General features: G+C 38.9%; 108 protein-coding genes and 4 tRNA genes (2 of these 112 running past the window's edge). 108 read left to right on the forward strand and 4 right to left on the reverse strand.

Features of this window, described 5'->3' with window-relative positions:
* Positions 1-1,947: the 3' portion of a pyruvate, phosphate dikinase gene (gene ppdK / locus RDV78_02990; GenBank protein MDS1029470.1), read on the forward strand. 690 nt of this gene lie to the left of the window's left edge; 1,947 of the gene's 2,637 nt are visible here — the last part of the coding sequence; the start codon falls outside the window, past its left edge; its stop codon occupies positions 1,945-1,947.
* A gap of 144 nt (positions 1,948-2,091) precedes the next feature.
* The gene (locus RDV78_02995) at positions 2,092-3,087 is read left to right on the forward strand and encodes a deoxyguanosinetriphosphate triphosphohydrolase (GenBank protein MDS1029471.1); all 996 of its coding nucleotides are present in this window, start codon (positions 2,092-2,094) and stop codon (positions 3,085-3,087) included.
* On the opposite strand, the gene RDV78_03000 is transcribed toward RDV78_02995, so the two are convergent.
* A complete protein-coding gene (locus tag RDV78_03000) occupies positions 3,082-3,654 on the reverse strand; it encodes a hypothetical protein (protein MDS1029472.1) in 573 nt (190 codons plus the stop codon). The genes RDV78_02995 and RDV78_03000 overlap by 6 nt on opposite strands.
* 169 nt (positions 3,655-3,823) lie before the next feature.
* On the opposite strand from RDV78_03000, the gene RDV78_03005 reads away from it, so the two are divergent.
* The 24 genes from RDV78_03005 (at position 3,824) to addA (ending at position 29,687) form a co-directional block, all read left to right on the forward strand.
* Complete coding sequence (locus RDV78_03005; GenBank protein ID MDS1029473.1) at positions 3,824-4,807, forward strand: phosphodiester glycosidase family protein; 984 nt, start codon at positions 3,824-3,826, stop codon at positions 4,805-4,807.
* Between the two features lie 16 nt (positions 4,808-4,823).
* Entirely contained in the window at positions 4,824-5,678 is an 855-nt protein-coding gene (locus RDV78_03010; GenBank protein ID MDS1029474.1) for a hypothetical protein, read from the forward strand.
* 31 nt (positions 5,679-5,709) lie between these two features.
* A complete protein-coding gene (locus tag RDV78_03015) occupies positions 5,710-5,835 on the forward strand; it encodes a 2-phosphosulfolactate phosphatase (GenBank protein ID MDS1029475.1) in 126 nt (41 codons plus the stop codon).
* Between the two features lie 657 nt (positions 5,836-6,492).
* Positions 6,493-8,289: a DNA primase gene (gene dnaG / locus RDV78_03020; protein MDS1029476.1), complete on the forward strand. Its 1,797-nt coding sequence runs from the start codon at positions 6,493-6,495 to the stop codon at positions 8,287-8,289.
* 47 nt (positions 8,290-8,336) lie between these two features.
* The gene (gene rpoD, locus RDV78_03025) at positions 8,337-9,437 is read left to right on the forward strand and encodes an RNA polymerase sigma factor RpoD (protein MDS1029477.1); all 1,101 of its coding nucleotides are present in this window, start codon (positions 8,337-8,339) and stop codon (positions 9,435-9,437) included.
* A gap of 77 nt (positions 9,438-9,514) precedes the next feature.
* Positions 9,515-9,589 (forward strand) — tRNA-Asn (locus RDV78_03030).
* A gap of 4 nt (positions 9,590-9,593) precedes the next feature.
* Positions 9,594-9,668, forward strand: a tRNA-Ile gene (locus RDV78_03035).
* 75 nt (positions 9,669-9,743) lie between these two features.
* Positions 9,744-9,819, forward strand: a tRNA-Glu gene (locus tag RDV78_03040).
* A 3-nt stretch (positions 9,820-9,822) separates the two neighbouring features.
* Positions 9,823-9,898: transfer RNA gene (locus tag RDV78_03045), tRNA-Val, on the forward strand.
* A gap of 61 nt (positions 9,899-9,959) precedes the next feature.
* Positions 9,960-10,652: a class I SAM-dependent methyltransferase gene (locus tag RDV78_03050; protein ID MDS1029478.1), complete on the forward strand. Its 693-nt coding sequence runs from the start codon at positions 9,960-9,962 to the stop codon at positions 10,650-10,652.
* Positions 10,653-10,804: 152 nt separating this feature from the next.
* The gene (locus tag RDV78_03055) at positions 10,805-11,218 is read left to right on the forward strand and encodes an Rrf2 family transcriptional regulator (protein MDS1029479.1); all 414 of its coding nucleotides are present in this window, start codon (positions 10,805-10,807) and stop codon (positions 11,216-11,218) included.
* 64 nt (positions 11,219-11,282) lie between these two features.
* Positions 11,283-11,831, forward strand: a complete 549-nt coding sequence (locus RDV78_03060) for an NADH peroxidase (GenBank protein MDS1029480.1) — start codon at positions 11,283-11,285, stop codon at positions 11,829-11,831.
* Between the two features lie 220 nt (positions 11,832-12,051).
* Positions 12,052-12,798 carry an ATP-binding cassette domain-containing protein gene (locus tag RDV78_03065; protein MDS1029481.1) on the forward strand — a complete coding sequence of 249 codons (747 nt, stop codon included), beginning with the start codon at positions 12,052-12,054 and terminating at the stop codon, positions 12,796-12,798.
* Positions 12,779-13,705, forward strand: a complete 927-nt coding sequence (locus tag RDV78_03070; GenBank protein MDS1029482.1) for a SufD family Fe-S cluster assembly protein — start codon at positions 12,779-12,781, stop codon at positions 13,703-13,705. The genes RDV78_03065 and RDV78_03070 overlap by 20 nt, the downstream gene beginning before the upstream one ends.
* Before the next feature lie 167 nt (positions 13,706-13,872).
* Positions 13,873-14,379: a 4Fe-4S dicluster domain-containing protein gene (locus RDV78_03075; protein ID MDS1029483.1), complete on the forward strand. Its 507-nt coding sequence runs from the start codon at positions 13,873-13,875 to the stop codon at positions 14,377-14,379.
* A gap of 3 nt (positions 14,380-14,382) precedes the next feature.
* Positions 14,383-16,290, forward strand: coding sequence for an anaerobic carbon-monoxide dehydrogenase catalytic subunit (gene cooS / locus RDV78_03080; protein MDS1029484.1), 1,908 nt, complete (start codon positions 14,383-14,385; stop codon positions 16,288-16,290).
* A 15-nt stretch (positions 16,291-16,305) separates the two neighbouring features.
* Complete coding sequence (locus RDV78_03085) at positions 16,306-17,547, forward strand: FAD-dependent oxidoreductase (protein ID MDS1029485.1); 1,242 nt, start codon at positions 16,306-16,308, stop codon at positions 17,545-17,547.
* A 198-nt stretch (positions 17,548-17,745) separates the two neighbouring features.
* Entirely contained in the window at positions 17,746-18,750 is a 1,005-nt protein-coding gene (locus tag RDV78_03090) for an ABC transporter substrate-binding protein (protein MDS1029486.1), read from the forward strand.
* Positions 18,751-18,770: 20 nt separating this feature from the next.
* A complete protein-coding gene (locus RDV78_03095) occupies positions 18,771-19,700 on the forward strand; it encodes an ABC transporter permease (protein ID MDS1029487.1) in 930 nt (309 codons plus the stop codon).
* Entirely contained in the window at positions 19,666-20,460 is a 795-nt protein-coding gene (locus tag RDV78_03100) for an ABC transporter ATP-binding protein (GenBank protein ID MDS1029488.1), read from the forward strand. Before RDV78_03095 ends, RDV78_03100 begins: the two co-directional genes overlap by 35 nt.
* Before the next feature lie 180 nt (positions 20,461-20,640).
* A complete protein-coding gene (locus tag RDV78_03105) occupies positions 20,641-21,078 on the forward strand; it encodes a CBS domain-containing protein (GenBank protein ID MDS1029489.1) in 438 nt (145 codons plus the stop codon).
* An 83-nt stretch (positions 21,079-21,161) separates the two neighbouring features.
* Entirely contained in the window at positions 21,162-22,382 is a 1,221-nt protein-coding gene (locus tag RDV78_03110; GenBank protein MDS1029490.1) for a malic enzyme-like NAD(P)-binding protein, read from the forward strand.
* A 185-nt stretch (positions 22,383-22,567) separates the two neighbouring features.
* A complete protein-coding gene (addB, locus tag RDV78_03115) occupies positions 22,568-26,008 on the forward strand; it encodes a helicase-exonuclease AddAB subunit AddB (GenBank protein ID MDS1029491.1) in 3,441 nt (1,146 codons plus the stop codon).
* On the forward strand, positions 26,001-29,687 hold the full coding sequence (gene addA, locus RDV78_03120; GenBank protein ID MDS1029492.1) for a helicase-exonuclease AddAB subunit AddA: 3,687 nt from the start codon (positions 26,001-26,003) through the stop codon (positions 29,685-29,687). Before addB ends, addA begins: the two co-directional genes overlap by 8 nt.
* Before the next feature lie 59 nt (positions 29,688-29,746).
* Here the strand turns inward: addA and RDV78_03125 are convergent, their stop codons facing one another.
* Entirely contained in the window at positions 29,747-30,943 is a 1,197-nt protein-coding gene (locus tag RDV78_03125) for a flavodoxin domain-containing protein (GenBank protein ID MDS1029493.1), read from the reverse strand.
* 343 nt (positions 30,944-31,286) lie between these two features.
* Here RDV78_03125 and RDV78_03130 point away from each other — a divergent pair, with 343 nt between their 5' ends.
* Genes RDV78_03130 through RDV78_03140 form a run of 3 tightly spaced genes read left to right on the forward strand, consistent with a single transcriptional unit; the run spans position 31,287 to position 32,720 of the window.
* Positions 31,287-31,484 (forward strand): CooT family nickel-binding protein, encoded by a 198-nt coding sequence (locus tag RDV78_03130; protein MDS1029494.1) that lies wholly within the window; start codon positions 31,287-31,289, stop codon positions 31,482-31,484.
* Complete coding sequence (locus RDV78_03135; protein MDS1029495.1) at positions 31,485-32,078, forward strand: YigZ family protein; 594 nt, start codon at positions 31,485-31,487, stop codon at positions 32,076-32,078.
* A 12-nt stretch (positions 32,079-32,090) separates the two neighbouring features.
* Complete coding sequence (locus tag RDV78_03140; GenBank protein ID MDS1029496.1) at positions 32,091-32,720, forward strand: DedA family protein; 630 nt, start codon at positions 32,091-32,093, stop codon at positions 32,718-32,720.
* A gap of 4 nt (positions 32,721-32,724) precedes the next feature.
* Here RDV78_03140 and RDV78_03145 read toward each other — a convergent pair whose 3' ends face one another.
* Positions 32,725-34,908, reverse strand: coding sequence for a hypothetical protein (locus tag RDV78_03145; protein MDS1029497.1), 2,184 nt, complete (start codon positions 34,906-34,908; stop codon positions 32,725-32,727).
* 268 nt (positions 34,909-35,176) lie between these two features.
* Here RDV78_03145 and RDV78_03150 point away from each other — a divergent pair, with 268 nt between their 5' ends.
* From RDV78_03150 to fliY, 61 genes are all read left to right on the forward strand, one after another.
* Positions 35,177-37,207 carry a sodium-translocating pyrophosphatase gene (locus RDV78_03150; protein MDS1029498.1) on the forward strand — a complete coding sequence of 677 codons (2,031 nt, stop codon included), beginning with the start codon at positions 35,177-35,179 and terminating at the stop codon, positions 37,205-37,207.
* Positions 37,208-37,337: 130 nt separating this feature from the next.
* Positions 37,338-39,167 (forward strand): translational GTPase TypA, encoded by a 1,830-nt coding sequence (typA, locus tag RDV78_03155; protein MDS1029499.1) that lies wholly within the window; start codon positions 37,338-37,340, stop codon positions 39,165-39,167.
* Between the two features lie 122 nt (positions 39,168-39,289).
* Positions 39,290-41,056: a FapA family protein gene (locus RDV78_03160; protein ID MDS1029500.1), complete on the forward strand. Its 1,767-nt coding sequence runs from the start codon at positions 39,290-39,292 to the stop codon at positions 41,054-41,056.
* A 93-nt stretch (positions 41,057-41,149) separates the two neighbouring features.
* Entirely contained in the window at positions 41,150-42,370 is a 1,221-nt protein-coding gene (locus tag RDV78_03165) for a D-alanyl-D-alanine carboxypeptidase family protein (GenBank protein ID MDS1029501.1), read from the forward strand.
* Positions 42,371-42,563: 193 nt separating this feature from the next.
* Positions 42,564-43,061, forward strand: coding sequence for a chemotaxis protein CheW (locus tag RDV78_03170; protein MDS1029502.1), 498 nt, complete (start codon positions 42,564-42,566; stop codon positions 43,059-43,061).
* Positions 43,062-43,078: 17 nt separating this feature from the next.
* On the forward strand, positions 43,079-45,229 hold the full coding sequence (locus RDV78_03175) for a chemotaxis protein CheA (GenBank protein ID MDS1029503.1): 2,151 nt from the start codon (positions 43,079-43,081) through the stop codon (positions 45,227-45,229).
* Positions 45,213-46,343, forward strand: a complete 1,131-nt coding sequence (locus tag RDV78_03180; GenBank protein MDS1029504.1) for a chemotaxis response regulator protein-glutamate methylesterase — start codon at positions 45,213-45,215, stop codon at positions 46,341-46,343. The genes RDV78_03175 and RDV78_03180 overlap by 17 nt, the downstream gene beginning before the upstream one ends.
* 75 nt (positions 46,344-46,418) lie before the next feature.
* Complete coding sequence (flgM, locus tag RDV78_03185) at positions 46,419-46,700, forward strand: flagellar biosynthesis anti-sigma factor FlgM (GenBank protein ID MDS1029505.1); 282 nt, start codon at positions 46,419-46,421, stop codon at positions 46,698-46,700.
* Positions 46,701-46,709: 9 nt separating this feature from the next.
* Positions 46,710-47,198, forward strand: coding sequence for a flagellar protein FlgN (locus tag RDV78_03190; GenBank protein MDS1029506.1), 489 nt, complete (start codon positions 46,710-46,712; stop codon positions 47,196-47,198).
* A 24-nt stretch (positions 47,199-47,222) separates the two neighbouring features.
* A complete protein-coding gene (gene flgK, locus RDV78_03195) occupies positions 47,223-48,779 on the forward strand; it encodes a flagellar hook-associated protein FlgK (GenBank protein MDS1029507.1) in 1,557 nt (518 codons plus the stop codon).
* 11 nt (positions 48,780-48,790) lie between these two features.
* A complete protein-coding gene (gene flgL / locus RDV78_03200; GenBank protein MDS1029508.1) occupies positions 48,791-49,687 on the forward strand; it encodes a flagellar hook-associated protein FlgL in 897 nt (298 codons plus the stop codon).
* 11 nt (positions 49,688-49,698) lie between these two features.
* Positions 49,699-50,151: a flagellar assembly protein FliW gene (gene fliW, locus RDV78_03205; protein ID MDS1029509.1), complete on the forward strand. Its 453-nt coding sequence runs from the start codon at positions 49,699-49,701 to the stop codon at positions 50,149-50,151.
* A gap of 4 nt (positions 50,152-50,155) precedes the next feature.
* The gene (gene csrA, locus RDV78_03210; protein ID MDS1029510.1) at positions 50,156-50,398 is read left to right on the forward strand and encodes a carbon storage regulator CsrA; all 243 of its coding nucleotides are present in this window, start codon (positions 50,156-50,158) and stop codon (positions 50,396-50,398) included.
* Between the two features lie 52 nt (positions 50,399-50,450).
* Positions 50,451-57,260 (forward strand): IPT/TIG domain-containing protein, encoded by a 6,810-nt coding sequence (locus tag RDV78_03215; protein ID MDS1029511.1) that lies wholly within the window; start codon positions 50,451-50,453, stop codon positions 57,258-57,260.
* A 31-nt stretch (positions 57,261-57,291) separates the two neighbouring features.
* Positions 57,292-59,766: an S-layer homology domain-containing protein gene (locus RDV78_03220; protein MDS1029512.1), complete on the forward strand. Its 2,475-nt coding sequence runs from the start codon at positions 57,292-57,294 to the stop codon at positions 59,764-59,766.
* A 54-nt stretch (positions 59,767-59,820) separates the two neighbouring features.
* Positions 59,821-61,317 (forward strand): S-layer homology domain-containing protein, encoded by a 1,497-nt coding sequence (locus RDV78_03225; protein ID MDS1029513.1) that lies wholly within the window; start codon positions 59,821-59,823, stop codon positions 61,315-61,317.
* A 174-nt stretch (positions 61,318-61,491) separates the two neighbouring features.
* Positions 61,492-63,396, forward strand: coding sequence for a flagellin (locus RDV78_03230; protein MDS1029514.1), 1,905 nt, complete (start codon positions 61,492-61,494; stop codon positions 63,394-63,396).
* Between the two features lie 246 nt (positions 63,397-63,642).
* Positions 63,643-63,870, forward strand: a complete 228-nt coding sequence (locus RDV78_03235) for a hypothetical protein (GenBank protein ID MDS1029515.1) — start codon at positions 63,643-63,645, stop codon at positions 63,868-63,870.
* Between the two features lie 145 nt (positions 63,871-64,015).
* Positions 64,016-64,384 carry a flagellar protein FlaG gene (locus RDV78_03240; GenBank protein ID MDS1029516.1) on the forward strand — a complete coding sequence of 123 codons (369 nt, stop codon included), beginning with the start codon at positions 64,016-64,018 and terminating at the stop codon, positions 64,382-64,384.
* 10 nt (positions 64,385-64,394) lie between these two features.
* A complete protein-coding gene (locus tag RDV78_03245) occupies positions 64,395-65,921 on the forward strand; it encodes a flagellar hook-associated protein 2 (protein ID MDS1029517.1) in 1,527 nt (508 codons plus the stop codon).
* A gap of 9 nt (positions 65,922-65,930) precedes the next feature.
* A complete protein-coding gene (locus tag RDV78_03250; GenBank protein ID MDS1029518.1) occupies positions 65,931-66,296 on the forward strand; it encodes a hypothetical protein in 366 nt (121 codons plus the stop codon).
* Positions 66,297-66,316: 20 nt separating this feature from the next.
* Positions 66,317-66,688 (forward strand): flagellar protein FlaG, encoded by a 372-nt coding sequence (locus RDV78_03255; protein MDS1029519.1) that lies wholly within the window; start codon positions 66,317-66,319, stop codon positions 66,686-66,688.
* 13 nt (positions 66,689-66,701) lie between these two features.
* Positions 66,702-67,115 (forward strand): flagellar export chaperone FliS, encoded by a 414-nt coding sequence (gene fliS, locus RDV78_03260; protein MDS1029520.1) that lies wholly within the window; start codon positions 66,702-66,704, stop codon positions 67,113-67,115.
* Between the two features lie 363 nt (positions 67,116-67,478).
* Complete coding sequence (gene flgB / locus RDV78_03265; protein ID MDS1029521.1) at positions 67,479-67,889, forward strand: flagellar basal body rod protein FlgB; 411 nt, start codon at positions 67,479-67,481, stop codon at positions 67,887-67,889.
* Between the two features lie 2 nt (positions 67,890-67,891).
* The gene (gene flgC / locus RDV78_03270; GenBank protein MDS1029522.1) at positions 67,892-68,314 is read left to right on the forward strand and encodes a flagellar basal body rod protein FlgC; all 423 of its coding nucleotides are present in this window, start codon (positions 67,892-67,894) and stop codon (positions 68,312-68,314) included.
* Positions 68,315-68,331: 17 nt separating this feature from the next.
* On the forward strand, positions 68,332-68,634 hold the full coding sequence (gene fliE, locus RDV78_03275; GenBank protein MDS1029523.1) for a flagellar hook-basal body complex protein FliE: 303 nt from the start codon (positions 68,332-68,334) through the stop codon (positions 68,632-68,634).
* Between the two features lie 61 nt (positions 68,635-68,695).
* Complete coding sequence (fliF, locus tag RDV78_03280) at positions 68,696-70,228, forward strand: flagellar basal-body MS-ring/collar protein FliF (GenBank protein MDS1029524.1); 1,533 nt, start codon at positions 68,696-68,698, stop codon at positions 70,226-70,228.
* 7 nt (positions 70,229-70,235) lie between these two features.
* Positions 70,236-71,243, forward strand: a complete 1,008-nt coding sequence (fliG, locus tag RDV78_03285) for a flagellar motor switch protein FliG (GenBank protein MDS1029525.1) — start codon at positions 70,236-70,238, stop codon at positions 71,241-71,243.
* Complete coding sequence (locus tag RDV78_03290; protein MDS1029526.1) at positions 71,227-71,976, forward strand: FliH/SctL family protein; 750 nt, start codon at positions 71,227-71,229, stop codon at positions 71,974-71,976. Before fliG ends, RDV78_03290 begins: the two co-directional genes overlap by 17 nt.
* A gap of 21 nt (positions 71,977-71,997) precedes the next feature.
* Positions 71,998-73,311, forward strand: a complete 1,314-nt coding sequence (gene fliI / locus RDV78_03295; GenBank protein MDS1029527.1) for a flagellar protein export ATPase FliI — start codon at positions 71,998-72,000, stop codon at positions 73,309-73,311.
* Between the two features lie 9 nt (positions 73,312-73,320).
* On the forward strand, positions 73,321-73,770 hold the full coding sequence (gene fliJ / locus RDV78_03300; GenBank protein MDS1029528.1) for a flagellar export protein FliJ: 450 nt from the start codon (positions 73,321-73,323) through the stop codon (positions 73,768-73,770).
* 22 nt (positions 73,771-73,792) lie between these two features.
* A complete protein-coding gene (locus tag RDV78_03305) occupies positions 73,793-75,106 on the forward strand; it encodes a flagellar hook-length control protein FliK (GenBank protein MDS1029529.1) in 1,314 nt (437 codons plus the stop codon).
* 12 nt (positions 75,107-75,118) lie between these two features.
* The gene (locus tag RDV78_03310) at positions 75,119-75,544 is read left to right on the forward strand and encodes a flagellar hook capping FlgD N-terminal domain-containing protein (GenBank protein ID MDS1029530.1); all 426 of its coding nucleotides are present in this window, start codon (positions 75,119-75,121) and stop codon (positions 75,542-75,544) included.
* A gap of 1 nt (position 75,545) precedes the next feature.
* Entirely contained in the window at positions 75,546-75,932 is a 387-nt protein-coding gene (locus RDV78_03315; GenBank protein ID MDS1029531.1) for a TIGR02530 family flagellar biosynthesis protein, read from the forward strand.
* A 92-nt stretch (positions 75,933-76,024) separates the two neighbouring features.
* Positions 76,025-76,870, forward strand: coding sequence for a flagellar hook-basal body complex protein (locus RDV78_03320; GenBank protein ID MDS1029532.1), 846 nt, complete (start codon positions 76,025-76,027; stop codon positions 76,868-76,870).
* Between the two features lie 95 nt (positions 76,871-76,965).
* Entirely contained in the window at positions 76,966-77,169 is a 204-nt protein-coding gene (locus RDV78_03325; GenBank protein ID MDS1029533.1) for a flagellar FlbD family protein, read from the forward strand.
* An 11-nt stretch (positions 77,170-77,180) separates the two neighbouring features.
* On the forward strand, positions 77,181-77,948 hold the full coding sequence (locus RDV78_03330) for a MotA/TolQ/ExbB proton channel family protein (protein ID MDS1029534.1): 768 nt from the start codon (positions 77,181-77,183) through the stop codon (positions 77,946-77,948).
* The gene (locus RDV78_03335) at positions 77,941-78,522 is read left to right on the forward strand and encodes a hypothetical protein (GenBank protein MDS1029535.1); all 582 of its coding nucleotides are present in this window, start codon (positions 77,941-77,943) and stop codon (positions 78,520-78,522) included. Before RDV78_03330 ends, RDV78_03335 begins: the two co-directional genes overlap by 8 nt.
* A gap of 7 nt (positions 78,523-78,529) precedes the next feature.
* Positions 78,530-78,964, forward strand: coding sequence for a flagellar basal body-associated FliL family protein (locus tag RDV78_03340; protein ID MDS1029536.1), 435 nt, complete (start codon positions 78,530-78,532; stop codon positions 78,962-78,964).
* Between the two features lie 17 nt (positions 78,965-78,981).
* Positions 78,982-79,359 (forward strand): FliM/FliN family flagellar motor switch protein, encoded by a 378-nt coding sequence (locus RDV78_03345; GenBank protein MDS1029537.1) that lies wholly within the window; start codon positions 78,982-78,984, stop codon positions 79,357-79,359.
* Positions 79,360-79,370: 11 nt separating this feature from the next.
* Complete coding sequence (gene fliO, locus RDV78_03350) at positions 79,371-79,724, forward strand: flagellar biosynthetic protein FliO (GenBank protein MDS1029538.1); 354 nt, start codon at positions 79,371-79,373, stop codon at positions 79,722-79,724.
* Positions 79,725-79,783: 59 nt separating this feature from the next.
* The gene (gene fliP, locus RDV78_03355; GenBank protein MDS1029539.1) at positions 79,784-80,503 is read left to right on the forward strand and encodes a flagellar type III secretion system pore protein FliP; all 720 of its coding nucleotides are present in this window, start codon (positions 79,784-79,786) and stop codon (positions 80,501-80,503) included.
* Between the two features lie 35 nt (positions 80,504-80,538).
* Entirely contained in the window at positions 80,539-80,808 is a 270-nt protein-coding gene (gene fliQ, locus RDV78_03360; GenBank protein ID MDS1029540.1) for a flagellar biosynthesis protein FliQ, read from the forward strand.
* 8 nt (positions 80,809-80,816) lie between these two features.
* Positions 80,817-81,584, forward strand: a complete 768-nt coding sequence (gene fliR / locus RDV78_03365; protein MDS1029541.1) for a flagellar biosynthetic protein FliR — start codon at positions 80,817-80,819, stop codon at positions 81,582-81,584.
* A complete protein-coding gene (flhB, locus tag RDV78_03370; protein ID MDS1029542.1) occupies positions 81,581-82,672 on the forward strand; it encodes a flagellar biosynthesis protein FlhB in 1,092 nt (363 codons plus the stop codon). The genes fliR and flhB overlap by 4 nt, the downstream gene beginning before the upstream one ends.
* Before the next feature lie 56 nt (positions 82,673-82,728).
* On the forward strand, positions 82,729-84,774 hold the full coding sequence (gene flhA / locus RDV78_03375; protein ID MDS1029543.1) for a flagellar biosynthesis protein FlhA: 2,046 nt from the start codon (positions 82,729-82,731) through the stop codon (positions 84,772-84,774).
* Entirely contained in the window at positions 84,771-85,850 is a 1,080-nt protein-coding gene (locus RDV78_03380; protein ID MDS1029544.1) for a flagellar biosynthesis protein FlhF, read from the forward strand. The genes flhA and RDV78_03380 overlap by 4 nt, the downstream gene beginning before the upstream one ends.
* Positions 85,843-86,712, forward strand: coding sequence for a MinD/ParA family protein (locus RDV78_03385; protein ID MDS1029545.1), 870 nt, complete (start codon positions 85,843-85,845; stop codon positions 86,710-86,712). The genes RDV78_03380 and RDV78_03385 overlap by 8 nt, the downstream gene beginning before the upstream one ends.
* 7 nt (positions 86,713-86,719) lie before the next feature.
* The gene (locus tag RDV78_03390; GenBank protein ID MDS1029546.1) at positions 86,720-87,388 is read left to right on the forward strand and encodes a flagellar brake domain-containing protein; all 669 of its coding nucleotides are present in this window, start codon (positions 86,720-86,722) and stop codon (positions 87,386-87,388) included.
* 4 nt (positions 87,389-87,392) lie between these two features.
* Positions 87,393-88,088 carry a FliA/WhiG family RNA polymerase sigma factor gene (locus RDV78_03395; GenBank protein ID MDS1029547.1) on the forward strand — a complete coding sequence of 232 codons (696 nt, stop codon included), beginning with the start codon at positions 87,393-87,395 and terminating at the stop codon, positions 88,086-88,088.
* Positions 88,088-88,483 (forward strand): hypothetical protein, encoded by a 396-nt coding sequence (locus RDV78_03400; GenBank protein MDS1029548.1) that lies wholly within the window; start codon positions 88,088-88,090, stop codon positions 88,481-88,483. Before RDV78_03395 ends, RDV78_03400 begins: the two co-directional genes overlap by 1 nt.
* 122 nt (positions 88,484-88,605) lie before the next feature.
* Complete coding sequence (locus RDV78_03405; protein MDS1029549.1) at positions 88,606-88,974, forward strand: hypothetical protein; 369 nt, start codon at positions 88,606-88,608, stop codon at positions 88,972-88,974.
* A 10-nt stretch (positions 88,975-88,984) separates the two neighbouring features.
* Positions 88,985-89,752 (forward strand): flagellar hook-basal body complex protein, encoded by a 768-nt coding sequence (locus RDV78_03410; GenBank protein MDS1029550.1) that lies wholly within the window; start codon positions 88,985-88,987, stop codon positions 89,750-89,752.
* 8 nt (positions 89,753-89,760) lie between these two features.
* Positions 89,761-90,549, forward strand: a complete 789-nt coding sequence (flgG, locus tag RDV78_03415; GenBank protein ID MDS1029551.1) for a flagellar basal-body rod protein FlgG — start codon at positions 89,761-89,763, stop codon at positions 90,547-90,549.
* 41 nt (positions 90,550-90,590) lie between these two features.
* A complete protein-coding gene (locus RDV78_03420) occupies positions 90,591-90,875 on the forward strand; it encodes a rod-binding protein (protein ID MDS1029552.1) in 285 nt (94 codons plus the stop codon).
* A gap of 50 nt (positions 90,876-90,925) precedes the next feature.
* The gene (locus tag RDV78_03425) at positions 90,926-91,426 is read left to right on the forward strand and encodes a chemotaxis protein CheD (protein MDS1029553.1); all 501 of its coding nucleotides are present in this window, start codon (positions 90,926-90,928) and stop codon (positions 91,424-91,426) included.
* A gap of 22 nt (positions 91,427-91,448) precedes the next feature.
* Entirely contained in the window at positions 91,449-92,219 is a 771-nt protein-coding gene (locus tag RDV78_03430) for a protein-glutamate O-methyltransferase CheR (protein MDS1029554.1), read from the forward strand.
* A 32-nt stretch (positions 92,220-92,251) separates the two neighbouring features.
* Positions 92,252-92,854 carry a chemotaxis protein CheC gene (locus tag RDV78_03435; GenBank protein ID MDS1029555.1) on the forward strand — a complete coding sequence of 201 codons (603 nt, stop codon included), beginning with the start codon at positions 92,252-92,254 and terminating at the stop codon, positions 92,852-92,854.
* Between the two features lie 19 nt (positions 92,855-92,873).
* Positions 92,874-93,236, forward strand: a complete 363-nt coding sequence (locus tag RDV78_03440; protein ID MDS1029556.1) for a response regulator — start codon at positions 92,874-92,876, stop codon at positions 93,234-93,236.
* A 45-nt stretch (positions 93,237-93,281) separates the two neighbouring features.
* Positions 93,282-94,265 carry a flagellar motor switch protein FliM gene (gene fliM / locus RDV78_03445; GenBank protein MDS1029557.1) on the forward strand — a complete coding sequence of 328 codons (984 nt, stop codon included), beginning with the start codon at positions 93,282-93,284 and terminating at the stop codon, positions 94,263-94,265.
* Positions 94,266-95,480, forward strand: a complete 1,215-nt coding sequence (gene fliY, locus RDV78_03450; GenBank protein MDS1029558.1) for a flagellar motor switch phosphatase FliY — start codon at positions 94,266-94,268, stop codon at positions 95,478-95,480.
* Positions 95,481-95,510: 30 nt separating this feature from the next.
* On the opposite strand, the gene RDV78_03455 is transcribed toward fliY, so the two are convergent.
* Positions 95,511-95,690 carry a small, acid-soluble spore protein, alpha/beta type gene (locus tag RDV78_03455; protein ID MDS1029559.1) on the reverse strand — a complete coding sequence of 60 codons (180 nt, stop codon included), beginning with the start codon at positions 95,688-95,690 and terminating at the stop codon, positions 95,511-95,513.
* A 162-nt stretch (positions 95,691-95,852) separates the two neighbouring features.
* On the opposite strand from RDV78_03455, the gene RDV78_03460 reads away from it, so the two are divergent.
* From RDV78_03460 to murC, 18 genes are all read left to right on the forward strand, one after another.
* Positions 95,853-96,614, forward strand: a complete 762-nt coding sequence (locus tag RDV78_03460) for a histidinol-phosphatase HisJ family protein (GenBank protein ID MDS1029560.1) — start codon at positions 95,853-95,855, stop codon at positions 96,612-96,614.
* A 476-nt stretch (positions 96,615-97,090) separates the two neighbouring features.
* On the forward strand, positions 97,091-98,707 hold the full coding sequence (gene bshC / locus RDV78_03465) for a bacillithiol biosynthesis cysteine-adding enzyme BshC (GenBank protein ID MDS1029561.1): 1,617 nt from the start codon (positions 97,091-97,093) through the stop codon (positions 98,705-98,707).
* A gap of 5 nt (positions 98,708-98,712) precedes the next feature.
* Positions 98,713-99,420 carry a bacillithiol biosynthesis deacetylase BshB1 gene (gene bshB1, locus RDV78_03470; protein MDS1029562.1) on the forward strand — a complete coding sequence of 236 codons (708 nt, stop codon included), beginning with the start codon at positions 98,713-98,715 and terminating at the stop codon, positions 99,418-99,420.
* Between the two features lie 87 nt (positions 99,421-99,507).
* On the forward strand, positions 99,508-100,152 hold the full coding sequence (locus RDV78_03475; protein MDS1029563.1) for a tetratricopeptide repeat protein: 645 nt from the start codon (positions 99,508-99,510) through the stop codon (positions 100,150-100,152).
* A gap of 11 nt (positions 100,153-100,163) precedes the next feature.
* Positions 100,164-100,277 (forward strand): rubredoxin, encoded by a 114-nt coding sequence (locus RDV78_03480; protein ID MDS1029564.1) that lies wholly within the window; start codon positions 100,164-100,166, stop codon positions 100,275-100,277.
* Between the two features lie 47 nt (positions 100,278-100,324).
* On the forward strand, positions 100,325-101,296 hold the full coding sequence (locus RDV78_03485) for an ROK family glucokinase (GenBank protein MDS1029565.1): 972 nt from the start codon (positions 100,325-100,327) through the stop codon (positions 101,294-101,296).
* Positions 101,293-102,498 (forward strand): amidohydrolase, encoded by a 1,206-nt coding sequence (locus RDV78_03490; protein MDS1029566.1) that lies wholly within the window; start codon positions 101,293-101,295, stop codon positions 102,496-102,498. The genes RDV78_03485 and RDV78_03490 overlap by 4 nt, the downstream gene beginning before the upstream one ends.
* A gap of 149 nt (positions 102,499-102,647) precedes the next feature.
* Positions 102,648-103,085 carry a division/cell wall cluster transcriptional repressor MraZ gene (gene mraZ / locus RDV78_03495; GenBank protein MDS1029567.1) on the forward strand — a complete coding sequence of 146 codons (438 nt, stop codon included), beginning with the start codon at positions 102,648-102,650 and terminating at the stop codon, positions 103,083-103,085.
* A 20-nt stretch (positions 103,086-103,105) separates the two neighbouring features.
* Positions 103,106-104,041 carry a 16S rRNA (cytosine(1402)-N(4))-methyltransferase RsmH gene (gene rsmH, locus RDV78_03500; protein MDS1029568.1) on the forward strand — a complete coding sequence of 312 codons (936 nt, stop codon included), beginning with the start codon at positions 103,106-103,108 and terminating at the stop codon, positions 104,039-104,041.
* A 41-nt stretch (positions 104,042-104,082) separates the two neighbouring features.
* On the forward strand, positions 104,083-104,574 hold the full coding sequence (locus RDV78_03505; GenBank protein ID MDS1029569.1) for a cell division protein FtsL: 492 nt from the start codon (positions 104,083-104,085) through the stop codon (positions 104,572-104,574).
* Positions 104,575-104,630: 56 nt separating this feature from the next.
* Complete coding sequence (locus RDV78_03510) at positions 104,631-106,790, forward strand: stage V sporulation protein D (GenBank protein MDS1029570.1); 2,160 nt, start codon at positions 104,631-104,633, stop codon at positions 106,788-106,790.
* 138 nt (positions 106,791-106,928) lie between these two features.
* Positions 106,929-108,407 (forward strand): UDP-N-acetylmuramoyl-L-alanyl-D-glutamate--2,6-diaminopimelate ligase, encoded by a 1,479-nt coding sequence (locus RDV78_03515; protein ID MDS1029571.1) that lies wholly within the window; start codon positions 106,929-106,931, stop codon positions 108,405-108,407.
* Between the two features lie 5 nt (positions 108,408-108,412).
* Positions 108,413-109,822: a UDP-N-acetylmuramoyl-tripeptide--D-alanyl-D-alanine ligase gene (gene murF, locus RDV78_03520; protein ID MDS1029572.1), complete on the forward strand. Its 1,410-nt coding sequence runs from the start codon at positions 108,413-108,415 to the stop codon at positions 109,820-109,822.
* Positions 109,812-110,768, forward strand: coding sequence for a phospho-N-acetylmuramoyl-pentapeptide-transferase (mraY, locus tag RDV78_03525; protein MDS1029573.1), 957 nt, complete (start codon positions 109,812-109,814; stop codon positions 110,766-110,768). The genes murF and mraY overlap by 11 nt, the downstream gene beginning before the upstream one ends.
* 32 nt (positions 110,769-110,800) lie before the next feature.
* The gene (gene murD, locus RDV78_03530) at positions 110,801-112,168 is read left to right on the forward strand and encodes a UDP-N-acetylmuramoyl-L-alanine--D-glutamate ligase (GenBank protein MDS1029574.1); all 1,368 of its coding nucleotides are present in this window, start codon (positions 110,801-110,803) and stop codon (positions 112,166-112,168) included.
* A gap of 34 nt (positions 112,169-112,202) precedes the next feature.
* The gene (spoVE, locus tag RDV78_03535; protein ID MDS1029575.1) at positions 112,203-113,303 is read left to right on the forward strand and encodes a stage V sporulation protein E; all 1,101 of its coding nucleotides are present in this window, start codon (positions 112,203-112,205) and stop codon (positions 113,301-113,303) included.
* A 16-nt stretch (positions 113,304-113,319) separates the two neighbouring features.
* On the forward strand, positions 113,320-114,444 hold the full coding sequence (gene murG / locus RDV78_03540) for an undecaprenyldiphospho-muramoylpentapeptide beta-N-acetylglucosaminyltransferase (protein ID MDS1029576.1): 1,125 nt from the start codon (positions 113,320-113,322) through the stop codon (positions 114,442-114,444).
* Positions 114,445-114,542: 98 nt separating this feature from the next.
* Positions 114,543-115,343: the 5' portion of a UDP-N-acetylmuramate--L-alanine ligase gene (gene murC, locus RDV78_03545; GenBank protein MDS1029577.1), read on the forward strand. The gene runs 567 nt beyond the window's last position; 801 of the gene's 1,368 nt are visible here — the first part of the coding sequence; it begins with the start codon at positions 114,543-114,545; its stop codon lies off the right edge, out of view.

Below are 115,343 nucleotides of genomic sequence, written 5' to 3' on the forward strand. Positions count from 1 at the left end.
CCTGGTGACTGGGGTACGGCAGTAAACGTCCAAATGATGGTCTTTGGCAATATGGGAGAAACATCAGGGACGGGAGTTGCATTTACTCGTAACCCTGCTACCGGTGAAAAGATGATTTTTGGAGAATATCTAATTAATGCTCAGGGTGAAGACGTAGTTGCTGGGATTAGGACTCCAAAATCCATTAAAACCTTAGAAAAAGACATGCCGGAAGTTTATAATGAATTTATGTCTATTGCGCAAAAACTAGAACAGCATTATAAAGATATGCAGGATATGGAATTTACTATTGAAAATAAAAAACTTTATTTCTTACAAACTAGGAATGGCAAAAGGACTGCTGCTGCAGCTTTAAAAATAGCGGTAGATTTATTTGATGAAGGAATGGTAACTAAAGAGGAAGCTATTCTCAAAGTTGACCCACGTCAGCTTGACCAACTCCTTCACCCATCTTTTGATCCTGACGCTTTAGAGGCAGCAAAACCTATTGCTAAAGGATTAGCTGCTTCACCTGGTGCTGCTGCTGGAAAAATATATTTTACAGCTGAGGAAGCAAAAGAAGCTCATAAAAAAGGAGAAAGAGTGATTCTAGTCCGTTTAGAAACTTCTCCTGAAGATATTGAGGGTATGGTCGCATCCCAAGGGATTTTAACAGTTAGAGGCGGAATGACTTCTCACGCTGCTGTTGTAGCCCGCGGCATGGGTACTTGCTGTGTTGCAGGCTGTGGTGAAATTGCAATTAACGAAGCAGCAAAATATTTTAAAGTAGGCCAAAAAACCTATCATGAAGGAGATTATATATCTCTTGACGGTTCAACAGGAAACGTTTATGGAGAAGATATTCCTACTGTAGAAACGAAAATATCCGGTGATTTTGCCAGATTCATGTCCTGGGCAGATGAACTAAGGACAATGCAGATTAGGACTAATGCAGATACGCCTAAGGATGCTAAAAATGCAGTAGCCTTTGGTGCCCAAGGTATTGGATTATGCCGGACAGAACACATGTTTTTTGAAGAAGACAGGATTCCTAAAGTAAGAAAAATGATTTTAGCTAATAGTGAAGAAGAGAGAAGAGCTGCTTTGTCTGAACTATTGCCTTTGCAAAAAAATGATTTTATCGGCATTTATGAGGCTATGGAAGGAAGACCTGTAACTGTACGTCTCTTAGACCCGCCATTGCACGAATTCTTACCCCATGAAGATGAGGATATTGCAGAGTTAGCTAAAGAAATGGGAGTTTCCTTTGAAGAACTAAAAGGCAAAGTGCAATCCTTACATGAATTTAATCCTATGATGGGCCATCGAGGCTGCCGTCTAGCTGTATCCTATCCCGAAATTGCTGAAATGCAAGCTAGAGCTATTATTGAAGCAGCAATATATGTCAAGCAAAAAGGCTACGATATCGTACCAGAAATCATGATTCCTTTAGTTGGTGAATTAAAGGAACTAAAATGTATTAAGGATATAGTAGAAAAAACAGCTTGTGAGGTAATTCAAGAAGCTGGTGTGGAATTAAGATACTTAGTTGGTACCATGATTGAAATTCCTAGAGCTTGCCTAATAGCAGACGAATTAGCTAGTGAAGCGGAATTTTTCTCTTTTGGCACTAACGATTTGACGCAAATGACTTTTGGTTTCTCCCGTGACGACGCAGGCAATTTCTTAGACCATTATTACGAGCGGAAAATATATGATTTTGACCCATTTGCCAGATTAGACCAAAAAGGTGTAGGGCAGCTGGTTAAAATGGCTGTGGAAAAAGGCAAATTAACAAGACCAGACATTAAATTAGGCATTTGCGGAGAGCACGGAGGGGATCCTTCTTCCATCGAGTTCTGTTATAAGGCTGGATTGAATTATGTTAGCTGTTCTCCTTACCGTGTACCAATTGCTAGGCTGGCTGCAGCACAAGCAGCAGTTCGTTTTAAAAAGGAACAATTATAACATAAATTTACTTGGCAGGTTATTAAAAGGAGGCTACAAGCCTCCTTTTGTAATTATGATGGAGAATATTCTAGCTAAGCCTAAAACTATGGATAAAGAGCTATCTAAGATTAAGCTAGGTGGAAAGTAAGGAGGTTAGATTTCATGCTCATACGAGAGCAAACGGAAAAAAATGAAGAACTAACCCTTTCTCCTTTAGCTGCCTTAAGTAAAGCAACAAAGGGAAGGGAAAAGCCTGAAGAACCTTGTAATATTCGTACCTGTTATCAGAGGGACAGAGATAAAATTATCCATTGTAAAGCATTTCGCAGATTGAGTCATAAGACACAGGTTTTCATAGCGCCGGAGGGAGATCATTTTCGGGCTCGCTTAACTCATACCTTAGAAGTGGCCCAAATTTCTCGAACAATTGCCCGGGCTCTAAGGCTTAATGAGGACTTAACTGAGGCCATAGCATTAGGGCATGATCTAGGTCATACACCTTTTGGCCATGCGGGGGAAACAGCATTAAATCAAGTTTTTCCCGAAGGCTTTAAACATAACGAACAAAGCTTGCGCGTAGTTGAGAAACTAGAGCAGGGCCAAGGGCTAAATTTAACTTGGGAAGTGCGGGATGGCATTCTAAACCATACTGGAGAAACACTGCCAGCGACATTAGAAGGTCAAATTGTTAGGATTTCCGACCGGGTAGCTTACATTAACCACGATATTGATGATGCTATTCGGGGAGGCATTATCCAAGCAAAGGATCTGCCTCAAGAATGTTTAGAGGTTCTTGGTTATAAACATAGCCAGCGAATTAATACCATGGTCATTGATTTAATCGAAAGCAGCGCCAATCAACCTCTAATTACCATGAGTCCTAGAGTAAAAGAGGCCACCGATTGCTTGCGTACTTTCCTTTTTAATTACGTTTACGTAGGCTCTTTAGCAAAAATTGAGGAAGAAAAGGCTAAAAAATTAGTCCAAACACTATATAATCACTACTGCCACCATCCGGAAAGTTTGCCTCAAGAATACCTGAAGAGAAGGGAATTTAGCTTGGAACGACGTGTATGTGATTATATCGCCGGAATGACCGATCGCTATGCAACAGCTCAATATACTAAATTATTCGTACCCATTGGATTTAAATTATAGCTTACCCTCTAGTTCCTCAAGTTTAAAAGGAGCATTTTCCCAGGTTACTTTAATTTTGTTTAACATGGGGGGAAATGCTTTTTCTTTGGTAAAAAGGGAAATACGCAAAACTTGCTGACTGTTATCCTTTTGCATAAAATACTCTTGAGCATAAACCCTGTTGCTGCTTTCCAGTACAGCAGACCAGTTTAAGAAAAAGCCGTGGTAGAAATTTGTTTTCACCGGAATACATTTATACTCTAAAAAATTAAATGAACTCTCCTCTTTACTGTTGTTTAAGAATTTTTGTAAATCTTTTATGTGCCAAAGCTGGATATAACCCCAGTAGTTAATATTTTTATCTTCCAGAAAGAGGCTGAAAAAAACTTCTTCTCCATTGCTGAATTCCGTCTTAAGTACAGTAGTACTTGGAATATTTATCGTTATTCCATACTGCTCGTTATAAAATTGTTTAAATTTTAAATTATTAGGTCGGGTTTGACTAGGCATATTTGCAGCTAAACTTAGGATAAAAACTGCCACTGCCAAAGTTAAAGTGGCTAAAAACCAAAATTTGCGATATCTCACTAAATAAGTCACTCCTTTCATCTACTAAAAATTTTATTTAGGGCAAAAAATTTTTATAACCGTCATAACTGTTTGTGGCAGAATATTTTAATAACTATACGCAGAAAAGTAATTGTGTGGTAATATCAGGTACGTAAAGCTTTATTAATGTATATGAGGTGGCAAATTAATGGGGAGAAAAAGAAAAAGTAGACATAAACATTATAGATTTAAGGGATTTAGAAGTTTAATTAGGTTTTTGTTGCTTAATGTATTAATATTTATGCTTACGTCCCCCTTTGTTATTTTGTATGGTCCTTTTCAAAATGTGCGCAACGCGGTAGTTGGCGCCGTTGCTACATCTATGCACCGATATTTGTTAAATTACTTTTTAAGTCCGGAGGAAATTGATAAGATCCTAGCTAATAGCCGCAATATTGTAGGTGATATTTCAGAAAAGCTATTTTACTTTAACAATAGCCACAGTGCCAAAATTAAATTTACGCAAATCAAAAGCAGTCGTTTTAAAGGCTATATACTGGAAATAAGTGACCCTACCCGCTTACAGGTTGGTGTTTCTAATGACCTAGGCCAAAGTGGTCAGACAACAAGCGAAATTGCCCGGCAGAACAAAGCCATTGCTGCGGTTAACGCAGGTGGTTTTGATGACCCTAATGGAACTGGTACAGGCAGGCTGCCAATAGGAGTAATCATTCACAACGGCTATTATATCGTAGGCGAAAATATTAAAGGTAAAGTTGATTTGGTAGGATTAAATCAAGATGGGATTTTAGTGGTAGGCAAATATACTGTGCAGCAAATGAAGGAAATGCAGATAAAAGAAGGAATTACCTTCGGCCCTCCCTTAATTATTAATGGACAAAAACAAATCACTAAAGGTGATGGGGGATGGGGAATAGGCCCTCGTACAGCTATTGGGCAGAAAAAAGATGGAACTATTCTGCTTTTGGTTATTGACGGTAGGCAGCCTCATTATTCTATCGGAGCAACCTTAGTGGATGTCCAAAATATTTTATTTGAAAATGGGGCTTATATTGCCGCTAATCTTGACGGTGGTTCCAGCGCTACTATGTTTTATCAGGATAAAGTTGTAAATAAACCATGCGATATACTTGGTGAGCGCTCAATACCTTCAGCTTTTATTGTAAAGTAGTGAGGTGAGTGAATAGATGAAAAATAAGTTTTTTTTATGGTTATTTTGTGCCCTGCTTATACAAGTAAGTGTTTATTTGTACCTGGACAGAATTTTATTTGCCCCGGAAATGGACTTTTCTCAGGAAACCATTAGTAAGGAATCTGGTAGCAGTGCCTCCAAAAATTATTCTTATAACAAAGACTATTATGCTCAAATTTCTGAAGGGAGTGTTAAATTTTATACTAAGAATCAAAAACTTGTTCAAGAAGTAAAACTTAGGGATAAGGAGCAGATTACCTATTTTTCTTGGCTGCCCCAAAGGAATCTAGCTTTAATTGGTTTGTCCTACGAAACCCGAGGCGGCACTACAGTAACTTTGAAACCAGTAAATCCAGAGTTAGATAGTCACCCGGCTAACCCTAAAATAGCTGGTTTAGGCAAAGGAGCACAAATAGTTGATGTAACTTACTCTACGCAAACCAATGTAATATACATGCTCGTTAAAAGTGGTAAAAATGCCTCCGTGTTCCGAACGGATGCCAATAACAATCTTGAACAGATGGATTTAAGTACCACTCATATTGGCAGAATTGACAATCTGCATAATGATGATATTTTATTGTACGATAATACTGATACGGGCCAAATTCATTGGGTTAGCAGGCACGGAAGTTCCAAGATAATTTCACCGGAAAATGGGAAATTTGCTTTATTAGGTGTTGATGAACATGATAATATTTATATTGGTAAATTAGCAGAAACGGAAAAAATATCAGAAATATATATTCAGAAAAGTAATGGCTTTTTTGTTTTATATAAAAAATTAGATTATGCATATCCTGTAGATGCAGTTAAAATAACTGCTGATGGAAACGTAATTTTAAGTTAAATTTAATTCTTTCAAGTCGGGTGATTAAAAATTGATTGATGTAATATTTTCCCCTGGAGCTATTGATAATACGCAGCTTCCGGCTAAATCTGTGGCGGTAATAGATGTTCTGCGGGCTACAAGTGTGATGATTACCGCCATAGCTAATAATTGCTAAAGGATCTTAGGAGTTATTTAGGAAATTCCCATGTACTTGTCTAAACATGCCAGGTATTTGGCTTCCTTGAGGCGGGAGGAAGATCTAGATTTTTGTGTACAGGTAAATAAATTTCCCATTGTTCCTGTTCTAATGGAAAATGTTCTTGTCAATGGGTAAAAAAAGAGCAAGGTTTTTCTTCGCTAGTCAAGCTATTCAGGCGGTGACTAAGTGCCTGACAGAAAACCTTGCTCTTTTTATATTTTAACCAACACCTAGTTAATTATACAAATTTGAGAAAAAAATAAAAAAAAGGCACTTTCACAGTGCCGGAAGAAAGGGAATTCAATTAAGGAAGAGATTCATTTGGCATTCATCAATTAAGAGTATATCATAGTCAGCTATAAAAGTATATACTTTCATATAGGTAATTTATTGATAAATATCTACATTGTTGTAATAAAATATAATTTTTGAGTTTTCTTTTATATTTGGCTTTTCAAAATAAGCAGGAAAATGTCTGATTTTATCGAATTAATAGCGAATGTTATATGTTTGTAACATGGTGTGCAGTATTCGCTCTTATTTGGTAGGGATTGTAAAGTCAAACGGAAAAGAAGGATTTATCCGACTTGTGGCGAATATTTGTTCTATGGTAGATATAAAGCGGTGGTAAATATGCAGTATACTAGTACAGAAATTATAGAACAAATAAGAAGCGCCACTGACATAGTTCATTTGATAAGTGAGTATGTATTGTTAAAGGAAAAAGGCAAAAACTTTCTAGGGCTTTGTCCATTTCATCAGGAAAAAACACCATCCTTTACAGTTAGCCCGGACAAACAAATTTTCCATTGCTTTGGCTGTGGTGCAGGTGGGGATGTTTTTTCGTTCATTATGCAATATGAACACTTAGAGTTTCCAGAGGCAGTTGAATTTTTAGCCAAAAAGGCAGGAATCGAAGTACAGGAAGAGAATAATTCTAAACTGCCAAAAAACAATTCTAAACTGCAGCGTCTTTTTGATTTGCATGTTTTGGCAGCTAAATTTTATGCCCATTTGCTATCAACGGATTACGGAAAAGAGGCTAAAGCATATTTAACTGAGCGAGGCTTAGATCAGGAGATATTGCAAAAATTCATGCTAGGTTATGCACCTGATAGCTGGAACGGATTCCTAAAACTGCTGCAAAGCAGAGGGTATACACCTGCAGAGGCTGTCCAGGCAGGGCTGGTTACTCCAAGAGAAAAAAGCAATGGCTATTACGATCGATTTCGCAGCAGGATAATGTATCCTATTTTTGATTTACGAGGCAGAATTATTGGTTTCGGAGGCAGGGTATTTAAGGGTGGAGAGCCAAAATACCTAAATTCCCCAGAAACAAAAATCTTCCAAAAGAAATTTAATTTGTATGGTCTTAAAGCTGCATTACCTGCTATACGGCAAACTGGAAAAGCTATCTTAATGGAAGGCTATATGGACGTTATAACTGCCCACCAATATGGTTTCACTAATGCTGTGGCATCCTTAGGCACAGCTTTTTCTAGGGAGCAAGCTCAGCTTTTGGCCAGATATGCCCAGGAAATAATCATTTCTTACGATTCTGACCAAGCGGGACAGCAGGCTACGTTACGCAGTATTGAAATATTGGAAGGAATAGAAGCCAAAATTAAAGTATTGGAAATACCTGCAGGTAAAGACCCGGATGAATATTTGCACAAAAAGGGAGCAGAAGAATTTGCCAAATTGCTGCAAAAAGCTGCTTCAGTTTTTGAATACAAATTGCAATTAGGGCTTAGTAACTACGATACATCGACAGTTGATGGCAAAACCCAATTAGTTAAAGCTTTGTTGCCGGAACTAATCAGAACTAAAAATAATATAGAAAGACAAGAATATATTAAGGTTATTGCAGCTAAACTTAGCTTAAATGAGGAAGCCATTTACTTAGAATTAAAAAAACAATATAAAATGCAGAAATTTGGGATTAAAGAGGATAAAAAAGTAAATTTTAGACATAATATCGATGGGAGTTTATATTATAATTCAGCAAAATTTAAGCCTGAACTTACTTTGTTGAAGATAGTTTTAAACCAGCCTGAATTAGTATTTTTGATTGAAAAAGAAATTAAGCAAGATTTTTTTAGCAGTCCTAGTTTTGTGCGAATACTTCAAGGTATTAAAGAAGCGTTGCTTAATTCTGAAGTAGCACCTAACCTAACTGCTATTTTAGAGTATATTCCTGAAGAAGAAAAAAAGATAGTACTTGCCTTGAGCACGAAAGATCTTAATTTTATCAACCAACAGGTAATTGAAGATACTATTAAAACAGTCAAAATAAATGGATTAAAAAAAGTAGAAGCAGAAACTCGTTCTAAAATATCTATGGCTGAAAAAGAAGGAAATTTAGATCTAGTTCTCGAACTTACATTACAATTAACTAGTTTACAAAAAGAGATACAAAGTTTAAAATAATAGTTTGAGTTCCTTGAGGATAAAGTTAGTGAAGGGGGGGATTTCTAGTGAAGGATAAAGAAAAGAAAATAGAATCAGTCAAAAAACTGATGGAAAAGGGCAAAAAACAGGGAGCCCTTTCGTATCGTGAAATTATGGATTCTTTGCAGGGCATAGAGCTTTCTTCCGAACAAATTGACGATATTTATGAACAACTTGGCAGCATTGGAATAGAAGTGATTCCCGATACTGGTGATTTAAACGAAGATCGTGACGAAAGTATCCAAAATATAGATGAGTCGGAAGAAATAGAACTTGATTTATCAATTCCGGAAGGAGTTGGAATTGATGACCCCGTTCGTATGTACCTCAAGGAAATTGGTCGGGTACCTCTCTTATCTGCTGAAGAAGAAGTTGAATTGGCCAAAAAGATGGGAGAAGGAGACGAAGAAGCAAAGAGAAGATTGGCTGAAGCTAATCTGCGCTTAGTAGTAAGTATTGCTAAAAGGTATGTTGGTCGAGGCATGTTGTTTTTAGATCTAATTCAAGAAGGTAATTTAGGTCTAATTAAAGCTGTAGAAAAATTTGATTATAAAAAGGGTTTTAAATTTAGTACTTATGCTACTTGGTGGATTAGGCAAGCCATTACCAGAGCAATTGCTGACCAAGCTAGAACAATTCGTATACCAGTACATATGGTAGAAACAATAAACAAGTTAATTCGGGTTTCCAGACAGTTGCTGCAGGAATTAGGAAGAGAACCAGCCCCTGAAGAAATTGCTAAAGAAATGGATATACCGGTAGATAGAGTCAGAGAGATTATGAAAATTGCTCAAGAGCCGGTTTCCCTAGAAACACCCATTGGAGAGGAAGAAGATAGCCATTTAGGGGACTTTATTGAAGATGAGGATGCACCGGCACCTGCTGAAGCAGCTTCCTTTATGCTGCTGAAAGAACAACTGGAAGAAGTATTGGATACCCTAACACCTAGAGAAGAAAAGGTACTGCGTCTAAGATTTGGATTAGATGATGGCCGCTCAAGAACTTTAGAGGAAGTTGGACAGGAATTTGGAGTTACCAGAGAGAGAATTCGTCAAATCGAAGCCAAGGCATTGCGTAAACTTAGACATCCAAGCCGTAGTAAAAAACTTAAGGATTATTTGGAGTAAGTTGGTAATAAAAAATTTAATAGTTCTATTGACTTCATTTTAAATAAATCGTATAATAAATAACGTCGCTGAGACGTTCCTCGATAGCTCAATGGTAGAGCACTCGGCTGTTAACCGAGTTGTTGTAGGTTCGAGTCCTACTCGGGGAGCCATTTTGGGCCTATAGCTCAGCGGTAGAGCTACCGGCTCATAACCGGTTGGTCCCTGGTTCGATCCCAGGTGGGCCCACCAATTTAGTATTTTGAAGTCAGATGTCTGAAATCGGAACTATTCTACTTCTGATTTCTGGCAACTGACTTACGTTCTGGCCCGTTGGTCAAGTGGTCTAAGACACCGCCCTTTCACGGCGGTAACAGGGGTTCAAATCCCCTACGGGTCACCAATAGGGCGATTAGCTCAGCTGGGAGAGCGCTTGCCTTACAAGCAAGATGTCGGCAGTTCGATCCTGTCATCGCCCACCATAAAAAAACCTCGCTTGAATTAAGCGAGGTTTTTTGCTTTTAACCCCATTGAAAGGAAGAGATGAAAATTATTAAACTGTCCCCACGCTTAAAAGCTATAGCAGATTTAATAGAACCAGGTAGGGCTGTTGCTGATATTGGCACTGATCATGCTTATTTACCTATATATTTAGTTCAACAAGGAATAGCGCCTAAGGCTGTGGCAGTAGACATTCATCAGGGGCCTTTTCAAAGTGCTGCGGATCAAGTCCGGCAGCAAAAACTCACAGATCTAATTAGTGTCCGTTTGGGTAATGGTTTGGAACCAATTAGTGTTGGTGAAATTGAAATGGCAGTTTTAGCAGGAATGGGCAGCGCTACTATCGAAAAAATTTTAGAGGCTAAACCAGATCTAGTTACTGACTTAAAACAGCTGGTGCTGCAGCCTATGGTTGGGATAGCTAATCTTCGCTTATGGCTTTCCCAAAATCATTGGAGAATAGATAAAGAAGTTTTAGTTGCAGATGAAAATCATATTTATGTCATTATTTCTGCAAAACCTGGAGAAGATAAACTAACGGATTGGCTTACTTTGGAACTAGGTCCGGTTATTTTAAGAGAAAAACCACCTCTGTTTGTACCTTATTTAGAGAAATTAATTGCAGATTTAACAAAAGTATTTATTTCATTGGAGAAAACAGAAAGTCAGGAAGGAAAAATCAAACAAAGTCAGATTGGGGGAAAAATAAAACTACTTCAGCAGTTTATTAAGTAGTACCTGTAATTCATTTCCATTGGAGTTTTGGAAATTTTATTATCAAAAGTTTGGCAAGATCTTCTTAATTGTAACAGTTGACAATAATTAACTTAGCATTTAATATAGAATTATAACTATACTATATTAGTAAACAATGAGCTGAGGACAAAATGCGTTTAAATCAAGCTACAGACTATGCAATGCGGGTAATTTTATATTTTGCCAGTAAGCCCCAAGGCCAGGTTGTGGAGGCTAAGCTAATTTCGGAACAAGAGCACATACCAATGCGCTTTTTGTTAAAATTTCTTCGACAGCTAGTAAAAGCGGGACTAATCAATTCTCACCGTGGAACCAACGGAGGTTATTCTTTAGCAAGGCCGGCTAAGGAGATTTCCATGCTTGATGTATTTGAAGCTATGGAGGGTCCTTTGAACATTAACCGTTGTTTATATTCTCCGGAAGAGTGCAGCAAAAAATTTGCTGGTAAATGCCCCGTCCATGAGGTCTTAGGAGAGCTACAAGGGCAAATGAAAATTTTTTTAGCTAAATATGACTTCGAGATGCTAAGTCAAAGGGTGAAATAATATTTCACCCTTTGCTTAAAACATAAACATTATCCTTAGAGTATACATTAAGGAGGAGAAATTAATGAAAAAATGGCGTTGTACAGTTTGCGGATATGTTCATGAAGGGGATACTCCCCCAGAAAAGTGCCCTCTTTGTGGCGCCCCAAGCGAAAAATTTGAGGAATTAAAAGAAGGAAATGGCCCAGATATAGTTGACTGGAACAAAATTGGAGTAGCCCAGGGTTCTGGCTTTGAAGAAGATTTGCGCAGACAGTTTCAAGGAGAGTGTATGGAAGTAGGTATGTACATAGCTATGGCTCGCCAGGCTGAGCGTCAGGGGTTTGGAGAAATTGCAGAAACAATGAAGCGCATTGCTTGGGAAGAAGCCCATCATGCTGCCAGGTTTGCTGAATTGCTGGGAGAAGTACTTACGGAAAGTACGGAAGAAAACTTGAAAAAATTAGTTGAAGGCGAAGCTGGAGCCAATCGAGCAAAAAAAGATATTGCAACAAGATCTAAGCAGCAAAATCAGGATGCTATTCATGATTCTATCCATGAAGCATGTAAGGATGAAGCAAGACATTGTATGGCCTTCTTTGGTTTATTAAATAGATATTTTCCCCAAAAGTAATAATTAAGTAAATAATAGTTTTCTTTTTGATAAGCAATTGGTTATATAATCAATTGCTTATTTGTCTGTCCACGATTAAGTTCAGTCTAGAGCGGCAAAAATAAATAAGTCTTAATTTTCCAAAAGGCTTTTTGACTTAAAAAGAAAGTGCTATAATTTTACCTTAGGGTAGTATTAATTTTTTGAGCTTTTGTGGAAGGCTTAAAGGGAGGAATGACCTTTGCTAGAGATTCGTAATTTATCTTTTACAGTTGAAGGAGAAAAGGGAAATGTTCAAATATTAAAAAATATTAATTTAACCCTAGAAAGCAATATGTTATACGTTTTAACCGGTCCTAATGGTGGGGGTAAATCTTCCCTTGCTAAAATCATCATGGGAATTTATCAGCCTACTTCCGGTCAAATTTTATTAGATGGACAAGATATTACAGATTTAGGAGTTACGGAACGGGCTCGTTTAGGGTTAGGTTATGCCTTTCAGCAGCCTCCTCGTTTTAAAGGACTAACTGTTGAAGATTTATTGGAAATTGCAGGCGGGAAAGATGCTAGAAACTGTAATCTCTTATATGATGTGGGCTTATGTCCCCAGGATTACATAGAGCGGGAAGTAGACGCCAGTTTGTCTGGCGGTGAACTAAAAAGGATTGAACTTGCAACTTTACTGGCTAGAGATTTAAAAGTTGCACTCTACGATGAACCTGAGGCAGGCATTGACCTATGGAGTTTTTCACGTTTGACTGAAACTTTTAAGAATATTCACGAAAAATATGCCACAACTTTGGTAATTATTTCTCACCAGGAAAGAATTTTAAACTTAGCTGACGAAATAATTTTAGTTACTGATGGAAGCATTCAGGAGAAAGGTAAGAAAGATGAAATATGGCCAAAGTTAATGCATCAAATTAACTGTACCTGCCGGGAAGATTGTATAGAGGGAGAGGATAAAGATGCCAAGTGTTATCGATAATGTAGATAAAAAAATATTAGAAACAGTAGCAGATATGCAGGAAATCCCCTCAGGGGCATACAATATCCGTAAAAATGGACAGGCTGTTGGCAGGCAATCTACGGAGAATATAGAAATTAGGCCTAAAGAAGATAAGCCTGGAATTGATATTATCGTTAAGCCTGGAACTAAAGGTGAAACAGTTCACATCCCTGTTATCTTAACAATCGAAGGAGAAGATGAGGTTTACAACACCTTCGATATTGGGGAAGGGGCAGATGTCCTTATTGTTGCAGGCTGCGGTATTCACAATTGCGGCAGCAAAAGAGCCCAGCATAATGGAATACATGATTTTATAGTTCGTAAAGGTGCTAAAGTGCGCTATGTTGAAAAACATTACGGGGAAGGGGAAGGCACTGGGGAAAGAATTTTAAACCCTACTACACTTGTCGAAATTGAAGAAGACGGAAGAGTAGAAATGGAAATGGTCCAAATCAGGGGAGTGGACAGTACCCAAAGAGATACTCGGGCCAAGCTCCATAAAAATACTTTCTTACTGATAACTGAAAGAATGTTAACTCACGGCAAGCAAACTGCCGAATCAAAAATAACCGTAGAATTATTTGGGGAAAACTCTTCCACCCAAATTATTTCCAGATCTGTTGCTCAAGATACTTCTGAACAAATTTTTTATCCTAGAGTTGTAGGATATACGGACTGCCGCGGCCATGTTCAATGCGATGCCATTATAATGCACGATGCTAAAGTTAGATCTATCCCTGAAATTTCCGCTCAACATGCTGATGCTCAGTTGGTTCACGAAGCAGCTATTGGGAAAATTGCCGGTGAACAGCTTATTAAATTAATGTCCTTAGGCTTATCGGAAAAAGAAGCCGAAGATAAAATACTGGAAGGTTTTCTTAAATAACATAAAAACTAAAGCATTTATGAATTGTAAAGTTCATAAATGCTTTTTAATAATTTGAAGATTTCGATTTTTCGATAAAATATTACAGATTCTTGCAGGAATATAATGTAAGACGTGTAATATTTTTATTTAGAAGACCTAGGTATCAATGAAAGGGGGGGGGATCTGTGAAACAGATTTTAGTTCGAACGGAACGCTGCCTAGGATGTAAGTCTTGCGAGCTGACTTGCAGTACAAAACATTCTCGGAGCAAAAATCTTTACGGTGCTGTTTTACAAGGAGAAAAACCAGTTAGGAGGGTAACTGTCGAAACTAATGGAGCTAAAACCTTGAATTTACCCATTCAATGTCGTCAGTGTCAGGATCCACGCTGCGTCAGTGCTTGTATGACTGGAGCAATGCAGTTGGATCAGGAAACAAACTTAGTAGTGAACAAAGAAGAAAAATGCGTTGGATGTTGGATGTGTGTCATGGTTTGTCCTTACGGAGCTATTACACCAGACGAAAAAGGAAAAACAGCTGTCAAATGTGATCAGTGCCTAGCAGAAGGTCATGACCCTGCCTGTGTTCAGGCATGTCCGACCAAGGCAATTCAATTTGTAGAAATTACCGACTTTGATAAACTCACTCATAAAGCTTTTTTAACTAGGTTTACTTCGGGAGAGGAGGCTTAATCTATGGAATACTTATCAAAAACAGTGGACCCTGCTGCTGAACAAATGCTTGTTAAAGCAAAGCAGGATCAGGTACAAACAGCTTGGGATCGTTATGAAGAGCAGCAGCCACAGTGTGGTTTTGGTTCTTTAGGCATTTGTTGCCGACATTGTGTACAAGGACCTTGCAGGATTGACCCTTTTGGTGATGGACCAAAATACGGTATTTGTGGTGCTGATGCTGATTTAATCGTAGCACGTAATTTATTGCGTCAAACGGCAGGTGGAGCTGCTGCCCATGTTGATCACGCTTACGAAGCAGTTGAAACTTTAGAGTTAGCGTGTCAAGATAATTCCCCTTATGAAATTAAAGATGAGGAAAAACTAAAAAGAGTTGCTTCAAAACTGGGAATAGGAACTGAAAATAAAAGTGCCAAAGAAATAGCTTTAGAAGTTGTAGAAACAGCTTATAAGGATTTTGCGAATCATTCAGCTAAGCCTTTCAAATGGTTAACAGCGACTGCACCTCAGGAAAGAGTAGAAGTTTGGGAAAAATTAGGTATACTGCCCCGTAATCCTGACCGGGAAATCAGGGAGGCAATGCACCAAACAACAATGGGTATGGATGCCGATCCCGTTAACTTAATCATGTCAACTGTTAAACAAGGTTTGGTAGATGGATATGCCGGGCTGCAGTTAGGTACAGATATTCAGGATATTATATTCGGCACTCCTACACCTGTAGCCACAGAAGCTAATTTAGGAGTTTTAAAAGCAGATCATGTCAATATTATTCTTCACGGACATGAACCTATGCTGGCCGAAAAAATTGTTGAGTGGGCTCATAAGTTGGAAGGAGAGGCTCTGGCACAAGGGGCTAAAGGTATCCAATTAGCCGGTGTGTGCTGCAGCGGTAATGAAGTATTAATGCGGCAGGGAATTCCTTTAGCAACTAATTTCTTAGCTCAGGAGCTGGTCATCGTCACGGGAGCTGTCGATGCTATGGTAGTAGATGTTCAGTGCATCATGCCTTCCCTGACTAGAGTAGCAGCTTGCTATCATACGAAAATATTTACTACTAAACCTATTGTTAAAATGCCAGGTGCCCAGCATATAGCATTCGATTTACAAGAGGCAGATGAAAAAGCCCGGGAAATTGTCCGCCAGGCTATTCAAAACTTTAGCCGCCGTGATCCTAGCAGAGTTGATATTCCTCAAATTAAGACTAAAGCAATGGGTGGATTTAGTGTTGAAGCTATAGTAGGTGCTCTAAGCAAGCTAGATGCTGCTAATCCCTTAAAACCTTTAGTTGACAATATAGCCAATGGAAATATCTTAGGTGCCGTTGGTACTGTAGGATGCAACAATGTTAAAGTTGTCCATGATTCTTTCCATGTTACTATGGTTAAAGAGCTAATTAAACATAATGTTTTAGTAGTATCCACAGGTTGTTCCGCTCAGGCCTTAGCTAAAGCTGGATTAATGTCTCCAGAAGGAACGGAAAAATATGCAGGGGAATCTTTAAAGGCAGTATTGACAGTTGTAGGGAATGCAGCAGGTTTAAATCGGCCTTTGCCCCCAGTGCTGCACATGGGCAGCTGTGTTGATAATTCAAGGATTGGAGATTTAGTAACTGCACTTGCTTCATATTTAAATGTTGCCATTAAAGATTTGCCTGTTGCTGCTTCCGCTCCAGAATATCAGCATGAAAAAGCTTTGGCCATTGGCACTTGGGCTGTAGCCCTAGGTTTGTTAACTCATTTGGGAGTTGTGCCTCCTGTCTTAGGTGGGAAAAAAGTTACGGAGATTTTGACCGGAGAAACTGCGGAAAAACTATTGGGCGGAAAATTCTATGTAGAAACAGATCCAATTAAGGCAGCCCATGGGTTAATTGAACATTTACGTTCCAAACGTAAAGCCCTGGGAATCTAAGTGGGGGTGCTGAATTTGCGCTATTTAATCATAGGAAATAGTGCAGCTGGAATTTTTGCTGCTGAAGCCATACGCCGTCAAGATCCTGAAGGCAGAATTGATATTCTTAGCGACGAAAGCTATCCCGCGTACGCACGCTGCATGACGTCATATTATTTAACGGGAAAGTATGCAGATGAAAAACTGTACCTGAGAAACCCTAGTTATTACCAGGATAACAACTTCAATTTGCATTTAAACGAGAAAGCCGTAGAAGTTTTAACTGAGAAAAATGAGCTAAAAACGGCAAAGGGTAAAACTTATAAATACGATAAGCTTTTAATTGCAACAGGAGCTTCTCCTAAACTACCTAAGATACCAAAAGTTCATAGCAATGGCATCTTCTGTCTAAGAACCTTAGATGATGCTAAAGGTATTTCCCGGTATTTAGGACCTGGGAAAAAAGCAATTGTCATTGGCGGTGGATTTGTTTCCTTAAAGGCAGCATATGCACTGCTAGAAAGAGGCATGTCTGTAACCTGCATTATTTCCTCAGGGCAAATACTGTCTCAAATGCTGGATAAAGGAGCTGCCGATATTGTTGCTGAACTATTAACAGCCCATGGTTTGGAAATTAAATATCATAACGATGTAGTAGAGTTTTTAACTCATCTAGATCAAACAGGCGCTGATGTAGTACATGGAGCACTCTTAAAAAGCGGAGAAGAATTAGCTGCTGATGTAGTTGTCATAGGTAAAGGTGTCAAGCCCAATCTGGATTTCTTAAGAGAAAGCGGTATAGTTATTGGGGAAGGTATCGTGACAAATGAATATATGGAAACAAATTTAGACGGTATTTACGCTGCTGGGGATGTGGCAGAAAGCTACGATTTAACTGTAGGTGAACACAGAATAAACGCTATTTGGCCCAATGCTGCTGAACAAGGTGCAATTGCCGGAAGCAATATGGCTGGTCAAAAAATAAAGTATGCCGGCTCCATGGGGATGAATTCTGCTACTTTCTATGATTTATCCACTATAGCTGCAGGGCAAACGAAAAAAGATGCCAGCACCGGCTTCGAAGTAGTGCAATTGAATTTAGGCCAAAATCTCTATCGCCGTTTCGTCTTTAAAGACGATAAACTAGTGGGATTTGTTTTAGTTGGAGATACAGGCAAAGCAGGGGTACTTACTTCCTATATTCGAGAGCAATTGCCTCTAGGCGATTTTAAAGAAGAATTAAAATTAGGAAAAATACGTCAGAAACTGCTTTTCTAGCCTAAATGTCAAGCCTTGCACAATTTTTTCAAGTTGACAAAAAATTAGTTCTAGAGCTAAAATTAAGTATAAAATGGTAGAATTTTATTTAGCAAAGTAGGATGGCAGGAAGGCAGAAGATTGTTTATTGTGTCTTTAAACACCCATCCAGGGTGTTTTTTTATGTCTGCTTTTGCTGAAAATTTAAGGAGGAACAGAATGAAAAAGGTAATTAGCTTATTAGGTTTAATGGTCTTACTTGCAGTTGCCGCTTTTGGCTGTGGAGGGCAGAATACCCAAACAGATAAAAAAGCTACAGCCGGAGAAAATGGCCAAGTAGTTAAAGTAGGTATTATTCAAATTACTGAACACCCTGCATTAGATGCAGCCCGTCAAGGATTTATTGAGTCGTTGAAAGAAAAAGGTTATACTGAAGGGAAAAATTTAGAAATCGACTATCAAAATGCCCAAGGTGACCAATCTAACTTAAAAACTATTGCTCAAAAATTTGTTACAGACAAAAAAGATCTTATTTTAGCCATTGCAACTCCATCAGCTATTACTATGGCTGGAGAAACAGATCAAATCCCTATATTAATTACTGCTGTAACAGATCCTGTAGCTGCTAAATTAGTTAAAAGCAATGAAGAACCAGGCGGTAATATCACAGGAACTACAGATATGACACCAGTAAAAGAACAGTTAGAATTACTGCAAAAAATCGCCCCAAAGGTTAAAAAAGTTGGGGTACTTTACAATTCCAGTGAAATTAACTCCGAAATTCAGGCAGACATTGCCAGAAAAGCAGCTGCAACTTTAGGTTTACAAGTTACCGAAGCAACTGTTACAGGCAGTGCGGAAGTTCAGCAAATTGCTCAATCTTTAGCTCAAAAAGTAGATGCAATTTATGTTCCTACGGATAACGTTGTAGCATCTTCCATTGCCAGCGTTGTTTCCGTTGCTGAAGAAAAACATATCCCTTTAGTTGTAGGGGAAAAAGGAATGGTTGAAGGTGGAGCTTTAGCTACAGTTGGTATTGATTACTATAAACTGGGCCGCCAAACTGGAGACATGGCCGTGAGAGTATTAAAAGGTGAAGATCCTGCGAAAATGCCTATTGAAAAATTAAAAGATAGCAGTATTGTCATTAATAAAAAGGCTGCTAGGTCCATGGGAGTTACAATTCCTCAGGATATTTTGGCTAAAGCACAAGTGGTAGAATAAAAAGTGATAGGTGGACAGTTATGGATATAAGCATTTTTTTTGGAGCACTTGAACAAGGATTACTATGGTCCTTAATGGTACTAGGAGTTTATATAAGCTTTCGAGTTCTAGACTATGCCGATTTAACTGTTGACGGCAGTTTTGCCCTTGGAGCAGCCGTAGCCGCTAAAATTATCTTTAGCGGCTCTGACCCCTGGTTAGGTACTTTAATTGCCTTTTTAGCCGGAATACTGGCTGGAATTGTAACTGGAATTCTCCATACCCAGTTTAAAATAGCTCCTTTGTTATCAGGGATTCTAAGTATGATTGCTCTTTACTCAATAAACTTGCGCATTATGGGGCAAGCTAATATTTCCCTTTTGCGGATGGATACAATTATCACCAGCGCAGAAAACCTGGGAATTGACAGTAAACTAGCAGTGCTGATTCTTGGCTTAGCCTTTGCTGTCATTGTATCCCTGCTTTTATGGTGGTTTTTAAAGACAGAGATGGGATTTGCTATGCGCGCTACTGGTGACAATGCCCAGATGATTAGAAGCCTTGGAGTCAACACAAATTTAATGATTATCCTTGGTTTAGGTCTAAGCAATAGCTTAGTTGCCTTATCGGGAGCTTTAGTTGCCCAATACCAAAGCTTTGCCGACGTGGGCATGGGTATTGGAACAATTGTGGTGGGTTTGGCTTCAATTATTATTGGAGAAGTAATCTTTGGCACCACCAATTTATTAAGGAATATTTTAGCTGTAGTACTAGGTTCTATTGTATATCGCTTAGTTATAGCTATTGTGCTGCAACTTGGACTGCCTCCAACAGATTTAAGACTGTTGACAGCGTTGATTGTTACCATTGCTCTAGCATCACCAATTGTTACAAACAAAGTACAGAAGTTTTTCGATTTAAAAAGAGGTGCGGGAAATGCTTACCATTCAAAATGTTCACAAGATATTTAATGCAGGCAGTGTCAACGAAAAAGTTGCCTTAAATGGAGTAAACATCAACTTACAGTCGGGGGATTTTGTTACTGTTATTGGAGGCAACGGTGCTGGTAAATCAACTTTACTCAATGCCATAGCCGGCGGCTTTATGATTGATCAAGGCTCCATTAGCATTGGAGAAGCTAAAATCAGTTCTCAACCGGAACACAAGAGAGCTGCCTGTATAGGCAGAGTATTTCAAGACCCTATGTTAGGGACAGCTGCGTCCATGACTGTAGAAGAGAATTTAGCCATGGCTTACCGCAGAGGTAAGTCCAGAGGTTTAAAATGGGGAATTACTAAGGGAGAAAGGGCTTTATTTAAGGAACAGTTGACTCAGTTAGATTTAGGCTTAGAAAACCGTTTAAAAACCAAAGTGGGACTACTTTCTGGCGGTCAGCGCCAGGCATTAACCCTTTTAATGGCCACCTTAATTAAGCCGGAGCTTTTATTATTAGATGAACATACAGCTGCTTTAGATCCTAAAACAGCGCAAAAAGTATTGAACTTAACTGAAAAGCTTATTGATAAATATAAATTAACGACCATTATGATAACGCATAATATGAAGGATGCTTTACACTACGGCAATCGTATGATAATGATGCACGAGGGTAAAATTGTTTTAGACCTAGATGAGCAAACCAAGAAAAAAATGCAAGTGGAAGATTTATTAAAATTATTTGCAAGTACCAGCGGAAATTCCTTAGACAATGACCGTTTACTGCTGGCTTAAAATAATTGTAGAAAAGGCAATTGGCTAAAGTATTGCTGCCAATTGCTTTTTTATTTATTCTAAGCAAATATGTCTAAAAACAGGGTAAAGTATTATGTATAATTGCCAAAGACCTTCCTAAGATGCTGGTAAACTTCCAACTATAACTATATAATAATCTTGGGAGGGTGATAAAACTATATGAACATCGCCTTTTTTCTGTTGCCAAAAAAAGATGTTGTCTATTTAACATCAAAGTCAACTATTAGGCAAGCTTTAGAAAAAATGGAACATCATCGGTATACGGCTGTACCAATTATTGATCAGTGCGGAAAATATGTGGGTACTTTAACAGAGGGAGATCTCCTTTGGAAAATCAAAAATACACCTGATTTAACTTTTTCCAATGCCCACAAGCATACTTTAGCAGAAGTACCACGGAGGGTAACAAATAAAGCTGTATTTATTGACGCTGAAATGCTGGATTTGCTCGAATTAGCGGAAATGCAGAATTTTGTACCAGTAGTCGACGATTGTGGTATCTTTATTGGTATTGTACGGCGCAGAGAAATTATTGAATATTGTTCCCAATTATTAAATCTTAAGCAAGGAAGACAACTAAGCATCAGTAACGGATAGCTTAGAATAACTTACGAAATTTAAAATGGACACGGCACATGCCCTAGTTTAGGCTAGGGCATAAATTTACAAGGAGGAAAACTATGTCTTTAAGAGAAGAAGCATTACAATTGCATGTCAAGCATACAGGTAAGCTAAAAATAGAAAGCAAAGTTCCCGTAACTAATGGATATGAATTGAGTTTAGCATATACACCGGGAGTTGCAGAGCCTTGTAAAGAAATTGCAGCAGAGATTGATAAGGTTTATGACTATACCAATAAAGGCAATATGGTAGCCGTAGTCAGTAATGGTACTGCTGTTTTGGGACTGGGCAACATTGGACCTGAAGCTGCCCTGCCTGTTATGGAGGGAAAGGCAGTTTTATTTAAAACATTTGCTGGAATCGATGCTTTCCCAATTTGTATTCACAGCACCGATGTGGAAGAAGTAGTTGGTATTGTTAAAAATTTAGAACCTACTTTTGGCGGCATTAACCTGGAAGATATAGCTGCACCTAGCTGCTTTGAAATCGAAAGGCGTTTAAAGGAAGAATGCACAATACCAGTTTTTCACGATGACCAACATGGAACTGCCATTGTTGTAGCAGCAGCTATGCTTAACGCAGTTAAACTGGTAAAAAAGGATTTGAAGAAAATCAAGGTAGTTGTTAATGGAGCGGGATCAGCAGGTATTGCCATTACCAAATTACTAATGAAAATTGGCATTCAAAACCCTATCCTTTGTGATCGACAAGGTGCCTTGTATGAAGGCTGCCCAGGCTTAAATACTGCCCAAGGGGAAATGGTTAAAATTACCAACAGAGAAAAAATTCAAGGAACTTTAGCCGAAATTTTGCCCGGAGCAGATGTCTTCGTTGGTGTTTCTGCCGGAAATATCTTAAATGGGGAAATGGTTAAAACAATGGCATCCAACCCTGTGATTCTGGCAATGGCTAACCCAGTGCCGGAAATATTGCCTGACGAGGCCAAAAAAGCAGGAGCTAAAGTTATCGGAACAGGACGTTCTGATTTTCCAAATCAAGTCAATAATTCCCTAGCTTTTCCAGGGGTATTTCGGGGAGCTTTAGATGTTCGAGCTACGGATATCAACGAAGAAATGAAAATAGCTGCTGCCTACGCCATAGCTGGTCTAGTGGATGATCAGGATCTAAAAGAAGATTTCATTATGCCAGATCCTTTTGACCCTCGTATCGCACCAACTGTCGCAGCCAGCGTAGCCAAAGCAGCTATGGACAGCGGGGCAGCTAGAATAAAAGTAGACCCGGAGGAAGTTGCTGCCAAAGTTAAAAAACTAATTTCTTAGTTTGATTAAATAGGGGAATGACCCTTAAGAGGCAGAAGCAAGAGGAATATTATAATCTTGCCTCCTGCCTCTTTTTTCTGCCTCTCGTAAAAAAGTGTATCTTCTAACCTATTGGGGACATTCCTCTTCTGATATAATTGCTGCATAAGAGGTGTGTCCCCTAACCATATAAGGAAGGTGATATTTTGAGACTCCAGTTTATTTTAGGCCGTGCTGGAACGGGAAAAACACATATTTGTTTGGAAGAACTGCGTCAAGAACTGCGCACAAGGCCGGAAGGTTCTCCTTTGATTTTCCTAGTCCCTGAGCAGGCCACATTTCAAAGCGAAGTTATGCTGGCTAAGACTCCTGGTTTAGGAGGGATGATTCGGGCCCAAGTTTTTAGCTTTCATCGATTAGCATGGAAAGTTATGCAGGAAGTTGGAGGCTGTAGTCGTGTTCACCTTGACGAGTTAGGCAAAAGAATGGTTCTCCGCAGTCTAATCGAGGAAAGAAAAAATGACTTAAAAATATTCTATCATGCCGCAGATCAGCCTGGATTTGTTGATAGTTTAGCAGGTGCTTTGTCCGAATTAAAACTTTACTGCCAAACTCCCCAAACTCTTGACGCTGTATTAAACTCTGGAAATTTACAAGACCAAGGATTGTTAGAGGAAAAAATACATGATTTACGGGTACTTCTGGCAGCTCTAGAAGAATACTTAGCCCAGGGCTATCTTGACCCTGATGATTATTTATCTCTCTTAGCAGAAAAAATACATAAATCGGCTTTATTTTCAGGTGCTAAAATTTGGCTAGATGGTTTTACAGGTTTTACGCCTCAAGAGTATCGAGTTATTGAACAGTTGCTGCTTGCGGCAGAAAAAGTTAAAATAACTTTCTGTTTAGACGATTCTCAATTTACTCTGCAGTCTAAAGAAAAAATAGAAAAGTTAGCTAAAAAATCAGGAGTTGAAATTATTCCACCCTTAATACTTCCTAGCCAACCACTGCGATTTAACCAGGCGCCGGAACTAGCCCATGTGGAGAAATATTTTTTTTCCTACCCAATTAAGCCTTTAAGAGTAGAAGAAGATGTTCATAATATCCGCTTAATTGCAGCTGCCAATCGCCGAGGGGAAGTAGAAGGGGTAGCAAGGGAAATTCGCCGCATGTGCAGAGATGAAGGATATGCCTTAGGGGAAATAGCCTTAATCCTTCGAGATTTAGACCCTTACCAAGATTTAATCTTAACTGTTTTTGAAGATTATGAGCTGCCTGTTTTTATTGATCGCAAAAAACCTGTTAAATATCATCCTGTGGCTGAGCTGCTGCGCTCAGCTTTAGAGGTTGTAACGAGTAAATGGCAGCATGACCCAATTTTCAGGTATTTAAAAACTGATTTAATTCCCTTGTCGAGAGCGGAAATTGATGAGTTGGAAAATTATTGTTTGGCCTATGGCTTGCGAGGCAAAAAATGGTTTGATGGTAAACCTTGGCGTTACCGCCGCCGCTGCGCAGTTGATGAAGGGGAACAGCCCCTGTCCCTTCAAGAAGAAGAAAAACTGACTAGAATAAATAATAGTAAAAATAAGGCTGTTCGTGAACTGCTGCTCTTTGCAAAAAGGCTTAGTAAGGCCAAAACTGTACGTGAAATAACAGAGGCTTTATACTACCTTTTAGCCGATTTAAAGGTGCAGAGTGCCTTGGAAAAGTGGGCTCTAAAGGCAGAGGATCAAGGAAAACTGGAAAAATCTAAGGAACATACTCAGGTCTGGGGCAGTATTTTACAGCTTTTCGATCAAATGGTAGAAGCATTAGGGAGTCAGGAGCTTTCTTTGGAGGAATATGCCAAAATTTTAGAAATTGGCTTAGATAGTCTTAATTTAGGTTTAATTCCTCCTGGACTAGATCAAGTACTAGTAAACAGCATGGATCGGTCCCGCAATCCTCATCTCCGAGCAGCTTTTGTCTTAGGTTTAAACGACGGTGTCCTGCCGGCAAAAGTTAAAAATGATGGATTATTGAAAGATGGGGAAAGAGAGCACTTGGCAGCTAAGGGATTGGTTTTAGCTCCAGATAGCCGTCAGCGGCTTTTGGAGGAAAGATTTTTAATCTACACTGCTTTAACCAGAGCTAGCCAGCGTTTGTGGCTCAGCTACCCTCTGGCAGATGAAGAAGGAACTGCTTTACGTCCCTCTATTGTGATAGGACGAATCAAGGAACTGCTGCCCCAAGTAAAATTAGAAGAGTGCAGTTCGGAGCCTCGTGATTTAAATACTGATGCTTTCCAATATATTACTCATCCTCAGCGTACCTTAGCTATTCTGGCAGCTCAGCTGAGAGAAGCTAAGGCAGGGGAAACAATAAACTCCCTTTGGTGGGAAGTCTATAATTACTATGCCCAAAGCAGCCTTTGGCGGGAGAAAAGTCATCAGGTTTTGCGGAGCCTTTTTCATACCAATAATCAAAATAGGATTCCTCAAAAAAGCAGCAGTGCACTTTACGGAAACAAATTAAAAGGCAGCATTTCTCAGCTGGAGAAATTTTCCTCATGCCCCTTTGCTCATTTTTTAGCCTATGGCTTAAAACTAAAAGAGAGGGCAGTCCATAAACTTGCTGCCCCTGATTTAGGGCAAATTTTTCATGCGGCTTTAAAAAATTTTGTGGAGAAGGTTGACAATGATGCACTAGATTGGAGAAATTTAAGCCGGGAAGACTGTCGGCAAATAGTCCACCAAGTTATGGCAGAACTTGTGCCAAAGCTTCAAGATGAAATTCTCTTAAGCAGTGCTAAATATCGTCACTTAACTACTAAGTTGGAAAATACAATTTTACGGACTGCTTATGTTTTAGCTGAACATGCCAAAAGAGGTCAATTTAAGCCCTTTGGTTTGGAATTTGCCTTCCCGGGAGAAATGCTGCCGGCAGTTGTTTTTGAACTGGGAGAAGGCTGGGCCATGGAACTTTCCGGTCGGATTGACCGCATTGACTTAGCACAGCAGAACGGACAATGTTATTTAAGAATCATTGATTACAAATCTGGTTATTCCCAGCTCCATTTGGACGATATTTATTATGGATTAAAGCTGCAGCTTTTGGCTTATTTAGACATTATCTTAAGCAATTTAAAAATAGAGGAAGAAACAGACTTTTTGCCTGCCGGAATGTTTTATTTTAGCGTTCAGAACCCTCTTATCAGTACTTCAGGCCCTCTGCCGATTGAAAAGCTGGAAGAAATGCTGCTGAAGGAATTTAAGCTGAAAGGTTATGTTTTAGCTAAACCGGAAGTAATTAAGCTAATGGATGGCCTAATTAATCAGTATTCAGATTTAATTCCAGTTGGTTTAAGCCAGGATAATAACATTTATACAAATTCATCTATTCTTACCTTAGAGCAGTTTCAACTTCTGAGGGACCATCTGAAAGTTACTTTAAAACAATTTGGCCAAGAAATATTAGGGGGCAAAATCAAAATGGAGCCTTACCGCAAAGGCAATGTTTCTGCTTGCCAATTTTGCAGCTATAAAGCAGTTTGCCATTTTGATTTGCTTTTGGAGGATAATTCCTACCGTTTACTGAAATCGGCAGATAAAGAAGAAATTTGGTCAAAACTTACGGGAGAGGGGGAAGGTGAAAATGAGTGAGAGAAATTGGACAAAAGAACAGCTGGAAGCCATTTGCCATCGGGGAAGCAATTTACTAGTTGCTGCTGCCGCCGGTTCAGGGAAAACGGCTGTTCTGGTGGAAAGAATAATCCGCCTTATTAGCCAGGGACCTAAACCCTTAAACGTAGATAGTTTGCTGGTCGTTACTTTTACCAATGCAGCTGCTGCAGAAATGCGGGAGAGAATTGGACAAGCTATTGTGGTATCTTTAAATAAACATCCAGAGTCAGCTCACTTGGAAAAACAGCTGCTACTGTTAAACCGAGCTCACATTACAACCCTTCATTCCTTTTGCCTAGAGCTAGTGCGGCAGAATTTTTACCAGCTGGATTTGGAGCCAAATTTCCGAATTGCAGATGAAATAGAAGCTTCCTTACTGCGTTTAGAAGTATTAGAAGAAATAATGGAAAAATACTATGCTGAAGATGAGGATGGTCAATTTGCTCTGCTGGCTTCCTGCTACGGCGGGGAGCGGGGAGATGAAGGACTGCAAAGTATGGTTCTGAGTTTAGATGATTTTCTTAAGAGCTTGCCTTGGCCGGAAAAATGGCTGGAGCAAAATGTAAACTGCTTTAAAATCGACGAAAATATGGAATTTGATGAACTAATTTGGGTAAAAAGCATAAAAAAAGATATTACATTAAAACTTACCGAAGCACAAGGACTGTTGAAATCAGCATTAAAGCTGACGGTTAAACCCGGCGGGCCTGCTAATTACGAAGCCAGCCTGAAAGATGATTTAGTTTTAGTGGCAGAATTACAGTCTGCTGCGGCTTTAAAGTGGGGAAAAATGTATGAAGCTTTTTCTAGTGTAACTTTTAAAAGTTTAAAACGCTGCGGCAAAGATGTGGATGAGGGCTTAAAGGAACAGACTAAAAATTTACGCAATAAAGCCAAAAAAATTATTGAGGATTTAAGGAAGAACTTTTTTACCCGAGAACCCCAGTCCTTGTGTCAGGATTTAATTGACATTGAACCTTTACTCCAAACCTTAAAGCAAGTAGTCATAGATTTTCAAAATTTATATGGCCAAAAAAAACGGGAACGCCTGCTAGTGGACTTTAATGATTTGGAACATTATACTTTACAGCTTTTGCTGGACCCAACTTCGACAGTGGAAAACATTGTTCCCTCAAAGTTAGCTTTAGAACTTAGACAGCAATTTGCGGAAATACTTGTCGATGAATACCAGGATATTAACGGTGTCCAAGAAGCTATTCTACAGTTAATCTGCTGTCAGGAAGCAGAGTCGAATTTGTTTTTAGTAGGCGATGTTAAACAAAGCATCTACCGTTTTCGCCAGGCAGAGCCAGGGCTTTTTTTGCAAAAATATCATGAATTTATTTTACAAGAGAACTGCGCCCGGCGCATTGATTTAGCTAAAAATTTCCGCAGCCGTCGGGAAATAGTTGATGGCACAAACTTTATCTTTCGGCAAATTATGACGAAAGAAGTAGGGGAAATGGCCTATACATCAGAAGCTGAATTAGTTTATGGTGCCAACTACCCTGAACAGGAAGGGAATGGTTCACCCGGTGCCATTGAAGTCCATTTAATTGACCGCAAAAGTCCAGAGATTAGTACGAACTCGGAAGAAACCAGGCCAGATAACGAAGCAGAGGAATTAGACAGCATTCAGTTAGAAGCTAGGGCAGTAGGCAATAGGATTAAAGAAATGATTGGTAAACAGGAATTTGCTGTTTATGACCAAGGGCTTAAAGATTATCGCCCTTTAACTTATCGTGATATTGTAATTCTCCTGCGCTCCACCCAAAACAAAGCAAATATCTTCGCAGAAGAATTTCGTCAGCTGGGAATACCAGTTTATGCAGAACTTGGAACAGGCTATTTAGAGGCAGCAGAAGTAGCTACAGTATTGTCCTTGCTTAAAATCATTGATAATCCAAGACAGGATATTCCTTTAACAGCCGTACTCCGCTCCCCTATAGGTAACTTTACAGCTGAGGAGCTGGTAGAAATCCGGGTCAGTGCAAAAAATGAGGATTTTTTTACAGCAGTAGAGCTTAAGGCACAGGACACTGACCCCTTAGGTCTAAAATTGCACGATTTTTTGGCAAAGTTAGATCTTTGGAGGACTTTCGCACGGCAAAATACCCTGGCAGACTTAATTTGGAATATATACCGAACCACAAACTATTATGACTATGTAGGAGGAATGCCGGGAGGTGCTCAGCGTCAGGCTAATTTAAAAGCTTTATATGACCGGGCACTGCAATATGAAAAAACATCTTTTCGCGGCTTATTTCGTTTTTTGCGCTTTATTGAGCGGCTCCAGGAAAGAGGGAAAGATTTAGGAGCTGCCGGTGCTTTGGGAGAAAATGAAGATGTAGTCCGGATTATGAGTATTCATAAAAGTAAAGGCCTAGAATTTCCCGTAGTTATAGTTGCTAATTTAGGCAAGGAATTTAATCTGCAGGATTTAAACAAAGATCTGCTGCTTCATAAGGAATTAGGTTTTGGACCTGCTTTTGTTGACCCTCAGCTGCGGATTAAATACCCTACTTTAGCCAGACAATCTATTGCCGCTAGACTTAGAATGGAATTATTGGCCGAAGAACTGCGCATTTTCTATGTAGCCATGACTAGAGCAAAAGAAAAACTCCTTTTATTTGGTTCAGTTGCTGATTTAAGTAAAGCACTGGAAACTTGGAGCCAAGAAATACCGGCAGAAGGCTGGGCATTGCCTGAGGTTAAATTAGCTACTGCTAAAAAGTGCTTAGATTGGCTGGTGCCTGCCTTAATGAGACACTCTAATGGTGATGTTTTGCGCCAATTGGCAGCTTCTCAAGGTCCAATGACCCAGGAATGTAGTCAAGACCCATCCTGTTGGAAAATTGTTGTCTGGAATCGACAGGACTGTGGGGCTAGTGCAGTGCCAAGAACGCTAGACTCTAAATGGGAACAGATAAAAGATTTAAAACCTTTGGCTATAGACAATAAACATGGAGAGCAAATTGCCAGGTGCTTAGATTGGGTTTACCCCAAAGAGTATGCCAAAATCCCTGCTAAGCTTACGGTATCCGATTTAAAAGAACGCCTTGCTGCACAAAAGGCAGCTGCATTAGATGAGGAAAAAATAGTTTTCCAAGATAGGCCTAAATTTTTGCAGGAAAGCAAGAAACTAACTGGGGCAGAACGAGGGACAGCATTGCATTTACTCCTTCAGCATCTAAACAAAAGACTTCCCTTTGCAGAGGAAAAATTGCCAGAATTCTTAGCTGAATTGCAGATTAAGGAAATACTGACTAAAGAACAAGCAGCAGCATTAAACTGCCGGCAAATAGCAATGTTTTATGCTTCCCCCTTAGGGCAAAGATTACAAGCTGCCCCACAAGTCCAGGTAGAAGTACCATTTAGTTTAATGCTTCCTGGAGCAGAACTATATCCAGAACTGAAGGAAAGCAGCGAAACTATATTGCTGCAAGGAGTTATTGACTGCCTCTGGGAAGAAAATGGGGAAATAGTAATTGTAGATTACAAAACTGATTGGGTAGTTGAAGCAGAGCTGGACAAACTAGTCACCAAATATCGAATTCAGCTCAACGCTTACGCCAGAGCCGTGGAAACAATTTGGCGGAAAAAAGTCAAACAAAAGTACCTTTACTTTTTTGAACTAAACAAAGCAGTAGAAATTTAAAAAGAATGGGGACATCAGCGGTGTGTCCCCATTCCTTTATCCATCCATTCCTCTTTACTTTATTCCATTTCCCTAATCTTCTTCCCTAACTCCTGCCCTAAAGCATAGCACTTAGCCAATTCTTCGTCAGAAGGAGCCCACTTAATCTGCATATTTTCTGCTGCGATTTTAATTCCCCCAGCAGTCAAATACTCGGCAACAGATTTGACAGCTCCGCCTCCCCAGCCGTAAGAACCAAAAGCAACACCAATTTTATTTCTTGGCTTTAATGCTTTAACTTCTTCTAAGAAAGGCGCTAGCACCGGCAAAAAGCCATTATTTATTGTAGAAGAGCCCACTAGTAAAGCTTTAGCGTCCCAAACTTGGGTCATAATATCATTGGAATCACTAATAGATGCTTTATATAAGCGGACAGCTACATCTTGGCTGGCTAAGCCGCGTAAAATGGCTTTAGCCATTTTCTCTGTACTTTCCCACATAGTGTCGTAAACAATAATTGCTTTATTTTGGCTTTCCCCTTTAGCCCACTTTAAGTAAGCTTCAATAATTTTATTGGGGTTAGAGCGCCAAATAACACCATGGGAAGGTGCAATCATCTTAATTTTTAAATGCATTTTTTGGACTTCTTCTAATTTCTTAAGAACCAAAGGACTGAAAGGCCCTAAAATATTAGCATAGTATTTAGCTGCTTCTTCCATTAGTTCTCCTTCATTAACTTGATCGTCGAAGAGAGCAGAGGAAGCTAAATGCTGTCCAAAGGCATCGTTAGAAATTAACAGTTCATCTTGTTCTAAATAAGAGAACATGCTATCAGGCCAATGGAGCATAGGTGCTTCTAAAAACTTAATAGTTCTTTTTCCTAAAGCAAGTTCATCGCCGCTTTTGACAATATTAAAATCAGCAGTGACGTTATAAAGCTTAATTAAACCTTCCATTGCCTTTTGAGTACAGAAAATTTTAGCTTTGGGACAGAGTTTAAGCATTGTAGGGAAGGCTCCGGAGTGGTCAGGTTCAATATGATTGACTATTATGTAATCTATTTCGGCAGGATCCACTACAGCCTTAATATTGCTGATAAAATCCTCTGTAAATGGTTTATAGACAGTATCAAACAAGGCAATTTTCTCATCCATCACCAGGTAGGCGTTATAACTAGTTCCTTTATGAGCGCTTAATGTAGGTCCGTGGAAATAACGCAAATTCCAATCAACGGCTCCTACCCAGTAAATGTTCTCGAGAATTTGTACTGCTGGCAAAGAAATCACTCCCTAGTAGAAATTTAATATATCTTATGCATATTATACAAAACCATACTATACTTGTCTATTTTTGGATTTGGTAAATTTTCATGTGCTGTCAAGAATTACGTTTTAAAAATATTTTAAAAAAAGCAGGAACATCTAAAAATAGTGTAGAATAGAATCTAAAAATAGTGTAGAATAGAATATGTATGCCAAGAAGGCGGAAAAGATTGTTTAAAAGGTCATGAAGGCCTATAACTCAACGAGGGTTTATAGGTTTATTGTGACTTTTTTTATTTTGTAAAATGTTGACAAAAGACTATAATAATATTTAGAAATGTAAAAGGAGTTGTTTAAAATGTGTGAAGCTAATGCTTACCTAAAAAAAGGAGATACAGAAGAGCTGATTTTAGAACAAGTTGACGAAGTACAGCCTTTTGAAAAAGGCATCCTGCTGCGCAACATTTTTGGTGAGCAAAAAATTCTCAACGCAAAAATTAAATCTTTGGCTTTGGTTAACCATAAAATTATTCTTGAGGAAATACCCAAGGCCTAAATGTTGGACGAATATAAAACAGTAGCTAGGTCTGCCGTCGTTAAGGCAGTGATTAACAGGTCAGAATTTATTGCTCATGTTCAAGAAGTAGATTCTGAAAAGGAAGCTAAAAGTTTCATCGCTGATGTTAAAGAAAAGCATAAGCAGGCAACTCACAATTGTTCTGCCTATAGCATAGGGCTAGGAACAAAGGAAATTATTTTTTCTGACGACAACGGAGAGCCAAGCGGCACCGGAGGCAAACCTATTTTAGGAGCCATTAAATCCTCGGGGCTGACCAATTGTGTGGTAGTTGTCACTCGCTATTTCGGCGGCAAAAAACTAGGGGTCCGGGGATTAATTGATGCCTATGGAGGGGTGGCCAAGGATGCAATAGACCAGGCGGGTATAGTGACTAAAATTATTTCTGAACCTATTGCCTTCAATTGCAGTTATGCAGACTTCAATAATGTTCAGTATTATTTGCATAAATATGACGCGCAAATAATCGATTCTGACTATGGTGCAGATATAAAATTAAAGATTAAAATTAGGGCAAGTCTTGCCCAGGAACTGGCAGGAATTTTGGAGCAATTTGGTACTATAATTAAATAAAAACATGTCGGGGTGGGAAACATCATACAACTAATTGAGTTATTAAAAGAAATTGGCTATAGACTGGGAGAAATGGGCTACCTAGGTATTAGCATTGGAATGTTTTTAGAGAATACGGGAGTGCCCATTCCCAGCGAAATAATACTTCCTGCAGCGGGATATTTGGCTTTTAAAGGGAATGTAAGCTTTTGGGGTGTTGTTTTTGTAACAACCATAGCTTCCATTATTGGTTCAGTTTTTGCTTACTATATAGGTCTTTTTGGAGGCAGATCATTTGTTTTAAACTATGGAAAGTATTTTTTCCTTAGTAAAACAAAATTTTTAATCGCCGAAAGATGGTTTAATAAATACGGCAACAAAATCATCTTTTTTAGCAGATTATTACCTATTGTCAGAACCTTTATTTCGTTTCCCGCTGGAATTACCAAAATGTCTTTAAGTAAGTTTGTTAGCTATACTTTCTTAGGAGTTTTGCCTTGGAACATCTTATTTATTTACTTAGGCTATAAATTAGGCGAAAATTGGGATGCATTAATGGCTTTAACCCACGAAATTAAAATTATTTTAATAGCAGTATTTATTATAGTAGTCATAGGCATTCTCTTGTTTACTAAATTTAAAAAATCTTCTCCCAAAGCATAAGTATTTACTTAGCTAATTCATCATTTCTAGCTAAATAAACTAAAGGAAAAATTAAATAGATGAAAGTTGTAGCTCCTTGAATGATGCCGGAATCGTTAACCATAAGGCCTACAATGCTGGCGATTAAAATGGAACTAAAGGACTTATATAAAGCAGGGTTTTCTTTTTTTAGCCGCAGCACCCTGCCTCTAGGCCGGAACAATAAGACCGCAAAGGCAAGGATGAAAGAGATAAGTGCCTTAGTCCAAATAGAGTAGTTAAAGAGCTTAATATTCATGGTTACTTTTCTTTCAATAATATCTAATGCTGCTACAGGACCTTGCTGCAGAATATTATAAATGGCTAGCCCTAAGTGGGAATAATTATTCTTATCTAAGTACAAATCTCCCAGCAAAACAGCGCCAAGGAGCAGCAGCGTCAAAAAGCTTAAGATAATTGCCAACTGTACTGGCCTTTTTTTTTGTCTAAAACTGAAAAGCAGATACCCGAAAGCAATGGAAGTAGTAATCAGGCCTCCGGCATCAGCCCCAAATTGTGGTAAAAAAATAAGCAACGCAGCTAAGGTAAGTAAGGAGACGCCTATTATTTTGTAAAAAAGTTTTTTTTCTGTAAAGAAAAGAGGCATACTAAGTAAAATAGAGCCAATAAGGATGCCGGAAAGTTCATTGCCAATGCCATAGTATCGAGCTCCAATTATGGGGTCATAACCAAGGGGTGAGTTTTGAATTAAACCCAGCTGGAATAATAAATCCAGCATTAAAGTAAGGGCTGTTGCTAGTCCAATCCAAAGCATTTTTCTTAAATTATTTAAAGGTAAATAATAAATAACTGCAGTTAAAATAAAATTCAGTGCTAGAAAAAGAGCTAGCGATAAAAAAGGCAGTTTTGTTTGGCATAATCCAAAGATAATTATTAGCCAGGGGGCAATTAAAAAATAAATAGTGCCAAAAGTAACCCCTTGGATAACTCTTTTTTTGCTAAAAAACAACAGCAATGGAATAGACCCTAAAATAAAGATAATTTGCATTATTATATAAGGCTTTAAGATAAGAGGCCGGTGATTATAATTGCTAACTAAGCGAGTATTAATTTCCACTAAAGAAGCTAAAGTATTATCTGCTTTTTGGCTGTAAATGGACCTGCCAACAAAGGAAGGGGGAACTGGCAGCTCCCAGTGCTTTAAAATTGTAGGCAGAATATCTGTATTAGTTACTAAACCTAAACGCCTAGTGCTAGGTGAAGTTAAAAAGCCTGCCTCAATATTTTTCCCATACAAGAGTAAAGGAGTTAAATTACTGTGAATTAACTGATCTTCTTGACTGGGAGTAGGCGCAAGAAGCACTAATAAATCTTTCTTAGGGTCTAGAGTGGGAATTATTTTTCCTAATAAATTATCTACCCGACGAAGAGTAGTGCTTTTCGTTTGCTGATAAGTTTTTGAAGCAAGATAATTTCTATACTCTTCTAAGCGGCATAAATCGCCTGTTTCCATAACAAAAAAATTATAGTTGTTTAGAGCTTGAGAGTAATAAGCAAATAATTTTGCATAATTTGTGCGTAATAAATAAGGGAAAGAAGGGTCTTTGGTTAAAACTCTTTTGTCGATAATTCCCGGTCCCGTTTTCCCGGAGCTATTCACAGCCAGCAAAGTTGCAAAACGGCGTGGCTTGCCAAAAGCATCGGCATTGCCTAAGACAATTGGTTTCAAACGGGCAGAGTTTAATAAATCACCAAAGGCTCCTAGGTTAACCCGATATTTAAGCCTGGCATTTAAGGCTTGCAGTTGAAAAAAACCCTCGTGGACGACGGCAGTTTGCCATAAAGTCTTAGAGGAAGGTTCCATTTTTTCTTGTAATAAGTCTAAGTCATTAGTTAGGAAGTAAGGGGGCTCTATGCTGTTAAAAGCTTGTCCGGACCAATTTGACCCTACGGCTCTGGTTCCAGCGGCAATTGTTAAGTAGGCATTTTCTGGATTAGTTTTTCCTGCAGTATTAGTATTTACAAGTCCTAATCCCCCTTTGTGCAAGATATAATTAAAATAGGGGTAATTTACCTTGGCTAAATCATAAATACTTAAATTGTCGACAAAAAGCAGTACCACTTTTCCTTCTGGCCGGGCCAAGGCAGTTTTTGGCAGCAAAAGAAGCAGTAGTGGCATTAGAAAAAGTACAATTTTTTTAATGGGCACCTGATTCACCTAAACCTTAAAAAGTATTAAATTATATTTTGACCTAAAATAAAAAAAATATGTATGTGTATTTTAAAGCTATTTTGTGAATAATCCTAATATCATTGGAAATTTAGCCTATATTATGCATATAGTATCTATTTTTTACTTGTAGAAATTGTATGCTAGATTGTCAATAAAGGCTATCAATGCTATAATACATAATTGTGTATAATAAATAACTCCCTCTTTTACCGCATTTATACATAATAATTTTTAAAAAGAAAGGATGTGCGTCATGTCTTCATATGTAGTTATTGCAGGATTATTAGGTTTAGTATTTGCCGCCTACCTAAGTCATTCAGTTTTGAAAGAAAGTATGGGCAATAACAGGATGAAAGAAATTTCTGAAGCTGTGCAAGAAGGTGCAATGGCTTATCTTAATCGTCAATACAAGACATTACTCCCGATTGCACTAATTATTTTCCTTTTATTAAGCTTCTTCTCCGACTATAAATGGCAAACAGGTATTGCCTTCTTAGTTGGAGCTTTGTTTTCAGCCGTTGCGGGTTATATAGGTATGTATATTGCCACCCGTTCCAATGCGCGGACAACAAATGCGGCTCAAAGCAGCTTAAACAAAGCTCTGGGAATCGCCTTCCGTGGCGGTTCGGTAATGGGCATGGGAGTTGTTGGCCTAGGACTTTTAGGTGTTATTTTGCTATTTATGTTTGCCATTGGGCAAGATCCTAGTAAAATTGAAGCGATCGATAGCTTTGCTTTTGGTGCCAGCTTAATTGCTTTATTCGCCCGTGTTGGCGGCGGTATTTTCACCAAAGCTGCAGACGTAGGAGCGGACTTAGTAGGTAAAGTAGAAGCAGGAATTCCTGAGGATGACCCCAGAAACCCTGCTGTTATTGCTGATAACGTAGGCGATAACGTTGGTGACGTTGCTGGTATGGGAGCAGACCTTTTTGAATCCTATGCAGCTACTTCAGTTGCAGCTATGCTGCTGGGAGCAGCATATATTGGCATAAATGGTGTTTATCTTCCTTTGTTAATTGGGGCTGCAGGTATTATTGCTTCTATCATTGGTACCTTCTTTGTACGTGCTAGTGAAAATAGCAATCCTCAATCTGGTTTAAACAAAAGTTTATATTCAGCTTTTTTCCTAACAGCTATTGCAGCTTATTTCCTTGTAAATTACTTTATTCCTGAAAACCCGGTAAAATTTTATATTCCTGTCGTAGCAGGTTTAATTGCCAATATTTTAATTGGTTTAGTTACTCAGTACTATACAGCCAGCGAATACAGACCTGTTAAATCAATTGCCAAAGCATCTGAAACAGGCCCTGCTACTAACGTAATTTATGGTTTCGCGGTCGGTTTAGAAAGTACTGCACTTCCCATTGTAATTATTATCGCTACTGTTGCCGTTGCTTACTTTGTTCCTGGCGGCGGCGCAGAAGGTTTCTACGGCATTGCTTTAGCAGCTATGGGGATGCTTTCCATGGCTGGTACCATCGTTGCTATTGATGCTTATGGTCCTATCGCCGATAACGCAGGCGGTATTGCCGAAATGGCAGAGTTGGATCCTAAAGTACGTAAAGTTACAGATAAATTAGATGCTGTCGGTAACACTACAGCAGCTGTAGCGAAAGGTTTTGCTATGGGTTCTGCAGCAATTACAGCCATAGCTCTCTTTAGTGCTTTTGCACAGAGAGCAGAGTTAACATCTTTAGACGTTTTAGATCCTACTATTTTAATGGGTGTCTTTATTGGTGCAACTGTTCCTTTCTTATTCTGTTCCTTTGCTATGAGGGCAGTTGGCAAAGCAGCTTTTGAAATGATCGAAGAAGTAAGACGCCAGTTTAAACAAATTCCCGGTTTGCTGGAAGGTAAAGCCAAAGCAGATTACAAAACTTGTGTCGACATCAGTACTAGAGCTGCCATTAAACAAATGATTATACCCGGTCTACTGGCTCCTGCAACACTTATTATCGTAGGTTTTGGTGTTGCAGCCTTCAATCCGGAAAAAGCCCTGGCAATGATTGGAGGTATCTTAGTTGGCGGTACTACTACCGGTGTTTTATTGGCACTGACCATGGCTAATGCCGGTGGTGCTTGGGATAATGCGAAGAAATTCATTGAAGCAGGCAACCATGGCGGTAAAGGTTCTGAACCCCATAAAGCTGCAGTTGTAGGTGACACTATTGGTGACCCCTTCAAAGATACAGCTGGACCGTCATTAAATGCGGTTATTAAAGTTATGGGAACTATCTCCCTGATTCTTGCTCCAATTATTGCAAGCTTTATCTAAGAAGCATAGCAAGCAAAAAAACAGGAAGCGAAAATGCTTCCTGTTTTTTTTGCTTGCCCCAGCACTAATAAACTTGCTCAAATTCTTTTAGACTGATATACTAAGGAGTATTGTAAAGGAGGCAACAAATTTGTTCAGGGAAGATATACGCAACGTAGCTATTATTGCTCACGTAGACCATGGAAAAACTACCTTAGTAGATGCCATGCTTAAGCAAAGTGGAGTTTTTCGTTCTAATGAAGTAGTAGAAGAAAGAGTAATGGATTCCAACGATTTGGAAAGAGAAAGAGGCATTACTATTTTAGCTAAAAACACAGCTGTATTTTATAAAGATACAAAAATTAACATTGTAGATACACCTGGTCATGCGGATTTTGGCGGAGAAGTTGAGCGAGTCTTAAAAATGGTGGAAGGGGTGTTATTAGTAGTAGATTCTTTTGAAGGACCTATGCCCCAAACTAAATTCGTGCTGCGCAAAGCATTGAGCTTAGGCTTAAAGCCCATAGTAGTTATTAATAAAATTGACCGTCCCGATGCTCGCTGCAGCGAAGTAATCGATGAAATATTTGAGCTGTTTATTGAATTAGGTGCAGATGATGAACAAATCGATTTTCCGGTTATTTATGCTTCAGCTCGGCAAGGAATTGCTTCTGCTGAAGAAAATTCAGAAGCACAAGATATTATAGCTCTTTTTGAGGCAATCTTAAAACACATTCCTTGTCCTGAGGGTCATCCAGAGGGGCACCTGCAACTGTTAGTGAACAGTTTAGATTACGACTCTTATATTGGTCGGATTGCTATCGGCAAAATTCATCGAGGAGTTATAACTTCAGGACAGCAGGTAGTTGTAATTAAAGCTGATGGAAGCACCCAAAGAAGCAAAATCAGCCGTCTCATGGTTTTTGAAGGCTTAAAAAGGCAGGAAGTTTCCGAAGCCAAAATGGGAGAAATAGTTGCTGTAGCTGGTCTAGAGGCTGTTTCCATTGGCGAAACCATTGCCAGCCCAGAAAACCCGGAAGCACTGGAAGGGGTAACTATTGATGAGCCCACCTTAGCTATGCATTTTATGGTTAACAACAGTCCTTTTGCTGGCCAAGAAGGGGAATACGTTACTTCACGGAAATTAAGGGAGCGTTTATTTAAAGAATTAAATACTAACGTTAGTTTAAAAGTTGAAGAAACAGGCAGCCCAGATGCCTTTAAAGTATCTGGGCGGGGAGAATTGCACTTGTCAATATTAATTGAAAATATGCGCCGGGAAGGATACGAATTGCAGGTTTCCAAGCCGGAAGTTATTTTAAAGAAAATCGATGGTGTAATTATGGAACCTGTAGAATTTTTAGTGGTTGATGTGCCTCAGGATTTTGTAGGACCTGTCATGGAAAACCTAGGCAGCAGAAAAGCGGAAATGGTTAACATGACTACTTTAAATGCGGAACAAATACGGCTGGAGTATACCATACCTGCCCGAGGACTCCTGGGCTTTCGTTCGGAAATGTTGACCGACACTAAAGGGCAAGGCATTATGAGCCATAACTTTAATGGTTATCAGCCCTATAAAGGGGAAATCAAAAACCGTTTTCGCGGCTCTTTAATTGCTTCTGAAGCAGGAGAAACAACTGCTTACGGTTTAAATTCTGTTGAAGACAGAGGCACCCTGTTCCTTGTCCCCGGTGTAAAAGTATATACGGGGATGGTTGTAGGTGAAGGTAACCGGGATGTGGACATTGAGGTTAATGTTTGCAAGAAAAAACATTTGACTAATATTCGTTCTTCTAACTCAGATGAAGCTATTCGCCTAAAAGAACCAAAGCTTTTAAGCTTAGAGGAGGCCATTGAATTTATTAGTGATGATGAGTTAGTAGAGGTTACTCCTAAAAGCATCCGACTGCGGAAAAAATTGTTAGAAAGAGACCAGAGGGTAAAAGCTCTAAAACAAAAAAATTCTAATTTATATTAAGGTTGGTTATATTCCAACCTTTTTTCAATTTTAAATAGTAGCAGGGAAAAAATGTTGAGAATAGAAGTATTATTAGAGAAGTAATTTTACAATAATCAATTTTTGAGCAAGGGGGCGGTAGTATGGAAAACTCCGAAAGCAGGCAGCTTAATGGGACTGCAGCAATTGAAAATGGCAAAGTTTTAGTAACAAACCCATTTGAAGGTGGTCAACCTGCAGTTTTAATCCCTGGAGAACATGTAATTGTAATGTTTAATGGACAGCAATTAACTAAACCTCAGGAAGTAAAGGCGGAGGACCAAATTCAATTACTGCCTAAAGAGACTTTACCCCAATGGACAGCTCAAATTCGCTTAAGCGATGATAAAATGGCCGCCTATTTAGTTTTGGAAAGGTCTACAGGGGAAGTTTTTACTGTTGGCGATTCTCCGCCGGCTTTTAGGTTGGATGTAAAGGCTGTAATTAAGGAAAGAATTAAACCCCAGATTACAGCAGAAGATATTATCTCAGTACTTAAGGCCAAAGGCATTATCCACGGAATTTTACCTAAGGTAATTAATATAGCCATTGAGTCAGACCAGGAAGTTGAATATATTGTAGCCAAAGGAGATCCTCCTTTGCCGGGGAAAGATGCTGCAATTAGGAAAATATATGAGGAAAAGAACCTAAATTCTGAACAAGATGCATCCCTTATGCGCTATTTTAATTTAATCAGCGTGGAAGCAGGGGAGCCGTTGGTAGAAATTATACCGCCTGAGCCAGGAAAAAATGGTACAGATGTTTTAGGAAACATAGTTTCCTCACCTCCACCTAAAACTATTGATTTAAGGGCAGGTAAAGGTGCAGTTCTCAGTTCCGACGGTACTAAAGCATCGGCAGCTATAGCTGGAAATCCCGTACTGAAAGGCACCATTATTTCCGTCAGTCCTGTTTATGCATTAACTGGTGATGTAGACACTAAAACTGGACATATTAATTTCAAAGGAGATATTACAATTTATGGAAACGTACAGGATGGAATGAAAGTTACAGCAAGTGGGAAGGTACTGGTCAATGGTTTTGTAGGTAAAAGCCTTATCGTCGCCGGGGGAGATGTTTTAATTCAACAAAATATGGTTGGAGGCACTGCCCGAGCCGGAGGTGCTGCAACAGTTTACCAAAAGCTTCATGGGAGTTTACTTAAAACAAAGGACATCCTCAAACGGCTAAAACAGGGGGTAAAACAGCTTAAGGAAAATTCAGCTTTTGCCCATAATCAAGATGTGGCTAAATTTGGCGATGGAGTATTGCTGAGAGTACTTTTAGATTCTAAATTTAAGAAACTGCCATTGCTGCTGCAGGAAATTGGCCAAGAATTAGAAAAATTGTTAAGTACTCCTAATGAGGAATTGGAATTTTTTCAAAAGTCCTATATAAATTTTAGAAAAGAAATATTAGTTCGGATATCTACTAAGTTAAATACAGCTTCTGCAATTTCAGAATTTATTGAAAAATTCCTTGGAGATATAGATCAATTTTTAGCTGTTATTGGTGATGAAATTAAAGATAAATCTAAACTAGTTATACCTTATGCCCAAAATTCTCATTTAGAGTCCAGCGGAGATGTGCTCATTACGGGCAAAGGCTGCTATAGTTCAAATATCTATGCTGGAGGCAATGTGGTTATTTACGGTTCCCCTGGAGTATTTCGAGGCGGTGAGATTACCGCTGAAGGAAGCGTCAAAGTCCGAGAGTTAGGCAGCCATGGAGAAGCACTTACGATGGTATCAGTAAAAAAAGGCAAATGGGTAGTTGCTGACAAGGTTTTTCCAGGGGTGACTGTTAAAGTAGGTTCAAGAACAGAAAAATTTAGTGTTATAACAAACGGAGTTCAGCTTAGAGGCGAGTAAGGACAGCAATAAAAAACAATCCCCAAGGGCTATACTTTATGGTATAATAGTTAATATTTTAGACTCCAATGTTCTTAGTAAAGGGGGAAACTTATGAAGTCCAACCAAAGGATGCTAGCATTAGTTCTAACAATATTTTTGCTAATGTCTTTGATAATGCCCATTATACCGGCTTATGCCGAAGCTGAACCACAAATTATAGGGGAATCTGCTGTTTTAATTGAAATGAACAGCGGCCAAGTTCTTTGGTCCAAAAATGATCAGATTGCTCGCCCCCCTGCTAGTACAACAAAAATTATGACAGCATTAATTGCTTTAGAAAAAGGCAAACTCACAGATAAAGTTGTGATTAGCAAAGCAGCAACAGAAGTGGAAGGGACCAGGGTCTATTTAAAAGTTGGAGAAAAACAAACCTTAGAAAATCTACTTTACGCCATGCTTTTAAATTCGGCTAACGATGCCGCTTATGCCATTGCCGAACATATTGGAGGCAATGTTAATAATTTCGCTAAGCTAATGAATGCCGAAGCTAAAAAAATCGGCGCTGTACACACTCATTTTGTAACACCTAATGGATTGCCGGCTGATGGGCATTACACAACTGCTTATGACCTAGCTTTAATTGCCAGGACAGCTATGCAGAACGAAAAATTTAGAGAAATTGTGGCCACCAAAACAAGACCTTGGCATGGCGCCGCTTGGGAGAGTACCCTGCACAACCAAAATAACCTGCTTTTCAACTACAGCGGTACAATAGGTGTTAAAACAGGCTATACTAGCGAAGCTAAAATGTGTTTAGTTACTGCTGCCCAGCGCAATGGAGATACATACTTAGCCGTAGTTTTAGGCAGCTCCGGGAAAAATATTTGGACCGATTCAGAAAAACTGCTGGATTATGCTTTTAAAAATTACTATACCCAGGCCCTAGCTGTTAAAGGGGAAACGGTAGCGGAAGTTAAAGTAGGTAAAAATGATTTACAAGTTACTCCTATTTCAGATTTAGTATACCTACAATCCAGAATAACTCCTGTTCACCCCCAAAGTAAAATTAAAATTCTGCCTGTGAAAAAATCCGTAGAAAAGGGAGAAAAAGTCGGGGAAATCCAATATTTATGGAAAGGACAGGAAATCGGAAAAGTAGAGTTAGTAGCAAAAAATTCTGTCCAAAAAGACATTACATTACTTGATGGGTGGCTTTATCTAACTTCTGCCGTCACTATCTGTTTATTCTCTGGCATTTTACTCAAATTTGCCAAAGGAAGAAAAAGCAGAGGATTTAGAAGAGCTCGTTATGGGTACAAGCTATATAATTAACCAGAAACTACTAACGCCAATTTAATTGGCGTTTTTTATATCCCCTCTTCCAATATTAGCATCTAATAACAGTAAATATTTCTTACTTATTAGAAAAGGAATTTGTTAAAAATAATTGAAATTATTATTAATGTAGCCAATACCCTCCAAAATCAAAGCTGCTATTAATTCTATTTTGAAAGGACGAAGGGTTATGGAAGAAAAAGAAAAACAAATGAATGCCGAGGAACAACTAGTTGTGTTTAATCTAGCTGGTGAAACCTATGGGATAGACATTTCCTTAGTACACGAAATTATTAGAATGCAGACAATTACTAAAGTACCAAAAACACCCCATTTCGTTGAAGGAGTTATTAATTTGCGTGGTAGAATTGTACCTGTCATAGATTTACATCAGCGTTTTGGTCTTCCTGGCACAGAGCAGACCCAGGAATCTAGAATAATTGTCGTTGAAGTTGCTGGGGTGACTGTGGGTATGATTGTAGATTCGGTTTCTGAAGTATTGCGTTTACCAGTGGCTAATATTGAGCCCCCACCTCCGGCTATTTCCGGAGGCATCGACTCAGCATATTTAAGAGGCGTTGGAAAATGGCGGGAACAGCTGATTATTTTGTTGGAACTTTCCAAAGTGTTGTATAAAGATCAAAAGGAAATGCAGCAGGACTTTACGGAAAAATCCCGTGTAGGCTAAGCAGGAGGTTGTTGATCATGACATCGGATATTGATTTATCTCAGTACCTTGGAATTTTTTTAGATGAAGCTGAAGAGCAGGTCCAAACTTTAGATCAATCTATCGTTTTACTAGAAAATGAAGAGGATAATATGGAGCTGCTGAACAAAATCTTCCGTGCAGCCCATACTTTAAAGGGCGCTTCTGCTTCTATGGGCTTTGAAAAAATGGCCCATTTAACTCATGCTATGGAAAATATTTTAGACCGCTTGCGTCATGGAGATATTAACGTATCTACAGAAATTATTAATGTACTGCTGAAGGCATTAGATAACTTGCAGTTATTAAAAGATCAAATTGCCGCCAACCAACAAGAGGAAGCAGACGTGGAACCGGTTATTGCCGAATTAAAAAAAGCTGGGGAAATAGCAGAAAATTCTTCAGCAGATCAACCAAAAGAAGCCCAGCAGGTAGAACAGCCTGCTGCCGAAAAGAAAGCGCAGCAAGCAACTGTAAATTCAACAGAAATAACCCAGCAACTGGCCGCTTCTCAAGAACTGCAGTTAGACGACGTGGAACGCAACATTATTAATACAGCAAAAATTAAGGGCTATAACGTTTGGCATATTATAGTCAAATTAGTTGACGATTGTTTAATGAAAGCTGCCAGGGCGTATATCGTTTTTAATAACCTGAAAGAATCAGGGGAAGTTATTAAAACTACTCCAACGACAACAGAAATTGAAGAAGAAAAATTTGATAATTCTTTTGAAATTGTACTTATTAGCCACGAAGATGCAGACCATATCAGAAGTATCATTACTTCAATTACGGAAATTGATGACGTTGTGGTTACCCCCGTTGTCTTAGAAGACGAAAAAAACACTGCTGCCCAAAAGCAGCAACAGCCTATACAACAGCAGCACCAACAGGAAGGGACTACTCCTAATAAAGCCCAAACTAAGCCCCAAGCAGCAGCTAAGGTTGCTCAAACAGTCAGGGTAGATGTGCAGCGCTTAGAAAATTTAATGAACCTTGTGGGAGAATTGGTTATTGACCGAACCCGTTTGCTAGATGTAGGGGGTGGCCTGAAAAACAAACTAGGTTCAGGCAAATTAGTTGAAACTTTGGAAGAAGTATCCGTCCATATTGGCCGAATTACTACAGACCTGCAAGAAGAAATCATGAAGGCTAGAATGTTCCCTATTGAGCAAGTCTTTAATCGCTTTCCCAGAATGGTTAGAGATTTAGCCCAAAAGGCAAATAAAGAAATTGAATTTATTGTGGAAGGACGGGAAACAGAATTAGACCGTACGGTAATCGAAGAAATCGGAGATCCGTTAATTCACTTGCTGCGTAATGCTATCGACCATGGAATTGAACATCCCGAGGAAAGGATAGCTTTAGGTAAACCGGAAAAAGGGACAGTTATCTTAAAGGCTTTCCATCAGGAAAACCAAATCATTATTACTGTAGAAGATGATGGAAAAGGAATGGACCCGGCTAAGCTGAGAGAAAAAGTAGTGGAAAAAGGTTTAATGTCAGCTGAAGCAGCCAACCGCCTCAGCGAAAGAGAAGTGTTTAATGTTATCTTTTTACCAGGCTTCTCCACAGCAAAAGTAGTTAGCGATGTTTCCGGCCGCGGGGTGGGCATGGATATTGTACGGAATCATATTGAGAAAATTAATGGTATTATCGATATTGATACTGCTATAGGTAAAGGTACGAGATTTACCATTAAGCTCCCCTTAACCTTAGCAATTAACCGTTCCTTACTTGTCTACCTGGAACAAAGCGTTTTTGCTTTTCCTTTATCCAGCGTTGTCGAGATTATCAATGTAGAGAAAAAAGCCATTCAGAGAATTCAAAAAAGAGACGTTATTTTAGTCCGGGGAGAAGTGCTTCCTCTGGTTAAACTACGGGAATTGCTAATGGAACAAAAAATGGAAGAACTGCCGGATAAATTCCCTGTGGTAGTCTGCGGGATTTCCGAAAAAAGAATTGGCTTCATTATAGACAGCCTTCTGGGAGAACAGGAGATAGTTATTAAATCCTTAGGAGAGTATATTGGTCAAGTGCCGGGACTAGCTGGAGCTACAATTATGGGAGATGGGAGAGTTGCCTTGATTCTGGATGTAAGAGGATTAATTGGACAAACAGGGGTGGATTCTTATGCCTTCGCAGGTTAATGTTCTAGTAGTTGACGATTCCGCTTTTATGCGGCAGGTTATTATCAAGATGTTAGAAAGCGATTCAGAGATAAAAGTCGTAGGTTATGCCAGAGATGGCCAGGAAGCGCTGGATAAAATTCAGCGCTTCAAACCTAATGTCGTCACTATGGACGTAGAAATGCCCGGCATGAATGGTTATGAAACTTTAGAAAAAATTATGTGTCAATCTCCTACGCCTGTTCTAATGCTTAGTGCAGTTACTACTAATGGCGCTCAAGCAACCTTAAAAGCATTGGAATTAGGTGCAGTAGATTTTGTGGCTAAACCAGAAAAAAGAGCGGATATAACACAACTTGCTGCTGAACTGCCTCAAAAAGTCAAAATGGCAGCCAGAGTATCTGTAGTAAAAATTTGTCAGCGAAGAAATGTTAAGCTCAATAAGATAACAACTCCGACTGCTGATTCCGCTAAGCCGTTTCCTGTAATTGCAACTACCCCAATGCCGGTTCAGCCCCCTGTGCTGCTGCCTCCGAAAAATGCCGGCAGTGGGAAAAAAGGAATTGAAGTAGTGGCAGTGGGCACTAGTACAGGAGGCCCAGCAGCTTTAAATACGCTAATAAGTTCTTTACCTGCTAATCTACCGGCTGGGGTGCTGATTGTACAGCATATGCCGGTGGGATTTACAGCTACTTTGGCCCAAAGGTTAAATGATTTAGGCAGGATGCCTGTTAAGGAAGCTGAACAAGGGGATATTGTCCAAAAAGGCAGGGCTTTACTTGCCCCGGCAGGCTGGCAAATGGAACTGGTACGGGAAAATGGACAAGTGAGGATAAACTTGTCCAAAGAATCTCCGGTGGAAACCCTTTTTAAACCTTCTGTGGATGTACTTTTTTTATCTGTAGCTAAAGTTTACGGCAGCCGCAGCTTAGGAGTAGTAATGACAGGGATGGGCAGCGACGGGCTCAGAGGTTTAAAAGCAATGAAAGCACAGCAGTGCTGCTCCATTGCTGAAGCGGAAAGTTCCTGCGTTGTCTACGGAATGCCTCGTTCCATTGTGGAAGCAGGTTTGGCAGATAAAGTTGTTCCCTTACCAAAAATTGCTGAGGAAATTGTTAATTTTGTTACCCTTTGAAGCCGGAAGAAAGTAAAGTTTTGCACTTACTTACCGATATATAAACTAAGATGATCTTTCTACGGGGTGAAAAAGATGAAGATTCAGGGTAATTCCCCAGTAAAAATAAATGCTTTAAATGCTTATCAAAAATCGGGATCTCCTCGAAAAAGTGAAAATATTCAGCAAGATTCTGTGGAACTTTCAGCTCAAGCTAAAGAAATTGCTGAGCTGCAAAAGAAAGCTGGGCAGCTTCCCGAAGTAAGACAGGAGCGAGTAGCTGATTTAAAGCAAAAGATAGCTCAAGGCCAGTACCAGATTCCTGCGGAGAAACTAGCTGATAAATTGCTCCAGACTATAGCTCAGGAAAAGAAATAAGGTGGCAGAATGGACCATAACTTGGATTTACTGCAGACACTGATGCAGAAGGAAAATGAAGTAGTTGAAGAATTGCTTAATTTAGCCGAACAAGAATTAGAAGCCTTAAAGATTGATGACTTACAAAGTTTAACGACTATAACTCAAAAACAGCATAAAATTTGCCAGGAATTAACTGGCCTCGAAAAAGAACGTTTACAGCTGCAAACAGTGTTAAGCTCCACATATAACTTACAGCCTAACTTTTCCTTAACGGAGCTGATAGCAGCCATTCCGGAAAATCAGCAGCTGGCTGCTTTAGGGCAAAAGCTCAAACGCAATTATACTAGTTTAAAAGAGCTAAATGGAATTAATAGTTTATTAATTAAACAGTCTTTGAGTTTAACTAATAAAATTTTGGGAGCTTTAATGCCTAATAGAAAACCTGTAGTATACGGACAAAGTGGTACCTACGAAAACAGTATTCCTAAAACCATTAAGCTAGATAAAAGCGTCTAGGTCAACTAAGAAAGGATGAACACAATGTCGGGGGGAACATTTTTCGGCCTCAATACGGCTATCTTAGGTTTATTTGCCCAACAAGCGGCAGTAAATACAACAGCCCATAATATCTCCAATGCTAATACAGAAGGATATACAAGACAACAAGCTATTCTCGAGACCACAGTAGCCTTCCCTGAACCAGCCCTTAATAGGCCGGGGGGAGCGGGACAACTGGGCACCGGTGTAACTGTAGCGGAAATCCGTAGGATAAGAGATGCTTTTTTAGATGTGCAAATTCGCAAGGAAACAGCAAGCCTAGGCCGCTATGAAGAGCAAAATAAAACCTTAAGCCAGGTAGAAACTATTTTTACGGAACCTTCTGACACAGGCTTAACTGCTATCCTCGATAAGTTTTGGTCTGCTTGGAATGAATTAAGTAAAAACGCTGAGAACTCTCCTATCCGGACTACTGTGCGGGAAACAGCCGTGACTTTAGCAGACACCTTAAACCATATGAGCAGCCAGTTGGATACGATTCAAAGCGACCTTAATCAAACAACGGATATTTATGTTCAGGAGGTTAACACCATTGCAGAACAAATTGCCAGCCTCAATTTACAAATTTCCGCTATCCAAGGTGCAGGGGATCAGCCTAATGACTTAAAAGACCGCCGAGATTATCTCCTGGATAAATTATCTAAAATCACTGATTATACTTATAAAGAAGATGCTAAGACGGGTATGGTTACTGTAACAATTGGCGGTAAAGATTTGATAAACGGAGGCAATTTTAATAAAATATTTTTTCAAAATGCAGAAGGCAGTGAACAAATAAATTGGGTTCCAACGGCAGGAGCCTACTGGAATAAAACTACAGATAAGGATCCGACTAATTTAGATGATTTGAATGCTTTGCGGGGAATGTCCACTGGTTTAGAAGCACTAGCTGTTACTAATGGGCAGCTGCAAGGTATAAGTGATAATAGAAATGCTGTTCGAGGATATGAAGATAATTTAGATAAAATAGCGAAAGCCTTGGCTGAAGAAATAAATGAAATCCAAACTTCGGGCTATGATCTAAACGGTGAAAATGGTGTAAAATTTTTCATTGGGGATACCGAAGATGGAATAATTACGGCAGCCAATATTAAAGTTAACACCAAAATTACTTCGGATTTAATTGAAGGCGGAAATATCGTAAAGGGTATTACGAGAATTGCCGCTGCTAAAAAATTAAATGATAATGGTACAGTCCTCGCCGGGGACGGTTCCAATGCTTTAGAAATTTATAATTTATCCACTAAAATTTTTACCCAGGCTGAAAATTCTGATTTAGCAGGCACCAGTATTACTAACTATTATAAAGATTTTGTGGCAGCCATTGGCGTTAGAACAAATACAGCTGTTAATAACGAAACTAACCAACAAGTACTAACAAATCAATTGTCCAGCCGGAAAGAATCCTACTCCGGTGTTTCAACAGATGAGGAAGTAACGAATTTAATTCAATATCAAAAAGCTTACCAAGCCTGTGCTAAAGTTATCAATGTTATTGATGAAATGTTAGAAACCGTAGTCAGCGGACTTAAACGCTAGGAGTGGTTATAATGCGTGTTACTAATCGAATGTTAAGTACAAATTTACTGAGTAATTTAAACCGCAATTTAAATATAATGTCAAAAACCCAAAATCAAATGTCTACTGGCAAAAAAGTTTCCCGTCCTTCCGACGATCCGGTTGCTGTTACTTTAATTATGGGAAATCATTCAACTATTTCTGAACAGGAAAGATGTATGAAAAATATGGAAGATGGCATCGATTGGCTGGATGCTACAGATTCCGCTTTAGGTGATATAACTTCAGTAATTCAGAGAGTATCTGAACTAGCCGTTGCTGGAGCCAGTGATACTAACTCCACCAGTTCAAAAGAAGCCATTGCTAAAGAAATAGGGCAGTTATCGGATCAACTTTTCCAAATAGCCAATACCAATTATGCAGGACGCTATATTTTCGGAGGAACTTACACGAATCAAACACCTTTTGTAAAAGATAGCGGGGAAATAGAGTATCAAGGAAACGATGAAAGTTTAAACTGGGAAATAAATACGGGAATTACTATTGCTGTCAACGCGACGGGTCAGGATATATTCCAAGTTGATAGCAGCACAGGAAAAAGCAAATTATTTCAATTATTGGCAGATATAAAAACAACTTTAGAAACAGAGAGTGGCGACGCCGGAGATTATCTTGACGATATTCAGGAGCAGCTGGACAACGTTCTGGAGCAAAGAGCTATTGTAGGTGCGAAGGGCAAAAGACTAGAAATGGCTAAAGAACAAATGAGTGAAGTAAATTTAAACCTGACAGAATTAAACTCTAAAATGGAAGATATCGATATTGCGGAAGCTACTATGAATTATGCCATGCAGGAAGCAGTATACAAAGCAGCCCTCATGACGGGTACTAAAATACTGCAGCCATCTTTACTTGACTACTTGAACTAAGAGGTGACAGCATGAAACTGGAGACTAGTAGTTCTGGCTCTGTTGAGGTTCCCCAAGAGGTAACTTTTTCCTTGCCTCAAGGTTTGTTGGGTTTTGAAGAGTTTCGTGATTTTGCTTTGCTTCCTATACCTGAAAATCCTTATTTTTATTGGCTCCAGTCTATTGAAAACAGCAGCTTAACTTTCTTGTTGGTGGACCCCTTTGTTTTCTTCCCAAAATATACCGTGGATTTGGGAGATGAGCTACTAGATAATTTAAAAATAACAAAACAAGCTGAAGCAGCTGTTTTTACTATCGTAACTATTCCTAAAGAAGGCATAGAAAAAGCAACCACAAATTTAATTGGACCCGTTGTTTTTAATCTTCAAGCCAAAATAGGAAGGCAAATTATTGTTGATGCAAATAACTATAGTACAAAACACCTCTTGTTTCCCCAAAAACCTTTAGCAGCAGCAAGTAGGTGAAAACGTGTTAGTATTGACAAGAAAAAAGAAGCAAGCACTAATTCTAGGTGAAAACATAAAAATTACCGTTGTAGCTGTGGAAGGTGATAAAGTTAAACTGGGCATCGAAGCACCCTCCGACCTAAAGATCTACCGGGAAGAAATATTTGAAGCCATTAAACAAGAAAATGCAGCGGCAGTTCAGTTAAATAAAGAAATGCTGGGAGACTTGGACTTACTGCGTTTCTTTAAGCAAGGGAAAAAATAAGAAACTACCTGCAAGGGTAGTTTTTCGTTTAAGAGAAATTGGTGGTGAGTGCATGGAAATTAAAAAAATCTTTTTAAAGTTGTTTCTTTTTTCGCTATTCTTAGCTTGTATTTTTAATATCCAAACAGTTGTTTGGGCGGCTTCGTCCCCTAAAATTTTCTCAATTGTAGATGGGAATGGTGACTCTGCAATAGCCTCTGCAGTTGGAGGAATGGAAATTATAATAAATGGCGAAGAATTTCAAAATGACCCAGGTACAAAAGTCCTAATTAATGGGCAGTTTGCAACTATTGAAACTATAACAACTAATTCGATCACTGTCATTGTACCGGCTTTTAAAGAAGTTTTTACCAGCACTGATCAGAAAGGTGTGGACGTAGAAGTACAAAACGCGGACAAATCAAGTACAGTTTTGCTGGGAACAGATCCAAAGGCATTCAAGTATAAGAAAAGCGTTCCGCAAATAACTGCAATAGATCCTTTAGTTGGCAATATAGGAAGTGTAGTTACTGTCAGCACCAATGATGAAATTTATAGCTCTGGAGCTAAGGTGCTATTTGGAAGTACAGTAGCCAAAATCAATGCTTTAGATACAGTTAATAATACAATTACAGTTGTGGTTCCTGGGGGCAACGGGGATGTAGCTGTTACAATTAAGAACCCTGATGGCGGACAATATACTTTTGCTGATAAATTTTCTTATCAATTGGTGCCTCAAATAAGTTCCGTTACCCCTGCTTACGGGCCGCACAATAAGAATACTCAAATAGTGATTACTGGCAGCAACTTTGCCGACAATGCAAAGGTATTTTTTGCAGATCAAGAAGTTGCACCATTATCGGTGTCATCAACTAAAATTGTTGTTGAAACACCTATTTGGAGTTCAACCACCACTTTCCCCGCAGCAGTAGATATAAAAGTAGAAAATCCTGCCTCGGATGGTACTTCTGACAGTACATGGGCCACTAAGACAGATGGATTTACTTTTACAAATGCGCCTGAAATTTCTTCAGTAGTAGATAAAGCAGGTGATTCTGTAATAGCATCTGCCGTGGGCGGCATGGAAATTAAAATAAACGGACAAGAATTTCAAAATGATCCAGCCACAAAAGTTTTAATCGATGGGCAGTCAGCAACTATTGAAACCATAACTCCCGAAACAATTACTGCCATAGTACCAGCTTTTAAAGGAGTATTTACTAATACAGACCAGATCGGCGTAGATGTAGAAGTACAGAACGCTGATAAATCAAGTACAGTTTTGCTGGGAACAGATTCAAAGGCATTTAAATACAAGAAAAGTACTCCGCAAATAACTGCAATAAACCCTATCATTGGTAATAAAGGAAGTATTGTGACTATTAACACCAATGATGAAATTTATAGCTCAGGTGTGCAGGTATTATTTGGCAGTGCCCCGGCCAAAATTAGTGCTTTGGATACAGTTAACAACACAAATACAGTTACTGTTCCTGAGGGCAGCGGAGATGTTAATGTTGTTATTAAGAATCCAGATGGTGGACAATGTACTTTTACTAAATTTACTTATAAAATTTTGCCTACCATAGAGTCTGTTACCCCTAATAGTGGCAATAAAGGCACAATTGTCAGAGTAATTGGTTCAAATTTTTCTGTAAATCGCAAAGTTTACTTTAATGGAGAACTGGCATCAGAAATAGTTCAAGGTGACGGTGAATTTCCTGCAGATATTGAACCAGAAGACTACGATCAATCAAAATTAATTGTAGTGAAAGTTCCTGAAGGTATGCCAGGAACAGCCAACGTTAAAGTGGTAAATGATGATAATCCTGGTTTATTCTGTGAGGGGCCATATTTCCAATACGTTTCTGCTAAAAGTCAACCTGAAATTACAACTATTACTCCCAATGTAGGACCATTAAAAGGGGGAACTAAAGTTACTATTGAAGGTAAAGATTTTCGCACAATTCTCAACGAAAATCCTCAAGTATTATTTGGAGACAAGGAAGCCACTGTTTTAGAAGTTTACCCCGATAAAATTATAGTAAATTCTCCCAGCTCATTATCAACTGGTAAGAAAGGAGTTAAAATTATTAACCCAGATGGGGGAGAAACTGAGGATTATAATCCAGGTGATGCTAGTGATAAAAAATTTTTTTGGTATAACCAGACTTTTTGGATTAACCACATTACTCCCCAAAAAGGCCCCCAAAGTGGAAGTACAGCAGTGACGATTCAAGGTAGTAACTTCCCAACAGTAAAAGAACAGATTACCATTTTATTTGGTGATGTAGCCATATATGGTAATGAAGATGCTGAAAATAAAATAACTATCAGAGACTCCCAAAATATTGATGTAATAACGCCTCCTGGTTATATACCTTTAGGAGAAAGTGAAAGCATAGTTGATGTTAAAATCATAAAAACATCCACAGAAAACGGGTTAACTATTATAGAAGAGGCAGTATCCCCAGAGCAATATACCTATACTAAAACAATTCAGGATCCAATTATTGTAGGGATTAAAAGTCCTGATACAGGTAAAGCCATTGGCCCCAGGGCAGGTGGTACTAAGGTTTATCTCTATGCCCAAAACCTAACTTCTGGTGTACAGGTCTATTTTGGAACTAGCAAGGAACTACTGGGAATAAACGGACAAGGCTTATTAATAGAAAAACTGGACTCAACAAACAATAAGGAAGAGTATGAAAAGGTAGTTGAAGAATATAATGTTGCAAATAACGACCCGATTTATAAAATTACGGGTATTCTTCCTGCAATGGACGTAGCTGGGTCGTATGACGTTATTGTTAATCAAGATGGAGGATCTGCTGTTTTAAGGAACGGCTTTGTTTTTAAAGATACTAGTATGTCCGTATTTAATATAACTCCCGATAGTGGTACCGTAGCGGGGAAACAAGAAGTAAAAATATATGGACTTAACTTTAATGAAAGCGCAGAAACTCCGGATGTTTTCTTTATTGACGAAACTGATCCAACAAAACCTCAAAGATACCAAGCTCCCAAAGAATCGGTAAAAGTAGTACAAGTGGGAAATTCAGAGCAGCCTATTATAACGGCTTTAACTCCTAGCAATTTAAAGCCTGGCAAAATGAGAGTTGTAGTTAAAAATATTTTTGGCGAAACTACTGACCTTGTTTATTACGAATTTCTATGGACAAATACAGATTGGATACCTGAAATAACCTATGTCTATAATGCCGAGCAAGACTCCGACCAACTTGATAAAACCATTTCTAAGGGTCCAGTACAAGGTGGAACAAAAATAATTATTGAAGGCAACAACCTTCTTTCTAAAGCAAAGGTTTTAGTAGGAGGGCAGCCAGCTACTAATATTACATATGAAAGCTCTAATAAAATTATTGCCACTACACCTGCATGTACTGGTTCACCAGGCTACAAGGAAGTAACAGTTGTGAACAATATTGATGGTCAAGATTACTCCGGCGCCAAAGAAGATGCTTTCTTTTATTATTCTAATCCAATCATTGATGAAAATGGATTATATCCTCAAAAAGCATCAATTTACGGAGGCAATATCATCAAAATTATTGGTCAGGATTTTTATGAGGGTATCAAGGTCTCTATTTCAGATCAAACGGACTCGACGGAATATAAAGAAGTGGAAACAAAATTCGTTGATAATAATACAGTTCTGTTTCGAGTGCCTCAGCAAACAACAACCCCCTATGATCCGGAAATCAAAGTTAATATAAAGGTTGAAAATGCTGATAGCAAAATAAATGATCAGGAAACGGGTGGCGGAGTTTATGTGCTTAAGGACGTGGCTCTATATAAAACACCATCCAAAGAAATTAAAGATTTAAAAATTTTCCCCACCAGTGGAAGCGTACTGGGGGGAACCCCTTTTAGAATTACAGGCGAAAATTTAGATCTAGATGCTGTAGTTTATTTCGGCTGGGAAGAAGCAACAAATGTTGTCCTTTTAAACAATCATACAGAGCTCCACGGTGTTACGCCTCCTAATGCCGAAGGTAAATATGATGTAACAGTCAGTAATGTAGAGGACGCATCTACTTTTATTATTACAGATGGTTTTGTGTTTAAAACGCAAAAAAGCAAGCCGGAAATCAACGCTGTTTTTCCTGCAGTAGGACCAAAATTAGTTAAAACGAAAATTAAGATAGCAGGTAAAGATTTTTTAAAGGGCGCAACTGTGTACATTGGAACTGCATTAGCTACAGATGTCGATGTCATAGATAACCAAACTATAACAGCTTATACACCTGCCAACGATGTAGGGGAATATGATGTAACTGTGGTTAATACTGATTCAAGTTCTGCAACCTTGACCAAGGGCTTTCGCTATACTAACCCGGCTAGTAATCCCCAAATATACTTGATTACTCCTAATAAGGTTGTTACAACTGGTGGCACCATTGTGCAAATAAGCGGGAAAGATTTCCGAAAAGATGTGCAAGTATTTATTGACGGCATCGAAGTTGACCTTTACGATTTTGATGAAAGCCAAGGCTTAATCTGGGTTAAAACTCCTGCCCATGTACCGGGTCAAGTTGATGTGACAGTGTTAAATTCCGATGGAGGATTGGCAGTATATGGAGACTTTACCTATGTTGTTCCGCAAAGTACTCCCATCATAGAAAGTGTAACTCCAGCCAAAGGAAATGTAGCCGGTGGCACCCAAGTTGTAATTATCGGCAACGATTTTCGCACTGGCTGTAAAGTCTTTTTTGGAGGCAATGCAGCTACAATTGTGGGCACAGTTAAGTATAATCAGCTTACAGTTTTAACGCCTGCTGGCAAAGCCGGCAAAGTTAGCGTTTCCGTTATTAATGATCCGGATATTGGAAGCTTTACTTTGGACAATGCTTTTGAATATACGGTTACACAACCAACAATTACCTCTGTAACTCCCAGCCAAGGAACTTACCTGGGAGGCACCTTAGTTACCATTACAGGGGAACAGTTCCTGACAGGTGCCCAAGTTTACATTGGCAATGTGGAAGCTGCGGTACAATCATTGACCGAAAAACAAATAACAATCCTAACTGGTGCTTCCGGCACTCAGCAGTCTCCTGTTCTAGGTTATAAGGACGTGAAAGTTGTTAACCCAGACGGTTCAAGTGCTGTATTACAAAATGGCTTCCGTTACTTATACCCTGATAGCAGCCCTGAAATTACCAGCCTTAGTGCTTACCAAGGTTCAACCTTAGGGGGTATGCCTTTAACCATCTATGGAAAAGACTTCCGGGAAGGAATGACAGTAGTAATTGGAGGCATTGATGCACCTGTACTTAAGCTTAATGAAGTTGTTTCCGGGGAGTGCAGCGTAATCGTCCAAACACCTGCCCATGATCCCGGAGCTGTGAAGGTTATTGTAATTAACAGCGACGGAGCAAGTGCCGTTAGCCCGACTGATTTTACCTACCAGGAGCCATTGAGCTATCCTACTGTTAAATCAGTTACACCAGCTAAAGGGCCAACAGTTGGGGGAACGGAGGTTACTATTAGCGGTAATTACTTTAAATCAGGCGTTTCCGTCTACTTCGGAGTAAACAAGTGCCCCTCGACAGATGTTACTTTTATCGATTATAAAACCATTAAGTGTATCACACCTGCCGGAGAAGCTGGTGCTGTAGATGTGCTGGTAGTCAACCCGGATTTAGGTCAGGCTTTCTTAAAAAGCGGTTTTACATACATTCAGGTAAATAATCCAACTTTGACTTCAGTTACTCCCAGCCAAGGACCTGCCCATGGAGGCACAGCTATTGCCATTCAAGGAAAGGACTTTGCAGAAGGAGCTATTGTCTACCTAGGAGGCACTCAAGCTGAAAACATTGTCTTTGTAGACAGCACTGCCCTTACAGCAGTAACTCCCGCAGGTGACCCCGGCCGGGCAGATGTAAAAGTAGTTAACCCTGATGGGGGCTATGCTATTTTAGAGGACGGTTTTTACTACCGGGGAATCCCCGGAACTCCTGGAGAACTACAAGCTTGGGCAGAAGATTATGAAACAATCAAATTAAGCTGGAATCTAGAGGATGACGCTGCAGTTAATTATTACGAAATTTTTATTAGCGAAGATGACGACGATGATGATTACCGTTTCTTGGATCAAACGAAAAAAACTACATATTATGCCACGAAACTAGAGCCTGATACCAGGTACTATTTTAAAGTACGGGCCGTCAACGAAATAGGAGCTTCAATTCTATCCTTAGAAGATGACGCCAGAACGGACGATGATGCCCCCGATGACTACGGTGAAATTGATGCCCCTGCTAAGCAGATTATTACTATAAATCAAGATAATGTAGTAGTAACTATACCCAGCAAAAAGGCCTTATCTTCCGAAGGATATAGTATCGATTTAGGAAATGAAAAATATAACAAGCCTGTGCGGACTATTAAATTTAATGCTGAAGCCTTAAATAATGCTAATTACAGCATCCATATTGATTCGGGAAATCTGCAAATATCCCTAACCCCTTCCAGCCTTTTGCCTCCTGGTTTAGAGGATAATGCTGATTTAGAAGATGCAACTGTAATTTTAACTATTGCTGATCTTGGACAACAGGGAGGGGAAGAGGTTTTAAGGAGCTTACCTAAGAACACAAAACTTTTGACGGATGCTTATGAAATCAGCTGGGCAAGTCAGGCCAATAAAAGGACAGTAACTCAGGAAGTGTTTTATGGCTCTGTTACGCTAAGTATGAAGTATAATTCCTTCTATTTGCCTTCAGGCAAGAGGGCAGGTATCTATACTTACCAAGCTGCAACAGGTAAATGGCAAAAAGCAGCTGCTTTGCAGGACGCTAGCAATTCTACACTGCGGCTGAACCTGACTAAACCAGGAAAATTTGTGGTGGTCAGTTACTAAAACTTTATTTTGAATGAGGAGAAGAGAACAGATGCGGCTTAAAATACTAATCAGCATATTGACTCTAATTTGTTTTCTCAACACCAGTCCTGCTGCTTTTGCTGCCCTGCCGGAGTACAGCGGCAGCAAAGAAGCAGCACAAATTCTCAAACAAATAAAATTCAGCGACATTACTAACCACTGGTCCAAGGCAGCTGTCCAAAACATGGCTGCTCAAGGCATTATCCGTGGTGTAGGCAATAGCAAGTTTGCTCCTAACCGAGCTCTTACAAAGGAACAGGCTATTATCTTGCTGGTAAAAGCCGTAGGTTTAGGACCTAAAGCGGAAGCTGCTGCTTTAGCAAACAAAGGGCAAAACCAAACTAAGCTTTCCCCTAGCCAGCAAGCATACTTAGATACGGCAGTGTCAGGAAAGATTTTAACCTCCGACGAAAGAACTGCCTTAGAAAGTTCCTATCAAAAGCCGGCCCAGCGCCAGGAAACAGCTTATTGGCTGGCTAAAGCTTTAGGCCTGGAGCCGGTATACAGCGTAGACCAAAAACTTGTCTATGGGTTTAATGATGCTGGGGATTTTAACTCCCGGTACATACCTTATATCGAAAAAATGCTCCAGGAAAAATATGCGGCTGGTTTTAATTCCAGCCAGTTTAAGCCCAAAAGCTCCATTACTAGAGGAGAAATGGCTGCGCTATTAAGTAAAGTAAGCGACAAGCTGGCAGCCAAAAGGGGAGAAACTCTGGAAAAAGGTCATGTTGTAAGTAAAAGCACAGGCTGGAATGGTATATATCAACAAATAGTTGTTACCATTAAAACAGATGAAGGCCATCTATTTAACCTCAAGTTAGAAAAAAATGTTTCCGAAGTAGTTGTTCTAAAGAAAGGTGTCTTTGGCACCAGTTCATTACTAGCGAAAAATGATTGCATTGTTTTTTATCAAAAGGGGCAAAAAATAGACTTTATTCAAGTAAAACCTGAATCGAAAACATCCTTATCTGGGCAATTAAAAAGCCTGGACTTGAATAATAACAAATTAGTCATTAGTGATTGGGAGGGTGAGGATTATACATTTTCTATCGGTTCAGGAGCCACAGTAATTGTTGCCAACCGTCCGGCAGGGCTAAATGATTTGGTCCTGGGCCAGGAAGTAAGCTTAAATTTAAATGGCTCTACAGTCTCTCAAATAACTGGTACTTTAGAACCAGCAACTTCCGGGTCCACTTCGTCGCCCCGAAGCGGTGTGGTAACCGGACGGGTTAAAAGTGTAGACGGTAACTCTATTCTGCTTCTAACAGACAGTGGTGAACAAGAAAAATATTGGCTTAAAGATGATTTGGACAGCGATGAAGTTCAAATCGGGGATCGGGTGAAACTTTATTTCAGTGACTTAGCTTCCAAGGAAGCAGATAACTTCCAAGTGGCTTCCCAAGCAGGAAAAGTGGTTCGGATTGTCAAAGGAGAATTGGAACAAGTTTATGCCTCTGCGCCTAAAATTGCTTTAAGCGGTGTTCAAGAGTTCTTTTATGGACAATGGTTTGCTGTAGACGGTTTTGATCTGTTAAATTTAGCGGCCGATGCAGAAATTTATGCTAACGGTGAAAACATTACCCTGGAAGAGTTAGGCAAATATTATCAAGGCGATGATGTTTATCTAGCTTTTACCAGCGACTTGGGAGCCCAGGAAGGCATTAAAATTGTCGTCAAAAAAGGTGCGGCGGAAACTTACAGCGACTATATTGACGATGTAAACTATGCTAATAACAGCCTGGATTTAGATAGGGAAGCCAAAAGATTTACTTTAGGGCCTCAAACCATTATTATGCGGGCTGGAAAAATAGTAGATGCTGATGATTTAGAAGAGGATCAGCAAGTTATAATTGAGTCTAATGACTATGACGATGAGGAAATTCCTGTTTTAGCTGTAGTCAATCAGTATTATCCCCAAAAATTACAGCTTTATAAAGGACGTATTGATGACATCGATGAAGATGAATATAGCTTAGACTACTACAGCGAGTTTACGGACAATGAGTGGGATGATGAATCCAGCAGCAGTAAAAATGTGGATTTGGAATATGATAACGATACAGATATTCTGGACGCAACTCAATCTCCTGCTGCCGAAGTAACTCCCAAAGAATTTGCTGAAAGCCGCTGGAGCGATGACTATGACAGCTCCTACTATATTTACTCCTTAATAGAAGATGATAAAACTTTAGCTATGCGTATCTTCGATACTAGCGGCCAAAGGGATAATGTTCTAAAAACAACCGCAGCTAAAGTTACTGCTCTTGATTATGATGATGAAACCATTGATTTAGATTGGGTTGTAGACTGGAGTGCAAGGTACTCTGCCTGGCAAGAAAACGATTATTCTCTAAGCCTAGACCTTCAAAACACAATGCTATATAAGGATGGAGAACTGATTGACCTAAGGGAAATTAAAGCAGGCGATACCGTTTATGTTATTCATGACCAGCAACAAGGGTATTTTCTATTTGTACAGTAGATATTTAAGTGGCTGCCTTTTTCAAACTAAACGCAGATTTGAGGGGAATTGAACATGAAAAAAGGTTATATGTTAATGGTGGTGCTGCTCTTTATTTTCTTGGCCCAGCCCATGGCTTGGGCGGCACAACAATTCAGCGGCCATCTTACAGAGGGTATTGCCAACGAATATGACTATGAAGAAGTTACTTTTATTACAGGAGAGCCTATACTTCTAACTGGAACAGCTAAAATATCTGAATCCGGCCGAACTGATAAAGTTTCGACCAGAATTACCTACAGTTTAAAGGATAGTACTGGTACAGTGAAACTGTCCCGCTCCGTAAGTTTTACTACGACTTTAGAAAAAAAGCTGGAAGAGCAACAAACTGTATCCGTAACTGACGCAGACCGGGTTTCAGAGACAATTACCGTAGGCAAAGACAGGTACACTTTAGAAGACTGCCAATATAACCGTTCTGCTTTAACTGACAATAAGCCTGGGGTAGATTATTTCAGCGGCAATTGGAATGCTAAAAAAACCTATAATTTAAACAAAGATCAAGCCAAAGTTGTAGTGGAAAGCTGGGGAGATACTGTAGGCTATAACCATGCCTGGGGCAGTACGGAAACCCAAAAAATAGACAACACCATTACCTTCTCCGGGAAAAAGGTTATCGATAAAGAAGAATATGACCAGGAATGGTCAGGCACTTACCAGTGTAATCTTTCCTTTAACCGAACTAAGGAGTTAACCTATAAGCCTAATGAACCTACTCAGATTAGTTTTGCCGGCGGCTACCTGCAAACAGAGCAAGAAGAGCAAACCCTGGAAATCAGCTATGATCTGCCTGTTTTTAATTCCAATGGCTTATTGAAAAACAGTAAAAGGGAAACTGGGGATGATAGCTACAAGCTTTTAACTACTCCTACTCAAAAACGTCTGCCTATACCTTTACTTCGCGATGTACAAGGACATTGGGCGGAAGAGGATATTTTAAAATTAGCCAGCCTGGAGGCCTTGCCTATTAAAGGCAATTATTTTGGGCCGGCCTTAAATATGACTAGGGGAGAGTTTACCTGGGCTATTGCTAAACTAGCTGATATAGTTCCAGAGACAACAACAACTGCCAGAAGCACTGCCAGGAAAACCGTGCAAGAGGTTTCTCCCTTTGCCGATGTTCCTGCAGATCATCCTTATTATAAATATATTAAAGCAGCTTGCGATAAAGGCATCGTCAGCGGCACCGGAACTAACCGCTTTAATCCAGATGAGCCCTTAACCAGAGCTCAAGCAGTAAATATGCTTATCCGCACCATGGGCTTTGAAGGACTAGCCCCACTATATAACAGTACTACTAGCTATCGAGACGATGCTAAAATACCCTACTGGGCCAGAGATGCCATTTACGTCGGCTCAGAAATAGGCTTAATTAGCGGCAAAAATGGCTATTGTTTGCCTAATCAAACCATGTCTCGAGCCGAAGCCGCAGTTTTTCTAAATCGTTTTATTCAATACCTGCAAAAGGATATGAAGTACGAGTACAGAGAAAGACTGCTGAATTTTAGATAAGATGCAACAATTATTTTCTCTAAATTTTAAGAAAAATTTACTTTCCCCATAAAGCTATGGCAGATTTATCCGATATAGATAACAGAACAACTTCATGGCCATGAGTTGAACTGGAATCATAAGTATTTTATAAAAAGGCAAGGATGCCAAAACAAAATCAAGGAGGAAGAAAAAATGAGAATTAACCATAATATTTCTGCTTTAAACACTTATCGTCAGTTGAGTGCTAACGGTACAAACACTCAGAAGTCACTAGAGAAATTATCTTCGGGTCTTCGTATCAACCGTGCAGGAGATGACGCAGCAGGCCTTGCTATTTCCGAAAAAATGCGCGGACAGATCCGTGGGTTAGAAATGGCATCGAAGAACGCGCAAGACGGTATTTCTCTGATTCAAACTGCTGAAGGTGCATTGAACGAAGTACACTCTATCCTTCAACGTATGCGCGAGTTGGCTGTTCAAGCATCGAACGATACCGCCACTGACTCCGACCGTGCTGAACTTCAAAAAGAAGTTGCACAGTTGAAGGAAGAAATTGATCGAATTTCTAATACTACCGAATTTAACACAAAGAAACTACTGGATGGTAGCCTTGAGAAAGCCAAGGTAGCACAAGGTACAAAATTACAATCGGTTGAACTTACTGTTGGTGCAACAATTACTGCTGCTAACTCCACAAGTTATGATGCAATTACTATCGATGACACAAATGATGAAATTACCTTGACGGTTGGTGGATCTACAACAACTGTTAAAATTGCCCAAGGTACTTGGTCTAAAAACGAATTTGCAACGGCAGTTCAAAATGCGATTCAAAGCGCAGGTGGAGACGCAGCAACTATTTCTGTATCAGTTAACGGAAGTGATCAGTTAAAATTTGTGTCAGACGGTTCTGGTAGTGGTAATGTTGTTATCCTCTCTTCCTCAGAAGCAGGAAAAATCATGGGCTTGGCAACTACTGATGTAACAGTAGATACCACAGGTACTACAGCCCAAGCGGCAACTGATGCCTTGGCTGTAAACGCAAATGCTCTTACGATTACCGATGGTACTAATGATACATTAACAATCACTTTAGGTAATGGTATCGCACAAACTATTGACCTTACTGCGACTACAAATGAGTATTCCACTAAGCAAATAGTTGATCTAATTAATACAGCTATCCAAGGTAACTCTGCTTTAAAAGATAAAGTTACGGCGGCTCTAGACAGTAACGGAAATGTTGTTTTGGGTTCAAAGGGTGGTCTAGCTATCACTGTTACCAACACCAGCTTGAGCGATGATTTAGGACTGACAAACGGTTCTGCGGTAACCGTAAGTAACACAGCAACCACTCTTTTGACTAACCTGCAAGACAAAGATGGAAACAGTTTCGGTTTGAAGGTTGGCGACCAAATTAAAATTAGTGGTAACATCAATGGAACAGCCATTACTACGAATAACACTCTTACCATCGCCGCTGACACTGATGTGTCTGACTTGATGGCTCAAATTGAAACGGCGTTTGGTCTTGATCCAGGATCGGTTACATTGGATTCGAAAGGCCAAATTCAAATTGTAGGTAAAGATGGTACTGCAAATGCACTATCAAACATTAAATTATCTGTAGATGGTAGAGCATTATTCAACAATAAAATGAGTTCCATGGAAGAAACCCAGGAAGCACAAGATGCGAATACGGATGCTTCGCTCTCCATGCATATTGGAGCTAGTGAAGGACAAACCATGAAAATTGATATTAATGAGATGAGTGTCCGTTCCCTCGCTCTTGAATCTGTTGATGTTTCTACCCAACAAGGTGCTGAAACAGCAATCACTGTTGTAAATAATGCTCTTGAAAAAGTATCTACTGAGCGTTCTAAACTTGGTGCTTTCCAAAACCGTCTGGAGCACACCATCAACAACCTCGGTACTTCCGCTGAGAACCTGACTGCAGCTGAGTCTCGTATCCGTGACGTAGATATGGCAAAGGAAATGATGGAATTCACCAAGAACAACATCCTGACTCAAGCCGCCCAAGCAATGTTAGCGCAAGCCAATCAGCAGCCTCAGGGCGTACTGCAACTGCTCCGTTAATTCCAGTCAAACAAAGAGAGACCTTAGGATTCCTAGGGTCTCTTTTTCATGCCCCCACCGCTTCTACTGTCGCTGTAGGTTGGCGATATGGTGTTTTATTCTTCATGATACTGAAAACGATGCTAACCAATCTTCTAGCTACGGGGAGTACCAAAGGGACGGTTCCTTTGGCCTGGTTGGAAATCTATTTAGATTGAAAAAAGAAGGCAAACAGGGCTTACTCTTGGGATTTAGGGGGTTATAAGCATGTTCGATGAAGGATTTCTACAAACTGAACTTAAATGGGTAAAGTATAAGATGCAAATTTTAGATATGATAGAAGGCAAACTACAAGAAATTAAAGCTTTGGCTGAGCAAGTTGCGAGTAATGAACTTGTTCGTGAAGAAATTGAGAATATTCAGGCTCGTGTTAATAAGTTAATTAGCGAAATTAAAATGCTGGAACAGTGTAATACGTTTACTAATATTAACTAAATAACCAAAATTGCAAAAAACAAAGGGAAAACCAGGTCAGCCGATGAGGCTGTTTTTTTATTAAAAAATTTTTCTCTAGCTCTAAATATTCAACAGTTAAATGACGATATAACTAATAGGCTATTAATGATTTGGTGGTGATTTCATGCAACTGGAGGGTATGTTATCGATTAGAAACAGCGTGAACAGCATGGGTCAGGCAGATAGCAGCCTTAATATTAGCTTGAATTTGAATGTTCAAAATGTTGATGGTGGTAATAATGTCGGACTGGAAAATAAGGAAAGTCAAGAAGAAAAAAATTGTTTTAAACTTTTTCAAAAGAATGACGATAAGTTTAATGTAAAATATACTAACTTAAAGTTCTCAATCCATGAAAAAACTCACGAAGTTATGGTTAAGGTGGTTGACCAGAAATCCGGCGAAATAATACGGGAGATACCTCCGGAAAAGCTCTTAGATGCCCTTGCTGCCATGTGGGAGTTTACGGGAATTTTAATCGATAAAAAAGCATGAGGTGATAGAAATGGTTACTAGTTTGACTAGTTCTAGTAGTTCGCGGATAGTTGGTTTGGCTTCGGGCATGGATATTGACCAAATGGTCAGTGACTTAATGAAAGCTGCCCGCAAACCCTTAGACAAACTATATCAAGAAAAAACTTTAAAGGAATGGAAAAAAGAAGATTACCGGACTATGAACACTCAACTGCTTGCTTTAAGGACAGAAGCAAGCAATATGCGCCTTCAGGGTACCTATTTAGCCCGGAAAGCCAGCAGCAGTGATGAAAGTGTGGTTACTGCCACTAGTGCAAATAATGCAACAACTGCAACCTATTCAATTAAAATAACTAATTTGGCAACATCTACTATAGTTCAATCAAGTTCTGATATTAGTAACATTGATCCAACAAAGAAAATTTCTGAAATTTTTACTGATGTTACAGGAGAATTTTCTTTTTCTATTAATGGTCAGGAATTTACTGTTGACCCAGCAAATAAAACCCTAAACAGTTTTCTGAACGAAATATCTTCGAATAGTAAAGCAGGAGTAACGGCTTTTTTTGCTTCTTCAGGGACAAATCAAGGCAAAATTGTTCTTATGTCCAAAAGTACAGGATCAACAAGCAGCATTAATCTGGTTGATAGTACGAATAGTTTTTTAACAGGAAAATTAGGCCTTAATACAACGACTCCCGGTTCTGATGCTACAGTTACCATTAATGGTATCGAAACTAAGCAAAGCTCCAATATTTTTACGATTAATGGAACCACCTTTACTTTAAAAGGGAAACTGGATACTGTTTCTACTGTTTCCGTAGTCCAGGACAGCGATGCTATTTATAATTCCATTAAAAGTTTTGTAGATAAATATAACGATGTCATTGATAAATTAAATACTGAAGTGCGGGAAAAAAGATATCGTGATTATGCTCCTCTGACCAGTGAACAAAAAGAGGATATGAAAGACGAGGAAATTAAGTTGTGGGAAGAGAAAGCAAAAAGTGGTATGCTCCGTAGTGATCCCATTTTGACCAATTGTATCAATAAAATGCGTTTTAACTGGTCGCAAACTGTTTCTTTTACTGGAGTTAATGCAGACTATAACCAAATGAGTGAATTTGGCATTAATACAGGATCCTATGTTGATGAAGATGGTAACGTTACCCTAGGCGAAGAAGGCAAACTGATAATTGATGAAGCCAAATTAAAAAAGGCCATAAACGAGCATCCACAAGAAGTTATAGATTTTTTTACCAAAACAAGCGATACAGATAATGAAAGTGAAATGGGCGTAGCCCAAAGGTTGTACCGTACTTTAAACACTGCTATTAACGATATAATTGACCAAGCGGGCATCAGTAATTCTCTTTCGCAGTATGACAATAGTTATCTGGCTAAAGCAATTGAAGACCTGGATGAGAGAATTGATGCTAAAACGGAAAGTTTAAATGACCTGGAAGATTATTATTACAGTAAATTCACTGCCATGGAAACTGCTATCCAAAAATACAATACCCAGTCGGCATGGCTTTCCCAACAGTTTTCTAGTTAAGGGCTAGCTATGAATACTACTTTAGAAAAGAAGATAATGTTGCTGCAGGAATTTAAAGATTGCACAGCTAAACAAATTGATCTCCTTGAACAAGATTTGCCGGATGAAGCTATAGGGTTATTTACTGCCAAAGAAGAGCTTATCCAGAAGATAGATGTCCTTGAACTTTCTGTAGATGAAAAATTAAACCCTAATCTGGAATGTATAGGAAAGGAGATTACCTGTTTAAATGCAACTTTGGGTGAAAAGCTACAGACAGCCAAAAAACAGCTAGTTTCAAAACTAAAAACAATTCATCAACAAAAGAAAAGCCATAATGTTTATACTAAATATTTTACCCAAACAGAAGGGGCTTTTTTAGACCGGAAGAAATAAGCTAAAGGGGTTGAATAGCCATGTTGACGAAAATTCCTGGCATCGACCCGGTGATACTTAATAACATCAAAGAAAGAACCCAAAGAGAAAAGGTACAGGATACTAAAAATTTAAAAATTGCTGAACGGGATTCACAAGGCAAAGGCCGTCAATGGAAAAAAGAAGGCAGTCAAAAGGAACTAGAAGAATATCTAGAGGAAGTTAATGAAGAATTAGCTAAAGTTAACCAGCCGATTCGCCTAGAAGTAATCATTGAGGATGGGAGACACTGGATTGCCATTAAAGAGGCTGAGACTAATAAGGTTTTGCAAAGATTGTCTCCACGCAGTGCAAGTTCTATTCTCGGTCGAGCCTTAACCCGCACGGGATATTTACTGGACAACAAAGTTTAAAGGAGGGGAGCAGATGAATTCGGTTCAGGCCTATCAAACATATCAGAAAAATCAGGTTACAACAGTATCATCGGAAAAATTAGTTACTATGCTCTATGATGGTGCATTGCGGTTTATTCTCCAGGCTAAGGAAGGGATAGCAGCAAAGGATTTAGAAAAAGCCAATACCAATTTTCTTAAAGCCCAAAGAATTATAGCTGAACTCATGTCCAATTTGGATATGGAAGTTGGCGAAATATCCACCAATTTGTTTTCCTTATATCAATATATGTACGAAAGACTTATGGAGGCAAACTTAAAGAAAGATAGTGCAGTTGCCGGCGAAGTTTATGAACTGCTCATCGACTTGCGCAACACTTGGGTGGAGGCGGTAAAAAGCTTAAACAGTAAAGCGCCGGCTGCACAAAACGACAAATTGACAAAGTAACCTTAAATTTCTAAAATTTCTAAGTATGGAAAAAACAGCTTTTGAAACTGAAGATAAATTTTTATTAGCTCCCATGTATTATGGAGCGGGACTTGTTTCGCTCACCCGCCGGTGGCTTTGCCAAAGGTCAACCTGCGTGCGGGCTTGTCCGGAGCGAAATAATATCTGCGAGCTTTATTTACAAATAAAAGAGTGGTTTAAACTGCTTTTTTTTTATACTTTTTATTAATATCGAAAATGAAATTATTAACAACTTAAAGACTAAAAAGTTTGTCAAAAAAAAGGAATTGTAAATTTTTTGTTGAATATTTCCTTTATAAGGAAAAGTGCAAATAAGTGCAATTTTCACAAGAGGTGTAAAAAATGAAGATTTTTTCTAGCCCAGTGCTAACCGCTTTAGAAAAAGCTTTGGATGCTGCCGCTTTAAGAGAGAGCACTATTGCTAATAATGTGGCGAATGTAAATACCCCTGGCTTTAAACGTTCTTATGTTAATTTTGAAGAAGCTTTGCAGAAATCTTTAAACCCCAAAAGTAATTTTACTTTAGCTGCCGATGAGCAAGGCCATCTTCAGGCAGCTGAAAATCTGGAAACTTTACAGCCGGAGGTGGCTACTGATTATAGCACTTCCATGCGTCAGGATGGAAATAACGTAGACATTGATTCCGAAATGGTTCAGGCTGCTATGAATATGATTAATTATAATTTTGCTGCCGCTAAAGCTAGTAGTAAACTAAGTATTTTAAGCTACGTCATTAGTGGGGGGAATAGATAAATATGCGTTTCTTTGATTCTTTAGCAATTAGTGCTACGGGACTAAGTGCTGAAAGACTGCGGATGGATTTAATATCTTCTAACATTGCCAATGTGAACACAACTCGGACAGCTGAAGGAGGAACTTATAAGAGAGAAGTGGCTGTTTTTGCGGAAAAATTGGATCAAGCTCTCCAAAGTCAAGGAAAACCTAAGGGGCAAGGTGTGGAAGTCGTAGGTATAGTCCAAGATAATAGCCCGGATAAACTGGTTTATGATCCCTCCCACCCCGATGCGGACAGTAATGGTTATGTCCATTATCCCAATATCAACATTGTCAGCGAAATGGTGGACATGATTACGGCAACTAGATCCTACGAAGCTAATTTGACCATTTTAAACGCTGGAAAGAGTATGGCTCAAAAAGCCTTAGAAATAGGTAAGTAATAAGGAGAAATTTAAAAATGAAAGTTTCATTGTTAGCACCAAAACCGCAATTATTGCATAATAAGGAAATAGGAGGAAATAAAGAAAAGCAAAGTAGTAAACTTAATTTTGCCCAGGTTTTACAGGATAAGTTAAACGAAGTAAATGAGCTGCAGCTGGAAGCTGATAATTTGACACAGCAGTATTTAACAGGCGGTCCGGTAGAACTGCACAATGTAATGCTGGCTGGGGAAAAAGCAACTCTAGCACTGCAGCTAACGGTACAAGTTAGAAATAAAATAGTAGATGCTTATCAAGAAATCTCTAGAATGCAGATTTAATTTAGGGAATTATTATGTTTAAGAGTCTTGCTGCTAATTAAAATAGAGTTGGTGTCTATACATGAATTTACTAAAAAAGCTTATAGAGCAAGCAAAAGAGAAATGGAAAAACCTTTCTAAACCACAAAAGTCAATTGTAATTATTATGGCACTGGCTCTTTTGTTATCTTTGCTTTTCCTTATCCAATGGGCCACCAGGGTGGAGTATGCCCCGCTTTTTAACGATTTGGAGCCCAAAACAGCTAGTGCCGTTGTTGATAAACTTAAGGATTTAAATATTCCATACAAGCTGGAAAACCAAGGCAGCACTATTTCTGTTCCTAAGGAGCAAGTTTACGACGCCAGGATTCAATTGGCAGGAGCAGGAGTACTGACAGATACTGGACTAGGTTTTGAAATCTTTGATCAGACAAAAGTAGGCGTGACAGATTTTGTTAACGATGTCAATTATCAAAGGGCTTTACAAGAAGAACTGAGGCGGACAATTGTAGCTTTTGATGAGGTTGATCAAGCAAGAGTGCATATTGTACTGCCTAAAGAAAGCCTTTTTGTTGAAGAAGAGCAGTCAGCTTCTGCTGCTGTAACTGTGAAATTAAAGCCTTTAGCCAAATTAACTCCGGACCAGGTGGAGGGGATTATTTACCTGGTCTCTAGTAGTGTGCCTAATTTACCTCCGGAAAATGTTAGAGTTATCGACGGTGGAGGAAAAGTTCTCAGCGACGATGTTGATTTAAATAATAATTTAAGCCGCCAGCGCCTCACTCAGTATGAGTTAAAACGCCAATTTGAAAAAGATATGGAAAAAAGAGTTCAGGCTATGCTGACTACTATTTTTGGCGAAGGCAATGCTATTGTGATGATTACAGCGGACCTGAATTTCGACCAGGTGGAGCAAAAGCAGACGGCTTACGATAAAGGACAGGTCTTAGGACAACAAACATCTAGCGAGCAAGGGAGTTCTACTGGAGGAACTCCAACTGCAGTAGGAGACCCTAACAAGACTTCCCAGACATCCAGCTACACAGTTGCTGGTTCGGGCAATTCTACTTATCAAAAAAATAGTACTACTACTAACTATAAAGTGCCGGAGACATCTACTGTTACTGTAAAGGCTCCAGGAGAAATTAGAAATATTTCTGCTTCAGTAGTAGTAGATGGTCAACTGACTGCCCAGGAACTAGCAAATGTACAGCAAGTTGTTGCTACTGCCATAGGCTACCAAGCTACACGGGGTGACCAAATAAATGTCAGCAGCATGGCTTTCGGCGATGGTTTAAACAAAACAGTTCCAGCAGCTCAAACTCAGGCCAAGAGTTTATTGCCTCCTTATGTCAAGTGGATGGCTTTAGGAGCAGGTGTGCTGCTTTTAGGCTGGTTTGTATTGATGAAGCGTAGACGCAAGAAGGAAGCTGCAGAAGAGCCAATTATTGAAGAAATTTTACCGGTAGCACCTGAAGAGCCTATTGCTGTTGCTCCGGAAATTAGTATGGAAGAGAAGATAAAGAAAGAAAAGCAACAAGTTGCAAAAGATATTGTACGCCAAAAACCAGATGAAGCAGCTCAGCTTATAAAAGCGTGGTTATCGGAGGATTAGAAGTATTATGGCTAAACGTGAATTAACCGGCTTGGAAAAAGCTGCAATTTTAATCATTAGTTTGGGACCTGAAATATCCTCAGGGATTATGAAACAACTTTCCGAAGCGGATATTGAAAAATTAACTTATCAAATAGCTAATACATCTACAGTCGATAACGAAGAAAAAAATTTAGTTATTGATGAATTTTTACAGATGAATGAGGCTCAACACTATCTCCTCCATGGAGGTGTAAAATACGCAAGGGAAATATTGGAAAAAACTTTGGGCCCGGCTAAAGCTAATGAAATTATCCGTAAGCTTACGGATAACTCGAAAATTAAGCCATTTGCTTTGGTACGGAAGGCAGATCCTAAGCAGCTTTTGAATTTTATATCTAATGAACATCCCCAAACTATTGCTTTGATTTTATCCTATTTACAGCCGGAACAGGCTTCTGCTGTTCTTAGCGGTTTGCCGGAGGATATGCAAATAGATATTGCTAGGCGGATTGCACTGATGGAAAGAACTTCTCCTGAAACAGTCCGGGAAGTCGAATCAGTTTTAGAAAAGAGACTTTCTTCTTTGGTTGAACACGATTTTACCAGTGTGGGAGGCATTGCAACTTTAGTTGATATCTTAAACCGAGTAGACCGGGGAACAGAAAAGGCAATTTTAGAATCCTTAGAAGCTGAAGATCAAAGCTTAGCTGATGAAATCAGGAAACGGATGTTTATCTTTGAAGATATTATTAACCTTGATGATACCTCAATTAGGAGAATTTTACGTGAGGTAGACAGTAAGGACTTGGCAATGGCTATTAAAGGATCCAGTCAAGATGTGGCGCAGCGTATTTACAAGAATATGTCCACTCGTGCTTCTGAAATGCTGAAAGAAGATATCGAATTTTTGGGTCCGATTCGCTTGCGGGATGTGGAAGAAGCCCAACAGCGGATTGTACAATCTATTCGTCGTTTGGATGAATTAGGTGAGATCATAATTTCACGGGGAGGAGAAGATGCCCTCATTGTATAGAGTCATCAAAGACCCCAAAATAGTTGACACTTCAGTGCGGGAAATCGAACTGCGCCAAAATTTTTCCGAAGGCTACGCAGAAAACCAAGAAGACCCGGCGATTCAAATGCAAATGGAACATACCCGCCAGGAATGTGGGAAACTTTTAGCACGAGCCCAAGCTGATGCAGACCATATAATTGCTCAGAGTAAAGAGGAAGCAATTAGCATCAAGGAAGAAGCCTACGAACAGGGCCGAAAAGAAGGCTTTGAGGCAGGTTATGAAAAGGGCTTCCAGGCTGGGCAGGAAGTTGTTGAAGAATTGCAAGAACAAAAAAAGCGTACTATTGCTCAGCTCCTTGCTGCTTACAACTCTATTTATGAAGAAACAGAAGAATCATTAATTAATTTAGCCTTAGAAATAGCCCGGAAAATTATTAATAAAAAAGTAGAATTAGATGATGAACTTATCTTCAGTATTGCTAAAAACGCCCTGCGGGAGGCTCATGCGGCTGAAATGTATATTCTTTTTGTTAGCCCGGACGACTTAGCAAAATCTTTAGAGTATAAAAGCGAGCTTCAATCATATATTCCAGAAGGCGCCAGTTTGCAAGTTATTGCTGATGGGGATTTAGCTAAAGGAAACTGCCGAGTTGAAACTAATTTGGGATATACTGACGGGACTATTGAACAGCAGTTCAAGGAACTAAGAGCATTGTTTAGCCAAATTGTTCCTGAACAAGGGGATGCTTAATATGCTTGGGAGATATAGCACATGGCCATTGATTTAAGTAAATACTTTTCTTTGCTAAAAAAGATAGATTTATTGCAATCTACAGGCAAGGTTTCTCAAGTTATTGGATTAATTATTGAAGTAACAGGCATTCGAGCTGCGGTAGGGGAGATTTGTAAAATATTTGTTCCTGGGCAAATTGAACCAACTGTGGCTGAAGTAGTTGGCTTTAAAAATACCAAAACCCTTTTAATGCCTTTAGGCGAATTGAATGGAATTTCCCCAGGCTGCGCAGTGTTTCCTACAGGCAAAAGCCACACTGTTTATGTTGGAGATTTCCTGTTAGGACAGGTTTTAGATGGTTTAGGCAGGCCTATGGAGGCTGATGTGGATGTTCATAAAGGTATTGAATACTCTGTGAACAATAATCCACCGGACCCATTAACTCGACAGAGGATTACTCAGGTCTTAAGCACAGGTGTAAAAGCAATCGATGGTTTGCTGACTTGCGGCCAAGGACAAAGGGTCGGTATTTTTGCTGGCAGCGGTGTTGGCAAATCGACTCTTTTAGGTATGATTGCCCGGCAGAGCAGTGCTGAGATTAATGTCATCTCTTTAGTAGGAGAAAGAGGCCGGGAAGTTTTAGATTTTATTGAAAGGGACTTAGGTACCGAAGGCTTGGCTAAATCCGTTGTGGTTGTAGCCACTTCCGATCAGCCTGCTTTAATTAGAATCAAAGCAGCTTTTGTGGCTACGGCAGTAGCTGAATTTTTTAGGGATCAGGGAAAAAATGTGATGCTGATGATGGATTCTGTAACCCGTTTTGCCATGGCCCAAAGGGAAGTAGGTTTGGCTATCGGAGAGCCCCCTGCTACTAAAGGTTATACTCCTTCAGTTTTTGCCATGCTGCCACGATTATTAGAAAGAGCCGGCAATGGGAATACAGGTTCAATCACCGGCCTTTACACTGTTCTAGTTGATGGAGACGATATGAATGAACCTATTGCTGACGCTGTACGGGGTATTCTTGACGGACACATAGTTTTATCTCGCAGTTTAGCTGCTAAAAACCATTATCCAGCTATAGATGTTTTAAGCAGCGTTAGCCGTTTGATGTCGGAGATTACGGCTCAAGAACACCAGGCTGCTGCTGGGCAAATTAGGGATTTTCTAGCTAGTTATTATAAGGTTGAGGACTTAATTAATATTGGAGCCTATCAGCAGGGCAGCAACATTGAAGTTGACAGAGCAATTAAACATTATCCGCAAATCATTAATTTCTTAACACAAGAGGCTAATGAACACATTTCATTGGAAGCTACTTTGGAACAGATGCAGTCTATTTTGGCTAATTAAAGGGGCTAAATGATGAAAAGTTTCAAATTTAACTTAGAAAGTGTTTTGGAATTTAAGCAGCTAAAAGAAGATGAAGCCAAGCAAAAACTAACGGAGGCTAATTTTAAGGTTAGAAGAGAAGAAGATATTTTAAAAGGTTATCAAAATAAATTAAAATCTGCTCAAGAACAGACTCCAATGGAATTAACTGTTTTTTATGCTCAGCAAAAAGATGCTTATTTAAGTAATTTAATAGAGCATATTTCTTTACAACAAAAACAATTGCGAGTAGCTCAGCTCGAGGCAGAATGCCGTAAAAAAGAATTTATTACAGCTCATAGGGAATTGCAAACTCTGCAAAATTTAAAGGAAAAGAGATTTCGGGAATATACTTTTGAACTAGAAAGAATAGAGCAAAACCTGATGGATGATCTAGGCTTAAGATCCTTTTTACGAAAAGCCCAGGGCTTCCAAGAGTAATTTCTTGAAAGGAGGTGAATAGATGCCAAGTCAAATAAGCTGTTATTTTATGCCTGCAACTTTCCCAAAAAACACAGGCAGTAAAAGTAAGGTAAGCCAAAAGGAGTCTAAGGGCAGCTTTGCTGAACTAGTTAATAAGGCTGTGAATAAGGATAATGGTACTAAAAAGGCCGCAGCTAGATTTGAATCTGAGAAAGTGGACAGCGCCGAAAACAAACAAGAAGATGTATTTGAAAAACCTAGTGATGAGATCAGTTCTGCATTGGTCCAAGACAGTAAGTCAGATTTTATTCCGCCTGATTTTACTCCTCCAATTATAAATCAGCAAAGTATAAATGTATCTCAAACAGGTGAAGGTGAATTAATTGATCAACAGTTGACTGCTAATTCAACCCAAAATTTTAGCCGGAATTTAATTCTGCCAGAGAATAACGTTGCTGCAGTTGTGAACTTGGAAGGAGATCCTGCCAAGGTGCCGCAAACCGCAACTGACACATTTGCTGCAACAGCCGGTAATCTTGAACTAAGTGGGGTTTCAACACAAGGTAAGACTGATGCTAATACTGTTCCTGCAACAACGGAGCAAAGCCCACAGCTTCAGCTTAATACTCAGGAGAAGCAAGCATTAGTAGAGTCAGTTAATGAGCAAACAACTGCTCAGGAAGGGCAAAATTTAGAACACCCCAAAATAGAGCTGACAGCAGAAAAAGTTGAACAAACAGCAGATACTAAACAATTTAATGTTCGAACCGCTGAGCCAACTTCGAGTGATGAACTGCAAAATTTCTTTAGCAATGGAAGTAACACTGATGGGAGTTCAGCTAGTTTACAAGATAATCAGCAAGCAGCTAATCAATTTTCCTTAAATAAAGATGCAATAATTTCCACAAATCAACAGCCCCAACAAACTCAATCTTTAAATTTTCGCAGTTTAGCCAGCCAGCTGATTGAATCGATTAAAACTAATATTTCTAAGGGCAAAAGTGAGCTGGAGGTACAGTTAAAACCTGATTACCTGGGAAAAGTACATTTGAAACTTTCCCTTGAAGACGGCGTATTAGCGGCTAAAATTGCTGTGGAAAACCAGGCGGTAGGCAAAAATTTAGAAAATAATTTACAGCAGCTGCGTCAGTCATTTCAGGAACAAGGGCTGAAATTCAGCGCCATCGATGTGGAAGTTGGCAGCGGGTCTTTATACCAGGAAGGAAACAATCAACAACAGCAGCAGTCTAACCAAAGCTTTTCTGCCCAAACAAATACTTGGACTACAGAATTAGATGAATTAGCTGCTGGAAAGAGTGCTAGTCAATTGGGGGTAGTAAATTATCTCGCTTAAGGAGGTGGAAAAATGGTTGATGCAGTTAACACATCAGCAAATACAACAACAACGGCCACATCAACTTCTAAATCTAATAGCAGCACCAGTAAGCAAGATTTTTTAATGCTTTTGGTTACCGAATTGCAAAATCAAGATCCTTTGGAACCTATGGATAACAAAGATATGATGGCTCAAGTAGCCCAGTTTAGTACTTTGGAAGAGATACAGAATTTAAATAAGCAAGTTGCCCTGACCCAGGCTATTGGACTGGTAGGTGCTAAAGTCGTAGCCAAAGAGGGCAGCGAGGAAATTCAAGGAATTGTGGATAGTGTCAAAATGTCTGGTGACGATTGCTATTTAATCGTTGGAGACAAGGAAGTTGAATTGTCCGATTTGGTCCAAGTAAGTTCCCCTTTAACAACATCGAATGATACTGAAACTAAGGGGGACAACTAAAATGGTAGAAAAGGTTGATTTATCAAGGCCTATTTTACCTATTGAGCAATTAAATTCAAGTTCTGCCCAAAGTAAAAAAAACAGCTCCCAGACTAGTTTTAAAGAAGTTTTCAATAAACAGCTTCATGGAGAAGAAAAGCTGCACTTTTCCAAACACGCTCAGGAACGGCTGGAAAGTAGAGAAATTAAACTTTCAGAAACGGATCTGCAGAAGATTACTGCAGCTATTGACAAGGCCAAAGCAAAGGGCGCTCGAGAATCTTTGCTGCTTTTAAATAACTTAGCTTTAATTGTTAGTGTTAAAAATAATACAGTTGTGACAGCTTTAGATAATGAAAATATGAAAAATAATGTATTTACGAATATAGATAGTGCTGTAATACTATAGGGCCGGACCTCTTAGAGGAAGCCCAAAACTGTGGATTGATGGAAACAGTTTGCAAATTATTTTTCTAACATACTTGAGGAGGTCAGATATTTATGATGAGATCTTTGTACTCAGCTGTTGCAGGGCTGAGGACACACCAAACAAGAATGGATGTAATTGGTGATAATATTGCTAACGTTAACACTTACGGTTTTAAAAAATCTAGGACAACCTTTCAAGACATGTTTTACCAAACTTTGCAAGGGGGCTCTGCAGCAGAGGATGGCGATGCCAGAGGAGGTACAAACAGCTCTCAGGTGGGTTTAGGCGTAACTTTAGCTACTATCGATGGTATTCATACTCAAGGGGCAGCGGCTCCTACAGGCAAAGAAAGTGACCTAATGATTCAAGGAGACGGTTTTTTTATTTTACACGAGGAAGGCACAGATGGCGCTACTTATTATACACGGAACGGTAATTTTTCTTTAGATAACAATGGTGATTTGGTAAACACAGCCAATGGTTTATATGTAACAGATACTGATGGCAATAAAATCAATGTACCGACTACTTCCAAAAGCTTCAGTATTAGTAAAAAAGGAGAAGTAATAATTACGCAGGCAGACGGAACTATAGCTGATAACCCCCAAATTATCGCTATTGCTAAATTTCCCAACCCTGCAGGGCTGCAAAAAGTTGGTCAGAACATGTACGTTTATGATACCTCAGCTGGTAATGAGGCGGGGGACCCTACTGGTGGCAGTACCAATAATGTTGGGGGAGCTCCTGGCCTAGAGGGCCGGGGAATCATTCTTTCCGGTTCCTTAGAAATGTCTAACGTAGAATTAGCCCAGGAATTTACTGATCTGATTACGACTCAAAGAGGTTTCCAGGCTAATGCCAAAACCATTACAACTTCTGACCAAATGTTAGAAGAACTATTGAACATTAAACGTTAATTGAATTAAGCGGGGACATATCTTGAAGAGAATTTAGTTCATTAAAGATATGTCTCAGCTGCTTTACTAAAATTAAATAATAGTTGAGGAAAACCATGATTACGTTAACAACTTTAGATAAGAGGAAAATTTATTTGAATCCTCATTTAATTGAACAAATAGAAAGTGTACCTGAAACGGTGCTTACCTTAACTAATGGCAAAAAGATCTTAATCTGCGAGACTCCCCAAATTGTAGCTCAAAAAGTAGCTAAGTATAATCGAAGTATTTATGGGCCTAAGAGGATGAAAACTTTTTGAGGTGAGCTGAAGTGGCCAAATTTAAAAAAACACCTGTGGCAGGTTTCTTAGGCGGTCTAATTATTATATTGCTCTCCATATCATTGGGTGGTAAATTGAGTTTTTTTTTCAATTTGCCAGCTTTATTAATGACCATAGGAGGATCTTTTTTTGCCAGCTTAGTTATCTACGATTTAGGAACGATTAAAAATCTAGGAAGCAAGATCTATTGGGCCTTTACTTTCGAACCTCAAGATGCTGAACCACTAATTGAATTGGCTAAGAATTTAGCTCAAAAAGTCCGCCAAGATGGTATTATGTGTTTGGAAGAGGAAGCTCATAAAGTGGAAAACAGCTTTTTCCGCAAAGGTGTGGAACTAATTATAGAGGCTGAATCACCAGAATATACCCAAAACATTTTGCAAAAGGAAATACAAAGTACCCGGAAAAGTGTTCAAACAGAAATTCAACTTCTAAAAACCTGGGCTCTTTTAGCTCCTGCTTTTGGCCTTTTAGGAGGAATTATTAGTTTAATTCAGTTACTCTTTCATTTACGATATCCAGGGCAGTTAGGGGCTGGAGCAGCCACTGCTCTACTTCCTATTTTTTACGGTCTAATTATTTCTTATTTATTTTGCTTCCCCCTAGTGGAAAAGTTAGAGCTGCAAAACGAAAGAGATTATTTACTAAAGACAGCCATGTTAGAATGCATTATGGCTATTCAGTCTGGCTTAAATCCACGAAGGCTGGAAGAAAAATTAAGATTGCTTCTAGATTTAGAGGTAGTAGTGGATGCCTAAGGGAAGCAGTAAATTTTACACCTATCTTTGGGCATTGTTCTATGCTAACCTGATAACTATTTTTCTTTTTATCCTGGTTATTGCTTCAGTAATTGCTTTTGCAGATGAACAAAAATTAATGTTTTTTGGTTTAAAGCCAGGAAATAGTCAGGGAGATGCTTTAATTCCTCAGCTTTACCAAAAAACATCTAATTATTTAGATGAAATGGATTTAACAGAAGATATAATAATGCTAAAACTGCCCCAAGGTATAGGCTTAGTTTTTAGACAGGATTTAATCTTTGCTAATAAAGAAAGCAATTTTAAGCCTCAGGCTGACCGTATTTTACAACCCCTTGCGCTATTTTTTGCTTACATACCAAATAGTATTTGGATTCAATGCTACCCTGGAGGGGAAAACCCTAAACCGGCTGATACAGAATTATCCATAGCTAGGGCAGAAGAGCTGAGGGACTATTTTAACAAAAAGCTGCAGCCGGAGGGAAAACGGGTTGCTGCTGTTAGTTTTGGTTATAAAAGTGCAGGCGAGTCTAATATTATCATAGTAATCAGAACCATAGGTAAATGGGAGTGAAACATTGATGGCTGAAAAAGCAGGCAAATCATCGAAGCTAATTGTATTTTTACTCATTGGAATTATTGTTTTGCTGTTGGCCCTAGGTGGCGGTTATTTACTTTTTGTGAAAACTAAACTTCCAAGCAGCGAAGCTGCAGAAAAACCAATGTTGAGTACAAAACTGGACACATTTACTGTTAATTTGTCCGATAGCAATTTCCGGCGTTACTTAAGGGTTGATTTAGCCCTGGAATTTGAGAATAAAAAGACAGAGGAAGTAATTAAGGAAAAAGAATACCGTATCCGGGATGCCATTATTCTCTATTTTATGAAGAAAAGATCAACAGATTGTGGTAACATCAATAAGATTAAACAAGATGTTTTGAAAATAATAAACAGCAAATTAGATGAAAAAAATCAAATTTCCGGTGTTTATTTTAACGAATTTATTATTAACTAACATTTAGGGTGAGAAAAATGGACAGAAATCTTACTGAGGAAGAAATAGCTCAATTGTTTGCTCAATCTGAACTAAGGTCTAAGGAACCAAGCATTGCTAAAGCACGCTTTAAGGAATTGGAGCCTGTTGTTGGCTTGAAAAATGCGGCCAGGAATATGGAGGTATTAAATGATATTAAGTTAAGAATCGAGGCCCGCTTAGGAGATAAAAAGCTTACTGTCAGGGAAATTCTTGACCTGGATGTTGGTTCCGTTATTCAGTTAGAAAGAATGGCGGGAGAGTTAATAGATTTGTTTATTAATGATGAATATTTTGCATTAGGTGAAATCGTGGTAATCAATGATTCCTTTGCCGTCAGAGTAAGCAGCCTTGCAGAAGAAGAGGTCGTTGAATAGAGGTTGATATAGTGGACTTATTTGCAGCAATATTACGTATTGTAATTTTTTTGCCCATAGTTGCCGCTTTAGCTTATATTTACGTTAAATATGGGCTGGGGAAAATGAGTCAGTACAAAACTTCTGAAAATTTGCAAGTTGTAGACAGGGTTACATTAGGGCCTAAAGCGAATTTATTTGTTGTAAAGGTTGTTGATCAATATTATTTAATGTCTATTAGCGAACAGCAGATTCAGCTTTTAAAGGAACTTAAGAATTATCCTCAAACAGAAGACTATATTGTAAAAGACTTAAATGTGCTGACAATACATGAAGAGTCTAAGGAAAGCTGGTCTGCAAAGTTGAAGATGAAAGGCAAGAAATGATGAAACGTACTATAAAACGTACTATTAAACGTGCATGGTTAGCCATTCCAGTACTAGTTATGATAGGTTTAATTTTTTTTCAACATAGTGCAGCAGCAGAACCTATAAGTATGCCAAATATTGATTTATCCCTTGGCACTGGCAGCCAGCCTACTGAAGTAGTGGACAGTATTAAGCTGCTGGTGTTTTTAACAGTACTATCTTTGGCCCCGGCCATTTTAGTTCTAATGACTTCCTTTACCAGGATTATTGTGGTTCTTTCTTTTGTGCGCAATGCTTTAGGGACCCAACAAACTCCTCCTAACCAGATTTTAATTGGTTTGGCTTTATTTTTAACATTTTTTATTATGCTTCCCGTATATCAACAAGTGAAAACTCAAGCCATAGATCCCTATATAAGCAACAAGATTAGCCAAGAGCAGGCATTTAATAAAGCAGCTCAGCCAATTAAGGAATTTATGTTTAAACAAACTAGGGAAAAGGATTTAGCTTTGTTTGTTAAAATGGCTAAAGTTGACCGTCCAAAAAATAAAAATGATATTACTTTGGCAACTTTAACTCCTGCTTTTGTGATTAGTGAATTAAAAACTGCTTTTCAAATGGGTTTTGTAATTTATATTCCTTTTCTAGTTATCGATATGGTTGTGGCCAGTACTTTAATGTCCATGGGGATGTTTATGGTACCGCCGGTAATGATTTCATTGCCCTTTAAAATTATGCTGTTTGTCATGGTAGACGGTTGGTACTTGGTGGTTAAATCACTGCTGGAAAGTTTTTAGTTGAAAAATTTTTAAGATTAATTTGAGGTGGAACAATGTCACAAGAATTTGTAATCAGCCTTGGCAAACAAGCCCTCTATTTAACACTTTTAATTTCAGCACCAGGCCTAATTTTGGGGCTTTTAGTTGGTTTAGTTATTAGTATTTTCCAGGCTACAACTCAGATTCAGGAACAGACTTTAACTTTTGTGCCGAAAATTGTAGCAGTTATGTTATCTATCCTTATTTTTGGCTCTTGGATGTTAAACAGTCTCCTAAGTTTTACCTCTAATTTATTTGGTAATTTAGGTTCCTTAATTAAGTAGGTTCTAAGATGATAGATATTTCTTTTTGGTTGATTGTGTTGTTGATTTTTGCTAGAATGACAGCTTTTGTGGCTTCAGCACCATTTTTCTCAATTCGCAGTGTGCCTCCTGCAGCCAAAGGGGCTTTAGGTTTGCTGTTGGCCGTTATGATGTTCCCGGTTGTTGCAAAGCCGTCTTTAAGTGCAGGAATAGACACTTTCCCTTATTTGTTAATGCTCATTGGTGAGGTTTTAATTGGTTTAGCTTTAGGTTTTACAGCTACAGTAGTTTTTAATGGCTTTAGGATGGCAGGTCAGTTAATCGATTTGCAAATAGGCTTATCCATGGTAGGCATCTTCGACCCTCAAAGTGGCAGCCAAAATACAATCTTAGCTCATTTTATGGATTTACTGGCAATTTTACTTTTTACGGTTCTGAATGGACATTATATTATCTTGGCAGCTTTAGCTAAAAGTTATGAGCTTTTACCTTTAGGTTTTGGTTTACCCAAAGGTACTATAGCGGAACAAATTATAAATATTTTTTGCGGCACTTTTAGTTTAGCTGTAAAAATTGCGGCACCTGTTTTAGCAGTGTTAATTATTATTGATTTTGTCCTGGGCCTTGTTGCTCGGACAGTACCCCAATTAAATGTTTTTATCTTAGGCTTTCCTTTAAAAATCGGGTTCGGTATAGTTACCTTATCTATTTTACTTCCTTTTTTAGTTATGATTTTTACTAAGATCTTAAGCACTATGGAACAAGATCTGCTATTGATTATTAGGAGCTTTGGATGAACAATTCATATTTTTGGGTCATAGATTTACAATTATTTGCTGAAGAAAAAACTGAGGAAGCGACTCCTCATCGCAAACAAGAAACGCGTAAGAAAGGCCAGGTTGCTAAAAGTTCAGACATCAATGCAGCCTTTGTTTTACTGGCCCTGCTAGTTTTAATTTATATTCTAAAGGATTATATTACATCCGGTTTCATGAACACCATTTGGTATTTATTACACGATGCAATGAAAAATCCTTTGAGCCAGCAGAATTTGATGGCTCTGTTTACATATGCTTTTGTCCAATTTTTTAAAATAATAGCTCCAATTTTTTGTGGTGCTATTTTAGTAGGAGTAAGCATTAATCTTGCCCAGGTAGGTTTTTTGTTTGCTCCAGAAGCAATTAAACCTAAGCTAGAAAATATTAACCCAATTAGTGGTTTTAAAAGGATGTTTTCCCGCAAAGCACTAGTTGAGTTACTTAAGGCACTGCTGAAGATAATTGTTGTTGGCGCAGTGGGCTATAGATTAATTAAAAAGAACTTTAACACATTACTGCTTCTATTTGATTATGATAACTACAATGCTTTTATGATTGCAGCCAAATTACTATTTAATATCAGTTTAAATATTATTTTAGTCTTTTTAGTTATTGCTATTCTTGATTTTATCTTTCAAAGATACGAATTTAGGCAAAATATTAAAATGTCCAAACAAGAAGTTAAAGAAGAGTTTAAACAAACTGAAGGGGATCCGAAAATCAAATCAAAGCTGCGGGAAAAACAGCGGCAAATGGCTATGCACCGGATGATGGAAAGTGTGCCACAGGCTACAGTTGTCATTACTAACCCTACTCATCTTGCAATTGCTTTAAAATATGAAACTGGGGGAACGGAAGCTCCTATAGTTGTTGCTAAAGGAGCAGGAGAAATAGCTCGCAAGATTAAGGAAAAGGCTATGGAAAATAAGGTTCCCGTAGTAGAAGCAAAACCCGTTGCCCGTCTCCTTTATCAAAACGCAGAAATTAATCAGGAAATACCTGTTGAGTTATATCAAGCAGTTGCTGAAATACTAGCAACTCTTTACCGGGAAGGAAAAAGATTTTGACAGCTTTAGGTGGTGTTATCTAATTGGCTCAGGCAAATATAGGCATGCTTAGTTCCATGAAGAGGCTTTCTGGCTATAGTGAGTTCTTAATTGCAAGTATGGTAATTGCAATTATTCTAATTATCATTATTCCTATGCCTTCTGCTGCCTTGGATTTATTACTGTCTTTTAATTTAACTTTTAGTTTAGTTATTTTATTAATGACTATGTTCACTAATGAACCACTACAGTTTTCCGTTTTCCCTACTTTACTCCTAGTTACTACTTTAATGCGGCTGTCCTTAAATATCTCCTCAACTAGATTGATTTTAGGGCAGGCCAAAGCTGGAAAGGTAATTGAAGCTTTTGGAGGTTTCGTTGTTGGTGAAAATTATGTAGTGGGTATGGTTATTTTCATTATTATTACTGTTGTTCAGTTTGTGGTTATTACCAATGGTGCTGGGCGAGTAGCAGAAGTGGCAGCCAGATTTACCCTAGATGCTATGCCGGGAAAGCAAATGAGTATTGATGCCGATTTAAATGGAGGACTAATTACAGATGCTGAAGCACGTTTCCGCCGTAAACAGCTTCAGTTGGAAGCTGACTTTTTCGGAGCTATGGATGGTGCCAGCAAATTCGTCAAAGGTGATGCTATTGCAGGAATTGTTATTACCTTAATTAATATTTTCGGTGGTTTTATTATTGGTATCTGGCAGTTAAAAATGTCTTTTCTCCAATCTCTGCAAACTTACACTGTTTTAACTGTAGGTGATGGTTTAGTCAGCCAATTGCCAGCTTTATTAATTTCTACGGCTACAGGTATTTTAGTTACTAGATCAGCATCTGGTGAAAGTTTTGGTAAAGATTTAGTCAGTCAGCTAACAGCTTTCCCCAAGGTTATTGCATTAGCTGCAGGTATTTTGCTGACTTTAGGACTTATTCCCGGTTTGCCTAATCTACCATTTTTAATTTTAGGAGCTGCAACTGCTTATTCAGCTTATGTTTTAGCTAAAGAGGAAAAGAACAAATTAGTTGCTAAGCAAGAAAAAGATGAAGATAAGGAAAGGGAAAAAGTTCGCCAGCCGGAAAATGTTTTGAATTTATTCCAGGTTGATCCTATGGAAATAGAGATTGGCTATAACCTGATTCCATTAACGGACGAAGAACAGGGAGGAGACTTATTAGACCGGTTAGCTGCAGTGCGCCGGCAGTGTGCAGCAGAGTTAGGCGTTTTTGTCCGGCCAATTCGCATTCGAGATAACCTGCAGTTAGGTCCAAATGATTATGTCTTTAAACTTAAAGGTGTAGAGGTAGCCAAGGGGCAAGTGCTGCCCGGCTATTTTTTAGCTATGAATCCGACGGATTTTGATTTGGAATGTCAAGGGATTGCCACCCAGGAGCCTACCTTTGGGCTGCCGGCGTGGTGGATAACTCCAGATACCAAGGACGAAGTAGAAATGCGTGGCTTTACAGTAGTTGACTGTGCTACAGTGTTGATTACTCATTTGACAGAATTCATTAAAGCCAATGCTGCCGAACTAATTGGCAGACAAGAAGTTAAAGAAATGATTGATACAGTTAAAGAGCTAAACCAAGCTGTTGTTGAGGAATTGATTCCTGACTTAATGACTTATGGTGAAGTCCAAAAGATTTTACAAAATTTGCTGGCGGAAAGGGTACCAGTCAGAGATTTAACAACTATACTAGAAGTATTAGCAGATAACGCCCGCATGACCAAAGATCCGGATTATTTAACAGAAATGGTTAGACAGGCGCTGAAAAGAACCATTAGTAAACAGTATGCCGTAGAAGGAAAAATGACAGTTATTACACTTCATCCCAAGCTGGAACAAGAGATTATTGATTCCTTGCAGAAAACCCAGCACGGCAGTTACCCTGCTTTGAGCCCTGAAGTAACACAAAAGATTTTTGACCGCTTGGCATCAATGACTGAACAAATGAATATCTCAGGCTTGCAGCCTATTGTATTATGCTCTTCCCGGATTAGGCTGCCCTTTCGGAGGCTAACAGAACGTTTTATGCCTAGTTTAATTGTTTTATCATTAAATGAATTGACTCCTGAACTGGATGTAGAATCAATTGGGACGGTGATGTTAGATTGAAAGTAAAACGTTATATTGTCAATAACATGCCTGAGGCCATGGAAATTATTAAGAAAGACTTAGGTACTGATGCTGTAATTATCTCCAGCCGTTGGGTTAAACAAGGTAAATGGCTAAAATTTTTAGGGGCTCGTAAATTGGAAGTTACGGCAGCTTTGGAAGAAGGAAATAAAAAGAATGAGCAGCAAGAAAAGTCTGAGCATAATTTAGGTCAAGAAGTGGCAGAAGTTAAATCTCTCCTGCGCAAAATGCTGCGGGAAACAGAGAGAAGTAAAGGAAATTTCCCCGATTCCAATATACTTCTAAAATGGCAGTCTACTCTAAAGGAATTGGAAATAAGCCACGAAATAATAAATTTGCTTTTCGATGGTTTAGATAAAGACTTTACCATCGGACAGTTAGAGGATGAAGCTTTCTTTAAGCAAATTATGCAGGAAAAAATGCTCCGCATCTTGGAAAAATGCTGCAGCCAGGACTGTTCAGGTAGAATCTATGCCTTTGTGGGGCCTACGGGGGTAGGTAAAACAACTACCTTAGCTAAATTAGCTGCCCACTTAGCTATTTATGAAAAGAAAAAAATTGCTTTATTGACTATAGATACATACCGGATTGGTGCTGTAGAACAACTAAAAATTTATAGCGAAATTCTGAACGTACCAATGGAAGCTGTTTTGACCCCTCAAGAATTGCAAGAAGCTGTTAAACGTTATGAAGGTATGGATGCTATCTTAATTGATACAGCAGGCCGGCCTTCCAAAAACAGTTTTCAACTGGCAGAATTACAGTCTTTTTTAGAAGTTGTGGAGCCGGCAGAAATTTTTCTTGTGGTTAGCTGTACAGCTAAAGGAAGAGATTTAATTAATATTGCTGAAGACTTTAAACTATTAAAGTATACAAAGCTTATTTTCACTAAGACCGATGAAACTGATACATATGGCCCAATTCTTAATCTTGCCAATGCTGCCGCAGTACCTGTGGCCTACTTGACTACGGGACAGAATGTTCCTGAAGATATTCAATCTTGTAAACCGGAACAATTAGTCAGTATGATTCTGGGGGCGGTGAGCAATGGCTGACCAGGCAGCAAAGCTAAGAGAAATTATTAAATTTTCCTCGCAGGAACATATACAGCATAAACCTAGGATAATTACGATTACTAGTGGCAAGGGAGGAGTAGGTAAGACTAATTTCGTCATTAATTTAGCTGTTGCTTTATCTAAAAAAGGCAAAAGAGTGGTTATTTTTGATGCAGATTTAGGTATGGCTAATGCAGATGTACTGCTAGGTGTGGTGCCATCTTATACATTGTATGATGTTTTACAAGGCAGCAAGACTCTTCAGGAAGTAATGATTTCAGGACCGGAGAATATTCAGCTGATTCCAGGTGCTTCCGGTATGGAAGAACTGGCAAACCTAGATAACTTCCAGCGTGAGCGATTGATGCAAGGTTTGAAAAAATTAGAGGTAGATACTGATTTTCTTCTAATTGATACGGGAGCCGGCATTTCCAAAAATGTATTAGGGTTTGTTAGTGCTGCCGATGAGTTAATTGTAATTTTAACTCCTGAACCTACTTCATTGACTGATGCCTATGGCATTATGAAAATTGTTTCTAAGTTTAAATTGCATCCAGCTGTACATATGGTTGTAAACCGTGTAAATAGCAGACAAGAGGCTATGCGAACAATAAGTAAAATTGAAGTAGTAACTAAGAAATTTTTGCAACTAAAAGTATCCCCTTTGGGATATATTCACGACGATAAAGTTGTAAATAAAGCAGTAATGAAGCAGGAAGCTTTTATTCTAAAGTATCCAAATTCAGTGGCTGCTGATAATATACTGCAAATTGCTACCAACCTTTTACAAGGAAACTTTAGGCCTCCAAAAGGAACCACAGGTTTTATTAATCGGCTGATCAGCCTTTTTGCTAAGGAGTGAGGACTTTTTGCAGCTTGATAATATTTTAGTAATTAACCGTAAAGTTGAGTTAAGTAGAATAGATGAAAATACCATTTATAAATCTTTGATTCAAGAAGTTAAAGATGATTCATTTGCGGTGGCTGTTCCCTCCTGTTTAGGGGAATATCTTATTTTGCACCCTAATGAATTAGTAAATGTAATGGTTTTGTCAGACAACGAACGCTATGGATTTGTGAGCAAAGTTCTCTTTAGAAGCAGGGATCAGATTCCCTTATATTATTTATCTAACCCCAAAGAAGTAGAGCGTATTCAATTGCGTAATTTCGTACGCATAAAAACAATTTTTGAAGTTTTTTATCAGGAAATTTCTTCTGAAGATTTAGACCGCCTAAATCAGCTTAAACCTCAAGAAAAGGCTCGCGTTGTTGATATTAGCGGGGGTGGAATGCAAATAGCCATAGATAAAAAAATTCCCGTAAATAGTTTGCTTTACGTGCACATTCCTCTGGCAATGGATGGTGATGTACATAATGTATTTGTTGTAGGTAAAATTGTTAGATTTATACCTGCTGACGAAAAACGTACCCATAATTTAGCAGGTCTTGGTTTTGAGAAGATTACGGAAAAAGAAAGGGAGCTCCTGATTCGGTTTATTTTTTGCAAAATGCGGGAACAGCGTTGGGCAGAGAGGTGATTTCATGAAGGCAGAAGATTTTTTGCCTTTAGTTAAATTAATAGTCAATCATTTGCAAGTTAGACTGCCAGCCTATTTGGAAACTGATGATCTGATTGGTTGGGGAGTATTTGGACTTTTAGAAGCTTTCCAAAAGTTTGATCCTCAGAGAGGCATTAAATTTGAAAGCTACGCTACTCCAAGAATCAAAGGAGCAATTTTAGATGCTATTCGTAAACATAGTTGGGCTCCCCGCTCTGTTTATGAACATTTAAAAAGTTATAATAAGGTTTTAGATAAATTGGAACAGGCAGGAAACGAAGAAATAACCAACGAAATGGTTGCCGCGGAAATGGGAATTAGTGTTTCCGAAGTAGAGCAGTTGTTACTTGATATTAATAAATTGACAATAGATTCTTTAGAAAGCTTTATTTATGCGAAAGATAATAATTTAACACTGGCCGATACAGTAGTTGACAGCAAAAGTCCCGACCCTCAGTTAATGCTGGAAGAGCAAGAATTAAAAAGCGCTTTGGTAAAAGCAATTGAAAATTTGGGAGAAAAAGATCGTTTGCTTTTAAACCTTTATTATTATGAAGAGCTAACTTTAAAAGAAATTGGTCAAGTACTCAATGTATCGGAATCAAGAGTTTGTCAACTTCATGCTAGAGCAATTACTCGTCTAAGGCAGGAATTGAAAGAATTTGGAGGAAAAGATTAATGGCTTACCTACTACTAATCATTGGTATTTTTTTAGTTGCGCTTACTTACCAAGAAGCAGTTGGACAATGGGGAAAACACTCAATAGAATCTTTTCCCGAAAAATATTTTTTGCCTAGCTATTTGCAGAATTTAGAGAGTAAAGTAAGTGCTTTAGAAAATATTGTTCAAGAAATAAAATCCAAGGGAGAAAGGGAAAAAATCATTAGGCAAAAAACAGGTATTCAGCCTTTAAAACAGAATATTATGGAAAATAAACCTTTACCGACAAGTATTGACAACATTAATGAAGAAATTCTAGCAGCCTATAAACAAGGTAAAGGAGTAACTGAACTGGCAAAAGAATTTGGCAAAGGGAAGGGTGAAATAGAATTAATTTTAAACTTAAAAAATTAAAAATCCCCCTAAAATATGCTCAATTTTGCTTAGGATTAGGTATAGGGCTAATTATAGCTTCCTTAATTATTTTGCTTACTAAACCGGCAAAAGTAGAACCTACTAAAGCAGAGATGGAAAAAATGGGTAGGTCTATTGGAATGGTTTATAAAGATGAAGTTCTATCTTTTCCTGCTGAAAATAAGCAGACGGCAAACCAGTCTATACAACCACAGGCAAAGGTTGTGCAGCAGCCTGCAACAAAACAATCTGAAGTAAAACAGTTTGCAGCAAAACCGGCTGCAAAAACTGTAACTATAAAGGTTAACTCGGGTGAATCAATTCAACAAATTGGGCTGCGGCTGCGGAAAAACAATATAATTAAAGATGAACAGGCCTTTGTCAAGAGGCTGAAGGAATTGAAATTAACCCAAGAAATCCGTATAGGAACATACGCTTTAAAGACCAACAGCAATTTAGATCATGTAATTAAAACGCTGGTTCGCCAATAGGAGGCTTGAAATGATAAGAGGTATTTACACGGCTGCAACAGGAATGCTGGTGCAAGATATTAAACAGGATTTGATTACCAACAACATTGCTAATATTAATACTCCTGGGTATAAAAAATCCGAAGTTTCAGTTAGCTCCTTTCCCCAAGTTTTATTAAGTAAAATCGATGGGGAGAAGGGCAGCCAAAATGGCTCAAAGCCCATTGGGGCTTATAGTAATGGAGTCATGATTGATCGGGAAGTTATCGACTGGCAAAATGGTTCTTTAGAGGAAACAGGAAATAACAGCGATCTAGCTTTGCTTGGTACTGGTTTTTTTACTCTACAAACGGCCCAAGGCGTCAGGTATAGCCAAAATGGCAGCTTTAAGGTTGATGGGCAAGGTTATTTAGTCAACAATCAAGGTGACTATGTCTTAGGCACTAACGGTAGAATTTTAGTTGGTGAAAATAATTTTAAAGTTGATCCTAACGGTGCTGTGACTGTGGATGGAACAAATGTAGATTATTTACGAATTACCAATTTTACTGATCCTAGTTACCTAACTAGGCAAGGCAGCGATTTGTATACGGCTATTAATCAAGCCCAAGCCAGAAATTTAGCTCCTGAGGAAGTTCAAATTAAACAAGGATTTATCGAAAAACCTAATTTTAATCTAGTGAATGAAATGGTCAATATGATTATGGTTATGCGTTCTTATGAGTCAGGCCAGAAAACTATTCAAGCTCAAGACGAAATTTTAGGTAAAAGCGTTAACGATATAGCTAGTGTTAGGTAGGTGATCTAATGATAAGGTCTTTGTGGAACGGGGCATCTGGAATGACGGCTCAAAATAATCGGATGGATGTAATTACCAATAATTTAGCTAATGTTAATACTACAGGTTATAAAAAACAGCGTACTAGTTTTTCCGATTTACTTTATCAAGAATTAAACAGTACTACTTTGCCCATTAAAAATAATCAGCAAAACAAAGTACTAGTTGGCTCCGGTGTTAAGGTAAACAATACTTATTTTTTATTTGGTCAGGGTCAATTAATCGAAACGGGAAGAGATTTAGATGTAGCGATTCTCGGGAGAGGCTTTTTGGAAGTTGAGCTGCCGGATGGTCAATTCGCTTATACGAAGGATGGAAATTTGCATTTTGACCGGGGGCAGCTAGTTAATTCGGCAGGTTATAGGGTATCTGCAGATATCACTGTGAACCCGGAAATTTTAAATACTGCCAAAAAAATTACAATCCAGGATAAAGGGACAATTTTGATTAATACGGATTTAGGTGAAAATATCGAAGCTGGAACTATTCCTCTTTTTAAGATTGATAACCCAAGTGCCTTAAAACCTGTGGGGCAAAATCTTTATACTTTAACCAATGCAAGTGGGTCTGTACAAATAGAAAGTCCTGAAGACCCGGGCAGCAGTTCCTTTAAACAAGGATATTTAGAAGGTTCCAATGTCAATATTTTAGAAGAAATGGTTGAGATGATTGCTACCCAAAGGTCCTATCAATTTAATTCTCGATCGATTCAAAATTCCGATGAAATGTGGTCAATAGCTAATAATTTACGGCGTTGATTGCCGTTGGATGGAATAGTTTTTAGGGGGAGGGAGTAGGTATGGAGGTTAGAGGATATGGGACAGCTGTCCCCATAAAAACAACAGCTCAGTCTGAACAACAAAAGGAATTGGCCGCAGCTTGCAGTGATTTTACTGCTGTCTTTTACCAAATGGTTTTACAGGAAATGGATAAAACTATTGATCGTTCTTCGAACACATCAGCAGAAAGTACTTTTTTTCAGGAATTTTTTTATGACGAAATTTCGAAAGAGTTGGCGAAAAATCCAGATAATCAATTAGCCAATATGTTGTACCAGGAATTAACAGAAAAAGCAAAAAAATAATGATCATAATAGAGGGCTAATTACAGTACTGGAATTGTTGGAGGAATACAATGTTACCAAATGCTACCGAAATAAAAGTTGGAATAGCGGAGTACAAGGCAGCCAGCTCTCCCTATCAAATAATTACCTTAGGTTTGGGTTCCTGTGTGGGGGTTACATTATATGACCCTTACAACAAGATCGGCGGTTTAGTACACGTTATGTTGCCTGATAGTACTCAGTTTCAAAGTGTCACTAATCCGGCTAAGTTTGCTGATTTAGGGGTTCCAGTTCTTTTTAATGAAATGTTAAAATTGGGAGCAAAGAAAACGGCGCTGCAAGTTAAGATGGCAGGCGGTGCCCAAATGTTTCAATTTAATAATAGTAAATCCTCAAACTCCCTAAATATTGGTCAGCGCAATATAGAAATGTCTAAAGAAGTCATAGCAAAGCTGGGATTAAAAATTGTTGGGGAAGAAACTGGTGGAAATTTTGGGAGAACCATGATTTTGGATACGTCTACGGGGAAAGTCTTTATCAGAACTATTGGGTCACCGCTGCGTACTATTTAAAGGGGAGGGGGAGAGGAAGGCTGTGGAGTTTAGTGAGTTTAAACGCAGAGTGCATCAACATTTCGGATTAAACTTAGACGGATACAAGGAGAAGCAGCTTAAACGTCGAATAGATAGTTTGATGCAAAATGTGCATTTTAACGATTACGGTTCTTACTTTGTTGCTTTACAAAAAGATAAAGAACAATTGAACCGTTTTTTGGATAAGGTCACAATTAATGTTTCGGAATTTTTCCGGAACCCTGATATATTTATGAATTTAGAAAAAAAGATTATTCCGGGGCTCTTGAAAAGAAAGTCTAGGCTAAAAATCTGGAGTGCCGCTTGTTCCAATGGGTGTGAGCCATACTCCATTTCTATTATTTTAGAAGACCTTACTCCAAACCAGAATCATAGCATCGATGCTACTGATATAGATAAAAACATTTTGGAAGTTGCTCAAGAAGGAAAATATGAAGAACGATTTTTAAAAAATATATCGGCCGAACGGCTGCGAAAATATTTTCAAAAGAAGGAAGAATTCTACGTAGTTAATGAAAAAATTAAAAAGAGAATTGTTTTTAAGTACCAGGATCTCCTGACAGATCGGTATGATAGGAACTACGATTTAATTGTTTGCCGCAATGTTACTATTTACTTTACGTCGGAAATGCAGGATAAGTTGTACAAGGGCTTTTTTGAAGCTTTAAGTCCCGGAGGAGTTCTTTTTATTGGCGCAACGGAAAACATGTTAAAGTATCGGGAATTAGGCTATGAAAAGATTTCCCCCTGGTTTTATCAGAAACCTTTTTAAATACTTTGTGTAGTAAAGGAGTTCCTAAGGTAATGGATCAATTGACAAATTTTGAATTAGATGTACTACAAGAAATAGGAAATATTGGTGCGGGCAACGCTGCCAGCGCTTTAGCTAAGCTTTTGAATAAAAGGATAGATATGACTGTTCCTAAAGCAGGTGTGATGCCTTTAAACGATATTTGCTCTCTTATAGGCAACGAAGAGGATAAAGTGGCTTGTATTGATTTCTCAGTTGATGGAGAAGCAAAAAGCCAAATCCTGTTTTTACTTTCAGAAGAAAGCTCTTATTATTTAATTGATATGCTTTTCGGCAACCCAATGGGCACTACCAAGGAGCTAGATGCAATGGGTTTATCAGCTTTACAAGAAATAGGGAATATACTATCCGGTTCATTTCTAACAGCTTTCTCTGATGTAACTAAACTTTCTTTTATTTATTCTGTTCCTCAGTTTGCTTTTGATATGCTGGGGGCAGTACTTAGTGCTGCTTTACTAGAGGGAGGGTATTTTGAGGATCAGGTTTTAATTATTGAAACGCAGTTTTATCAAAACGAAATCAAAATTAACGGACACTTTTTCTTAGTGCCCGAAAATGGTTCTTTAAAGGTAATTTTTGATTCCCTTGGACTCTAATTTTACGGAGGTATGGAAAATGGGTAAAAGAATTCTAATAGTAGATGATGCAGCATTTATGCGCATGATGATTAAAGATATTTTAAATAAGAATGGTTATGAAGTTGTTGGAGAAGCAGAGAATGGGCAGAAAGCTGTCCAGTTATATAAAGAACTAAATCCAGATTTAGTTACCATGGATATTACGATGCCTGAAATGGATGGAATTGCAGCTGTGAAAGAAATTAAGAAAATTGATGGCAATGCAAAGGTAATTATGTGTAGTGCTATGGGGCAGCAAATGATGGTTATGGAAGCAATTCAGGCCGGAGCAAGGGATTTTATTGTTAAGCCTTTCCAACAAGAAAGAGTACTGCAGGCGATCCAAAAGACATTAGGTTAATTACTGACTACTTAGGAATTGCAGTTAATGTGGTGGTGAATAAAAGTGGATGAGGTATTATCTCAATCGGAGATAGATATGCTTTTGAATGCTTTAACTTCAGGGGATCTATCTCCAGATGATTTATCAAATGAAACAGAAGCTGGAAAAGTTAAAGAATATGATTTCCGCAGGCCCAATAAATTTTCGAAAGATCAAATGCGGACATTATATTTAATTTACGATAATTTTGCACGTGTGGCAGCTAATTTTTTATCGGCATATCTTCGAGTTAACATTCAAGTTAAGATAGCATCTGTAGAACAACTAACTTATGAAGATTTCGTGCTTTCTGTTCCCACCCCAACTCTCTTAACAATTTTTACTATGGAGCCATTGCCTGGTTCCGCTATTTTAGAGACAAACTCCGGTTTTATTTTTCCCATCATCGACCTTTTATTCGGTGGCCCTGGCGCTATGCCAGCTAAATTAAGAGAGTTAACTGATATTGAAAGCAATGTTTTAAAAAATTTATATAAAAGGCTTTTAGAAAATGTGAATTTTGTATGGAGTGATATTTTCGAGATTCAAACTAATATTCAGTCTACGGAAACTAATCCTCAATTAAGCCAAATTATTTCGCCTAACGAAACGGTGGTTACAGTTACTCTTTCCACTAAAATTAACGATAACCAAGGGCTGATTAATTTTTGCCTGCCTTTCATGCTTTTAGAGCCTGTTTTGCCAAAATTAACAGCACGGCATTGGTTTACCAGCATTGATGAGGGTGAAGCAGAGGTTTATAAACAAAAAATTCGTCACTTTTTAGATAGAGTAGAACTGGATTTAGAAGCAGTATATGGGCAGACGAAAATTACGGTTCGGGATTTTTTAAATTTGCATGTGGGCGATGTAATCACCCTGGATAATCAAGTAGGTCAAGATATGAATTTATTAGTGGGAGATTTGTTAAAATTTAAGGTTCAGCCTGGAATGACAGGAAAAAAATTGGCCGTTCAAATTACTGCTTTTGCCAAGGAGGCCGAATAATTGAGTAATTTTTTATCACAAGAGGAAATTGATGCGTTACTTAATTCACCAGATTTGGTTGAAGAAGATGGATCTCAAAATGACTCCCAGGGTGATACCCAAAATGAATTTCAGAATGATCCTAAAGATGATGCCCGGAATACTCAGGATTATTTACCTGCTGAATTAGACCTATCCACCACAGAACAGGATGCGCTAGGGGAAATTGGTAATATTTCTATGGGTTCAGCAGCAACTGCTTTGTCTCAGTTGTTAGGCCAACGTGTTAATATAACGACACCAAATGTTACAATTACATCTTCACAAGAATTAACGGAAACATTTCAAGTTCCTTATATGTTAATTGAAGTAAGTTATACTGAAGGTTTAAGAGGCACAAACTTACTGGTAATAAAAGTAAGTGATGCGGCTATTATAGCTGATTTAATGATGGGAGGGGATGGGAAAAACCCCTCAATTGAATTAAGTGAGCTGCAGGCAAGTGCTGTAGGAGAGGCTATGAATCAAATGATGGGTTCAGCTGCTACATCCATGAGTACTATTTTTCAAAAACCTATAGTTATATCTCCGCCTATCGTGAAGTCAATTAATACGCAAAAAGACCCTATACCTTTTCCTTGGGATAATAATGAGAGAATAGTTGTTGTCTATTTTAAAATGGAAATAGGAAGCCTTGTTAACAGCGGAATTATGCAAATACTTCCTCTTTCTGTTGCTAAAGAAGAAACAGGCATCCTCTTGGGGACTAGCACTTCCTCCCCAGCAGCAACACCGGAAACAATTCAGGAAACAATAACTACGGAACCTATTCAAGAAACAATGCCAACACCGCCTTCTTCTTTTGAAGAATCGCCGATGGATGAAAATGCAGCATCTTCAGAAATGGCAGGAGGCTATTATAGTACTGGTCCTAGCCTAAGCCGAAACCAAAGTAATCTAGCAGGAGAGTCTACAAAAAATTTAGAATTAATTTTAGATGTTCCTTTAAATATTTCAGTTATTTTGGGGAAAACAAAGAAGCCAATTAAAGAAGTCTTAAATTTAATACCTGGCAGCATTGTGGAATTGGAAAAATATGCTGAGGAACCTGTAGAGATTTTAGTTAATGGGACTTTAATTGCTCACGGAGAAGTTGTGGTTGTCAATGAATATTTTGGGGTAAGAATTACTTCCATTGATAGTCCTGTCCAGCGACTAAATAATTTACGAAAATAAAAGAGGCCAAAAGGCCTCTTTAGCATACAGTTATAATTTAGGGGTACCAGGGTTTATCAAACTCCGTTCAGCAAGTTCGATAGCCTTTGCAACCAGTCTTCCGCATTCTCTTGAGGGAACTCCTCCGAAACCTTCCGTGGCAACGATTTGTTCAACACCAAGTTCCTTTGCTAATTCCCATTTAAGGGCATCGGACATAATTTTGGCCATAGCCAAAGCCTCCTTATTTAACTGTACGCAAGTCTAGTATGAGCAGAAATTCGCTTTTTTATGGTGTTATAAAATTCCATTGTATTTTGGCATTTAACATATTATGTTGTAATTTTATTATGTTGTAATTTTACGATAAGAAATTTATAAAGGAGTTTAATTATGTTAGTAGACTTACATACTCATCCTTTAGCACATGGTACGGGCAGTTATGATTTAGAATACTTACTGCCCTTTTTGGAGCAAGCTCAAAAGCAAAAGATAAGCGTATTTGGTTTTTCCGATCATGATTTATTCTTGGAAGATGTTGATTTCTCCATTAAGGACAAGCTGAATTCTTTCTTTCCAAGTTTAGAAGTTCGCTTAGGACTAGAAGTTAACTATGATCCTGTCAGAGAACCGGATTTAAAAGTTTTATTAAAGCAGTTTCCTTTTGATTATTTAATAGGTTCAGTTCATGATTTAGACGGTTGGATGTTTGACCATCCAGACTATATGGATCGCTATGAAAAGCTGGACATAGACGAATTTTACAGTATGTACTTCTCCATGGTAGAAAAAGTTGTCCTTTCAGATTTGTACCCAATTATTGGTCATTTAGATTTAGCCAAAGTTTTTGCTTTTCGGCCTACCAAAAATATTTTTTATTGGGTTGAACCTCTTTTACAATTAATCAAGAAACATGACAAAGTGGTAGAAATTAATAGTACAGGTTTGTTTAAGCCGGTAGGAGAAATTTACCCGGAACCTAAAATTATTGAAAGAATGTTTGCTTTGAATATCCCCATTACTATAGGTTCTGATGCCCATGAAGCAGAACATGTAGGAAGGGCAGGACAAGAGATTTATGAGCTGCTGAGAAAGATTGGCTACAATAAAATTGCCATTTTTACTGATTTTAAACGGGATATTGTAGCTTTATAGGGAAGTTTGTCTGAGGAAGGAATTTAACTTTTAGGGTAGAATATCTATACGAAATAGTGATTTAGATAACCGTTTTCACTCGGTTCAAATGAGTGTTCAAAAGATTTTAATAGACTAGATCCAGAACTGGATGGAGATGGGAAACAACAAATCTTTTTTAAATTAATTAAAAAAAACTGTCGCCGCCTTGCCACATAATAAGGTACAGAAAGGATATTATAATATATAAACATGTAGACATGGTGGGGATAGAATGAGTAATGTTACAGAAATAGTCTGTTGTCAGCAATGCGGCAAACCGTGTCGTAAGCAAAAACTGCTGGAAATCAACGAATTTTGGGGTAAAAAGTCGCTTTGTAAAACATGCTACCAACGTTATCAAAGATCCCGATGGGGATATTGGTAAACGCTTCTGTATAGAAGCGTTTTTTACTTAGTTAGGGAAGTTGCAGCAAGGAGGAACTAGTTTGCAAACCATGACAATAGAATTGCCCACCCAAAAAAATCTTTATGAATTGTATGTTCAAGATTTCGCTCAAGTTAAACATTTATTTGAATATGACCCAAGTAAATTTCCGGTTCAAGAAAGAATGGATTATCTTGCGGGTAATTGGGCTGGGGATAGAAGTGCCTTGGCAGAAGTTTTATATAAAGAGAACCAAAGACTGGGAGCAGGTAGTCTTACCTTAGAAAATATTTCAGCCCTAGCCAAAGAAAAAACAGTTGCTGTGGTAACGGGTCAGCAAACGGGCCTTTTTACAGGACCTTTATTAACCGTATATAAGGCTTTAACAGCTATTTACTTGGCGCAAGAATTAAAAGGAAAATATCAGATTAAAGCTGTTCCTGTTTTTTGGACAGCTGCAGAAGATCACGATTATGCAGAGATAAACCATATTCACTATTTGAATGCTCAAGAAAAAATAGCTCAAATCAAACTTTCATTTAAGCCAACAGGGACACCATCAGTTGGTTCAATTCCTGCAGGGGATTTTTGCCGGGAAGCCATAGCACAATTAGCAGCAAATACTTCTTTTGGGAATTTCAAAGAAGAGTTTATTTCTCTGCTCCAAGAAAAACTTCAGGAAAGTGCAACCATTGCCGATTGGTTCGGTAAAATAATGCTTTCTTTGCTAGCTGAATATGGTTTAATCTACTTTAATCCTATGCAGCCGGAATTGCGTGCTTTGGCGAAGCCTTTCTGGAAAGCTGCCTTAGCTAACCAAGAACAAATTCAACTGTCCCTGGAAGAGTCGGAGCATGCTGTGGGACAACTTGGCTTTAAACCGGCAGTTCAAAAATCTCCTTTTCATACTCATTTATTTACTTATGACCAAGGAAACCGTCTGCCCTTATTAAAAGAAAAAGGGCAATTTAAGGCAGAAAATAAATTTTGGACAAGTAAGGATTTAGAACAGATGATGGAAAGCAGGCCTGATGCCTTCAGCCCGGATGTATTGTTAAGGCCCATCTTGCAAGATTATTTGTTGCCTACGCTGATTTATGTAGCCGGCCCCGGCGAAATTAATTACTGGGCTCAGATAAAAGGTGCTTTTAAAATAATGGGTGCCCAAATGCCTATACTTTACCCGCGAGCCAGCTTTACAATCATTGAGCCGGAAGTTGCAGCCAAGTTAGATAAATATCACGTGACTGATTTGCAGGATCTGTGGTCTGATTTTAGAGAGACGAAAGAAAAAAACTTAGCAGCTAGGGATAACCTAAAGATTAAAGAGCATTTTCAACTTTTGAAAAAGGAACTAGCCCACGATTTAGGAACTGCAACTGCTCCTTATCTTGAAAAATATGAGGATTTAGCTGAATTACAAGCCAAAAATCTACATAGAATAATGGGAGAAATTGATTACCTGGAGAGTAAGGTGTGGCAGCGGCATAGCCAGGAGAATAGGGATTTAGATCAAAATTTCCTTTGGCTGCAGAAAAACCTTTACCCAAATAGACATGTCCAGGAAAATATCTTTAATATTCTCCCTTATCTCTTTAAATGGGGTCCCGAGCTAATTAAGAATTTACTTGTTGAGCATAACCCAATTGGGGATTTTAGCCACAAATTTATTTTTTTAGGGAGTTGAGATAAATGTTGGAGAAATTGGAGAAAGCTGATCTTATTGCTTTTGGGGCCCATCCTGACGATGTTGAAATAGGCTGCGGTGGTTTAATAGCCTTAACAGCAAAAAAGCGCAGTGTAGGAATAGTTGATTTAACGAAAGGTGAAATGGCCAGTACCGGAACAGTAGAGGAAAGGGCTAAGGAAGCTTCCGAAGCTGCCCGCATTCTTAATGTAAAATGGAGGGTAAATTTAGGGATTCCTGATCGGGGAGTTTCCATAAATGAACAAAATATAGCTGAGATAGTAAAGGTTATCCGCCAGTCTAAACCCCGGATAGTGCTGGTACCTTTTCCCGAAGATAGGCATCCCGATCATGTGAATTGCAGCAAACTTGTTGCCCAGGCTGTTTTTAGTGCCGGGTTGTGGAAAGTTATGCCTGATTTAGAGCCCCATCGCACTAAACATATCTTTCATTATTTTTTAAACAACTTTTTTGCTGAACCCAGCTTTGTTGTGGATATTTCCGCTGCTTTTCAGCAGAAAGTTGCAGCTGTCCAAGCACACCATTCACAGTTCGATCCTGATCGCCTACGGCCCACCAGCCTAAATACAGGCGGTTTTACAGAAACTTTAGAAGCTAGAAATAGGTTTTTTGGCTCCTTAATTAAAGCTACATATGGGGAACCTTACTATAGTAAGGAAATGCTTTCTATAGGAGATCTTTTTGCTTTATAAATAACTGATTTGCTAGATTGTTGACAGGGCTGCCGGTGTATAATAATATAATTTTAACAATTATTTAAATAAAGGAGATTTATACTAATGCTAAGTGCCATACGTAGATATAAAAGAATGGCCAAAATTCCATTAATTATTTTAGTTGTTGTACTTTCTTTTGGCTTAGTAGGTTCCTATATTTTTGTTCAACCCCTTCCCAAAGTAAACCAAGAAACTCAAACACAAGATAACACAGCCGTAAATACGGAAGAAGCTATTAAAAATCTGCAAGCAAATATTAACGAATATGAAAAGCAATACAAAGCTAATCCCAAAAATTCTGATACTATTATTGCTTTAGGTAATAGTCAGTACAATTTAGCCAGCTACTATTTTACTTTAGAAAAATATCAGGATGGGGAGAAGTTTTTTAAGGATGCAGTGGCCACTTATCAAAAAGCTATAAAGATGCAGCCGAAAAACGTTAATGTCATGGTAGACTTAGCTACAGCTGCCTTGTATAGCAAGCAATATGCCATAGCAGAAAAATATTATCAAAAAGCCATTGCCCTAGATCCTAAGTTTTTAAAGGCCCGGATGAATTATGGCATTTACTTGAAAATTGTACGCAATGATGTTAAAGGGGCTAAGGAGCAGTGGCAGGCCGCCTTAAAGACTAACCCCAATGCTGAAGTGGCAAATGTCTTTAAAGAGTTAATTAATAATGCAGAACAAGATAATAAAAAATAGGAGGTATTCTTATGGCTTTATGGAAATGCAGCAGTTGCGGTTATGAAAAGGAAGGAAGATGTAAGCCTAAAAAATGTCCAGAATGCCAAGCAAAAGATAGCTTTGAAAAAAAAGAAGAAAAGTAAGGGCCTAAAGGCCCTTTTTTGTTAATTAGCGGCAAGAAGGTGGAAAAATGCACATGAATTTAGATAAGTATGCTGTTTGCATCGATTTGGGAGGAACTGCTATAAAAGGTGCTTTAGTTGACGGCCGGGGCAAAATTTATTTTAGGCAGCAGCTGCCAACCCAAAAGGAAAAGGGTCTAGAACATGTGGCAAAACAGTTGCTTCTATTAGTTGAAAAGTTGGAGACTTCTGTTACTGCTAAAAAAAATGGAATTTTAGGCATTGGGATAGGTATTCCCGGTTGGGTAAGAAGTCGAGAAGGATACGTAGAGCTAGCTCCTAATTTGGGCTGGAAAAACATTAACCTTCGTACCTTCTTTGAGGATAAAATAACTCTACCTATTTACTTTGAAAATGATGCCAACCTTGCTGCCTTAGGAGAGGCCTGGGCAGGAGCTGGCTCTGGTTTTAGTGATTTTCTTTTTATGACTATTGGTACAGGTGTGGGATCTGGTTTAATTGTACAGAAAAAACTATACACAGGTTATTCCGGATTTGGTTCTGAAATAGGGCATCTGCAGATGGTACCAAAAGGAGTGAAATGCGGCTGTGGAAACTATGGCTGCTTAGAGACAGTTGCTTCAGCTACAGCTCTTGTTAGGAGAGCTAAAGAGGAAATAGCTAAGGGAGCAAAAACTGCTTTGGCAAAATTTCCTGAGTTAGAAGCAAAAGATATTTTCACTTGTGCACTGCAAAATGATTTAATTGCCCAAAAGTTAGTTGCAGAAGTTGCAGATTACCTGTCAGCTGCCATAATGAATGTTGCTTTGCTGTTAGATATACCCTTGATAGTCTTAGGCGGAGGTGTTTCAGCAGCCGGCGATATTTTGTTGCAGCCTGTAAGGAAAATGCTAGAGGAAAAAATGCACATGCTTCCGCAAAAAATACCACAAGTGATGATAGCCAAGCTGGGCAACGATGCGGGCCTCTTAGGAGCGGCTCGCCTGGTTTTTAATCCTGAAAGGGAGATGGAGAGATGAATGATGGTAAATTTTCCTGGCTGGAACCCCAACTGGAAAGTATTTTCCCAAAACTAATTGCCTGGCGCAGGCAGATACACCAGTTTCCTGAATTAGGTTTTGCCGAAGTGGAAACCAGCCGATTTGTGAGTAGTATTTTGCAGCAAATAGGTGCTGAAGTTCAAACAGGCATTGCTAAAACCGGGGTGTTAGGGTTAGTTAAAGGCAAAGAACCAGGGCCGACTATTGCTATTAGGGCAGATATGGATGCTTTGCCAATTCAAGAGGAAACTGGGGTCAGCTATGCTTCCCAAAATCCAGGCGTTATGCATGCCTGCGGCCATGATGCACATACAGCTATTGCTTTAGGGACAGCTGCTATCATGGCTATGAATGCTAATCTTTGGAAAGGAACAGTCAAATTGATTTTTCAGCCTGGGGAAGAATGTCCTCCAGGTGGTGCCAGGGAAATGATTCAAGGGGGAGTATTAAAAAATCCTGGGGTTAAAGCTATTTTGGGACTACATGTTTTTCCCGGTCTCCCTGCAGGCAGTGTAGGTTTAAAAGCAGGAGCAATTATGGCTGCTGACGATAATTTTAAGTTAATTATCAAGGGAACCAGCGGACATGGGGCTATACCTCACAAAGCTGTAGACGCAGTAGTTATAGCGGCCCAAGTAGTACTAGCACTACAAACCATTGCCAGCAGAAGGGTGGATCCGTTAGAAGCTATAGTTGTTTCCATTGGCACAATTCAGGGGGGAATCAGACGTAATGTGATAGCTGAGGAAGTTGAATTGGTGGGTACTGTCAGAACCTTAAACCCGGAAATTAGAAAAACTATTCCTGACATGTTTCACCAAATTGTTGGCGGTATAACTTCTGCTGCCGGTGCAGATTATAGCTTAGAATATGTTAGGGGCTACCCGGCAACCATTAATAGCCAATTTTTAGTAAATTTACTGCAGCCTTTTCTCGAAAGAGAGTTAGGTAAAGAAAAAACTGTACTACTAGCTAAACCCTCCATGGGTGGGGAAGATTTTGCTTACTATGCAGAGGAAGTTCCCGGATTATTTTTAATGTTAGGGGCAGGGAAAGAACAAAGTCCAAATTACCCGTGGCATCACCCTAGATTTAATATAGATGAAAGCTGCCTTCAGCAAGGAGTAAGAATAATGGTTATCATGTCTATGGAGCTATTACAGCATTTTACTTGTGCCTAGGGCCGGCCTAATTAAAATTAGGCCGGCCCTAGGCATTTTTTATAGCTTTATTTACTTTAATTTCCAGTAAATTTTGCAGGAATTTTTTAATGTATAACGAATATTTAGGGAGTGAGTGGTGAGAAGTGGAGTAAAGTGGGGTAAATGTCATGTTCATGGGGGAGTTTCAACACTCCATAGATGGGAAAGGACGTCTGATTATTCCCGCTAAGTTTCGGGAAGGATTAGGGGATTCTTTTGTTATGACTAAAGGACTTGATAATTGTGTCTTTATTTACCCTAGGGAAGAATGGAGTAAGCTTGAACAAAAATTAAGAAAACTGCCCTTTACCAAGTCAGATGTCAGGGCATTTGTGCGTTTTTTATTTTCCGGTGCTACTGAGTGTGAATTGGACAAGCAGGGCAGGGTATTATTGCCGCAAGTACTGCGTGACCATGCTCGCTTAGAAAAAGATGTGGTAGTCATCGGAGTTTCTACCCGGGTTGAAGTTTGGAGTAAAGAAGTTTGGGAAAAATACAATTTAGCTGCGCAGAATGATTATGAAAAAATTGCGGAAACAATCATTGATCTAGATTTTGATCTTTAACCTGGGAAGGTGTTAAATCAATGGAATATCATATTCCTGTATTGTTCAATGAAACTATGGATTTGTTAAATATTCGTCCCGGTGGAGTTTACGTAGATTGCACTTTGGGCGGAGGCGGACATAGTTCAGGAATTCTAACAAGATTAAGAGGACAGGGTCTCCTAATTGGATTGGATCAGGATGAGGAAGCCCTAAAAGAAGCCGGCCAAAAATTAGCAGGCTATGAAAATTTTAAAGCTGTACGAACTAATTTTAGCCGACTGGATTTAGTCTTAAAAGAGTTAGGGATAGATTTTATTGATGGTATTTTGTTTGACATAGGAGTTTCTTCTCATCAGCTGGATGCTGGGGAAAGGGGCTTTAGTTATATGCAGGATGCTCCTTTGGATATGCGGATGGATCAGGAAAATTTGCTTACGGCTCAGGAGTTAGTAAATAATCTGTCGGAACCCGAATTGAGCAAAATTCTATGGGAATATGGAGAAGAAAAGTGGGCGAAAAGAATTGCTAACTTTATTGTTGCTGAAAGGATAAAAAATCCCATTGAAACCACAAGCCAATTGGTGGATATAATTAAAGCGGCAATTCCAAGCAAAGCCAGAAGGGAAGGGCCTCATCCAGCCAAAAGAACTTTTCAGGCTTTACGAATTGCAGTTAATAGAGAACTGGATGTCTTAGCAAGAGCTTTGGAACAATCTGTACCTTTATTAAAACCTGGAGGCAGAATTGCAGTTATAACTTTCCATTCATTGGAAGATCGGATTGTTAAAGAAAAATTTCGTAGCTTGTCTACTGGATGTACATGCCCCCCGGATTTTCCAGTCTGCATGTGTCACCAAAAGCCGCTGCTGCGCTTAATTACCAGGAAACCTATTACAGCTTCTGGCCAGGAATTAGAAGAAAATCCTCGGGCCCGAAGTGCAAAGCTCAGAGTTGCAGAAAGAATTAATGGATAATTTTAGTGCTTTTGTTCTAAGTTTTAAGGAGGTTGAATAGTTTGTTAGTAGTTCCGGAAAAGAACCATTATGATTATAAACCTATTGTTAATGTGCCAAAAGCGCGAAAATCCAAAAGAATTCCTGCTGCAGCGAAAGTTTTGATTATAGTTTTAGTTCTTGCTTCGTTTGTTGTTGGTTTGTTCTTGGCTTCTCGTGTGGCGCTTTTTACGCAGAAAGGCCATCAAATTATCAAATTAAAAAAGGAAATAAAGTCTTTGCAAACTGCTAACGAAAGGCTAAAATTAGAAATAGACCAAATTGGCTCCTTAGAACATGTGGAAAAAGTTGCAGTTAATAAGTTAGGAATGATCGAACCGGAATTTGGAGACGTAGAAATATTGCCTACAGATGGTAATTTACACATTACGGAAGAAGCAGGAGAACCAAAAAAGTCTAATCAGCAGAAAAAAGCTCCACAAAATAACATTGCTAAAATTTATTCCAAAATCTCTTCAATTTTTACTAGATCAGTGGAAGCTTCAGAGCTATAGCTTTTTAGTTTTAGCAGCCGAGGAAAGACATCCAGCAATAGCTTAGGGGGAAAACAATGAATACGAATGTGATAATCAGAAAAAGAATAGCTAGGCTGTTTTTACTACTGGCCGGTATTCTTTTTTTCCTTATTTTACGTATTGGTTGGCTGCAATTTGTGCGAGGAGAAGAATTAAGTAAAAAAGCACTAGACAATAGGCTGAGGGATGTACCTGTTGAGGCCAAAAGGGGTATCATCTACGATACTAAGGGTAAGGAACTGGCAGTTAGCATTAGCACAGATTCTGTTGGTGCCTTTCCAACAGAAATCAAAAGTGCGGAAAAAAAGCAGCCGGGAATTACGAAAGAAATTGCGCAAAAACTTGCTGGAGTCCTAGGAATTCCTGAGGAGAAAGTTTATAGGGCAATAACTAAACAAACTTCTTTTATTTGGATTAAGCGCAAGATTGGCTTTTCTGCAGGTCCGAAAATTAAGAAAATGGATTTGCCGGGCATAGAAGTGTATGAGGAAAGCCAGCGTTATTATCCTAATGGAAATCTTGCAGCCCATATTCTTGGCTTTGCGGGAATAGACAATCAGGGGCTTGAAGGTTTGGAAGTTACATATGATCAGGAGCTAAGAGGAGTTCCTGGAAAAATAGTTGTTGAGTTTGATGCAGCAGGAAGAACTATTCCCGAAGCAGTGCATAAATATATTAACCCTGTTGATGGACATAATTTAGTTTTAACAATCGATGAAACTATCCAATATATTGTAGAACGGGAATTAGATAAGGTAATGGCTGAGAAACAGGCCAAAAGTGCCACCATTGTTATAATGGACCCCAAAACAGGCAGTATACTGGCGCTGGGCAGCAGACCTACTTACAACCCCAATAATTACAAAGATTACCCTGTGGAAAATTGGAGAGATATAGCAATTTCCAACTCTTATGAACCTGGATCCACTTTTAAAATTATAACAGCTGCTTCCGCTTTAGAAGAAGGGGTTGTTCATGAAAACGATAGTTTTTACTGTCGGGGTTATGCAACAGTTGGCAAAGAGACTATAAAGTGCTGGAGATGGTATCGACCTCATGGCAGCGAAAGTTTTGTGGAAGGAGTAGAAAACTCCTGCAACCCTGTTTTTGTTGAATTAGGCTTAAGAATGGAAGAAAAATCTAAAGGCCTTCTCTATGATTATCTAAAGGCTTTTGGATTTGGTAAGAAAACAAATATTGAGCTTCGGGGAGAAGCAAAAGGGATTATGATCCCTCCTAGCCGTTTGAAGTCCATTGACGTTGCTACTATTTCCATGGGTCAATCTATTTCCGTAACTCCATTGCAGCTAGTTAGAGCTGTATCAGCAGTAGCTAACGGTGGTAAATTAATGAAACCTCGTCTGGTCAAAGAAATAAGAGGTAAGGATGGAAATTTAATAAAAACCGTTGAGCCTCAGGTTGAGAAACAAGTAGTGTCTGAACAAACTGCGAAAAAATTGACAGGCATTTTAGAAGGCGTTGTTAGTAAAGGTACAGGACGTAATGCTTATATTCCCGGTTACCGGGTAGGGGGAAAAACAGGTACTGCTCAAAAGCCTGGCCCTGGCGGTTACATGCAAGGAAAATTTGTAGCTTCTTTTATTGGAATTGCCCCTGTTAACGACCCGCGTTTAGTTTGTTTGGTAGTTGTTGATGAGCCTAAAGGAGTGTATTATGGAGGACAGGTAGCTGCTCCGGTTTTTAAAAGAGTTGTAGAAGATAGCTTGCGTTATTTAAACGTTGCTCCTCAGTACGATGCTAGTCAAGAGCAAGAAGAAAACGAAACTGAGAACCAAAAACTAGTACGAGTACCGGAACTTAAGGGTATGTCTACAGCTCAAGCTGAAAAAGCATTAAAAACCTTAGGATTTACCCCAGTAGTACAGGGTAACGGTTCGTATGTAGGCAAACAAGTTCCCCAAGGAAATGCGAAAGTTAAAGTTGGCACCAAGGTTCTTTTATATACGTCTCAACAACAGACTGAAAATGGCAAGATCACAGTTCCCGATTTAACGGGATTGCGAATTGTTGAAACTGCCCAGCTCCTTGAAGCATTGGGCCTGGAAATGGTGCCTGAAGGCAGCGGTGAAGCAGTATTACAAGAGCCGAAACCTTCAACTCTGGTAACAAAAGGTACGAAAATAAAAGTTAAATTTCAAGAAACACCTGCAGCTGATGAGACAATAAGTCCTTAAAATAATGACACCCAGTGTTAGAGCGACTATGTCCTCCTGACCTGGGTGTTTTGGTGAAAGGATACATAATTACAGTTGGGAAATAATACTGGAAATAGGTTTACCTATCCAGGTTTACTACAATTGAGGTGACATATTTTGCGACATTTTAAAGATTTGTTACAGGCATTGCCGGAAGCGGTAGTTCGAGGAAATTCAGATTTAATTGTATCCGGTATCTACTACGATTCTAGATTGGTTCAGCGGGACGGAGCTTTTGTCTGTATTAATGGTTTTAATACTGATGGGCATAAATATATTGCCAACGCAGTACAAAAGGGAGCAGTTGTGATTGTAGCTGAAAAAGAAGTTACCGTACCAGAGGGAATTACTTTAGTAATAACTCCTAACACTAGGCAGGCTCTTGCCAAGTTAGCTTGTGCCTTTTACCATGATCCATCCACACATTTAAACTTAATTGGTGTTACAGGTACCAATGGCAAAACATCAATTACCTATTTAGTAAGGGCAATACTAAGACAAAATGGGTATAAGGTTGGTTTATTGGGAACCATTGCTAACTTAGTTGAAGACCAAGTGCTGCCAAGTATCCATACAACACCGGAAGCTTCTGATTTACAGCAGCTTTTTTCCCAAATGGAAGCTGAAAAAGTTAATTATGCTGTTATGGAAGTATCATCCCATGCTTTAGAATTGGGACGTGTTGCTGGCAGCGAATTTGACATAGCTGTTTTCACAAACCTTACCCAGGATCACTTGGATTTTCATTTAAGTTTTGAGAACTATTTTCAGGCTAAATCTAAACTATTTGCAAGTTTAAAACCTGGTGCCAAACAAAGGCCTAAATACGCTGTTTTAAATTATGATGACCCTCATTATAAAGCTTTAGAGGAAATTACTAGAGTACCTGTTGTTTCCTATGGACTTTCTGCAGGAGCTATGTACCGGGCAAAAGATATTCAAGTCAGGTTAACAGGAGTTTCCTATACCCTTGAGGGTCCCTTTGGGTCTCTAGACCTTAATTTAAAAATGACTGGTTGGTTTAGCGTTTATAATTCCTTGGCAGCTTGTACTGTTGGTTTGGAAGAAGGTATTTCTCCTGAAGTAGTAAAAACTGCTGTGGAACAGATGACAGGCGTTCCGGGTAGATTTGAACTGGTAGACTGCGGCCAGGATTTTGCCGTGGTGGTGGACTATGCTCATACTCCCGATGGTCTGGAAAATGTTTTGAAGACGGCAAAACAAGTTACTCAAGGCAGGGTAATAACAGTCTTTGGCTGCGGAGGAGATCGGGACCGTTCTAAAAGACCTTTAATGGGAGAAAAAGCAGCAGAGTTAAGTGATTTTTGTTTTGTTACTTCCGACAATCCAAGGACAGAAAATCCGGAGGCAATTATTGCTGATATTGTGCCGGGCTTACAGAAGATAAGTAAGGGAGTTTACGCAGTGGTTGCAGATAGGAAAGCAGCTATAGCTGCTGCTTTACAGGAAGCAAAAAGAGGTGATATTGTAGTTATTGCAGGCAAAGGCCATGAAAAATACCAAATTATAGGGAAAGATATTTTCCCTTTTGACGATGTACAGATTGCAAAAGAATGCTTAAATTCTAGCAGGTAAAGTTGGTGAATTTGTTGTTTGGCAAATTAGAAGAAATTGCACAATGGATAGATGGCCGTTTATACGGCGGCGATATTAAGCAAGAAATAAGTAATATTTCAACAGATACACGAACCCTTGAGCCAGGGGCAATTTATTTTGCTTTACAGGGGGAATCCTTTGATGGACATGATTTTGTTCAACAAGCTTGGACAAAAGGGGCTGTAGCAGTAGTTGTATCGAAGCAAGAACTAGCCGGTTTAGCAAATCAAAAGAGATGCGTGATAATTGTAAAAGATACTTTACAAGCCTTACAAAGTTTAGCCAGAAACCATCGGTTAAAATATAATATACCTGTAGTCGCCATTACTGGTTCCAATGGCAAAACAACAACAAAAGATTTGTTGGCTAGTGTCCTAAAGGTTAAATTACGTGTTTTAAAAACAGAAGGCAACTTCAATAATGAAATAGGGCTGCCTAAAACCCTATTGCAGCTCAACGAAGAGCATCAAGCTGCAGTATTGGAAATGGGCATGAGGGGCTTAGGACAAATTGCTTCCTTATGTGAGATTGCTTTGCCCAAGGCTGCTATTATAACCAACATTGGTGTTACTCACATGGAGCTTTTAGGATCTGTTGAAAATATTGCCAAAGCAAAAGGTGAAATTTTGGATTTTATTGAGCCGCAAGGTTTTTGTTTTCTCAATGCAGAGGATCAATGGTCTCAAAGCCTCAAAAGCCGCTGCCGGGGTCGAGTTTACTTTTATGGATTTACGGAAAAAGCTGATGTCCGAGGAGTAAATATAAAAAATACAGCTGCTGGAACTGAATTTACTTTACAAATAGAACAGCAGGAGACTGAAGTTAAACTGCCTTTACCTGGTGAACATAATGTTTTAAATGCTTTAGCTGCGGCAGGTGTGGGATGGCAGTTGGGATTAACCCTAGAGGAAATTGCTGCTGGCTTAGCTAAGGTTCAGCTTAGTGCCATGCGTCTTTCCTTCGAACCAGGTTTGAGGGGTAGTATGATTATTAATGATACTTATAATGCTAACCCTGATTCTATGAAAGCATCGCTAAATATTTTAGCTGAAAAAAGCCAAAAAAATATTGCTGTTCTAGGAGAAATGAGAGAACTAGGCTGTATAGCTGAGGAAGGTCACGCTGCAGTTGGCCGACATGTGGCTGGTTTAAAGATAGATTACCTTTTGACTGTTGGCTCTCTCGGTAAATATATTGCTCAAGGAGCTTTGATGGCAGGCATGGCTGAAGAAAGAATTAAGATTTGCCAGGATACGGCTGAAGCAAAAAAATGTTTAGCTGATCTTCTAGCACCTGGCTACATGGCCCTAGTTAAAGGGTCCAGGGCATTAAAAATGGAGGAAATTGTTGAGTATGTCATTAATTGCGACGAGGTAGGTAAGAATGGGCTATAATTTTTGGTTTTTTGGGTTTGCTGCACTTATTTGTTTATTAATAGGGCCATTATTAATACCATTTCTTCGTTATTTGAAATTTGGTCAAATGGTGCGGGATGATGGTCCTCAGCGCCATCTTAAAAAAGCTGGTACTCCCACAATGGGGGGGATTATGTTTATTTTGGCAGTAACAATCTGCATGCTGATCTTTGCTGAGCAAAGTAAAGAAACATATTTGCTAATAATTGTCTTTTTGGGCTACGGCCTTATTGGTTTTGCTGATGATTTTTTAAAAGTTTTTTTACGAAGACCTTTGGGCTTAAAAGCTAGATATAAATTAGTCGGTCAAGTTCTATTAGGCTTGTTTTTGGGCTTTGCAGCCGTTTGTTTGTTAAATAGGGGTACGGCAATTGGACTGCCAGGAACGGACTTAAGTTGGGATTTAGGTTTATTTTATCCTTTGTTCGTAATTTTAGTTTTAGTTGCTTCTACCAATGCTGTTAATTTAACGGATGGACTGGATGGGCTTGCTTCCGGGTTGACAATGTTCAGTGCGTTAACCTTAGGAATAATTGCCTACGAACAAAAACAGCCCGAATTGGTGATTTTTGCTTTTGCTTTGGCTGGTGGTTGTTTGGGATTTTTATTTTTTAATAAATATCCGGCAAAAGTATTTATGGGTGATACTGGTTCCCTGGCTTTAGGGGCAGCAGTAGGGACCTTGGCTGTTCTAACCAAAACAGAGCTCCTTTTACCCTTAATTGGGGGTGTATTTGTACTCGAAACTTTGTCTGTTATAATTCAGGTAATATCTTTTAAATTAACGGGTAAAAGAGTATTTCGCATGAGTCCTCTTCACCACCACTTTGAACTTGTAGGCTGGAAAGAAACAAAAGTAGTCACGGTCTTTTGGATTGTTGGCTTAGTTATGGCTTCACTTGGAACATTAGTATACTTTATATAATGTTGAAATTTAATTAAAGAAGGTAGAAAAGTATGGATTTCAAAGATAAAAACATTCTCATTATTGGCATGGCTAGAAGTGGTTTGGCAGCTGCTAAAGCATTAGCCTGCATTGGAGCGAAAGTTACTATCGCCGACCAAAAGTCAGACCTAGAACTGATGGAGGCGGTAGCTTCTCTGAAAAGCTGGCCGGTGCATGTTCACACGGGAGGGTATCCAGAGATAAAACATGGCTTGTTTGACCTTGTTGTTACCAGCCCTGGGGTGCCGGCTCAGTCTGCTCCTCTGCAGACAGCAGTTAGCGAGCAAATACCCGTCTGGAGTGAAATAGAACTAGCCGCTCACCTGAATAATGGGGCTATTATTGCAATTACTGGTACTAATGGAAAAACAACTACAACTGAATTAATCGGCCAAATCTTTAAGGATGCGGGAGCTAAAGTTATTGTAGCAGGAAATATCGGGGTGCCTTTAATGCAGGAGGTGCAAAAAACAACTCCTGAGCACGTTGTAGTGACAGAGGTTTCCAGTTTTCAGCTGGAATGGGTTAAGGACTTTCATCCTAAAGTTGCAGTAATTACAAATATAACTCCTGACCATTTGGATCGTCATGGTACCATGGACAACTATGCTGAAGTAAAATCCCGGATCTTTCAGTGCCAAACGAAAGAAGATTTTACAATTTTAAATTACGAAGATCCAATTCTACGGCAATTAGCTGAAAAGTGTCTCGGCCGAGTATTATTTTTTAGTCGGACGCATAATCTAGAAGAAGGAATAATTGTTAAAAATGGGCAAATTGTGCTGAGAGTAGATGGCCAAGAGCTGCCTATTTGCAGTGCTACAGATTTAAAAATATTTGGAGCACACAATTTGGAAAATGCTTTGGCAGCTGTAGGAGCAGGTTGGGCTATGGGGGTGAGGCCTCAGGACTTAAAATACACCTTAACTACCTTCCCAGGGGTTGTACATCGTTTGGAATTAGTTACGGAAATCAATGGGGTAACTTATATTAATGACTCTAAAGGAACTAATCCGGATGCTTCAATTAAAGCTTTAGAAGCTTTTGATAAGCCTTTAGTACTAATTGCTGGTGGTAGTTCCAAGAAAAGTGATTTTAGTGATTTCGCCCAAAAAGTAAAAGAAAAGGTAAAACATTTGGTAGTGTTAGGTGAGACAGCTGACGATATTGTGAGTGCTGTAGAAAAAACTGGTTTCAAAGAAATCCATCGCGTTACAACTTTCCCCGAGGCAGTTGCAAGGGCTAGAGAATTAGCCCAACCAGGTGAAATTGTTCTCTTGTCTCCTGCCTGCGCTAGCTTTGATATGTTTAATAGCTATGAGCATCGCGGAGATACCTTTAAGTCTTTAGTATTAGAAGCTAAGGGCCAGACTGCTTAATAAAGGGAGTAATTGTTAAAGGAAGTGGGATAAGGTGCGGGCCAAAAAAAAGTTAGAACCCGATTTTGTAATTATCTTAGCTGTTATGCTGCTGATAGCTATTGGGATTATCATGGTCTTTAGTTCCAGTTCCTATACCTCCAAAGATATTCTCGGAGATTCTTTTTATTTTCTAAAAAAACAATTTGTTTGGGCAGTTTTAGGGACTTTTTTTATGGTTGTAACTATGAAAATAGATTATTTCCGCTTAAAAAGAATTACTAATCCAATTTTTATTTTCTGTGTAATTATGTTATTTCTAGTTTTAGTCATGGGTGACTCCAGTAAAGGAGCGACTCGCTGGTTAGGAATAGGGTCACTATCCTTCCAACCTTCAGAAACAATTAAATTGGGTATGATTTTATTCTTAAGCAAGTTTTTGAGTAGAAAGCAGAGCCAAATAACTTCATTTACCTATGGAGTAACGCCGGTACTTATTATCATTGGGGTTATCTGCGCTTTGATTATTGCTCAACCGGATTTGGGAACAGTTCTAGTTGTGGCAGGTACGGGGTATCTTTTATTGGCTGCTGCCGGGGCGAGAATAAGCCATTTGGTGGGACTTGGTCTAGTTGGTATTGCTTTAGTGGGAGTGGCTATTGCTTTAGCCCCTTACCGGATGGCAAGGTTTACAGCTTTTTTGGATCCCTGGGCAGATCCCATTGGAGATGGCTTTCAAACTATTCAATCTCTGTATGCCTTAGGTTCCGGAGGCTTATTTGGTGTTGGCATCGGTGAAAGCAGGCAGAAAATGTATTTTCTGCCGGAAAAACATACAGATTTTATTTTTGCCATTATCGGTGAAGAATTAGGTTTTATTGGTGCAACAGTTATTTTATTGTTGTTTATTGTTTTTATCTGGCGTGGCTTTAAGGTAGCAGTCACTGCGCCAGATAGTTTTGGCAGTTTATTGGCAATGGGTATTACATCCATGATTGCTTTGCAAGCTATTATTAATATTGGAGTAGTCACTGGAAGTCTGCCTGTAACGGGGATAACATTGCCTTTTATTAGCTACGGAGGGAGTTCTTTAATTTTTACAATGACGGCGGTAGGTATTTTGCTAAATATCTCCCGCTATAGTTCAAGTAAATGACGATGGGGAAAAATAAATGGGAAAAAAAATAAAAGTATTATTAACTGGTGGAGGAACAGGGGGGCATATTTATCCTGCCTTGGCTATAGCCCAAGGCATAAAAGCAAAGTACCCCCAAACTGAGTTTTTTTATATTGGCACCAAAAGAGGATTAGAGGCTGATATTGTTACAAAAGCAGGTATTAAATTTAAGGCAATTACTGCCGAAGGACTGACCAGAAAAATTTCCTGGCCGGCAGCCAGGACTGCTTTAAAAACATTTAGGGGATTTAGCGAAGCAGCAATGATAATCCGCAAATTTAAACCTCATGTAGTAGTAGGAACTGGGGGTTATGTTTGTGGACCAGTTATCATGGCCGCTCATTTTTTACATATACCAACAATTATTCATGAGCAAAATGCTTTCCCTGGTTTAACGAATAAGCTTCTAGCTAGGTTTGTGGACAGAATCTGTTACACATTTCCTGAATGTACTCGTTTCTTTAAAACAAAGGCTAGTCTTTATCACACTGGATTACCCATCAGAAGGGAAATTATTGAAACAAGCCGGGAACAAGGCGCTAAAAAACTGCAGATGGATCCGAACAAAATTAATATTTTGGTAGTAGGCGGAAGCCAAGGAGCACAAAAAATAAACGAAACTATCTTTAAGCTGTATCCCTTTTTTAAAGAAACACCAACTGTAAACTTGTTGCATTTAACGGGCAAAAAAGGCTATGAACAACTGCTGGGAGAAGCCAAACAGCAAGGAATAAAATTGGATGATTATGACAATATTACCATTAGACCCTATATCTATGATATGGAAAATGCTTTGGCTGCTGCTGATTTTGTTATTAGCCGATCAGGGGCCAGTTTCTTGGCAGAAGTGATGGCTAAGGGTTTGCCTTCTATTTTAATTCCATATCCTTATGCCTCTGAAAATCACCAGGAGCATAATGCACGTGCCTTGGAAAAAAAAGGGGCGGCTATAGTAATTTTAGAAAAAGAGTTAAACGAAAAAATTCTTCTGCAAAACATTTTAGATCTAATTGTTGGAAAAGAAAAAAGATCAGCAATGTCTAAAGCAAGTTTCTCACTAGGAAAACCAGATGCATTAGAAGAGATTACAACTTTAATTTTAGAATTAACAGGCAGCTAGTGAAAGCTGCCTGTTAAAATAAAGTAGTCTTAAGACAAGCTATGTAACACTTTATTTAGCATTGAATAAGATAGTGATACGGGAAGGAGAGGATTGTCTTGGAGAGGCAAATGGAATGGGCTCACTTTATTGGAATTGGCGGGTCAGGAATGAGCGGCTTGGCCAAGATATTACTTGAAATAGGAGTTAAAGTATCTGGTTCAGATCAAAAATTATCCAAGACGACTAAAGAATTAACTAATTTAGGAGCGCAGATTTACCAGGAACATAGTGGAGAGAACATCTTACCAGGTATAACAATGGTTATTAGATCCACTGCAATACCTCCTGATAACCCCGAACTAGTAAAAGCGCAGGAACTACATATTCCAATTATCCATAGAGGAGAGCTTTTGGCTAAATTAACGGAAAAGCAGAAAACTATTGCTGTGGCTGGAGCTCACGGTAAAACTACAACCACTTCTATGTTAGCGACTATTTTTTATAAACATGGCCTTGATCCTACTGTAGCGGTTGGTGGGAAAGTGCTGGATATTGGCAGCAATGCAAAGTATGGAAAAGGTGAGTACTTAGTAGCTGAAGCTGATGAAAGCGATGGATCTTTTTTGAAATTACATCCTTATGTAGCAGTTGTTACGAATATTGAAGATGACCATTTAGATCATTATGGCTCAGTGGAGAATATAATCAAGGCTTTCGAACAATTTATTTCTCTTGTTCCTCAGCAGGGCTTTTGTGTACTTTGCGCCGATGACTCTGAATTAGCCAGAATAGCTGGAAATGTACCTAATGCAATAACATATGGTTTAACAGGGAATCCTGATTATAAAGCTGAGGATATAGAATATGGCAATATTTCTCGAAGCAAAATTTATTACAAAAAAGAGTTTTTAGGTATT

This window comes from Bacillota bacterium LX-D (assembly GCA_031628995.1).
GTDB lineage: Bacteria > Bacillota > DUOV01 > DUOV01 > Zhaonellaceae > JAVLUO01.

Excerpts from the sequence above, each read along its gene's own strand:
- RDV78_03385 (MDS1029545.1), top strand. The coding sequence starts at position 85,843 with ATGGCTGACCAGGCAGCAAAGCTAAGAGAAATTATTAAATTTTCCTCG.
- RDV78_03010 (MDS1029474.1), top strand. The coding sequence starts at position 4,824 with ATGAAAAATAAGTTTTTTTTATGGTTATTTTGTGCCCTGCTTATACAA.
- fliJ (MDS1029528.1), top strand. The coding sequence starts at position 73,321 with ATGATGAAAAGTTTCAAATTTAACTTAGAAAGTGTTTTGGAATTTAAG.
- RDV78_03315 (MDS1029531.1), top strand. The coding sequence starts at position 75,546 with ATGGTAGAAAAGGTTGATTTATCAAGGCCTATTTTACCTATTGAGCAA.
- rsmH (MDS1029568.1), top strand. The coding sequence starts at position 103,106 with ATGGAATATCATATTCCTGTATTGTTCAATGAAACTATGGATTTGTTA.
- RDV78_03335 (MDS1029535.1), top strand. The coding sequence starts at position 77,941 with ATGCCTAAGGGAAGCAGTAAATTTTACACCTATCTTTGGGCATTGTTC.
- RDV78_03070 (MDS1029482.1), top strand. The coding sequence starts at position 12,779 with ATGCCAAGTGTTATCGATAATGTAGATAAAAAAATATTAGAAACAGTA.
- RDV78_03225 (MDS1029513.1), top strand. The coding sequence starts at position 59,821 with ATGAAAAAAGGTTATATGTTAATGGTGGTGCTGCTCTTTATTTTCTTG.
- RDV78_03100 (MDS1029488.1), top strand. The coding sequence starts at position 19,666 with ATGCTTACCATTCAAAATGTTCACAAGATATTTAATGCAGGCAGTGTC.
- RDV78_03480 (MDS1029564.1), top strand. The coding sequence starts at position 100,164 with ATGGCTTTATGGAAATGCAGCAGTTGCGGTTATGAAAAGGAAGGAAGA.
- RDV78_03490 (MDS1029566.1), top strand. The coding sequence starts at position 101,293 with ATGAATGATGGTAAATTTTCCTGGCTGGAACCCCAACTGGAAAGTATT.
- RDV78_03420 (MDS1029552.1), top strand. The coding sequence starts at position 90,591 with ATGGAGGTTAGAGGATATGGGACAGCTGTCCCCATAAAAACAACAGCT.
- RDV78_03165 (MDS1029501.1), top strand. The coding sequence starts at position 41,150 with ATGAAGTCCAACCAAAGGATGCTAGCATTAGTTCTAACAATATTTTTG.
- RDV78_03095 (MDS1029487.1), top strand. The coding sequence starts at position 18,771 with ATGGATATAAGCATTTTTTTTGGAGCACTTGAACAAGGATTACTATGG.
- murG (MDS1029576.1), top strand. The coding sequence starts at position 113,320 with ATGGGAAAAAAAATAAAAGTATTATTAACTGGTGGAGGAACAGGGGGG.
- RDV78_03105 (MDS1029489.1), top strand. The coding sequence starts at position 20,641 with ATGAACATCGCCTTTTTTCTGTTGCCAAAAAAAGATGTTGTCTATTTA.
- murD (MDS1029574.1), top strand. The coding sequence starts at position 110,801 with ATGGATTTCAAAGATAAAAACATTCTCATTATTGGCATGGCTAGAAGT.
- RDV78_03485 (MDS1029565.1), top strand. The coding sequence starts at position 100,325 with ATGCACATGAATTTAGATAAGTATGCTGTTTGCATCGATTTGGGAGGA.
- RDV78_03180 (MDS1029504.1), top strand. The coding sequence starts at position 45,213 with ATGCCTTCGCAGGTTAATGTTCTAGTAGTTGACGATTCCGCTTTTATG.
- RDV78_03250 (MDS1029518.1), top strand. The coding sequence starts at position 65,931 with ATGAATACTACTTTAGAAAAGAAGATAATGTTGCTGCAGGAATTTAAA.
- RDV78_03345 (MDS1029537.1), top strand. The coding sequence starts at position 78,982 with ATGGACAGAAATCTTACTGAGGAAGAAATAGCTCAATTGTTTGCTCAA.
- RDV78_03410 (MDS1029550.1), top strand. The coding sequence starts at position 88,985 with ATGATAAGAGGTATTTACACGGCTGCAACAGGAATGCTGGTGCAAGAT.
- RDV78_03160 (MDS1029500.1), top strand. The coding sequence starts at position 39,290 with ATGGAAAACTCCGAAAGCAGGCAGCTTAATGGGACTGCAGCAATTGAA.
- RDV78_03245 (MDS1029517.1), top strand. The coding sequence starts at position 64,395 with ATGGTTACTAGTTTGACTAGTTCTAGTAGTTCGCGGATAGTTGGTTTG.
- RDV78_03400 (MDS1029548.1), top strand. The coding sequence starts at position 88,088 with ATGGCTTACCTACTACTAATCATTGGTATTTTTTTAGTTGCGCTTACT.
- RDV78_03405 (MDS1029549.1), top strand. The coding sequence starts at position 88,606 with ATGGGTAGGTCTATTGGAATGGTTTATAAAGATGAAGTTCTATCTTTT.
- RDV78_03440 (MDS1029556.1), top strand. The coding sequence starts at position 92,874 with ATGGGTAAAAGAATTCTAATAGTAGATGATGCAGCATTTATGCGCATG.
- RDV78_03130 (MDS1029494.1), top strand. The coding sequence starts at position 31,287 with ATGTGTGAAGCTAATGCTTACCTAAAAAAAGGAGATACAGAAGAGCTG.
- fliW (MDS1029509.1), top strand. The coding sequence starts at position 49,699 with ATGAAACTGGAGACTAGTAGTTCTGGCTCTGTTGAGGTTCCCCAAGAG.
- RDV78_03435 (MDS1029555.1), top strand. The coding sequence starts at position 92,252 with ATGGATCAATTGACAAATTTTGAATTAGATGTACTACAAGAAATAGGA.
- RDV78_03510 (MDS1029570.1), top strand. The coding sequence starts at position 104,631 with ATGAATACGAATGTGATAATCAGAAAAAGAATAGCTAGGCTGTTTTTA.
- RDV78_03135 (MDS1029495.1), top strand. The coding sequence starts at position 31,485 with ATGTTGGACGAATATAAAACAGTAGCTAGGTCTGCCGTCGTTAAGGCA.
- RDV78_03425 (MDS1029553.1), top strand. The coding sequence starts at position 90,926 with ATGTTACCAAATGCTACCGAAATAAAAGTTGGAATAGCGGAGTACAAG.
- RDV78_03190 (MDS1029506.1), top strand. The coding sequence starts at position 46,710 with ATGGACCATAACTTGGATTTACTGCAGACACTGATGCAGAAGGAAAAT.
- RDV78_03110 (MDS1029490.1), top strand. The coding sequence starts at position 21,162 with ATGTCTTTAAGAGAAGAAGCATTACAATTGCATGTCAAGCATACAGGT.
- fliR (MDS1029541.1), top strand. The coding sequence starts at position 80,817 with ATGATAGATATTTCTTTTTGGTTGATTGTGTTGTTGATTTTTGCTAGA.
- RDV78_03220 (MDS1029512.1), top strand. The coding sequence starts at position 57,292 with ATGCGGCTTAAAATACTAATCAGCATATTGACTCTAATTTGTTTTCTC.
- fliF (MDS1029524.1), top strand. The coding sequence starts at position 68,696 with ATGAATTTACTAAAAAAGCTTATAGAGCAAGCAAAAGAGAAATGGAAA.
- RDV78_02995 (MDS1029471.1), top strand. The coding sequence starts at position 2,092 with ATGCTCATACGAGAGCAAACGGAAAAAAATGAAGAACTAACCCTTTCT.
- mraY (MDS1029573.1), top strand. The coding sequence starts at position 109,812 with ATGGGCTATAATTTTTGGTTTTTTGGGTTTGCTGCACTTATTTGTTTA.
- flhA (MDS1029543.1), top strand. The coding sequence starts at position 82,729 with ATGAAGAGGCTTTCTGGCTATAGTGAGTTCTTAATTGCAAGTATGGTA.
- cooS (MDS1029484.1), top strand. The coding sequence starts at position 14,383 with ATGGAATACTTATCAAAAACAGTGGACCCTGCTGCTGAACAAATGCTT.
- RDV78_03255 (MDS1029519.1), top strand. The coding sequence starts at position 66,317 with ATGTTGACGAAAATTCCTGGCATCGACCCGGTGATACTTAATAACATC.
- flgB (MDS1029521.1), top strand. The coding sequence starts at position 67,479 with ATGAAGATTTTTTCTAGCCCAGTGCTAACCGCTTTAGAAAAAGCTTTG.
- fliQ (MDS1029540.1), top strand. The coding sequence starts at position 80,539 with ATGTCACAAGAATTTGTAATCAGCCTTGGCAAACAAGCCCTCTATTTA.
- RDV78_03235 (MDS1029515.1), top strand. The coding sequence starts at position 63,643 with ATGTTCGATGAAGGATTTCTACAAACTGAACTTAAATGGGTAAAGTAT.
- mraZ (MDS1029567.1), top strand. The coding sequence starts at position 102,648 with ATGTTCATGGGGGAGTTTCAACACTCCATAGATGGGAAAGGACGTCTG.
- RDV78_03230 (MDS1029514.1), top strand. The coding sequence starts at position 61,492 with ATGAGAATTAACCATAATATTTCTGCTTTAAACACTTATCGTCAGTTG.
- RDV78_03340 (MDS1029536.1), top strand. The coding sequence starts at position 78,530 with ATGGCTGAAAAAGCAGGCAAATCATCGAAGCTAATTGTATTTTTACTC.
- RDV78_03150 (MDS1029498.1), top strand. The coding sequence starts at position 35,177 with ATGTGCGTCATGTCTTCATATGTAGTTATTGCAGGATTATTAGGTTTA.
- fliS (MDS1029520.1), top strand. The coding sequence starts at position 66,702 with ATGAATTCGGTTCAGGCCTATCAAACATATCAGAAAAATCAGGTTACA.
- bshC (MDS1029561.1), top strand. The coding sequence starts at position 97,091 with ATGACAATAGAATTGCCCACCCAAAAAAATCTTTATGAATTGTATGTT.
- RDV78_03395 (MDS1029547.1), top strand. The coding sequence starts at position 87,393 with ATGAAGGCAGAAGATTTTTTGCCTTTAGTTAAATTAATAGTCAATCAT.
- fliI (MDS1029527.1), top strand. The coding sequence starts at position 71,998 with ATGGCCATTGATTTAAGTAAATACTTTTCTTTGCTAAAAAAGATAGAT.
- RDV78_03170 (MDS1029502.1), top strand. The coding sequence starts at position 42,564 with ATGGAAGAAAAAGAAAAACAAATGAATGCCGAGGAACAACTAGTTGTG.
- RDV78_03455 (MDS1029559.1), bottom strand. The coding sequence starts at position 95,690 with ATGGCCAAAATTATGTCCGATGCCCTTAAATGGGAATTAGCAAAGGAA.
- RDV78_03240 (MDS1029516.1), top strand. The coding sequence starts at position 64,016 with ATGCAACTGGAGGGTATGTTATCGATTAGAAACAGCGTGAACAGCATG.
- RDV78_03050 (MDS1029478.1), top strand. The coding sequence starts at position 9,960 with ATGAAAATTATTAAACTGTCCCCACGCTTAAAAGCTATAGCAGATTTA.
- flhB (MDS1029542.1), top strand. The coding sequence starts at position 81,581 with ATGAACAATTCATATTTTTGGGTCATAGATTTACAATTATTTGCTGAA.
- flgK (MDS1029507.1), top strand. The coding sequence starts at position 47,223 with ATGTCGGGGGGAACATTTTTCGGCCTCAATACGGCTATCTTAGGTTTA.
- flgL (MDS1029508.1), top strand. The coding sequence starts at position 48,791 with ATGCGTGTTACTAATCGAATGTTAAGTACAAATTTACTGAGTAATTTA.
- fliE (MDS1029523.1), top strand. The coding sequence starts at position 68,332 with ATGAAAGTTTCATTGTTAGCACCAAAACCGCAATTATTGCATAATAAG.
- fliG (MDS1029525.1), top strand. The coding sequence starts at position 70,236 with ATGGCTAAACGTGAATTAACCGGCTTGGAAAAAGCTGCAATTTTAATC.
- flgG (MDS1029551.1), top strand. The coding sequence starts at position 89,761 with ATGATAAGGTCTTTGTGGAACGGGGCATCTGGAATGACGGCTCAAAAT.
- RDV78_03055 (MDS1029479.1), top strand. The coding sequence starts at position 10,805 with ATGCGTTTAAATCAAGCTACAGACTATGCAATGCGGGTAATTTTATAT.
- bshB1 (MDS1029562.1), top strand. The coding sequence starts at position 98,713 with ATGTTGGAGAAATTGGAGAAAGCTGATCTTATTGCTTTTGGGGCCCAT.
- flgC (MDS1029522.1), top strand. The coding sequence starts at position 67,892 with ATGCGTTTCTTTGATTCTTTAGCAATTAGTGCTACGGGACTAAGTGCT.
- RDV78_03325 (MDS1029533.1), top strand. The coding sequence starts at position 76,966 with ATGATTACGTTAACAACTTTAGATAAGAGGAAAATTTATTTGAATCCT.
- dnaG (MDS1029476.1), top strand. The coding sequence starts at position 6,493 with ATGCAGTATACTAGTACAGAAATTATAGAACAAATAAGAAGCGCCACT.
- RDV78_03310 (MDS1029530.1), top strand. The coding sequence starts at position 75,119 with ATGGTTGATGCAGTTAACACATCAGCAAATACAACAACAACGGCCACA.
- RDV78_03005 (MDS1029473.1), top strand. The coding sequence starts at position 3,824 with ATGGGGAGAAAAAGAAAAAGTAGACATAAACATTATAGATTTAAGGGA.
- RDV78_03475 (MDS1029563.1), top strand. The coding sequence starts at position 99,508 with ATGCTAAGTGCCATACGTAGATATAAAAGAATGGCCAAAATTCCATTA.
- RDV78_03090 (MDS1029486.1), top strand. The coding sequence starts at position 17,746 with ATGAAAAAGGTAATTAGCTTATTAGGTTTAATGGTCTTACTTGCAGTT.
- RDV78_03320 (MDS1029532.1), top strand. The coding sequence starts at position 76,025 with ATGATGAGATCTTTGTACTCAGCTGTTGCAGGGCTGAGGACACACCAA.
- RDV78_03215 (MDS1029511.1), top strand. The coding sequence starts at position 50,451 with ATGGAAATTAAAAAAATCTTTTTAAAGTTGTTTCTTTTTTCGCTATTC.
- RDV78_03175 (MDS1029503.1), top strand. The coding sequence starts at position 43,079 with ATGACATCGGATATTGATTTATCTCAGTACCTTGGAATTTTTTTAGAT.
- addA (MDS1029492.1), top strand. The coding sequence starts at position 26,001 with ATGAGTGAGAGAAATTGGACAAAAGAACAGCTGGAAGCCATTTGCCAT.
- RDV78_03060 (MDS1029480.1), top strand. The coding sequence starts at position 11,283 with ATGAAAAAATGGCGTTGTACAGTTTGCGGATATGTTCATGAAGGGGAT.
- RDV78_03290 (MDS1029526.1), top strand. The coding sequence starts at position 71,227 with ATGCCCTCATTGTATAGAGTCATCAAAGACCCCAAAATAGTTGACACT.
- RDV78_03305 (MDS1029529.1), top strand. The coding sequence starts at position 73,793 with ATGCCAAGTCAAATAAGCTGTTATTTTATGCCTGCAACTTTCCCAAAA.
- RDV78_03460 (MDS1029560.1), top strand. The coding sequence starts at position 95,853 with ATGTTAGTAGACTTACATACTCATCCTTTAGCACATGGTACGGGCAGT.
- flgM (MDS1029505.1), top strand. The coding sequence starts at position 46,419 with ATGAAGATTCAGGGTAATTCCCCAGTAAAAATAAATGCTTTAAATGCT.
- fliP (MDS1029539.1), top strand. The coding sequence starts at position 79,784 with ATGATAGGTTTAATTTTTTTTCAACATAGTGCAGCAGCAGAACCTATA.